General features: G+C 53.7%; 103 protein-coding genes and 2 tRNA genes. 40 read left to right on the plus strand and 65 right to left on the minus strand.

Going from position 1 to position 115,343, the window contains the following annotated elements; all coding sequences use genetic code 11:
- Positions 1 to 315 precede the first annotated feature (315 nt).
- On the minus strand, positions 316 to 879 hold the full coding sequence (gene gmhB / locus EDC52_RS16945) for a D-glycero-beta-D-manno-heptose 1,7-bisphosphate 7-phosphatase (RefSeq protein WP_131867038.1): 564 nt from the start codon (positions 877 to 879) through the stop codon (positions 316 to 318).
- A 193-nt stretch (positions 880 to 1,072) separates the two neighbouring features.
- On the opposite strand from gmhB, the gene metN reads away from it, so the two are divergent.
- From metN to proS, 6 genes are all read left to right on the plus strand, one after another.
- Entirely contained in the window at positions 1,073 to 2,104 is a 1,032-nt protein-coding gene (gene metN, locus EDC52_RS16950) for a methionine ABC transporter ATP-binding protein MetN (protein WP_131867040.1), read from the plus strand.
- Positions 2,097 to 2,750, plus strand: a complete 654-nt coding sequence (locus EDC52_RS16955) for a methionine ABC transporter permease MetI (protein WP_131867042.1) — start codon at positions 2,097 to 2,099, stop codon at positions 2,748 to 2,750. The genes metN and EDC52_RS16955 overlap by 8 nt, the downstream gene beginning before the upstream one ends.
- A 68-nt stretch (positions 2,751 to 2,818) precedes the next feature.
- The gene (locus tag EDC52_RS16960) at positions 2,819 to 3,634 is read left to right on the plus strand and encodes a MetQ/NlpA family lipoprotein (protein WP_131867246.1); all 816 of its coding nucleotides are present in this window, start codon (positions 2,819 to 2,821) and stop codon (positions 3,632 to 3,634) included.
- Between the two features lie 121 nt (positions 3,635 to 3,755).
- A complete protein-coding gene (gene rcsF / locus EDC52_RS16965) occupies positions 3,756 to 4,172 on the plus strand; it encodes an Rcs stress response system protein RcsF (RefSeq protein ID WP_131867044.1) in 417 nt (138 codons plus the stop codon).
- On the plus strand, positions 4,169 to 4,918 hold the full coding sequence (gene tsaA, locus EDC52_RS16970; RefSeq protein WP_131867046.1) for a tRNA (N6-threonylcarbamoyladenosine(37)-N6)-methyltransferase TrmO: 750 nt from the start codon (positions 4,169 to 4,171) through the stop codon (positions 4,916 to 4,918). The genes rcsF and tsaA overlap by 4 nt, the downstream gene beginning before the upstream one ends.
- 155 nt (positions 4,919 to 5,073) lie before the next feature.
- Positions 5,074 to 6,807, plus strand: a complete 1,734-nt coding sequence (proS, locus tag EDC52_RS16975; protein WP_131867048.1) for a proline--tRNA ligase — start codon at positions 5,074 to 5,076, stop codon at positions 6,805 to 6,807.
- Positions 6,808 to 6,872: 65 nt separating this feature from the next.
- Here the strand turns inward: proS and EDC52_RS16980 are convergent, their stop codons facing one another.
- The gene (locus EDC52_RS16980; protein WP_131867050.1) at positions 6,873 to 7,292 is read right to left on the minus strand and encodes a copper resistance protein NlpE N-terminal domain-containing protein; all 420 of its coding nucleotides are present in this window, start codon (positions 7,290 to 7,292) and stop codon (positions 6,873 to 6,875) included.
- Positions 7,293 to 7,379: 87 nt separating this feature from the next.
- The gene (locus EDC52_RS16985; protein ID WP_131867052.1) at positions 7,380 to 7,931 is read right to left on the minus strand and encodes a YaeQ family protein; all 552 of its coding nucleotides are present in this window, start codon (positions 7,929 to 7,931) and stop codon (positions 7,380 to 7,382) included.
- A 240-nt stretch (positions 7,932 to 8,171) separates the two neighbouring features.
- Between EDC52_RS16985 and rof the strand changes: the two genes are divergently transcribed.
- Positions 8,172 to 8,432: a Rho-binding antiterminator gene (rof, locus tag EDC52_RS16990; protein ID WP_131867053.1), complete on the plus strand. Its 261-nt coding sequence runs from the start codon at positions 8,172 to 8,174 to the stop codon at positions 8,430 to 8,432.
- A gap of 47 nt (positions 8,433 to 8,479) precedes the next feature.
- Here the strand turns inward: rof and tilS are convergent, their stop codons facing one another.
- The 20 genes from tilS to rpsB all read right to left on the minus strand — a co-directional run bounded on the left by tilS (position 8,480) and on the right by rpsB (position 32,180).
- Entirely contained in the window at positions 8,480 to 9,823 is a 1,344-nt protein-coding gene (gene tilS / locus EDC52_RS16995; RefSeq protein WP_131867055.1) for a tRNA lysidine(34) synthetase TilS, read from the minus strand.
- A complete protein-coding gene (locus EDC52_RS17000) occupies positions 9,813 to 10,202 on the minus strand; it encodes a VOC family protein (RefSeq protein WP_131867057.1) in 390 nt (129 codons plus the stop codon). Before EDC52_RS17000 ends, tilS begins: the two co-directional genes overlap by 11 nt.
- Before the next feature lie 29 nt (positions 10,203 to 10,231).
- Positions 10,232 to 12,385: a lysine decarboxylase LdcC gene (locus tag EDC52_RS17005; protein WP_131867059.1), complete on the minus strand. Its 2,154-nt coding sequence runs from the start codon at positions 12,383 to 12,385 to the stop codon at positions 10,232 to 10,234.
- A 157-nt stretch (positions 12,386 to 12,542) separates the two neighbouring features.
- Positions 12,543 to 13,502 (minus strand): acetyl-CoA carboxylase carboxyl transferase subunit alpha, encoded by a 960-nt coding sequence (accA, locus tag EDC52_RS17010; RefSeq protein ID WP_131867061.1) that lies wholly within the window; start codon positions 13,500 to 13,502, stop codon positions 12,543 to 12,545.
- Positions 13,503 to 13,514: 12 nt separating this feature from the next.
- A complete protein-coding gene (dnaE, locus tag EDC52_RS17015) occupies positions 13,515 to 16,997 on the minus strand; it encodes a DNA polymerase III subunit alpha (protein ID WP_131867063.1) in 3,483 nt (1,160 codons plus the stop codon).
- Between the two features lie 62 nt (positions 16,998 to 17,059).
- Positions 17,060 to 17,656: a ribonuclease HII gene (rnhB, locus tag EDC52_RS17020; protein ID WP_131867065.1), complete on the minus strand. Its 597-nt coding sequence runs from the start codon at positions 17,654 to 17,656 to the stop codon at positions 17,060 to 17,062.
- A 25-nt stretch (positions 17,657 to 17,681) separates the two neighbouring features.
- On the minus strand, positions 17,682 to 18,833 hold the full coding sequence (gene lpxB, locus EDC52_RS17025; RefSeq protein WP_131867066.1) for a lipid-A-disaccharide synthase: 1,152 nt from the start codon (positions 18,831 to 18,833) through the stop codon (positions 17,682 to 17,684).
- Positions 18,833 to 19,621 (minus strand): acyl-ACP--UDP-N-acetylglucosamine O-acyltransferase, encoded by a 789-nt coding sequence (lpxA, locus tag EDC52_RS17030; RefSeq protein ID WP_131867068.1) that lies wholly within the window; start codon positions 19,619 to 19,621, stop codon positions 18,833 to 18,835. The genes lpxB and lpxA overlap by 1 nt, the downstream gene beginning before the upstream one ends.
- Before the next feature lie 4 nt (positions 19,622 to 19,625).
- Positions 19,626 to 20,081 carry a 3-hydroxyacyl-ACP dehydratase FabZ gene (gene fabZ / locus EDC52_RS17035; protein ID WP_131867070.1) on the minus strand — a complete coding sequence of 152 codons (456 nt, stop codon included), beginning with the start codon at positions 20,079 to 20,081 and terminating at the stop codon, positions 19,626 to 19,628.
- A 147-nt stretch (positions 20,082 to 20,228) separates the two neighbouring features.
- Positions 20,229 to 21,251, minus strand: a complete 1,023-nt coding sequence (gene lpxD, locus EDC52_RS17040) for a UDP-3-O-(3-hydroxymyristoyl)glucosamine N-acyltransferase (protein ID WP_131867072.1) — start codon at positions 21,249 to 21,251, stop codon at positions 20,229 to 20,231.
- Between the two features lie 3 nt (positions 21,252 to 21,254).
- Positions 21,255 to 21,752, minus strand: coding sequence for a molecular chaperone Skp (skp, locus tag EDC52_RS17045; RefSeq protein WP_131867074.1), 498 nt, complete (start codon positions 21,750 to 21,752; stop codon positions 21,255 to 21,257).
- A 144-nt stretch (positions 21,753 to 21,896) separates the two neighbouring features.
- Positions 21,897 to 24,323, minus strand: a complete 2,427-nt coding sequence (gene bamA, locus EDC52_RS17050; RefSeq protein WP_131867076.1) for an outer membrane protein assembly factor BamA — start codon at positions 24,321 to 24,323, stop codon at positions 21,897 to 21,899.
- Positions 24,324 to 24,359: 36 nt separating this feature from the next.
- Positions 24,360 to 25,715, minus strand: a complete 1,356-nt coding sequence (rseP, locus tag EDC52_RS17055; RefSeq protein WP_131867078.1) for a sigma E protease regulator RseP — start codon at positions 25,713 to 25,715, stop codon at positions 24,360 to 24,362.
- Positions 25,716 to 25,733: 18 nt separating this feature from the next.
- Complete coding sequence (gene cdsA, locus EDC52_RS17060) at positions 25,734 to 26,591, minus strand: phosphatidate cytidylyltransferase (RefSeq protein ID WP_131867080.1); 858 nt, start codon at positions 26,589 to 26,591, stop codon at positions 25,734 to 25,736.
- A 9-nt stretch (positions 26,592 to 26,600) separates the two neighbouring features.
- Entirely contained in the window at positions 26,601 to 27,362 is a 762-nt protein-coding gene (gene ispU, locus EDC52_RS17065; RefSeq protein WP_131867082.1) for a (2E,6E)-farnesyl-diphosphate-specific ditrans,polycis-undecaprenyl-diphosphate synthase, read from the minus strand.
- Positions 27,363 to 27,560: 198 nt separating this feature from the next.
- On the minus strand, positions 27,561 to 28,757 hold the full coding sequence (ispC, locus tag EDC52_RS17070) for a 1-deoxy-D-xylulose-5-phosphate reductoisomerase (protein WP_131867084.1): 1,197 nt from the start codon (positions 28,755 to 28,757) through the stop codon (positions 27,561 to 27,563).
- Positions 28,758 to 28,908: 151 nt separating this feature from the next.
- Positions 28,909 to 29,466, minus strand: coding sequence for a ribosome recycling factor (frr, locus tag EDC52_RS17075; protein ID WP_131867086.1), 558 nt, complete (start codon positions 29,464 to 29,466; stop codon positions 28,909 to 28,911).
- 141 nt (positions 29,467 to 29,607) lie between these two features.
- Positions 29,608 to 30,333, minus strand: coding sequence for a UMP kinase (pyrH, locus tag EDC52_RS17080; RefSeq protein WP_131867088.1), 726 nt, complete (start codon positions 30,331 to 30,333; stop codon positions 29,608 to 29,610).
- 146 nt (positions 30,334 to 30,479) lie between these two features.
- Positions 30,480 to 31,337 carry a translation elongation factor Ts gene (gene tsf / locus EDC52_RS17085; protein WP_131867090.1) on the minus strand — a complete coding sequence of 286 codons (858 nt, stop codon included), beginning with the start codon at positions 31,335 to 31,337 and terminating at the stop codon, positions 30,480 to 30,482.
- 117 nt (positions 31,338 to 31,454) lie between these two features.
- A complete protein-coding gene (rpsB, locus tag EDC52_RS17090; RefSeq protein WP_131867092.1) occupies positions 31,455 to 32,180 on the minus strand; it encodes a 30S ribosomal protein S2 in 726 nt (241 codons plus the stop codon).
- 341 nt (positions 32,181 to 32,521) lie between these two features.
- Here rpsB and map point away from each other — a divergent pair, with 341 nt between their 5' ends.
- The 4 genes from map to EDC52_RS17110 all read left to right on the plus strand — a co-directional run bounded on the left by map (position 32,522) and on the right by EDC52_RS17110 (position 37,585).
- Positions 32,522 to 33,316, plus strand: a complete 795-nt coding sequence (gene map, locus EDC52_RS17095; protein ID WP_131867094.1) for a type I methionyl aminopeptidase — start codon at positions 32,522 to 32,524, stop codon at positions 33,314 to 33,316.
- Between the two features lie 192 nt (positions 33,317 to 33,508).
- Complete coding sequence (gene glnD / locus EDC52_RS17100) at positions 33,509 to 36,184, plus strand: bifunctional uridylyltransferase/uridylyl-removing protein GlnD (protein ID WP_131867096.1); 2,676 nt, start codon at positions 33,509 to 33,511, stop codon at positions 36,182 to 36,184.
- A 51-nt stretch (positions 36,185 to 36,235) separates the two neighbouring features.
- Entirely contained in the window at positions 36,236 to 37,060 is an 825-nt protein-coding gene (dapD, locus tag EDC52_RS17105) for a 2,3,4,5-tetrahydropyridine-2,6-dicarboxylate N-succinyltransferase (RefSeq protein WP_131867098.1), read from the plus strand.
- Between the two features lie 132 nt (positions 37,061 to 37,192).
- The gene (locus EDC52_RS17110) at positions 37,193 to 37,585 is read left to right on the plus strand and encodes a DUF3461 family protein (protein WP_131867099.1); all 393 of its coding nucleotides are present in this window, start codon (positions 37,193 to 37,195) and stop codon (positions 37,583 to 37,585) included.
- A gap of 87 nt (positions 37,586 to 37,672) precedes the next feature.
- On the opposite strand, the gene EDC52_RS17115 is transcribed toward EDC52_RS17110, so the two are convergent.
- The 5 genes from EDC52_RS17115 to syd form a co-directional block, all read right to left on the minus strand.
- Entirely contained in the window at positions 37,673 to 38,125 is a 453-nt protein-coding gene (locus tag EDC52_RS17115) for a flavodoxin (protein WP_131867101.1), read from the minus strand.
- A 74-nt stretch (positions 38,126 to 38,199) separates the two neighbouring features.
- Entirely contained in the window at positions 38,200 to 38,931 is a 732-nt protein-coding gene (truC, locus tag EDC52_RS17120; protein WP_131867103.1) for a tRNA pseudouridine(65) synthase TruC, read from the minus strand.
- Positions 38,932 to 38,950: 19 nt separating this feature from the next.
- Positions 38,951 to 39,268 carry a YqcC family protein gene (locus EDC52_RS17125; RefSeq protein ID WP_131867105.1) on the minus strand — a complete coding sequence of 106 codons (318 nt, stop codon included), beginning with the start codon at positions 39,266 to 39,268 and terminating at the stop codon, positions 38,951 to 38,953.
- A 265-nt stretch (positions 39,269 to 39,533) separates the two neighbouring features.
- Positions 39,534 to 39,722 (minus strand): hypothetical protein, encoded by a 189-nt coding sequence (locus EDC52_RS17130; RefSeq protein ID WP_131867107.1) that lies wholly within the window; start codon positions 39,720 to 39,722, stop codon positions 39,534 to 39,536.
- 186 nt (positions 39,723 to 39,908) lie between these two features.
- Positions 39,909 to 40,481 (minus strand): SecY-interacting protein, encoded by a 573-nt coding sequence (syd, locus tag EDC52_RS17135; protein WP_131867109.1) that lies wholly within the window; start codon positions 40,479 to 40,481, stop codon positions 39,909 to 39,911.
- Between the two features lie 73 nt (positions 40,482 to 40,554).
- Between syd and queF the strand changes: the two genes are divergently transcribed.
- From queF to EDC52_RS17155, 4 genes are all read left to right on the plus strand, one after another.
- On the plus strand, positions 40,555 to 41,403 hold the full coding sequence (gene queF / locus EDC52_RS17140; protein ID WP_131867111.1) for an NADPH-dependent 7-cyano-7-deazaguanine reductase QueF: 849 nt from the start codon (positions 40,555 to 40,557) through the stop codon (positions 41,401 to 41,403).
- 151 nt (positions 41,404 to 41,554) lie between these two features.
- On the plus strand, positions 41,555 to 42,919 hold the full coding sequence (gene ppnN, locus EDC52_RS17145) for a nucleotide 5'-monophosphate nucleosidase PpnN (protein WP_131867113.1): 1,365 nt from the start codon (positions 41,555 to 41,557) through the stop codon (positions 42,917 to 42,919).
- Positions 42,920 to 42,997: 78 nt separating this feature from the next.
- A complete protein-coding gene (xni, locus tag EDC52_RS17150) occupies positions 42,998 to 43,783 on the plus strand; it encodes a flap endonuclease Xni (RefSeq protein ID WP_131867115.1) in 786 nt (261 codons plus the stop codon).
- 58 nt (positions 43,784 to 43,841) lie between these two features.
- Positions 43,842 to 45,896 carry a glycoside hydrolase family 3 protein gene (locus tag EDC52_RS17155; protein WP_131867117.1) on the plus strand — a complete coding sequence of 685 codons (2,055 nt, stop codon included), beginning with the start codon at positions 43,842 to 43,844 and terminating at the stop codon, positions 45,894 to 45,896.
- 102 nt (positions 45,897 to 45,998) lie between these two features.
- Here EDC52_RS17155 and rlmM read toward each other — a convergent pair whose 3' ends face one another.
- The 4 genes from rlmM to EDC52_RS17175 form a co-directional block, all read right to left on the minus strand.
- Entirely contained in the window at positions 45,999 to 47,099 is a 1,101-nt protein-coding gene (gene rlmM, locus EDC52_RS17160; RefSeq protein ID WP_131867119.1) for a 23S rRNA (cytidine(2498)-2'-O)-methyltransferase RlmM, read from the minus strand.
- Positions 47,092 to 47,487, minus strand: a complete 396-nt coding sequence (locus tag EDC52_RS17165) for a DUF423 domain-containing protein (RefSeq protein ID WP_131867121.1) — start codon at positions 47,485 to 47,487, stop codon at positions 47,092 to 47,094. The genes rlmM and EDC52_RS17165 overlap by 8 nt, the downstream gene beginning before the upstream one ends.
- A gap of 39 nt (positions 47,488 to 47,526) precedes the next feature.
- Positions 47,527 to 48,465, minus strand: coding sequence for a transcriptional regulator GcvA (locus EDC52_RS17170; protein WP_131867123.1), 939 nt, complete (start codon positions 48,463 to 48,465; stop codon positions 47,527 to 47,529).
- Between the two features lie 395 nt (positions 48,466 to 48,860).
- Positions 48,861 to 49,082 carry a YgdI/YgdR family lipoprotein gene (locus EDC52_RS17175; RefSeq protein ID WP_131867125.1) on the minus strand — a complete coding sequence of 74 codons (222 nt, stop codon included), beginning with the start codon at positions 49,080 to 49,082 and terminating at the stop codon, positions 48,861 to 48,863.
- Positions 49,083 to 49,264: 182 nt separating this feature from the next.
- Here EDC52_RS17175 and csdA point away from each other — a divergent pair, with 182 nt between their 5' ends.
- Complete coding sequence (gene csdA, locus EDC52_RS17180; protein WP_131867127.1) at positions 49,265 to 50,470, plus strand: cysteine desulfurase CsdA; 1,206 nt, start codon at positions 49,265 to 49,267, stop codon at positions 50,468 to 50,470.
- A gap of 64 nt (positions 50,471 to 50,534) precedes the next feature.
- A complete protein-coding gene (csdE, locus tag EDC52_RS17185; RefSeq protein ID WP_131867129.1) occupies positions 50,535 to 50,981 on the plus strand; it encodes a cysteine desulfurase sulfur acceptor subunit CsdE in 447 nt (148 codons plus the stop codon).
- A gap of 158 nt (positions 50,982 to 51,139) precedes the next feature.
- Here csdE and tcdA read toward each other — a convergent pair whose 3' ends face one another.
- A complete protein-coding gene (gene tcdA, locus EDC52_RS17190) occupies positions 51,140 to 51,964 on the minus strand; it encodes a tRNA cyclic N6-threonylcarbamoyladenosine(37) synthase TcdA (RefSeq protein WP_131867132.1) in 825 nt (274 codons plus the stop codon).
- A gap of 66 nt (positions 51,965 to 52,030) precedes the next feature.
- A complete protein-coding gene (mltA, locus tag EDC52_RS17195; RefSeq protein ID WP_131867134.1) occupies positions 52,031 to 53,197 on the minus strand; it encodes a murein transglycosylase A in 1,167 nt (388 codons plus the stop codon).
- A gap of 206 nt (positions 53,198 to 53,403) precedes the next feature.
- On the opposite strand from mltA, the gene EDC52_RS17200 reads away from it, so the two are divergent.
- Together EDC52_RS17200 and EDC52_RS17205 are read left to right on the plus strand one after the other, a co-directional pair.
- A tRNA-Met gene (locus EDC52_RS17200) sits at positions 53,404 to 53,480 on the plus strand.
- Positions 53,481 to 53,547: 67 nt separating this feature from the next.
- Positions 53,548 to 53,624 (plus strand) — tRNA-Met (locus EDC52_RS17205).
- Between the two features lie 326 nt (positions 53,625 to 53,950).
- Here EDC52_RS17205 and amiC read toward each other — a convergent pair.
- The gene (gene amiC, locus EDC52_RS17210) at positions 53,951 to 55,207 is read right to left on the minus strand and encodes an N-acetylmuramoyl-L-alanine amidase AmiC (RefSeq protein ID WP_131867136.1); all 1,257 of its coding nucleotides are present in this window, start codon (positions 55,205 to 55,207) and stop codon (positions 53,951 to 53,953) included.
- A gap of 231 nt (positions 55,208 to 55,438) precedes the next feature.
- Between amiC and argA the strand changes: the two genes are divergently transcribed.
- Complete coding sequence (argA, locus tag EDC52_RS17215) at positions 55,439 to 56,767, plus strand: amino-acid N-acetyltransferase (RefSeq protein ID WP_131867138.1); 1,329 nt, start codon at positions 55,439 to 55,441, stop codon at positions 56,765 to 56,767.
- Between the two features lie 9 nt (positions 56,768 to 56,776).
- Here argA and recD read toward each other — a convergent pair whose 3' ends face one another.
- The 12 genes from recD to rppH form a co-directional block, all read right to left on the minus strand.
- A complete protein-coding gene (gene recD / locus EDC52_RS17220; RefSeq protein WP_131867140.1) occupies positions 56,777 to 58,645 on the minus strand; it encodes an exodeoxyribonuclease V subunit alpha in 1,869 nt (622 codons plus the stop codon).
- Positions 58,645 to 62,208: an exodeoxyribonuclease V subunit beta gene (gene recB, locus EDC52_RS17225; protein WP_131867150.1), complete on the minus strand. Its 3,564-nt coding sequence runs from the start codon at positions 62,206 to 62,208 to the stop codon at positions 58,645 to 58,647. Before recB ends, recD begins: the two co-directional genes overlap by 1 nt.
- Positions 62,209 to 62,224: 16 nt before the next feature.
- Positions 62,225 to 65,119: a pitrilysin gene (gene ptrA, locus EDC52_RS17230; RefSeq protein WP_131867152.1), complete on the minus strand. Its 2,895-nt coding sequence runs from the start codon at positions 65,117 to 65,119 to the stop codon at positions 62,225 to 62,227.
- Positions 65,120 to 65,226: 107 nt separating this feature from the next.
- Positions 65,227 to 68,640: an exodeoxyribonuclease V subunit gamma gene (gene recC / locus EDC52_RS17235; RefSeq protein WP_131867154.1), complete on the minus strand. Its 3,414-nt coding sequence runs from the start codon at positions 68,638 to 68,640 to the stop codon at positions 65,227 to 65,229.
- Between the two features lie 102 nt (positions 68,641 to 68,742).
- Positions 68,743 to 69,099: a prepilin-type N-terminal cleavage/methylation domain-containing protein gene (locus EDC52_RS17240; RefSeq protein WP_131867156.1), complete on the minus strand. Its 357-nt coding sequence runs from the start codon at positions 69,097 to 69,099 to the stop codon at positions 68,743 to 68,745.
- Complete coding sequence (locus tag EDC52_RS17245; protein WP_131867158.1) at positions 69,062 to 69,541, minus strand: DUF2509 family protein; 480 nt, start codon at positions 69,539 to 69,541, stop codon at positions 69,062 to 69,064. Before EDC52_RS17245 ends, EDC52_RS17240 begins: the two co-directional genes overlap by 38 nt.
- Positions 69,538 to 70,107: a hypothetical protein gene (locus EDC52_RS17250; protein ID WP_131867160.1), complete on the minus strand. Its 570-nt coding sequence runs from the start codon at positions 70,105 to 70,107 to the stop codon at positions 69,538 to 69,540. The genes EDC52_RS17245 and EDC52_RS17250 overlap by 4 nt, the downstream gene beginning before the upstream one ends.
- Positions 70,108 to 70,121: 14 nt before the next feature.
- Entirely contained in the window at positions 70,122 to 70,592 is a 471-nt protein-coding gene (locus EDC52_RS17255; protein ID WP_131867162.1) for a GspH/FimT family pseudopilin, read from the minus strand.
- A gap of 159 nt (positions 70,593 to 70,751) precedes the next feature.
- Entirely contained in the window at positions 70,752 to 71,546 is a 795-nt protein-coding gene (gene thyA / locus EDC52_RS17260) for a thymidylate synthase (RefSeq protein WP_131867164.1), read from the minus strand.
- A gap of 6 nt (positions 71,547 to 71,552) precedes the next feature.
- Entirely contained in the window at positions 71,553 to 72,425 is an 873-nt protein-coding gene (gene lgt / locus EDC52_RS17265; protein WP_131867166.1) for a prolipoprotein diacylglyceryl transferase, read from the minus strand.
- Positions 72,426 to 72,630: 205 nt separating this feature from the next.
- The gene (ptsP, locus tag EDC52_RS17270) at positions 72,631 to 74,877 is read right to left on the minus strand and encodes a phosphoenolpyruvate--protein phosphotransferase (RefSeq protein WP_131867168.1); all 2,247 of its coding nucleotides are present in this window, start codon (positions 74,875 to 74,877) and stop codon (positions 72,631 to 72,633) included.
- A 12-nt stretch (positions 74,878 to 74,889) separates the two neighbouring features.
- The gene (gene rppH, locus EDC52_RS17275) at positions 74,890 to 75,417 is read right to left on the minus strand and encodes an RNA pyrophosphohydrolase (protein ID WP_131867170.1); all 528 of its coding nucleotides are present in this window, start codon (positions 75,415 to 75,417) and stop codon (positions 74,890 to 74,892) included.
- Between the two features lie 692 nt (positions 75,418 to 76,109).
- Here rppH and mutH point away from each other — a divergent pair.
- From mutH to EDC52_RS17295, 4 genes are all read left to right on the plus strand, one after another.
- A complete protein-coding gene (gene mutH / locus EDC52_RS17280) occupies positions 76,110 to 76,808 on the plus strand; it encodes a DNA mismatch repair endonuclease MutH (protein WP_131867172.1) in 699 nt (232 codons plus the stop codon).
- A 70-nt stretch (positions 76,809 to 76,878) separates the two neighbouring features.
- Complete coding sequence (locus tag EDC52_RS17285) at positions 76,879 to 77,616, plus strand: TerC family protein (protein WP_131867174.1); 738 nt, start codon at positions 76,879 to 76,881, stop codon at positions 77,614 to 77,616.
- A gap of 142 nt (positions 77,617 to 77,758) precedes the next feature.
- Entirely contained in the window at positions 77,759 to 77,977 is a 219-nt protein-coding gene (locus EDC52_RS17290; protein WP_131867176.1) for a YgdI/YgdR family lipoprotein, read from the plus strand.
- 144 nt (positions 77,978 to 78,121) lie between these two features.
- On the plus strand, positions 78,122 to 79,162 hold the full coding sequence (locus EDC52_RS17295) for an NADP(H)-dependent aldo-keto reductase (RefSeq protein WP_131867178.1): 1,041 nt from the start codon (positions 78,122 to 78,124) through the stop codon (positions 79,160 to 79,162).
- Between the two features lie 24 nt (positions 79,163 to 79,186).
- On the opposite strand, the gene lplT is transcribed toward EDC52_RS17295, so the two are convergent.
- From lplT to EDC52_RS17315, 4 genes are all read right to left on the minus strand, one after another.
- On the minus strand, positions 79,187 to 80,395 hold the full coding sequence (gene lplT / locus EDC52_RS17300) for a lysophospholipid transporter LplT (RefSeq protein ID WP_131867180.1): 1,209 nt from the start codon (positions 80,393 to 80,395) through the stop codon (positions 79,187 to 79,189).
- Positions 80,392 to 82,548, minus strand: coding sequence for a bifunctional acyl-ACP--phospholipid O-acyltransferase/long-chain-fatty-acid--ACP ligase (gene aas, locus EDC52_RS17305; protein ID WP_131867182.1), 2,157 nt, complete (start codon positions 82,546 to 82,548; stop codon positions 80,392 to 80,394). Before aas ends, lplT begins: the two co-directional genes overlap by 4 nt.
- A gap of 68 nt (positions 82,549 to 82,616) precedes the next feature.
- Positions 82,617 to 83,324 (minus strand): GNAT family N-acetyltransferase, encoded by a 708-nt coding sequence (locus EDC52_RS17310; RefSeq protein ID WP_131867184.1) that lies wholly within the window; start codon positions 83,322 to 83,324, stop codon positions 82,617 to 82,619.
- 118 nt (positions 83,325 to 83,442) lie between these two features.
- Positions 83,443 to 84,270, minus strand: coding sequence for an SDR family oxidoreductase (locus tag EDC52_RS17315; RefSeq protein ID WP_131867186.1), 828 nt, complete (start codon positions 84,268 to 84,270; stop codon positions 83,443 to 83,445).
- Positions 84,271 to 84,375: 105 nt separating this feature from the next.
- On the opposite strand from EDC52_RS17315, the gene EDC52_RS17320 reads away from it, so the two are divergent.
- Both EDC52_RS17320 and galR read left to right on the plus strand, forming a co-directional pair.
- A complete protein-coding gene (locus tag EDC52_RS17320; protein WP_131867188.1) occupies positions 84,376 to 85,266 on the plus strand; it encodes a LysR family transcriptional regulator in 891 nt (296 codons plus the stop codon).
- A 358-nt stretch (positions 85,267 to 85,624) separates the two neighbouring features.
- Positions 85,625 to 86,629 carry an HTH-type transcriptional regulator GalR gene (gene galR, locus EDC52_RS17325; protein WP_131867190.1) on the plus strand — a complete coding sequence of 335 codons (1,005 nt, stop codon included), beginning with the start codon at positions 85,625 to 85,627 and terminating at the stop codon, positions 86,627 to 86,629.
- Between the two features lie 7 nt (positions 86,630 to 86,636).
- Here galR and EDC52_RS17330 read toward each other — a convergent pair whose 3' ends face one another.
- The 5 genes from EDC52_RS17330 to EDC52_RS17350 form a co-directional block, all read right to left on the minus strand.
- A complete protein-coding gene (locus EDC52_RS17330; RefSeq protein WP_230468085.1) occupies positions 86,637 to 87,092 on the minus strand; it encodes a GNAT family N-acetyltransferase in 456 nt (151 codons plus the stop codon).
- Positions 87,092 to 87,850 carry an FCD domain-containing protein gene (locus EDC52_RS17335; protein WP_131867192.1) on the minus strand — a complete coding sequence of 253 codons (759 nt, stop codon included), beginning with the start codon at positions 87,848 to 87,850 and terminating at the stop codon, positions 87,092 to 87,094. Before EDC52_RS17335 ends, EDC52_RS17330 begins: the two co-directional genes overlap by 1 nt.
- 112 nt (positions 87,851 to 87,962) lie before the next feature.
- A complete protein-coding gene (locus tag EDC52_RS17340) occupies positions 87,963 to 88,280 on the minus strand; it encodes a PTS sugar transporter subunit IIB (RefSeq protein WP_131867194.1) in 318 nt (105 codons plus the stop codon).
- A 13-nt stretch (positions 88,281 to 88,293) separates the two neighbouring features.
- The gene (locus tag EDC52_RS17345) at positions 88,294 to 89,730 is read right to left on the minus strand and encodes a glycoside hydrolase family 1 protein (protein WP_131867196.1); all 1,437 of its coding nucleotides are present in this window, start codon (positions 89,728 to 89,730) and stop codon (positions 88,294 to 88,296) included.
- A 9-nt stretch (positions 89,731 to 89,739) separates the two neighbouring features.
- Entirely contained in the window at positions 89,740 to 91,089 is a 1,350-nt protein-coding gene (locus EDC52_RS17350) for a PTS sugar transporter subunit IIC (RefSeq protein WP_131867198.1), read from the minus strand.
- 159 nt (positions 91,090 to 91,248) lie between these two features.
- Here EDC52_RS17350 and EDC52_RS17355 point away from each other — a divergent pair, with 159 nt between their 5' ends.
- Both EDC52_RS17355 and EDC52_RS17360 read left to right on the plus strand, forming a co-directional pair.
- Positions 91,249 to 91,575, plus strand: coding sequence for a PTS lactose/cellobiose transporter subunit IIA (locus EDC52_RS17355; protein WP_131867200.1), 327 nt, complete (start codon positions 91,249 to 91,251; stop codon positions 91,573 to 91,575).
- 289 nt (positions 91,576 to 91,864) lie between these two features.
- Complete coding sequence (locus EDC52_RS17360) at positions 91,865 to 92,647, plus strand: formate/nitrite transporter family protein (protein WP_131867202.1); 783 nt, start codon at positions 91,865 to 91,867, stop codon at positions 92,645 to 92,647.
- A gap of 51 nt (positions 92,648 to 92,698) precedes the next feature.
- On the opposite strand, the gene lysA is transcribed toward EDC52_RS17360, so the two are convergent.
- Positions 92,699 to 93,961 (minus strand): diaminopimelate decarboxylase, encoded by a 1,263-nt coding sequence (gene lysA, locus EDC52_RS17365; protein WP_131867204.1) that lies wholly within the window; start codon positions 93,959 to 93,961, stop codon positions 92,699 to 92,701.
- Positions 93,962 to 94,096: 135 nt separating this feature from the next.
- On the opposite strand from lysA, the gene EDC52_RS17370 reads away from it, so the two are divergent.
- Positions 94,097 to 95,017, plus strand: a complete 921-nt coding sequence (locus EDC52_RS17370; protein ID WP_131867206.1) for a LysR family transcriptional regulator — start codon at positions 94,097 to 94,099, stop codon at positions 95,015 to 95,017.
- Between the two features lie 57 nt (positions 95,018 to 95,074).
- Here EDC52_RS17370 and EDC52_RS17375 read toward each other — a convergent pair whose 3' ends face one another.
- Together EDC52_RS17375 and EDC52_RS17380 are read right to left on the minus strand one after the other, a co-directional pair.
- On the minus strand, positions 95,075 to 96,232 hold the full coding sequence (locus EDC52_RS17375) for an MFS transporter (protein ID WP_131867208.1): 1,158 nt from the start codon (positions 96,230 to 96,232) through the stop codon (positions 95,075 to 95,077).
- Positions 96,233 to 96,257: 25 nt separating this feature from the next.
- A complete protein-coding gene (locus EDC52_RS17380; protein ID WP_131867210.1) occupies positions 96,258 to 96,989 on the minus strand; it encodes a tetratricopeptide repeat protein in 732 nt (243 codons plus the stop codon).
- Between the two features lie 384 nt (positions 96,990 to 97,373).
- Between EDC52_RS17380 and EDC52_RS17385 the strand changes: the two genes are divergently transcribed.
- A complete protein-coding gene (locus EDC52_RS17385) occupies positions 97,374 to 98,690 on the plus strand; it encodes an MFS transporter (RefSeq protein WP_131867212.1) in 1,317 nt (438 codons plus the stop codon).
- Between the two features lie 106 nt (positions 98,691 to 98,796).
- On the opposite strand, the gene EDC52_RS17390 is transcribed toward EDC52_RS17385, so the two are convergent.
- The 4 genes from EDC52_RS17390 to EDC52_RS17405 all read right to left on the minus strand — a co-directional run bounded on the left by EDC52_RS17390 (position 98,797) and on the right by EDC52_RS17405 (position 102,767).
- A complete protein-coding gene (locus tag EDC52_RS17390) occupies positions 98,797 to 99,825 on the minus strand; it encodes an NAD(P)H-quinone oxidoreductase (protein WP_131867214.1) in 1,029 nt (342 codons plus the stop codon).
- A gap of 258 nt (positions 99,826 to 100,083) precedes the next feature.
- Positions 100,084 to 101,247: an MFS transporter gene (locus EDC52_RS17395; RefSeq protein WP_131867216.1), complete on the minus strand. Its 1,164-nt coding sequence runs from the start codon at positions 101,245 to 101,247 to the stop codon at positions 100,084 to 100,086.
- The gene (locus tag EDC52_RS17400) at positions 101,247 to 101,813 is read right to left on the minus strand and encodes a cupin domain-containing protein (RefSeq protein ID WP_131867218.1); all 567 of its coding nucleotides are present in this window, start codon (positions 101,811 to 101,813) and stop codon (positions 101,247 to 101,249) included. Before EDC52_RS17400 ends, EDC52_RS17395 begins: the two co-directional genes overlap by 1 nt.
- A 135-nt stretch (positions 101,814 to 101,948) precedes the next feature.
- Entirely contained in the window at positions 101,949 to 102,767 is an 819-nt protein-coding gene (locus EDC52_RS17405) for a sulfite exporter TauE/SafE family protein (protein ID WP_131867220.1), read from the minus strand.
- A gap of 102 nt (positions 102,768 to 102,869) precedes the next feature.
- Between EDC52_RS17405 and EDC52_RS17410 the strand changes: the two genes are divergently transcribed.
- Both EDC52_RS17410 and EDC52_RS17415 read left to right on the plus strand, forming a co-directional pair.
- Positions 102,870 to 103,655 (plus strand): AraC family transcriptional regulator, encoded by a 786-nt coding sequence (locus EDC52_RS17410; protein WP_131867222.1) that lies wholly within the window; start codon positions 102,870 to 102,872, stop codon positions 103,653 to 103,655.
- A gap of 120 nt (positions 103,656 to 103,775) precedes the next feature.
- Positions 103,776 to 104,906 (plus strand): M20 family metallopeptidase, encoded by a 1,131-nt coding sequence (locus EDC52_RS17415; RefSeq protein ID WP_131867224.1) that lies wholly within the window; start codon positions 103,776 to 103,778, stop codon positions 104,904 to 104,906.
- Between the two features lie 106 nt (positions 104,907 to 105,012).
- Here the strand turns inward: EDC52_RS17415 and EDC52_RS17420 are convergent, their stop codons facing one another.
- Complete coding sequence (locus tag EDC52_RS17420) at positions 105,013 to 105,480, minus strand: winged helix-turn-helix transcriptional regulator (protein ID WP_131867226.1); 468 nt, start codon at positions 105,478 to 105,480, stop codon at positions 105,013 to 105,015.
- A 184-nt stretch (positions 105,481 to 105,664) separates the two neighbouring features.
- Here EDC52_RS17420 and EDC52_RS17425 point away from each other — a divergent pair, with 184 nt between their 5' ends.
- The 8 genes from EDC52_RS17425 to EDC52_RS17460 all read left to right on the plus strand — a co-directional run bounded on the left by EDC52_RS17425 (position 105,665) and on the right by EDC52_RS17460 (position 113,381).
- On the plus strand, positions 105,665 to 106,906 hold the full coding sequence (locus tag EDC52_RS17425; RefSeq protein WP_131867228.1) for an MFS transporter: 1,242 nt from the start codon (positions 105,665 to 105,667) through the stop codon (positions 106,904 to 106,906).
- The gene (locus EDC52_RS17430) at positions 106,906 to 107,802 is read left to right on the plus strand and encodes an EamA family transporter (protein ID WP_131867230.1); all 897 of its coding nucleotides are present in this window, start codon (positions 106,906 to 106,908) and stop codon (positions 107,800 to 107,802) included. The genes EDC52_RS17425 and EDC52_RS17430 overlap by 1 nt, the downstream gene beginning before the upstream one ends.
- Positions 107,803 to 108,168: 366 nt before the next feature.
- Positions 108,169 to 108,846, plus strand: coding sequence for a type 1 glutamine amidotransferase domain-containing protein (locus tag EDC52_RS17435; RefSeq protein WP_131867232.1), 678 nt, complete (start codon positions 108,169 to 108,171; stop codon positions 108,844 to 108,846).
- Between the two features lie 543 nt (positions 108,847 to 109,389).
- Positions 109,390 to 110,703 (plus strand): MFS transporter, encoded by a 1,314-nt coding sequence (locus EDC52_RS17440; RefSeq protein ID WP_131867234.1) that lies wholly within the window; start codon positions 109,390 to 109,392, stop codon positions 110,701 to 110,703.
- Between the two features lie 9 nt (positions 110,704 to 110,712).
- Complete coding sequence (locus tag EDC52_RS17445; RefSeq protein WP_131867236.1) at positions 110,713 to 111,222, plus strand: MOSC domain-containing protein; 510 nt, start codon at positions 110,713 to 110,715, stop codon at positions 111,220 to 111,222.
- Positions 111,223 to 111,235: 13 nt separating this feature from the next.
- Complete coding sequence (locus EDC52_RS17450) at positions 111,236 to 112,294, plus strand: PDR/VanB family oxidoreductase (protein WP_230468086.1); 1,059 nt, start codon at positions 111,236 to 111,238, stop codon at positions 112,292 to 112,294.
- Between the two features lie 104 nt (positions 112,295 to 112,398).
- Complete coding sequence (locus EDC52_RS17455; RefSeq protein WP_131867238.1) at positions 112,399 to 112,983, plus strand: helix-turn-helix domain-containing protein; 585 nt, start codon at positions 112,399 to 112,401, stop codon at positions 112,981 to 112,983.
- A 50-nt stretch (positions 112,984 to 113,033) separates the two neighbouring features.
- Entirely contained in the window at positions 113,034 to 113,381 is a 348-nt protein-coding gene (locus EDC52_RS17460) for a hypothetical protein (protein WP_131867240.1), read from the plus strand.
- Here the strand turns inward: EDC52_RS17460 and fliB are convergent.
- Positions 113,366 to 114,571, minus strand: coding sequence for a flagellin lysine-N-methylase (gene fliB / locus EDC52_RS17465; protein WP_131867242.1), 1,206 nt, complete (start codon positions 114,569 to 114,571; stop codon positions 113,366 to 113,368). The two genes, EDC52_RS17460 and fliB, sit on opposite strands and share 16 nt — an antisense overlap.
- Between the last annotated feature and the right edge of the window lie 772 nt (positions 114,572 to 115,343).

Consider the following 115,343-nt stretch of genomic DNA (forward strand, 5'->3'; position numbering starts at 1 on the left):
TTACTGTTTGTTCACTCTTCAAGACTTGATATTTTTTACATCTGATATCGTCTTGTGAGTGCCCACACAGATTGTCTGATAAATTGTTAAAGAGCATTGCGCGACTGCATTCAGTCTTGCGCGAGGTGGCGTATGTTACGCTATCCTCATTCAGTGTCAAGCCCCGTTTCGCTTGTTTCTGCTATCCCCCGCCCACTTTGTGATGTTAGTCACTAGTGCCGGTTGATGGAGGCGCATTATAGGGCCACCACTTCAAATGGCAAGGGAATATCGTAACTATTTCACTGACTGTTTAATTATTAGCCATAATTAGTATTATTGCTGCTTTTTTATTGCATCCGGCAATGACCCAAGGCTATCGATAACCCAATCGGCCAATGATTCACCCTCAGCTGTAACGGGTTTACCACTGCGCACCAAGACTTTTTTCCCCACGCCAGCGGCGGCGGCGGCCATCATATCTTCAGATTTGTCCCCAACCATATATGAGGAAGCCATATCAATGTGCAGGAATTCCTGCGCTTCCAGCAGCATACCCGGTTTGGGTTTGCGACAATCGCACTCCTGACTGAATTCCGCTATGCTGCCCTGAGGATAATGAGGACAAAAATAGATACCATCCAGTTCAACATCCCTATCGGCCAATGACCAATCCATCCACTCGGTAAGTTGCATAAACTGGTCTTCGGTAAACTTGCCGCGGGCAATGCCAGACTGGTTAGTGACGACGACCAGTGCAAAGCCCATCCTCTTGAGCTCCTGCATTGCCTCAATGGCACCCTCTATAAATTGAAAATTGTCGATCTCATGGACGTAGCCATGATCAACATTGATCGTACCATCACGATCCAAAAATACTGCCGGAACTAGCTGTGACACAGAAAGGCTCCTGAGGGAGAGAATATACTGCATTATCGCATGATTTAAGCCGCCATGAGAAACGGATAAAATGACCGGAAGCTGATTGACTTAGACGTCTAGACACCTTAACATCCACACCAACTCGATGCCCCAGTGGATCGGTACGGCTACAAAAAATCTCGCCACAGGCAACTATTATTAAAATAAATGTATGATCACACTTTCTAATATTACTAAGCACTTTTACCAGGAAGAGCAGGTTATTGCTGCGCTGTCGGACGTGAGCCTCCATATCCCTCCGGGGCAAATCTATGGGGTGATAGGTGCGTCTGGTGCAGGCAAAAGCACGCTTATACGCTGTGTTAATCTGCTTGAACGCCCCACATCAGGTCAGGTGCTGGTTGATGGCCATGATTTAACTACCATGACCGAAAAACAGCTGATTATCGCCCGCCGCCAGATTGGCATGATTTTTCAGCATTTTAATCTGCTTTCTTCCCGTACAGTGTCCGGCAACGTGGCGTTACCTCTCGAACTGGACAATCTGCCGAAAGCAGCCATCAATGAGCGTGTCGGGGAACTATTATCCCTGGTCGGCCTGTCCGATAAAGCGGATGCATGGCCTGCTAACCTTTCCGGTGGACAAAAGCAGCGGGTGGCTATAGCGCGAGCCCTGGCCAGCAATCCAAAAGTGCTGTTGTGCGATGAAGCGACCAGCGCGTTGGACCCGGCAACTACCCGATCTATTCTGGCTTTGCTGAAAGATATAAATCGCCGTTTAGGTCTGACTATCCTGCTGATAACCCATGAAATGGAAGTGGTGAAACGCATATGTGACCAGGTGGCTGTCATCAGTGAGGGAAAACTGATTGAACAAGATACGGTCGGGGAGATGTTCTCTCATCCCAAAACCCCACTGGCACAGCAGTTTATCCGCTCGACTCTGCACCTAGATATTCCAGAGGATTATCTGCAGCGATTGACGACGGAGCGAGCCAAAGACACTATTCCGCTGCTGCAGCTTGAATTTACCGGCCAATCGGTCGATGCGCCCCTGCTTTCTGAAATCGCGCGGCGTTACAATGTTAACAGCAACATTATCAGCGCTCAGATGGATTATGCCGGAGGGGTGAAATTTGGCGTGATGCTGGCTGAGATGGATGGCGAAGAAAATGATTCTCGTGAAGCGATAGCCTTCTTGATGCGCCATAATGTAAAAGTAGAGGTACTGGGTTATGTCTGAGGCAATGATTATGTTGCTGGCCAAAGGCGTCTGGGAAACCCTGATGATGACGTTTGTATCGGGCTTTCTAGGTTTTGTTATCGGTTTGCCGGTTGGGGTACTGCTTTATATCAGCCGGCCGGGACAAATAACCGAAAACCGCGCTTTGTACCGGGCAACGTCTGCCATAGTGAATATCTTCCGATCCATCCCTTTTATTATATTGCTGGTCTGGATGATTCCATTTACCCGCATGATTGTCGGCACTTCGATTGGACTGCAGGCAGCTATAGTGCCATTGACCATTGGAGCGGCACCTTTTATTGCGCGTATGGTGGAAAACACCCTTCTTGAAATTCCATCCGGACTGGTTGAAGCCGCCAGGGCGATGGGCGCGACGCCGATGCAAATCATTCGCAAGGTTTTATTGCCTGAGGCGTTGCCGGGGCTTATCAATGCCGCAACCATTACCTTGATCACGCTGGTCGGCTATTCAGCGATGGGTGGTGCAGTCGGTGCCGGTGGGCTAGGCCAGATAGGCATCCAATACGGTTATATCGGATACAACGCAACAGTGATGAATACGGTATTAGTTTTATTGATAATTTTAGTGTATTTAATTCAGCTCTGTGGTGATAAGTGGGTAAGAAGCGTTACCCATAAATAGCACGTTGCATGATGATGCCCGGTATGGGATTTTCATCAACATTACCTATTAAATCGAGGAAAAGGGATATGTCTTTTAAAGTTAACACTCTGGCGATGGTCGGCGCGTTGGTTGGCGCCCTGGCTCTGGCAGGTTGCGGTCAAGACGAAAAAGATCCGAATCATATTAAAGTAGGTGTTATTGTCGGCGCAGAACAACAGGTTGCCGAGGTCGCTCAGAAAGTCGCTAAGGACAAATACGGACTTAATGTCGAGCTGGTGACCTTTAATGACTATGTACTGCCAAACGAAGCGCTGAGCAAAGGCGATATCGACGCCAATGCTTTCCAGCATAAACCTTATCTGGATCAGCAAATCAAAGATCGCGGTTACAAGCTGACGGCAGTAGCGAATACCTTTGTCTATCCAATCGCCGGCTATTCAAAACAGATTAAAAGCCTTGATGAGCTTAAAGATGGCTCACAAGTTGCCTTGCCGAATGATCCTACCAACCTTGGCCGCTCTTTGCTGCTGCTGCAGAAGGTCGGCGTCCTGACGTTGAAAGATAACGTTGGCTTGCTGCCTACCGTCCTGGACGTCACCGGCAATCCAAAAAATCTGAAACTGGTGGAACTGGAAGCACCGCAATTACCGCGCTCACTTGACGATCAGCAGATTGCTCTAGCCATCATCAACACCACCTACGCCAGCCAGATTGGTCTGACTCCAGCAAAAGATGGTCTGTTTGTAGAAGACAAACAATCTCCATACGTCAACCTGATCGTAACTCGCGAAGATAACAAAGATGCCGAGAACGTGAAAAAATTCGTGCAGGCTTATCAATCAGATGAAGTCAACGATGCGGCGAACAAGGTATTTAACGGCGGTGCGGTGAAAGGCTGGTAAATTTTAATTATCCTTGCGGTATAATAATTTTCACCTAGACGGGCTATTTGCCCGTCTTGTTATTTGTACAATACATTGATTCAATACCCACCTGACAAATGAGAAAATTCGAGGAAATTTTATGCGTGCGTTGCCTGTTTTTATACTGGTTTTGTCGCTGACAGGATGTTCATGGTTACACACACCTACCGAGACCAGAACCACGTCTGCCGCGCCCGCCTCCGGTAATCCTTTTAAAAATGCGCCCGCGACACACAAATCCAGACCATCGGCTTCTCCCGCCAAGCTCTATAAAAATGCAGAAGAGCTGGTTGGCAAGCCATTTCGCGATTTAGGCGAAGTTTACGGATCAACTTGCCAGGTCAACCTTCAGGACGCGCCTCCCAGCATCAGCTCAGCACGCCGGAACATGCAGCTGCGGGCAGCCGGTATGAAGGGTAATGCTGTTCTGTTGCATCAATGCGAGATGGTCCGCGCCGTGGCCGGCTGTTATCAGCAGGCTGTGTGCCAGGGTACCGCCCTCAGCGTTAGCCAATGAGCGTATTCGAATTCAAACAGATAGGTGTCATTCGATCACCCTACAAGGAAAAGTTTGCCGTTCCTCGCCAGCCAGGCCTGGTGCCGGAAGGCACCGGTGAACTTCACCTGCTTCCCCCCTTTAATCAGATTGATGCAGTGCGCGGTCTCGACGGTTTCAGCCATATCTGGGTTGTTTTCGTCTTCCATCGCACCATGGACGCCGGGTGGCATCCCACCGTACGTCCCCCCCGCCTGGGCGGCAACAGCAGGATCGGCGTCTTTGCCACCCGATCGACTTTTCGACCCAATCCGGTTGGCATGTCGCTCATTGCTCTGAACGGTATTCGACAGGAAAGTGAATCCCTGGTGCTTGAACTCGGCAGCATGGATCTGGTCGATGGCACGCCGGTCATTGATATTAAGCCTTATCTGCCCTATGCCGAGAGCGTGCCGGATGCCCAAGCCGGCTTCGCCCAGTTGGCGCCTGAAGCCGCCATGCCGGTTGTCTTCAGTCCTCTAGCCGAACGGCAATTATCAACGCTTGCCTCGGACTATCCTCGACTGCGGCGTTTTATTGAGCATTTACTGGCGCAGGATCCCCGGCCCGCTTACCGCAGGCAACAGCAGGGCGAGCGGGTTTATGCCGTTCGGTTGCTGGAGTTTAATCTTCGCTGGCATATTATCGATGATCAGGCAGAAGTGCTGTCTGTAGATCCCACTGGCCATGAACAAAGCGCAGCTGACAAGACCAACCTTATCCGGTAGAGGTCATCGCCCTGAAAGTTTGTCGATGTTTTTATCAAAAATACGCTATCTCTCTTTTGGACACCTGCCTGCACTGGTAAACTAAGCCACTTTTGTTTTTTTGCTGCCGCCGCGCAGCCTATGGCATTAAGCCGTTCTTGTGGAACCTAACTAACATGCGTACAAGCCAATATCTGCTTTCCACTCTTAAGGAGACTCCTGCCGATGCTGAGGTTATCAGCCATCAGCTGATGCTGCGCGCCGGGATGATCCGTAAACTGGCCTCCGGGCTTTATACCTGGCTGCCTACCGGCCTGCGCGTTTTGCGTAAAGTTGAAAATATCGTCCGTGAAGAGATGAATAATGCCGGCGCCATCGAAGTTTCAATGCCGGTAGTACAACCGGCCGACCTGTGGGAAGAAAGCGGACGCTGGGAACAGTATGGTCCCGAGCTGCTGCGGCTGGTCGACAGGGGCGCGCGCCCATTTGTGCTCGGTCCGACCCATGAGGAAGTCATCACTGATTTGGTGCGCAATGAGATCACCTCTTATAAGCAACTGCCGCTGAATTTCTTCCAAATCCAGACCAAATTCCGCGATGAAGTTCGCCCGCGCTTCGGCGTTATGCGTTCTCGTGAATTCATCATGAAAGATGCTTATTCATTCCATACCAGTCAGGATTCACTGCAGGCGACTTACGACGCGATGTATCAGGCCTATAGCACCATATTCACCCGTATGGGGCTGAACTTCCGTGCGGTGCAGGCAGATACGGGCTCCATTGGCGGCAATGCGTCCCATGAATTCCAAGTTCTGGCCAGCAGTGGTGAAGACGATATCGTTTTTTCTGATCAATCTGACTACGCTGCCAACATTGAACTGGCTGAAGCCCTGCCGCCTGCCTCGCCGTTGACGGCGCCTGCCGAAGAGCTTCGTCTGATTGATACTCCCGACGCGCGCACCATCGCCGAGCTGGTTGAACAGTTTGGCCTGCCGATTGAAAAAACGGTTAAAACCCTGGTGGTACATGCCGCCGCCGAGAGCGGCCACAAACTGGTCGCATTGCTGGTCCGTGGCGATCACCAGCTTAATGAAATCAAGGCAGAGAAACTGCCTCAAGTAGCAAGCCCGCTGACCTTTGCCAGTGAAGAGGACATCCGTGCCCATATCGGTGCCGGCCCTGGCTCACTCGGTCCGATCAATTTGCCGGTACCGGTAGTTATTGATCGCAGCGTGGCGGCTATCAGCGATTTTGGCGCCGGTGCCAATACCGATGGCAAACACTGGTTTGGTGTTAACTGGGGCCGGGATTTGCCGCTGCCTCACGTGGCCGATTTACGTAATGTTGTAGAAGGTGATATCAGCCCGGACGGAAAAGGCATTCTGCAGATCAAACGGGGCATTGAAGTTGGTCATATTTTCCAGTTAGGAACTAAATACTCCGAAGCAATGAAAGCCACAGTGCAGGGTGAAGACGGCCGCAACCAGACTCTGACCATGGGCTGCTACGGTATTGGTGTGACGCGCGTGGTGGCTGCCGCCATTGAGCAGAATCACGATGAGCGCGGTATTCTGTGGCCTGAGGCGATAGCCCCATTCCATGTGGCGATTCTGCCAATGAACATGCATAAATCTTTCCGCGTCAAAGACACTGCTGAAGAATTGTATTCATCGCTGCGCGCCAAAGGGCTGGAAATTTTATTGGATGATCGCAAAGAACGTCCGGGCGTAATGTTTGCCGATATGGAACTGATTGGGATCCCGCATACCCTGATCATTGGCGATCGCAACCTTGATACAGAAGAAGTGGAATACAAAAATCGCCGCACCGGCGAAAAGCGAATGCTTAAACTCAGCGAAATCGTTGAGTTCCTGGTGGGTGAAATGCGCAAGGCGGGTGTGCCCGTCTGACGTGATTAAGCCTGAAACGCCCATCCGGTGCAGACCGGATGGGTTTTTTTAGCGCTAAAAAAACCTCAGGTGGCGTTATAAACCGGCGACAACTGATAGCGATACCCTGAAACAATGGGCGCACCGCCCTTATCGACCATTTGCAGGCCGTTATTCAGTGTACGAAATATCAGTTTGCGCCCGGTGCCTTCCTCAGTAAGGGTCAACTTGTCAGCCGTTCTGGCCCAGGAACCCGATAACCGGGATTCATGTTGATCACCTGACGCGCTGTTTACCTGATGTTGGTTAAGCATAAAACTGCCGTCCGATGCCAGATAAAGCGACGCATTACTATTACCGCACGATGGACAATAATAGACGCCATTGTAAGACTGATGCATCGGCTTTAGCGACTGCGCCAGCCGGTCCGACTTGGTCACCGGAGTATGACAGCCAATTAAAATGGCGCTGAAGATAATCACCACGAAAACGATGATATTTTTCACCCTGGTCCCCTGTTCTATGTTTTGGTTAGCGAGGCAGTAAAAATTATCGAAAATATTATTTTATTTACATCAATAATTCATGAAAATTCATTTATTTATGCTGAGCCATTCTTCAAGCGAAATTTCAAGATTATTCTGGTCATCCGAGAGCCAGAGAATCCGTTCCTGCAACGTTGCCTGCAGCGACATATTTCGCTGAGCCAGTGAAGCCAGGCTTGCCATGATATCGTCCGCAACGAACCAGATACTCAAATTACGATGTGAAGATAATAATGGCCCGGTTTGCTGCCACCAGACTCGCGCCGCCCGTTCGTTATAGGCATAAAGCACCACGTGACGTGCCTGATGGCAGGCCTTGCGCAACCGCTTTTCATCAGGCAGGCCAAGTTCAATCCACAGTTCCGGCTCGCCATGATCATTGCGCAACCACAATGCAGGTTCATCCTCGCCACTGCTGAGGCCACGGCTAAATTCAAGCCTCTCGTCAGCATGATATATCCATGCAAGTAAACGAAGCATCATCCGTTGTGAAGTTTCTGATGGATGCTGGGCAAGCACCAAATTGACATCAGAAAAATAATGCCGATCCATATCGGCAATGTTTACCGTCGCTTTATGAACAATTGCCTTTAAGGCCATAGGAGACTCCGCTTTTTAACCAGGCAGGCAGTGTAACCGACCTGTCGGTACAACGGTATAAAAGCGCGGTAAAACACCCCATGGATGCAACCATTTTTTCCTGAGTCATCTGTGCTCTGTGCTATAGTCGTGTAAGGGAATACTGTAGAACGATGTTGGCGAGAGGATCGGGCGACGGCCGTAACTCTTCCCCTCAGGGAAAAGGCGGTATTTACCGCCGTAACATGTAGGTGAGCACTTATGACAATGAATGAAGAATATCAACCCATTAATTGCGATGATTACGATAATCTTGAGCTCGCCTGTCAGCGGAATTGGGTACTGAATCTAACGCTTCGCAGTGGAGAGACAGTGACCGGCATTGCTCGCGAAATGCTGTCGAAAAAGCGTGTCGAGTATCTGATTATCGACGTTGCAGGCACCAGCCAGGATGTACGACTGGACTATATCGCCAGTTTCACCCACCCGGAACTGGGCACGGTGGTCGTCAGCGCAGAATAGCGCCGGCTACCGTTAGCCTGCGGCAGGCAGCTCCTCACTGTCTGCCGCTACCACTGACTATCCTGCTGTTGCCACACTACGCCGCATCCCTTCCTTCCTTGTCTCCCTTCTCCGTCACGCGTAACAAAAACACCCAGAACCGCGATAAGTTGCTGATTATAAAACAGCATTGGCGTACGTTCCCGCAGCCAGGGAGCGATGCCCCGCTCTTGCCAGATTTTTTTGATCGGCCGACGATGGTGACGACCGACGATATACAGCGGGCCACTGTGGTCAAAACGGATACTGACCGTCTCGGTATGAGCTGGTGCGCGAACCCACTGACCGGTATCTGGCCCTGAAACGCTGATAATGCCAAGATCTTGAGGCAGTTTTAAGGGTTGCGGCCATTCAGACCACGGCAGCACCTGATGTTTAAGTGATGGCCACAGCTGCAGCAGATAAAGGCTGTCGCGAAAGCGCCGCACCTGATGATGTCCTAACTGCAGGCGTGGGCTGGCATCGGCCCTACTCAGCGCAACCTCATTCCACAGACGTTCTAGCTGAGTGCGTGAGGGCATGCGGACGCCGGCAGACGATAGCCATCGCCGCAGCAACGCTGCTCGGCGAGGAGCGTTCATGGTGAGCATCGGCGCAATAGAAACTGAGCCATCCTGCTGGATAAGGCTGCTCAGCGTCTCGCTGAGTAATTCATCCAGCAGCGCTTCCTGTTCGGCGCACAGCTGTGCACTGCGTGATACCGACTGGTTAAATTGCGGCCAGCGCTGCTGCAACAAGGGCATGACCTGCAGACGCAGAAAATTACGGTCAAAGCGATCATCTGCATTACTGTCATCCTCAATCCAGCTTAGCTGATAATGACGAGCATAGGCCTCCAGCTGCTCACGGCTGATGTCGAGCAACGGGCGCAGTAATGCATGCTGACGCAGCATGGCCGTGGCAGGCATGGATGACAGCCCTGCCGGCCCGCTGCCTCGTTTAAGGGCCAACAGCAGCGTTTCAGCCTGATCGTCCTGGTGCTGAGCGGTAAGCAATACTTCACCCGGCATCAGAGACTCTCCCAGAGCCGCATAGCGTGCGGAACGGGCCGCGGCTTCCACTCCGCCCTGTTGCCGATTCACTTCCACCCTCAAGGCGGTAAAAGGAATCTGGCGCAGCAAGCACTGATGGCGACAATGCACCAGCCAGTCATCAGCCAACTGACTGAGGCCATGATGAATATGGACCGCCCGTAGGCCTGTCGCCTGGGGCGATGACTGCTGACTTCGATACAGCATATCCAGCAGGACGGTGGAATCCAGTCCGCCGCTATAGGCGACCACCAGTTGCCGTTTGCCGCGGATAAGCCGGTCAACGTGGCGTACCAACGGATGCAGCGCTTCAGGCTTCATACAGTTCCAGCGGCAAATCATCAGGATCGGCAAAAAAGGTAAATGGTTTACCGGTTAATGGATCAATTCGCACTGGTTCGCAAACGACGCCCTTAGAGACCAGCGCCTCAACGGCGTGGTCAACATTGTCCACGCTGAAGGCCAGGTGCCGCAGGCCTGCAGCTTCAGGACGGCTGACCCTGCGTGGCACCCGAGGAAAGGAAAATAGCTCAATCAAATAGTCACCGTTCAGCGCCAGATCCCCTTTCCACGAGTCACGTTCAGCCCGGTAATGTTCCTCCAGCAGGCTGAACCCCAGAATGTCGCAATAAAAACGCTTACTCCGTTGGTAGTCAGCGGCAATGATCGCAATATGATGAACTTTATTGAGCTTCAGCATGATAAATCCCTGATAAATTGAGCACTGGTTTATCTATTTTCTGTCTGACCGTCACGCAACACCCTGACCAGATAGCGGCCATCCTCGGTGAGCTCCGCACCATGAATATCCGTTTCAAATCCCGGGTAATGAACGCCAATCGAACACAGCATCAGCAGAAAATCCAGCACTGCCCGGCTTTGGGCGGTAATCATCTCTCCCGGCATCACGACAGGCACCCCTGGCGGATAAGGCAGCAGCATATTGGCCGAAATCCTGCCTATCATATCGGGCAACTCGACGGTTTCGACATTGCCGCGCACCTGCTGCTGAAAGGCCTCATGAGGCGTCATTTTCATCTCAGGCAGTATATCAAAAGCCCGCAGCATCAGTTCAGGCAGGTGATGGCGTTTAATAAGGCGATGGATGCCCTGAGCCAGATCCTGAATACGCATCGTGCGATAAAAGTCCGGTGCCTCGGCATAAAGGGAGGGCAGCATGTTGCTGATACGCAGATTAAGATCATAACTGCGCTTGAACTCGGTCAGCCCGCGGAGCAGGCTCATGGCCTTGGTTTTATCGATGCCGATGCTGAAGAGGAACAACAGATTATAAGGACCGGTTTTTTCAACCACGACGCCGCGCTCATCAAGGAACTTGGCCACCAGCGCCGCCGGGATGCCTTCTTCTTGCATCACCCCCGCTTCATCCATGCCGGGCGTCAGGATGGTCACTTTCACCGGATCCAGGTACATATGATCCTCATCCGCATCGCGAAAGCCGTGCCAGGGAGCGCCTGGTTCAATCGGCCAGCATACGGCTTCCTCGATGATGTCAGGCTGCCAGATATCGAAAAACCAGCCTTCAGACTCTTGCCGTAATCGCTGAACCTCGCGGCGAAAGTGCAGCGCCCGCTCAATCGAACGGGTGATGAGGCGTCTTCCGCTCTTGCCACGCACCATGGCGGCGGCGGTCTCAATCGAGGCGACGATAGCATAATTGGGCGACGTCGTGGTGTGCATCATGTAGGCTTCATTAAAGGTGCGCTCATCATAGTCGCCTTTAATATGAATCAACGATGCCTGCGAAAAGGCCGCCAGCAGCTTATGGGTTGACTGAGTCTCAAATATCACTTTACCCGGTAGCCGTTCTCCACTCATGCCGCTTTTGCCCTGATAGATAGGATGAAAGTTGGTATAGGGCACCCAGGCTGAATCAAAGTGGATAGACGGCACATCAAGCGTTTCTTTTATATAACGGGTATTATAAAGCAGGCCATCATAGGTTGAATTGGTAATCACCGCATGCGTCGGCCAACTGGCACCCGGCGTGGCAGCAACCCTGGCGGCGATATTTTCCCGGGTAAATTGTCGTTTGGGGATCCCGCCCAGAATACCATAAGGATTGCGGATCGGCCGAAGATAAATAGGCACAATATTGCTCATCATCAGCAAATGCGTCAGTGATTTATGGCAATTACGGTCGATAAGTACCGTGCTGCCTGCCGCTGAGGCATACATCCCGACAATTTTATTGGATGTGGAGGTGCCGTTGGTCACCATATAGCTTTGTTCAGCACCGAAGGTGCGTGCTATATATTCTTCGGCTTCAAGATGGGGGCCGGAATGGTCCAGCAATGATCCCAGTTCGGTCACTGAGATAGAAACATCTGCCTTTAGCGTATTGGCACCGAAGAAATCATAAAATAGACTGCCGACCGGGCTTTTCTGATAGGCAGTGCCCGCCATATGTCCAGGAGTACAAAAAGTATATTTGCCTTCTTTGACATAGTTGAACAGCGCTTTGGTTAATGGCGGAGTGATGGTATCTATATATTCAGCGGTATATTGTACAATCCGATTACTGATATCTGCAGCTGCGGCCAGACCATATTCAAAAAAGTACAGTACCATGCGCATATCGTTCAGGCTGACATCCAGCGACGACTGGCTGCTGATAAAAGCATATAGCGGCAGATATTCATTGATTTCATTTACCTCGATGCAGAGATCAAGACTGTCCTGATCCCAGTCGAAGATGACGCCGGCTATTCGCGGATTCTGTTCGAGTAATTTCAGCAAGTCATCGCTGCTGGTAGGATATACTAATTGAAAACCCTGGCCCTTAAGAGCCTCATCCAGCTCTCTAATAGGCTCTTGCTTATAAAAAACACTTTCCGGGCGTAATATCGCAATAATATTCATGCAGCATATCCTTTAGATCCAGCTGATCTCCGCTTAAAATGTTAATAAGCATAGATGACGATTCGTCATTCCCTCAAATAAACAAACACCCCGACAGCCGGAAGCTGACGGGGTGTTTGCAAAAGTACGGAGATTGACCGGTCACCGGCAGTAAGTATCAGCAGTAACCGTAGTTCATCAGACGTTGATAACGCCGGTTCAGCAACTCTTCTTCACTCAGCCGGTCCAATTCATCCAGATCAGACAGCAGTTGCAGCTTCAGAGAAGCAGCAATAACATCTACATTGCGATGGGCGCCGCCCAAGGGTTCGGGAATAATGCTGTCAATCAGCTCTAACTCCTTCAGTCGGGGCGCGATAATACCCATTGCTTCGGCAGCGATAGGGGCTTTGTCTGCACTCTTCCAAAGGATTGACGCACAACCTTCTGGGGAGATAACTGAATAAGTACTGTACTGCAACATGTTAACCTTGTCACCGACACCTATGGCCAGCGCGCCGCCAGATCCGCCTTCACCGATAACGGTGCAGATAACCGGTACCCGAAGCCCTGACATTTCACGCAGGTTGTGGGCAATGGCTTCAGACTGACCACGCTCTTCGGCACCCACGCCAGGATAAGCCCCGGGGGTATCAATAAAGGTAATCAACGGCAGGTTGAACCGGTCAGCCATCTCCATCAGGCGTAACGCTTTACGGTAGCCCTCAGGGGCCGGCATACCAAAGTTGCGGCGAATCTTCTCTTTGGTTTCACGGCCCTTCTGGTGGCCGATGACCATTACCGGTCTGCCATCAAGACGAGCAATACCGCCTACGATAGCTTTATCATCAGCATAGGCACGATCGCCTGCCAGCTCATCAAAATCGGTAAACACCAGCTTGAGATAGTCGAGGGTGTAAGGCCGACGCGGATGGCGGGCAAGCTGGGCAATCTGCCAAGCGCCTAAATCGGAAAAAATCTTGCGGGTCAGCTCAACGCTTTTATCACGCAAGCGTTGCACTTCTTCATCCAGATTAATATCTAATTTTTCGTCTTGACGGCTGACTGCTGTCAGCGAGTCAATTTTCGCTTCAAGTTCTGCAATCGGCTGTTCAAAATCAAGAAAATTCAGACTCATAGTATTCCTATATTAGTCAAATTCCAGTTCCACCTGTTCGTTTCCCACAAGCGTTCGCAAATCATTCAATAAACGGTCGGTCGGCGTAACCCGCCAGGCGGCGCCAAAACGTAACCTGGCACGCGCATCCTCCCGCTGATAGTACAAATGCACTGGAATCGTCCCCGAACGATGAGGTTCCAACGATAAGCGGAGACGGTTTAAAAGCTGGTCATCAATTTGCCTGTCAGTCAGCGAGATAGCAAGCCCGCGAGCATATTTTTCGCGTGCTTCGGATATATCCATCAGTTCGCGGGCGGTCATCTTGAGTCCACCGTTGAAATCATCATAGCTGACCTGTCCTGTGGCTATCAGGATACGGTCTTTTTCCAGCAAGTGCTGGTATTTTTCCAGTGCGTCCGTGAACAACATCACATCCAATCGCCCAGACCGGTCATCCAGCGTACAAACGCCAATGCGGTTGCCGCGTTTGGTGACCATTATCCGGGCGGAAAGCACCAGGCCCACCGCAGTGACCATTTTGCCACGGTCGGTCGGATGCATATCTTTCAGGCGCACGCCATCGGCATAACGCTCGATTTCACGCAGGTACTGGGTGATAGGATGGCCGGTGAGGTAGAGACCCAGCGTTTCCCGCTCTCCTTCCAGCACCACCTGTTCGGGCCAGGGCGGCACAGTACTGTAAGATGCTTCTACCGCCTCGGGTGCCTCGGCAAGCACACCGAACATGTCCCCTTGGCCGATAGCTTCTGCCTTGGCGTGCTGGTCCGCCGCCTTCAGCGCATCGCCCAGAGAATTCATCAGCGCGGCGCGATGAGGCCCCAACCGGTCAAAGGCGCCGGACATTATCAGCTTTTCCAGCATCCGCCGGTTTAGCTTCTTGATATCGGTACGGGCACACAAATCGAACAGTTCCTTGAAGTGTCCGTCCTGATTACGGGCTTCTATAATCGCCTCGATCGGGCCTTCACCTACGCCCTTGATCGCGCCGATGCCATAGACGATTTCACCGGCGTCGTTAACATGGAAATGATATTGCCCGCTGTTGATATCCGGCGGTAATACCTTTAATCCCATACGCCAGCATTCATCTACCAGGCCGACCACTTTCTCGGTATTATCCATATCGGCCGTCATCACCGCGGCCATGAATTCGGCCGGATAATGTGCTTTTAACCACAGCGTTTGGTATGACACCAGGGCATAGGCGGCCGAGTGGGATTTGTTAAATCCATAACCGGCGAATTTCTCCACCAGGTCGAAGATTTTCATCGCCAGTTCACCGTCGACGCCGATACTGGCTGCCCCATCCTTGAAAACCGAACGCTGCTTGGCCATTTCCTCCGGTTTTTTCTTACCCATCGCCCTGCGCAGCATATCAGCGCCGCCCAGCGTATAGCCGGCCAGGACTTGGGCTATCTGCATAACCTGTTCCTGATACAGGATAATACCGTAGGTAGGCTCCAGCACCGGTTTCAGCGATTCATGCTGCCATTCGATATCCGGATAGGATATGGCCTCGCGCCCGTGCTTACGGTCGATGAAGTTATCCACCATTCCCGACTGCAGCGGCCCCGGCCGGAACAGTGCCACCAGGGCTATCATGTCTTCGAAGCTGTCCGGCTGCAGGCGCTTGATTAGATCCTTCATACCACGGGATTCAAGCTGGAACACGGCAGTGGTCTCAGAACGCTGCAGCATATCGAAACTCTTTTTATCTTCAAGCGGTATCGCCGCAATGTCGATAGGTTCGAGCCCCTGGGCTGTCCTGCGGGCGTTGATCATTTCCAGCGCCCAGTTGATGATGGTCAGCGTGCGTAGTCCCAGGAAGTCAAACTTCACCAGGCCGGCATATTCCACATCGTTTTTATCAAACTGAGTGACCGGATGATTGCCTTCAGCGTCGCAGTATAACGGCGCAAAATCGGTAATTTTGGTCGGGGCGATAACAACACCGCCTGCATGCTTGCCGGCGTTCCTGGTCACCCCTTCCAGTTGGCGCGCCATGTCTATTAGCGCCTTGACCTCTTCATCCGCATCATAGATGGCCTGGAGCTGAGGTTCAGCGACAAAAGCTTTCTCAAGAGTCATGCCGGGATCCGGAGGGACCAGTTTGGAAATGCGATCGACAAAACCATAGGGATGACCAAGCACCCGGCCTACGTCGCGAATAACCGCTTTGGCCGCCATGGTGCCGAAGGTGATAATTTGGGATACGGCATCCCGGCCATAGGTTTCAGCCACATGGTCAATCACCAGATCGCGTTTTTCCATACAGAAGTCGACGTCGAAGTCAGGCATCGACACCCGTTCAGGGTTAAGAAAACGTTCAAACAGCAGATCAAACTCGAGCGGATCCAGATCGGTTATTTTGAGTGCATACGCCACCAGAGAGCCGGCACCGGAACCTCGCCCCGGCCCCACCGGCACGCCATTATCCTTGGACCACTGGATAAATTCCATAACGATCAGGAAGTAGCCTGGGAAGCCCATCTGATTGATAACCTGGAGTTCAATCTCCAGGCGTTCATCATAGGGCGGCCGCTTGGCAATACGCTCCTGCTCATCTGGGAACAGAAACGCCAAACGATCTTCCAGCCCCTTTTGCGAGGCCGCCACCAGGAAATCCTCGGTAGACATCTCACCGGTCGGGAACTGCGGCAGGAAGTATTCGCCCAGGCGGATATAAACGTTGCAGCGTTTAGCGATCTCGACACTGTTGATTAACGCTTCAGGCACATCCGCAAACAGCTCGCACATCTCTTCTTCGCTACGCATGTACTGTTGCATGCTGTAATTGAGCGGGCGCTTGGGATCGTCCAGTGTAAATCCGTCATGAATAGCGACACGGATTTCGTGCGCGTCAAAATCATCTTCACTGACGAAACGCACGTCATTGGTGGCCACCACTGGAACGCCATGTTCCGAGGCGAGCGCCACAGCGGCGTGCAGGTAGTTTTCCTCATCGGCGCGGCCGGTGCGTGTCAGCTCCAGGTAGAAGCGCTGAGGAAAATGCTGCTGATAAAATGCCAGGCACTGAGCAACCTGGGCCTGATTGCCGCGCAGCAGGAACTTGCCGATATCGCCCTTGCGCCCGCCAGAAAGCAGGATAAGGCCTTCGTTGTGCTTAATCAGCCAATCGCGGTCGATAATAGGGCCGCTTGCCCCATAACCTCGCTGGTAAGCTTCGGAGATGAGCAGGGTCAGGTGCTGGTAACCGGTATTGTCAGCGGCCAGAATGGTCAATTCGGCCAGTTCATCCCCCAGAATATCGCTCTGTACCAGGAAATCGGCGCCAATGATCGGTTTGACGCCTGCACCATGGGCGCTGCCATAGAACTTCACTAATCCGCAGAGATTGGTGAAATCGGTTATCGCCAATGCCGGCATATTCAGTGCGGCTGCTTTTTTAACCAATGGACCAATTTTGGCAAGCCCATCGATCATGGAGTAATCGCTATGGACGCGAAGATGAATAAAACGTGGTTCGGCCATTATCCTGTTACCAGAAGTGAGTTATCGCCGGCAAACGTCAGTCAGCACGCGATCTTGGGGGATTAAAGCAATCCCAGCACCCGTTTAACCGGTGCGAAACTGCGGCGATGATGCACGGTCGCACCGTGCAGCGCCAGCTTTTCCAAATGATACACCGTCGGGTAGCCTTTGTGCTGTGCGAAACCGTATTCCGGAAATGCCTGATGCAGTTCGGCCATCTCTCGATCCCGGGAGACTTTCGCCAGGATGGAGGCAGCGCTTATTTCCGCAACCCGACTATCGCCTTTTACAATCGCCATGGCGGGCATCGGCAGGATCGGGCAACGATTACCGTCAATCAGCACATAATCCGGCGTCACGTTGAGCGCCGACACGGCTCGCTGCATCGCCAGCAGCGTAGCATGAAATATGTTCAGCCGATCTATTTCTGCAGCTTCCGCTCTGCCCAGGCTCCACGCCAGGGCCTTATCGGTAATTTCATCGTAAAGGGATAATCGGCGTTTTTCACTCAATTTTTTGGAGTCCGCCAAACCGATAATCGGCCGTTTCGGATCGAGGATGACCGCAGCGGTCACTACCGCTCCCACCAGAGGCCCTCGTCCTACTTCATCAACACCGGCAATACTGGTCGCCGGCGGATAAACAAACAACTCCGTCATCACTGTTCAGCACCCTGTGGGATGGTTAATGCTTGATTAATTTCATTACCGCCTGGGCAGCTTGTTGGTCGGCATTACAGCGGATTTGCTGGTGAAGCTCGCGGAATGTCTGTTTCAAGGCCGCGCTGCGAGAAGGGTCATTCAGCAAAGGCGTCAGTGCCGCTGCAAGGGCAGCAGGCTGGCATTCATCTTGTAGCAGCTCTTTAACCAGCTCTTTACCCGCGAGCAGATTAGGCAATGACACCCAGGGCGTTTTGACCAAGCGTTTGGCCAGCCAGAAGGTGGAAGGCTTCATACGATAACCCACCACCATCGGGCATTTAGCGAGCATACATTCCAGAGAAGCCGTGCCGGAAGCCAGCAAAGCCGCATCGCTGGCAATCATGGCTTCACGAGCCATGCCATTGAGCAAGTGTACCGGCAGGTCAGGCGCAACCTGCGCTTTGATGCGCTCAAACTGTTCCCGGCGGCCGGCATTTACCAATGGCACCACGATTTCAAGCTCAGGCAGCGTCTGTCTGAGCAGCGCTGCCGTATGCAGAAAATCAGCGCTGAGCAATTCCACTTCGGCGCGTCTGCTGCCCGGCAGCAAGGCCAGGCACCGGGCATCTTCGGCAAGGCCGAGTTCGCGCCTTGCCGCCGCCTGATCAGGAGTAAGCGGCATCGCATCAGCCAGCGTATGGCCGATAAATTGGCAGGGAATATTGAACCGGTCGTAAAATGCTTTCTCGAATGGCAGAAAAGCCAGAACGTTGTCGGTTGCTTTACCTATCTTGAACACCCGCTTCTGCCGCCAGGCCCAGACCGAGGGGCTGACATAATGAATGGTGCGAATGCCCTGCTTTTTCAGCCGGCCTTCGAGAGTGATATTGAAATCAGGTGCATCAATGCCGACAAAAACGTCTGGTCGAAGCTCGGTGAAGCGGCGAGTAAGCTTACGGCGAATACTGAGCAGTCGCGGCAGGCGCTCAACCACTTCCACAATGCCCATGACCGCGAGTTCTTCCATTTCAAACCAGGCTTCACACCCTTCAGCCTGCATACGCGGGCCAGCAACGCCGACGAAGCGGACATCCGGCAGGTGCTCTCTCAGCGCGCGCATCAGGCCGGCACCAAGAATATCGCCGGAGGTCTCGCCGGCAACCAAGCCGATGACTAAAGGGCGTAAAGTCATAATCAGCGGATAATGCCCCGTTGTGAACGGGCGAGGAATGCCACGAATGCACCTACTGCGGGATGGGTTGCCGCCATGGCATCAAGTTCGGGTTTCACCTCTTCGAGTTTTTTACCGCTGCGGTAAATCAACTTGTAGGCCGCCCGAATCGCATGCAGAGATTCTTTGTCAAAACCCCGCCGCTTCAGCCCTTCGATATTAACGCCGAACGGTTTGGCATGGTTGCCCTGCGCCATCACATAGGGAGGAACATCCTGAACGACTCCGGAACAGCCGCCGATCATCACATGGGCGCCGACCACACAAAATTGATGCACGGCGGTCATACCGCCGATGATGGCATGGTCACCTATTGAAACGTGGCCACCGAGCGTTGCGTTGTTGGCCAAGATACAGTGATCGCCAACCACACAATCATGGGCAATATGTGCGTTGACCATCAGGAGATTATCGCTGCCGAGCATGGTGACCTCTCCGCCCTGAGCAGTGCCCCGATGTATGGTCACACTTTCGCGAATACGATTGCGATGGCCAATTTCTACCCGGGTTGGTTCATCGGCATACTTCAGATCCTGATTCACTTCGCCAATGGTAACGAATTGATAGATCGTATTATTTTCACCAATCTTGGTGATGCCGTTGACTACCACATGAGACTTCAGCACTGTACCCGCGCCGATTTCTACTTCGGGACCGACCAGGCAGTAGGGTCCGATATGTACACCGGCATGCAGGATAGCACCGTCTTCAACAATGGCACTGGGATGTATAAAAGCGGATTGATCAATCACGTCTTCAGGCCTCCCGGCGACGGGCGCACATCATAGACGCTTCGCAAGCAATTTCACCATCGACTTTGGCGACACCCTTGAAGCGCGCGACGCCACGGCGCTCTTTGATAAATTCAACTTCGAGAATCATTTGATCGCCAGGCTGAACCGGGCGTTTGAAACGGGCTTCGTCTACCGCTGCAAAGTAATAAAGCTCACCCGGCTCGAGTTTGCCATTGCTTTTGAATGCCAAGATGCCGGTGGCCTGAGCCATAGCCTCAAGGATCAATACACCCGGGAAAATCGGCTTGCCCGGGAAGTGTCCTTGAAAAAAGGGTTCGTTGAACGAAACATTTTTCACCGCACGAAGAAATTTGCCTTTTTCGAAATCCAGCACGCGATCAACCAGCAAAAAAGGGAAGCGGTGAGGCAACAGCTCTAAAATCTCATCTATGTGCAGAGTATGAGTGTCAGTAGTCAAAATACTCTTCCTGTCTTAAAAAATTTGATATCAATAACACGGCCGGCAAAGCGCCTTATCATGGGGCAAACAGGCCGCAAATTAAAATGCACGTTACAGGTGAGAGTCACCTGAGCGTGCATTATCATCCAACTTGAGCAAAACTGATTATTTTTTTTCTAATTTTCGCTCGATAGCTTTCACTCGCCTGCTCATTTCATTGATATTCATCACTAGAGCTGCGGTTTTACGCCATACTTTATTCGGTTGCAATGGGATGCCGGAGGAATAAACGCCTGGTTCAGTAATTGGCCTCATGACCATACCCATACCGGTAACTGTGACCTTATCGCAGATTTCCATATGGCCATTAATTACGCTAGCCCCGCCAATCATGCAGTAACGGCCAATCTTCAAGCTGCCCGCCATGATGACGCCACCGGCCACCGCAGTGTTGTCGCCGATCACAACGTTATGGGCGATCTGGCATTGGTTATCAATAATAACGCCATTGCCGATCAGGGTATCGTTGAGCGCTCCGCGGTCAATAGTGGTACAGGCACCAATTTCAACCCGATCGCCAATGTCGACCGTGCCGAGCTGAGGGATCTTAATCCAATTACCGCGATCGTTGGCATAGCCAAAACCATCAGCACCAATCACGGTACCGGACTGGATCAGGCACTGGGCACCGATACGAACTTCATGATAAATGGTTACGTTGGCCCACAAGCGTGTACCGGTGCCGATAGTGGCATTTTTACCGACGAAACAGCCGGGACCGATGATAACATCGTCAGCCAGCTCCACGCCGGATTCTATCACCGCGTTGGCGCCGATGGCCACACGATGACCGATTCTGGCCTCGGGTGAAACCACGGCGGACGGGGCGATATCCACCGCCGGTAACGGCGTGGTATCCATCAACTGCGCCATACGGGCGTAAGTAAGGTATGGATTCTTGACCACCAGCGCGGCGCTGGTGCAGTGCGGCAGGTCATCAGCTGAAAGTACCACTGCGCCAGCCTCGCAGGACGACAGCTTTTCACGAAAGCGGCTATCGGCCAGGAAAGTAATTTGGTCCGCCCGGGCGGCACCCATGGAAGCAATGCCGGTGATGACGAGTTCGCCATCACCGTGCAATTGTGCATCCAACTGCTGCGCTAAATCAGCCAGTCGAATTGAAGGCATGGATTATTTAACCTGTTTCAGCACATCGGCGGTAATATCCTTGCCGCTTGAAGCATAAGCGACGGCGTTGGCATCGATGACGACGTCATAGCCTTCTTTACTGGCCACGCTTTTAACAGCATCCTGAATACGGCTGAGGATCTTGTTGCGTTCTTCCATCTGACGGCGGCGATTGTCTTGCTCAAAAGCTTGTGCCTTGGTAGAGAACTGCTCACGCTGAGCCATCACGTTCTTTTCAAGGGTATCGCGGTCGGCTTTCTTCATGGTGGAGCCATCACGCTGCAGGCGGGACATTTTGGTTTGCAGGTCACGTTCCATAGACTGCAGTTCGGTCGCACGGCCTTTGAACTCATTTTCGAGTTGCTTGGCGACGACAGCGCGCTGCGGTGATTGCTGGAAAATGCTGGAGACATTGACTACAGCGATTTTGTCAGCAGCCTGGACACTGGTGGAAGCAGCCATTACTAATCCGAGGCCCGCGGCATAGAACCACTTTTTCACTATAAACTCCTTAACATCACAATTGTGTTTTGGAACATGTGTTAGCAAGGCAGTGACAGTAACATCAGACGGCGGGGAGCCCGCAATCGGATACATCCTGAACTGTTCACTGCCTGCTTGGATTACGCAGACAATGGCGCAATATTACCACGTTTTACCAATATTGAACTGGAACTGCTCTGACTTGTCGCCGTCAAATTTCTTGACCGGCTGAGCATAAGAGAAGACCAGCGGCCCCAACGGAGACATCCACTGCAGGGAGATCCCGCTTGAAACACGAATGTTGCCTGGATCACTGTAATCAGGCACACCCGCTCCACGCGTCTGCGCGGTATTCTGCCATGAGGTGTCCCACACGGTACCGGCATCAATGAAGAAGGAGGTACGGACCGAGTTAGCGTACTTGGCGCTGAGGAAAGGCGTCGGTACGATAAGTTCCGCACTGACGACCGCCATGGCATTACCGCCCACTGCATCGTCAGAATTATCCAAGGGACAGGAGTCGTACGATTTATCCCCTGCTTTACACCGGTAGTAAGCAGCTTTAGGACCAATGGTGTTGGACTGGAAGCCACGCACCGTACTTGAACCGCCGGCATAGAAGTTGTCGTAGAACGGCACCTCTTTGCCACCCAGTCCGTCGGCATAGCCAGCGCGCCCGCGGCCCATCAATACCCAATTGCCGCTATCGCTCAGCGGAACGTAGGTGCTGGTATCGAAATTCAGTTTGTAGTACTCGTTATCGGAGCCTGGAATGGTGACTTTCCCGCTCAGGCTGGAACGCGTACCTGACGTCGGGAAGTATCCGCGGTCAAGATTGTTGTAGTTCCATCCCAGCGTCAGGAAGAAATCATCGGCGCTGAAATCCGCATCCGCGTCTTTTTTATTATCGGTCACGACTTTCGGATCGACGCCATTAGCGTAAAGATAGCGCCACATGGCAACCTGGGGATCCATATCCGACAGATCGTTATGTACGTAATCCAGACCCAGTCGCAACGAGTTGGTTTCGCTTATCGGGAAACCAAGCGTAGTGCCCAGACCATAGCTGCGGTTGGTATAATCAGACAGGTCGGCATTATCAGCCTGGAAGTCATTATAGAATATACGTCCGCCAAGGCTTACGCCATCCACCGTAAAATACGGGTCGGTAAGCGAGAGCTCCGCATACGTCTGGTAGTCATTCTTGGTCCCGGTAAAGCCGACTGAATTACCGGTACCCAACCAGTTATCCTGCTGGATGCCGAATTGGAAGCTGACGCCGCTTTCAGTACCGAAACCGACACCGAAGTTGATGCTGCCGGTGTTACGTTCTTTAACCTTGTAGGTGACATCGACCTGATCGGCTGCGCCTGGAACGCGCTGTGTTTCCACATCGACCGTTTCAAAATAGCCCAGGCGATTGAGACGTTCCTTGCCCTGATCAACCAGGTTACTGCCAAGCCAAGCCCCTTCCATCTGACGCATTTCTCGGCGCAGGACCGAATCCTTGGTGACGTCATTGCCTTCGAAACGAACGTGACGCACATAGAAACGGTTGCCGGCATCGACATTGACCCGTAGTTTGACTGTTTTGTCAGCATCGTTGATATCGGGCTGGGTGACTACGCGCGGATAAGCATAGCCGTAACGACCCAGCAATTGCTTGATATCGTTTTCCATCTTGGTGACTTTGGCGCCGCTGTACAATTCACCGGGTTTAACGCGCGCCAGGCTGTCGATTTCAGCTGAATGACCCGCCAGGTTGCCGTTGACCATGTTACCGGAAAGGGTGTATTTGGCGCCTTCGGTGATATTGAGGGTGATATAGATACCCTTTTTGTCCGGCGTCAGGCTGACTTGGGTAGAATCGATACTAAACCGAGCATAGCCGCGATCCAGATAAAAACTGCGCAGGGTTTCAAGATCGCCCGCCAGCTTCTGTTTCTGGTATTTGCGATCTCCGACGACATTCCACCATGGCACTTCATCGCGCAGCTGGAAGCGGGAAATCAGCTCATCGGTACTGAAGGCATGATTCCCGACAATATTGATTTGCTGGATTTTTGCCGACATACCTTCGGTAAAGACCAGCTTCAAATCAACACGGTTGCGCGGCAGCGGCGTAACGACGGCCTTGACTGATGCGCTGTATTTACCGACGCTGTAATAAAAATCCTCCAGCCCTTTTTCGATATTGGATATCGTGGTGCGGTCTAACGCTTCCCCGACCCTGACACCAGAGGCTTCAAGATTGTCCTTGAGCATTTCTTCCTTTACCGCTTTATTGCCGGAAAAGGTGATGCTGGCTATAGTGGGGCGCTCCTTGACCTGAACGACCAGTGAATCTCCGTCGCGTAGTACCCGGACATCTTCAAAGTTTCCGGTAGCAAACAAGGCGCGGATGGTATTACCGATATCCTCATTGCTGGCCGTGTCGCCGACACGTACCGGCATGCTGAGTAACGCCGCACCGACGGCGACCCGTTGCAGTCCTTCGAAATGAATGTCCTTCACTACGAACCCGTCTGCACCGTAAACGGTGGCGCTGCTAAGAAGCAGCGACGCTATGAGCAACTTTTTCATCGCCATCGTGGTTATGCGTTCTTCCTAACATAATCCCCGGCTCTAAAGCCGGGAGAAATCATTGAAAAGGGCAAGTCCCATTAATAACACCAGCAAAATCGAGCCAATGCGATAACTGAACTCCTGCACTCGTTCGGAAACCGGCCCTCCCTTAAGCTTTTCTATCGCCAGGAAGAGCAAGTGACCCCCGTCTAACACCGGCAGCGGAAAAAGATTGATGATACCCAAGTTGACGCTTATCAGCGCCAGAAACATCAGATAATAAATCAATCCATATTCCGCTGACATTCCTGCACCCTGGGCGATGGAAATCGGCCCGCTCAGGTTATTCAGCTTGACATCGCCGACTACCAGCTTTCCCAACATACTGACGGTTAACTTCATCAGTTGCCACGTTTTGTCACTGGCCTGGTAAACCGCCGAGACCGGACCGTACTGGCGAATCGTTTTATATTCTTCAGGCAGCGGTATGATTTTAGGGACCACACCGGCAAATCCTTCGGTTACCCCCCGGCCCGCTGATTTCTCGTCAGGCACAAGATCGACGCTTCGCATTTCTCCCTGTCGCTCAACTTCAAGCGGCAGCGTTTTACCCGGATTATCGCGCACCTGCATCACAAATGTCTGCCAGCGCTCAAGCGGCTGACCATCGACTTTAACGATCCTGTCGCCAGCTTGCAAACCCGCTTTTTGTGCCGCCGAGTCCGGCTGGACCTCTGCAAGCACCGGATCTATCTGCGGTCCACGAGGGATAATCCCAAGTGCAACAACAGGATCCTGTTTATCAGGCTCGAAATTCCAGTCCCGCAAATCCAGCTTTTTTATTTCTGTCCGCGAAGCGCCAAATTGCGCTACGCCGATGTCAGTCTGCTCATCGCCGATTTTACCAATCAGCGCCAGCCGGACGGCATCCCAGTCAGGCGTTTCGATACCGCCAACGGACTTAAGTTCCATTCCTGGTAAAATTTCAGCTTGGGAAACGACAGAACCTGGAGTCACTTCGCCGATAACCGGACGGAAGCTAGGCACCCCGATGAGAAACACCAGCCAGTAAGCAAAAACGGCAAAGATAAAGTTGGCCAGCGGACCGGCGCTGATGATGGCGGCTCGTTGCCAGACCGGCTTGTGGTTGAAAGCTTCATGCCGGCGCTCTGGCGGAACGCTGTCAACGCGTTCATCCAGCATTTTTACATATCCGCCAAGAGGAATGGCGGCAATAACGTATTCGGTGCCGTGCCTGTCGTGACGACGCCACAGCGCCTTGCCGAACCCGATGGAGAAGCGCTCAACCGTCACGCCACAACGCCTGGCGACCCAGAAATGACCGAACTCATGGACCGTAATGAGTATCCCAAGAGCGATGATGAATGCAGCGAGACTCCAGATAAAATGCAGCATTAAGCTTAGCGTCCCGTATTATATTGCATTGAAAACCAGCAGGATCAGACAGGCGAATACCGGAACGGCGGCGGTGAGACTATCGATACGGTCCAGAATGCCGCCGTGGCCGGGAATCAGATGACCGCTGTCCTTGATACCCCCTTCGCGTTTGAACATGCTTTCGGTCAGGTCGCCCAGGACTGAAGAAAGTGCGGCAATCACAGAACAGACCAGCAGGCTCAGCGGCGCTGCATCCAGCGGTGCATATTTACCGAACAGCCAGGAAATGACGGCCGAGGTGACCAGCCCGCCAATAAGCCCTTCCCAGGTTTTTCCCGGAGAGACCTTAGGGGCCAGTTTATGCCTGCCCAAGGCTCTGCCGAACATATAAGCGCCGGTATCCGCTCCCCAGACCAGCAGCATGACGTACAGCAGCCACCAGGCACCGGTAAAATGGTTAAGATCATAGTGGTGTTGACGCAGCGTGACCATGCCCCAGAAGAACGGCACGATGGTCAGGATACCGAATATCAGCCTTAAAGGCCTTGAATTGCGCCACAGTGCGGCCGAACCGGGATAACCCAGCACCAGCACCAGGGCGGCCAGCCACCAGGCCAGAGAGGCCCACAGCACGGATTTGACCTGCCATAGCGTAGCGTAGGGCCGATAGGCTGGAAGAGTAAACATCATCAACGCCAGCAGCAAACCACAGAGAATAGCCAGCCAAATGCGCTGACTGCGGCTACCGAGCCCCGACAGCTGGCCCCATTCCCAGGCGGCAAGCATGCAGATAGCGAGCGTCACCAGTGCAAAACCCACCGGCGGCAGGAGAAACAGGGCGGCGATGACAATTGGTATTAATATACAGGCAGTAATCAGGCGATACTTCAGCAAAAAATCCCCCTAGGACGCGTTGGCATCATGAGGTGTTGTTCCACCGAAGCGCCGCTCGCGTTGAGCAAAAGCATTCAGCGCACCTTCAAAAACGACTTCATCAAAATCCGGCCACAGCACATCGGTGAAATACAGTTCAGCATAAGCTATCTGCCATAACAGGAAATTACTGATGCGATGCTCTCCGCCGGTGCGGATCACCAGATCCACCGGTGCCAGTTCACTGAGGCACACATGCCGGCACAGGTCGTCTTCGTCTATCTCATCCGGACGGAGATCTCCTTCCTGCACTTTTTCTGCAATGCGCCTTACTCCCTGAATAATATCCCAACGCCCGCCATAATTCGCGGCAATATTCAGGGTCAACCCGTCATTATTTGCAGTTAGTTCTTCCGAACGACGAATTCTCTCCTGAAGCCGGCTACCGAAGCGGTGAATATCGCCAATAATCTTCAGGCGAACATTATGCTTGTGCAGGCTTTTGATCTCGCTGTCCAGCGCCCTGACAAACAATTCCATCAGTGCAGACACTTCCTGCATCGGACGATTCCAGTTCTCGCTGCTGAATGCATACAGTGTCAAGGCATCGAAGTGATGGCCCACGGCAAAGCTGACGGCGCGTCTCACTGACTTTACGCCAGCCTTATGACCGAATATCCGCAGTTTTCCCCGGCTTTTCGCCCATCGACCATTGCCATCCATAATGATAGCCACATGCCGTGGTGTAGATGATGGCAATATATTAGCCTCTTGCTGATTATCGGACGACATAACGCTTACGCAATTCCTCAATAAGAATAGATCCGTCTTTGGGCAACAGATGGCCCGAACGCGCAAAAAAGCCGTGCAGGCACACGGCTCACTCCATAAATCACTACGTTTAGCGAGCCAGCGTGGTGATGGGTGGCGCTGACTATATCATTTCGGTCGCCATGGAACAAATCACGACGCTTAAGCATTCAGTGCCAGTTAGTGCATGAAATAACGGCTTTCATTAACTGCAAATTCACGAGCATCCCGATCGATAGCCAGGACGTCGCCGACGGAATGGGGTTCGCTCAGACTCATTCTTTCCATCACTGCCCGATTCACTGCGGCAATGTCGGTAAAGCCAATCTCTGACCGCAGGAAAGCCGCTACCGAGACTTCATTGGCTGCATTCAACGCCGTGGTTGCCGCCTGTCCCGCCTCGCTTGCCTGCATCGCCAGCGCCAGGCACGGATAGCGCTGATAATCCGGCTGCTCGAAACTGAGCGGCCCCGCCCGATAGAAATCCAGCGGTTCAACGCCTGAAACAATGCGTCGCGGATACGCCATCGCATGAGCAATCGGCGTACGCATATCCGGTGCCCCCATCTGGGCCAGCACGCTGCCATCAAGATAGCGCACCATGGAGTGTATAACCGACTGCGGATGCAGTATCACTTCCATTTGCTCTGCGGATGCATTGAACAGCCAGCGGGCTTCAATATATTCCAGACCTTTATTCATCATGGTGGCAGAATCCACTGAAATCTTCCGCCCCATCGACCAGTTAGGGTGAGCGCAAGCCTGGTCCGGCGTCATGGCGGACAGCAGTGACAGGTCGACGGTGCGAAAAGGACCGCCTGACCCGGTCAGGATGATGCGTGATACGCCGTGCTCGTGAAGTGAAGCATGGCCTAAATCCAGCTGAACCCGCTCAGGTAAACTCTGAAAAATGGCGTTATGCTCACTGTCCACCGGTAACAGCCTGGCATTACTTTGCCGGGCTTCATTCATGAAAATCCGGCCACAGGTTACCAGAGACTCTTTATTAGCCAGCAGAACCGTTTTACCTGCGCGCAGCGCCGACATGGTCGGCAAAAGCCCGGCCGCACCGACAATGGCCGCCATCACCAGGTCAACGTCGCTCAGCGCGGCGAGTTCACACGCTGCCTCTTCACCGGAAAGCACTTCAGTAGACAGTCCCGCCTGGCGTAGATGGACCTTCAGTTGGCGGGCCGCATTCTCATCAGCCATACAGGCATAATCAGGACGGAAAGACAGGCATTGTTCGACCATCAGATCGACATTTTTCCCGGCAACCAGGGCGCGCACGGCAAATTGTTGCGGATTTTGTCTGATTACGGCCAGGGTATTGGTTCCGATCGAACCGGTCGAACCTAGAATCGTCAAATACTTCATGGGATACCCGGAAGCCATCATGTAATGGGGTTAAGCCCTGTAGTCTGAAACGTTGGACTGGGTTTGTCCATGACGGCTGCTACAAAAAAAAAGCCGCAGCGGCTGTCAATCCCTCGGGATTGTCCGCTACGGCATGCCGAAGCCAGGATGGTCAGATTTCCATCAACTCGGCTTCTTTGTCCGCCAGGGCAGCGTCGACTTTCTTGATATAGAGATCAGTCAACTTCTGAATATCGTCCTGGGAGCGACGATCTTCATCTTCACTGATTTCTTTATCCTTAAGCAATGCTTTAACTTTATCATTAGCGTCACGGCGTACGTTTCGAACCGATACCTTGCCCTGCTCTGCCTCGGCGCGGACCACTTTGATCAGATCGCGGCGGCGTTCTTCTGTCAGCGGCGGCAGCGGCACACGGATAACGGTGCCGGCTGAAGAAGGGTTGAGGCCGAGATCCGAGGCCAGGATGGCCTTTTCTACTGCCGGGCTCAGCGAACGGTCGAACACCGTGATAGCCAGGGTGCGAGAATCTTCAGCGACCACGTTAGCCAACTGGCGCAGCGGCGTTGCTGTACCGTAGTATTCAATCTGGATACCATCGAGCAGGCTCGGCGAGGCGCGGCCAGTACGGATTTTGCTGATGTGGTTTTTGAATGCTTCCACGCATTTATCCATGCGCACTTCAGCATCTTTGCGGATTTCATTAATCACGTTGCGAACCCTTGAAAACTGGTTATCCGGGCGGGCTTAAGCTGTCGCCAAGCCCGTGATAGTCAAAACCAGCCGCAGCTGGTCCTTTGGCGTTTATAGTGCCGCGGGTGCGGCATGATACAGTATTCTAACGGATAACCGTTATTTTGTAATCAGCGTGCCTTCTTTCTCACCCATTACCACACGACGCAGTGCGCCCGGCTTGTTCATGTTGAACACGCGAATGGGAAGATTATGGTCGCGGGCCAGAGTAAACGCCGCCAGGTCCATGACCTTGAGCTCCTGTTCCAGCACGTCCTGATAGCTGATTTTTTCATAAAGCGTGGCGTCGGGATGCTTAACCGGGTCGGCGGAAAATACGCCATCAACCTTGGTTGCCTTCAGCACCACGTCGGCTTCAATTTCAATACCCCGCAGGCAGGCAGCCGAGTCGGTAGTAAAAAACGGATTGCCGGTACCGGCGGAGAAGATGACTACCCGGTTATTACGGAGCAGGCTTATAGCTTCAGCCCAGCTGTAGTTGTCACACACGCCGTTCAGTGGAATCGCAGACATCAGTCGGGCATTCACATAGGCACGATGCAGCGCATCACGCATCGCCAGACCATTCATTACGGTCGCCAGCATCCCCATATGGTCGCCAACTACACGATTCATGCCTGCCTGAGCCAGGCCTGCGCCGCGGAATAGATTACCGCCCCCAATAACCACTCCGACCTGAATTCCCAGCTCGACCAGCTCTTTGACTTCCTGAGCCATACGATCCAAAACACTCGCGTCGATACCAAAACCTTCTGCGCCTTGCAGAGCTTCACCGCTCAGTTTGAGCAGGATACGCTGATATACGGGTTTTGCGTTGGTAGCCATTTGGTTTGTTCCTAAAGCAGCGATAACGGGATGGACGGAGACAATTTTTTACGTCACCGGCTCTGCGATGGAGCGCGGGAAAATCGCCTGATATTCATACTGGCTTGATAAAAAGGAACCGCCAGGTGGCGGTTCCAAATACGACATTAAGACTGCTTGCTCATTGCGGCAACTTCTGCAGCAAAATCAACTTCAGCTTTCTCGATGCCTTCACCCACTTCAAAACGGATGAAATTGATAACGTTGGCATTGCTTTCGCTCAGCAGCTGACCTACGGTTTTGCTCGGGTCCATCACGAAGTGCTGGCCGGTCAGAGAGATCTCGCCGGTGAACTTGCGCATACGACCTTCAACCATTTTTTCAGCGATTTCACGCGGCTTGCCGGACTGCATGGCGATATCCAACTGGATCTGGTGCTCGCGGGCTACAACGTCAGCAGGGACATCTTCGGCATTTACGTATTCAGGCTTGCTGGCGGCGATGTGCATGGCAACATGCTTGACCAGTTCTTCGTCAGCACCGCTGGCGGCAACCATGACGCCGATACGCGCGCCGTGCAGATAGCTGCCCAGCACGTCGCCTTCAAGCACACCGATGCGGCGGATATTGATGTTTTCACCAATTTTTGCCACCAGAGCGGTACGCTTTTCTTCAAATTTCGCTTTCAGCTCTTCTACGTCAGTGATGCGGGCTTCAAGCGCTGCGCTAATCACTTCGTCGCCGAAGGCTTTAAAACCGGCGTCTTTAGCCACGAAATCAGTTTCGCAGTTCAGTTCGACGATAACACCGTATTTTCCGTCCTGAGCGATTTTGGTCAGGATGATGCCTTCAGCGGCAACACGGCCGGCTTTCTTGGCGGCTTTCGCCTGGCCGGATTTGCGCATGTTATCGATAGCCAGCTCGATATCACCCTGAGCTTCGACCAGGGCTTTTTTACATTCCATCATGCCTGCGCCAGTACGTTCGCGCAGTTCTTTTACCAGGGCAGCGGTAATATCAGCCATTATCTTTTCCTCGTTATCCCGCGTCGGGGATAGGTAAAAAAGAGGGCCTGATGACAGGCCCTCTAACCAACATATTTAAAACTTGGTTAATAAGGGCTCTAAATTGAGCATGCCTTATTATTCAGCTTCCACAAAGCTTTCTTCAGCCTGTTCAACCAAATCCTGCGAGCGGCCTTCGCGAACAGCGGTGGACACAGCGGTCAGATACAGGTTGATGGCACGGATGGCATCGTCGTTACCAGGGATGATGAAGTCCACGCCGTCCGGATCAGAGTTGGTATCAACGATAGAGAATACCGGGATGCCCAGGTTGTTGGCTTCTTTGATAGCGATGTGCTCGTGCTCGGCATCGATAACAAACAGCGCGTCAGGCAGGCCGCCCATATCTTTAATACCACCCAGGCTGTTTTCCAGCTTGGCCAGTTCGCGAGTACGCATCAGCGCCTCTTTCTTGGTCAGCTTTTCGAAAGTACCGTCCTGAGACTGGATTTCCAGATCTTTCAAACGCTTGATGGACTGACGAACCGTTTTCCAGTTGGTCAACATGCCACCTAACCAGCGATGGTTAACGAAGAATTGATCACAGCTGTTCGCTGCTTCTTTTACCGCTTCGCTTGCTGCACGCTTGGTGCCGACAAACAGGATTTTGCCTTTGCGTGAGGCGATTTTGTTCAGTTCAGCCAGAGCGTCATTGAACATCGGAACCGTCTGCTCGAGGTTGATGATGTGAACTTTATTACGCGAACCGAAGATGAAAGGCTTCATTTTCGGGTTCCAGTAACGGGTTTGGTGTCCGAAATGCACACCGGCCTTGAGCATGTCACGCATGGAAACAGTTGCCATGATTAAACCTCTAAGTAAGTTTGGGGTTATGCCTCCACGTATCCCATACAGCCGACCCTGCCTGTGACCAGGCCAAAGCACCCCGGAGTATGTGCCGATACGTGTGTGTAATAACACATTTGAGTTTAGTTTAACTGACCGAGACAGCTGACAGAATCATACTATGCCGATCGTCGGCGCGCTTTATACCATAATACGCGAAAGGACTCCACCTTTAGTTGTCCGCGCATGGCGCAACCAAATGATAATTTGGCAGGGGAATGCAGGGCTGATACCATTAACGCACTATATGAATCTTATCATTTTACTTGTCGGATTTCGTGCCGACTGTGGATCTATTCATGGCCATTCCAATCAAAACAGCAGAAGATATTGCAAAAATGCGCGTCGCCGGCCGTCTTGCCGCCGAAGTGCTTGAAATGATCGAACCCTTTGTCGTGCCGGGGGTTACCACCGGTGAACTGGACCGCCTTTGCCATCGGCATATCACTGAAGTGCAGCATGCGGTTTCCGCCAGCCTCGGCTACCACGGTTTTCCCAAATCAGTCTGTATTTCGGTCAATGAAGTCGTTTGCCACGGTATCCCCAGCGACGATAAGAAGCTCAAGGACGGCGATATCGTCAATATTGACGTCACGGTGATTAAAGACGGCTTTCATGGCGATACGTCCAAAATGTTTATCGCCGGCAAGCCGACCATTCTTGGCGAGCGTCTTTGCCGGGTGACCAAAGACAGCTTGTACCTGGCAGTCAAAATGGTCAAACCCGGTATTCGTCTGCGTACACTGGGCAAAGCGATACAGCAGTTTGTCGAAGCCGAGAATTTCTCCGTGGTGCGCGAATACTGCGGACACGGCATTGGAGCCGGCTTCCACGAAGATCCCCAGGTGCTGCATTACGATGCCGATGATGGCGGCGTTGTCCTCCAGCCAGGCATGGCTTTTACCATCGAACCGATGGTGAATACCGGTGATTTTCGCATTCGCACCATGAAGGATGGCTGGACGGTGAAAACCAAGGATCGCAGCCTGTCGGCACAGTATGAACACACCATCGTCGTCACCGAGGATGGCTGTGAGATCATGACGTTGCGCAGCGATGATCAGTTGCCGACGGTTATTACGCACAAAGACTGAGTATGCGGAGCGTCAGCCTCATGCGGCGGGTGACGCTAAACTACTTCGTCCAGATGCGGGTCGGGCCGGACGGGGCCTGGACCGGGAATCATACCGGTTTTTTCACCACTCCCCGCTGGTACCAAGATTCTATGCTGTCCTTGCCGGATAGTCCGTTGACACCGGTCGGGGCCGCCTGCAGCCAGGTCCTATATGCCGGATAAGATCCTTCAGTACACTGCGGTACCCGCTGATATGCCTGTCCCGCCGAAACCGGCTTCCCCGTTCACCTGGCCTGACGAGGCCTTCAACCGCGCCTACCTCAAAAGCCGTCTGGATGACTTTCAGTCATGGATGGGTGAGGCGTTTTCTGCCGGTGTTTCTGCGGAAACCCTGCTTGATGCCCGCACGCTGTATATTGACCAGCTGCTCCGGCAGCTCTGGCGCCTGCACGGTTTCGATGAGGCGCCTGAAACCGCACTGGTGGCGGTAGGTGGCTACGGGCGCGGTGAACTGCATCCGCTGTCTGATATTGATGTACTGGTCCTGAGCCAGGACCCGCTTACTCCGCCACAGGCACAGCACATCAGCGAGTTGCTGACCCTGCTGTGGGATTTGAAGCTGGATGTGGGGCATAGCGTGCGCAGCATTGACGAATGCCTGCGCGAAGGACTTGCCGATCTGACCGTTGCCACCAACCTGATTGAATCCCGCCTTATCTGCGGAGATGTGGCACTGTTTCTTAAATTGCAGAAGTGCCTGTTCAATGATGAATTCTGGCCCTCAAGCGATTTCTTCAGCGCCAAAATTGCCGAACAGAACGAACGCCACCAGCGCTATCATGGAACCAGCTATAACCTGGAACCCGATATTAAAAGCAGTCCTGGCGGCCTGCGCGATATTCATACCCTGCTGTGGGTCGCCCACCGTCACTTCGGTGCGACGTCCCTTGATGAAATGGTCGGCTTTGGTTTCCTGACCGTAGCTGAACGCGATGAACTCAACGAATGCCAGAGCTTCCTCTGGCGTATCCGCTTTGCGCTGCATAGGGTGCTCAACCGATACGATAACCGCCTGCTGTTCGATCGCCAGCAGAGTGTGGCCCAATTGTTGCGTTATAAAGGCCAGGGCAACCTGCCGGTTGAAAGGATGATGAAGGATTTCTTCCGGGTAACGCGCCGGATAGGCGAGCTAAACCAGATGCTGCTGCAGCTGTTTGATGAAGCGATTCTGGCGCTAACGCCGGAAGAAAAACCCCAGCCGCTGGACGACGATTTCCAATTACGCGGCGATATGATTGATTTGCGTGATGAAACGCTGTTTGATCGTCAGCCTGAAGCCATTATGCGCATGTTCAGCAAGATGGTGCAGAATCAGCAGATTGTCGGCATATACTCGGCCACTCTGCGACAGCTGCGTCATGCCAGACGGCATCTCGGTGAACCACTTTGCAACAATCCACGAGCGCGCAGTCTGTTCATGGATATCCTCCGGCATCCGGGGGCGGTGCGGCATGCGCTGTTGCCTATGCATCGCCACAGTGTGCTCTGGGCCTATATGCCCCAGTGGAGCAATATTGTCGGCCAGATGCAGTTCGACCTGTTCCATGCCTATACCGTTGATGAACATACTATCCGCGTGCTGCTGAAGATTGAAAGCTTCGCCGACGATCGCCAGCGTCCCCAGCACCCGCTGTGCGTAGAGTTATGGCCCCGACTGGAACAGCAGCACCTGCTGTTGCTGGCTGCGCTGTTCCATGATATCGCCAAGGGCCGTGGCGGCGATCATTCCGAACTTGGCGCCATCGACGCGCTGGAATTTGCTCGCCTGCATGGATTAAGCAGCAGCGAAGCCCAATTAGTTTCCTGGCTGGTGAAAGCCCATCTGATGATGTCGGTAACGGCCCAGCGCCGTGATATTCAGGATCCGACGGTAGTGGCCGATTTTGCCGCTGAAGTCCGCACTGAAAGCCGCCTGCATTATCTGCTTTGCCTGACGGTCGCCGATATCTGCGCCACCAATGAAACCCTGTGGAATAGCTGGAAACAAAGTCTGTTGCGCGAGCTGTTCTTCGCCACCGAAAAACAACTGCGCCGAGGCATGCGCTCATCCCCTGATCTTCGCAAACGGGTGCGCCACAACCGTGCCCAGGCGTTGGCGCTGCTGCGTATGGAAGATATTGATGAAGCGGCGCTGCAAGCGATCTGGACCCGCTGCCGGGCTGATTATTTCCTGCGTCATACGCCCAATCAGCTTGCCTGGCACGCGCGCCATTTGCTGAATCATGACTATGCCGAACCTCTGGTGCTTATCAGCCCCCAGGCGACGCGAGGCGGAACTGAAATATTTATCTGGAACCATGACCGGCCCTATCTGTTTGCCGCTGTCACCGGCGAACTGGACCGGCGCAATCTGAGCGTACATGATGCGCAGATATTCACCAATCGCGACGGCATGGCAATGGATACCTTCGTAGTGCTGGAGCCTGACGGCAGCCCGATAGCGCCTGATCGTCATCAGACTATCAGCCAGGCGCTGCTGCAGATTCTGCAGCCTGGCGAATATCAGCATCCCCGGGTACGCCGACCGTCACCCAAACTGCGCCATTTCAATGTCCCTACCGAAGTGGTATTTCTCGCCGCGCATACCGACAGGCGCAGCTACCTTGAACTGACGGCACTGGATCAGCCTGGGTTGCTGGCAAGGGTCAGCGAGGTGTTTGTGGATATGGGCATTTCCCTGCATGGTGCGCGCATATCGACTATTGGCGAGCGGGTAGAGGATCTGTTTATCCTGGCTGAAAAGGACCGCCGTGCCTTGAGCCCCGATACCCAGCAGGAATTAGAACGCCGTTTAACCGAGGCGCTCAACCCCAATGAAAAAATGTGATACAAATAGACTTTAATTAATTCATTTGCAGACAGACAGGACGAAGACAGGATGCAGCAATTACAGCAGATCATTGAAGACGCCTTCGAGCGTCGCGCAGACATTACGCCGGCTAATGTCGATACTATTACCCGCGAGGCGGTTAATGAAACCATCCGTCGCCTGGACAGCGGCCTGCTCCGCGTCGCGGAAAAAATAAATGGCCAGTGGGAAACGCATCAATGGTTAAAAAAAGCGGTATTGTTGTCATTCCGTATCAGCGATAACCAGGTTATGGAAGGCGCGGAAACGCGCTATTTCGACAAGGTGCCGATGAAATTCGCCGACTATGACGCCGCGCGATTCCAACGCGAAGGCTTCCGTGTCGTTCCGCCGGCCAGCGTTCGCCGGGGCGCCTTCATTGCGCGTAATACCGTGCTGATGCCTTCCTACGTCAATATCGGCGCCTATGTCGATGAGGGCACCATGGTCGACACCTGGGCAACGGTAGGGTCGTGTGCGCAGATCGGTAAAAATGTACACCTGTCCGGCGGGGTCGGCATCGGCGGCGTATTAGAACCACTGCAGGCCAACCCGACTATTATTGAAGATAACTGTTTTGTCGGTGCCCGTTCCGAAGTAGTCGAAGGGGTGGTGGTTGAAGAAGGGTCGGTGATCTCGATGGGCGTATTTATTGGCCAGAGCACCAAGATCTATGATCGCGAAACCGGCGAAGTGCACTATGGACGCGTTCCGGCAGGCTCGGTGGTGGTCTCCGGCAACCTGCCGTCGAAAGATGGACGCTACAGCCTGTATTGCGCAGTTATTGTCAAAAAGGTCGATGCCAAGACCCGCGGCAAGGTAGGTATTAATGAGTTATTACGTACCATAGACTAAGATCCATCAGGTCGGGTGCGGTTTCTTCTGCAGAATGCCCCGCGATTTCAGTTGTTAATCACATTATATGACGCCATCTGGCGTCATAATCATACCCAGACCCAGGGAATGACACTCAAGAGGTGGAGCAATATGTACGATAACCTGAAAAGCCTAGGCGTTAATCATCCGGACGACATCGATCGCTACAGTCTCCGTCAGGAAGCCAATAATGACATCCTAAAGATCTATTTTCGCCGTGATAAAGGGGAATTCTTCGCTAAAAGCGTCAAATTCAAATACCCGCGGCAACGCAAGACCGTGGTATCGGACAATGCCTCTGAAGGCTATCGTGAAATTAATGAAATAAGTCCAAATCTGCGCTATGTCATTGATGAACTAGACCAGCTTTGCCATCGCGATCAGACCGAAGTCGATCTCAAACACAAAATCCTTGAAGATCTGCGCCACCTTGAAAGCGTGGTATCCAACAAGATCACCGAGATCGAAGCCGATTTGGAAAAACTGACCCAGAAAAAACAGTAATTTTTGCCGGTCGCAACAATTCGCCCTGGTTACACCCTGAGCGGGCGTATACCAGGTCATATTGAGCCGCCTTCAGCTTTAATAAGCTCAAGCTTTAATAAGCTGAGCCCATTGTTCTAGCCAGGGACAGGCGACGACTTCAGGCTCAGGATGCTCCATCGCATCTATCTGAAGTACTTCACCCACTCGGCTGGCCCCCTGCTCCTTCAGCAGTGCGTCAAATCGCTGCCCAGCGCCGCAGAAATAATCATAGCTGCTGTCTCCCAGCGCAATGACTCCATAATGCAACGCAGGCTGGTGCCCTACCTTTTCCTTGATCCCCTCATACAGCGGCACGATATTGTCTGGCAAATTACCCTGGCCGGTAGTAGAAGTGATAACGAGGGCATAATGTTCGCTAAACAGCAGCCAGTCGGCCAGATGAGGATCTTCGAACAGGGTCACATCATGTCCCTGCTCTTTGAGAATGGTTTCCGCCTCTTCCCCGACCATAAGCGCATTGCCGTAAACCGTGCCGATGAAAATCCCTATTTGTGCCATGGTATCAAATCTCTGTGGTTGGTTTAGATGAAGTTTGCCTTATCCTGACCTGATGCAAGCCCAAACTCAACCCTTCATAATGCAGGTGAAATCGCCTGCCAGCCGAAGCGAGTCATCACACTCTGCCAGTGATCATCCCAGGGGGCGTTGAGTTCCAGCGGTTGACCCGTGACCGGATGTTGAAGATTCATACGGCTGGCGTGCAGCATGAGTCGCTGGGGGCCAAACTGCTCGGCAAATCCTCGATTTTGCTTTAAATCGCCATGGGTGGAGTCGCCGATGATCGGATGGCGCAGATGGGACATATGGCGGCGCAGTTGATGCTTACGCCCGGTCTGGGGGGATAACGACATCAGACTGTAGCGTGAGGTCGGGTAACGGCCGATAGCCACAGGCATTTCAACCTGGGCCAGAGTACGGTAATGGCTGATGGCCGGCTGAGGCGCTTTATCCGGCTGAGCGAATTTATCGGCTATTTTATCCAGTTCCTGGGTGAGGGCATAATCAATGGTGCCTTCCCCTTCCATATAGCCACGGACTACGGCGTGATAGCCTTTATTGATGTGATGGTTTTCAAACTGCGCCGAAAGGGTCCGTGCCACCTCGCTCGATAGCGCCAGCAGCAGCAATCCGGAGGTCGGCCGATCGAGTCGATGTACGGTGAAAACATGCTGGCCGATCATGTCTCTGACGGTTTGCATCACCACGATTTTTTCCTGGCGATCAAGCCAGCTCCGATGAACCAGCCAGCCTGCAGGTTTATTCACCGCAATGATGTGCTCATCTTGATAACAAATTGTGATCATATTAAGTAAAATGCGCCGGTCAATAAGGCAAAGGGGCGAACAAGCCGTCAAGCTGCCGCAAAAGCAGCAACAGCGGTTCGGCATCCGGCATTGCTTCCTCGAAATACGGCGCAATGGCGAAACGGTCAGGCAACGGCCCGGCGCTGTCCAGCAAGGCATGCATGCGAGGCAGCAATACCCACTGCAGCCATTCCTGGGCCTGCATGGTATCTATGCAAAAAGGTTCAGTGCTGTCAAAAGCGGTGCTGGAGGGTGGCAATGTCTGCCATAAAGATAAGGCTTTCATCGTCTGCTCAATCTCTATTAACTGATGACGAACCAGGCGTGATAGATCCATGGAGTCCTCCGGCAGAAAGGCTGGAAGCGGCACTGCACCGCAAAGCGGCAAAGCATATCATCTATCCTCCGGCGGCGCTAATTGAGCCAACCGCAAAGAAAAGGGGGTACTGTTTGCACAGTACCCCCGGTTCGTTTATAGCATTCCCGCTATGTGTATGCTCCCTGCAGACATCCCTGAGGGGGTTATCCTGCGATAACCGGTAACCATCCATGTTGGCTTTTCTCATCCTTGTGAGAAGCCTGCGTTATCCAACGCATATCCATCAGGCAATCCAGCCTCGCTGGTAAGTCCATGGCCAGCTCACAATCTCCATCCTGGAGGTGTCCCAGTTTTCATCCTGAAAATGACGGGTTTCTTCCTGAAGCCTTCCCTTTTCACGACCGTTTCCCTGGCCGCCCAAACCGGTGGATAACGTACAATGCCATACAGCTATGCCGTTAACTTGAAACATAAGATCGCTTAAACAATCGCCTTAAACAAGATAGTTCCCTGACTTTATTATTGTGCAAAGTACATCAATTCAGGGGCGGGCGAATTATGTATATGATAATTAGAGATTAATATAAAAATTCGAGTTATTTTCCACAGTGATAATTAGCAATATCCCACATATCTCGTAAGATATATCTCACAATTTTTAGGATAAATAATCCACGACATCGTCAGGTATCCTGGGCTCCAGTCCTGCTGTAAAATCTCCTACCTCAGCGGCAAGCACCTGAATTTTTCGGGTACCTATTTCTTCAAGCAGGATGCGTCCGCTGAGATTACATAATGAAATAATCGTGGTCTCAGAGCCGGTGGTGCCGATAAACAGCGTTGGCGGCAGTTTGAGCCTTTTCTGCATCAGCAGATGTCCAATCAGGTTCTCTTGTATACGAATAAAGTCTGCCTCGCTCCATACCTGCACCAGCTCAAGCGGGCGTCCCTCAAAGCTGGCATACAGATCACCGGCGTACTGCAGGCCGTACCAGGCGTGGACTGCAGGCTGGAGTTCAATGGAGAGCGCACGTTCCACACCGTCCAGCCTGGATTCACCTGGCTGCGGTGCCGGCAGCCAGTGGACCAAATGCTCCGTTTCCTCCACGATGCATGGGGAAGGAACGCCGAATAACGCCGCACTGGCTGGAGCGCGTCCAGTATGCGACTGCCAGTATGCGACGTAGCGATCGGTAAAATTCTGTAACGCCTGTGACATCGGGTAATCCATAATTTTTCTCTTCTGACCGTGGTCTACGGTACACTAAACCCTACAGTAACAAGATGGATCCAGGATACTCTACATGTCCAATTATCAAGACAGCCAATCATTGCAATCCCTGACGCTAGGCAAACCCACCGCTTATCAGGATCAGTACGATGCATCGCTTCTGCAGGCGGTACCCCGCTCACTGAATCGTGAGCCGCTTGGGCTCACACCGACATCACTGCCTTTTCACGGTGCAGATATATGGACGCTGTACGAACTTTCCTGGCTGAATGCGAATGGCCTGCCCCAGGTTGCGGTGGGCGAAATCAGCCTCAATGCCGACAGCAAGTCTCTCATTGAATCAAAAAGTTTTAAACTTTACCTGAACAGTTTCAACCAGACCCGGTTCGATAACTGGGATCGGGTGCAGGGGACGCTGGTCAGGGATCTGAGCCGTTGCGCGCAGGGCGACGTCAGCGTCAGTCTGTGCGCCCTTAACGCGCTGGATAATCAGCCTATCGCGGCCTTTGCCGGAGAATGCATCGATGAACAGGATATACGCATCGATGATTATACCTTCAACCCGGCCTATCTTGAGTATGCGGCCGAAGAAGGCCGGCCGGTGAATGAAGTCCTGGTCAGCCATCTGCTCAAATCCAATTGCCTGATAACCCATCAGCCCGACTGGGGCTCTGTGCAGATAAGCTATTGCGGTCCGCGAATCAACCGTGAGGCGTTACTGCGTTATCTGGTGTCCTTCCGCCACCACAATGAATTTCATGAGCAGTGCGTCGAGCGGATATTTAACGACATCATGCGTTTTTGCCATCCGGAACAGCTTTCAGTCTATGCCCGCTATACCCGACGCGGCGGACTGGATATCAATCCCTGGAGAAGCAATGCGTCTTTTATTCCCTCCACCGGTCGGCTGGCTCGGCAATAATGCGCGCGACTGCGCATCAAACAGCCGATCCCACAGCGAAACAGTGGTAAAACATCACCTGTGCACGTACTGTTAACACGAACAGACAGTGGCAGACAGCAGGCTGTCCGGATTATAAAAATTGTGCAGAATGGCACAACAAGGAGTTATTTTGATTACGCATATCAGTCCCCTTGGATCAATGGATTTACTGTCGCAACTTGAAGTGGATATGCTCAAGCGCACCGCAAGCAGCGACCTGTACCGCTTGTTTCGCAACTGTTCGCTGGCGGTACTGAATTCAGGCGCCCAGACCGATAGCAGCAAAGAACTGCTGGAACGCTACCAGGAGTTCGATATCAATGTGCTGCGCCGGGAGCGCGGCGTTAAATTGGAACTGGTCAATCCGCCGGAAGACGCGTTTGTGGACGGCAAGATCATCCGTTCACTTCAGGCCAACCTGTTTGCAGTGCTGCGGGATATCCTGTTCGTTAACGGCCAGATTGCCAGTGCCGGCCAGCATCAGCATCTCAATCTGGGCAACTCCAGCCATATCACCAATCTGGTATTCTCGATAATGCGCAATGCCCGTGGCCTGCATGTTGGCGAGGCACCCAATATGATCGTCTGCTGGGGAGGCCATTCAATCAATGAAAATGAATATCGCTATGCCCGCGCGGTGGGAAGCCAATTAGGCCTGCGGGAGCTCAATATCTGCACCGGTTGCGGGCCGGGCGCCATGGAAGCGCCGATGAAAGGCGCGGCAGTGGGTCATGCTCAGCAGCGCTACCGGGATGGCCGTTTTATCGGCATGACCGAACCTTCGATTATCGCTGCCGAACCACCAAATCCGCTGGTAAACGAACTGGTCATCATGCCGGATATCGAAAAGCGCCTGGAAGCCTTCGTCCGGATCGGGCATGGCATTATTATTTTCCCGGGCGGCGTTGGCACCGCGGAAGAGTTCCTCTATTTGCTGGGCATCATGATGGATCCTGAGAATCAGGATCAGGTACTGCCGCTGATCCTGACCGGCCCCCAGGAAAGCGCCGACTATTTCCGGGTGCTGGACGAATTTATCGTCAGTACGCTGGGTGAACAGGCCCGACGCTATTACAGCATCATTGTCGATGATGCTGCTGAAGTCGCCCGCAGGATGAAGCTGGCCATGGTAGAGGTGAAAGAAAACCGCCGCGTGTCCGGCGATGCTTACAGTTTCAACTGGTCTATCCGGATTGCGCCTGATTTGCAGCTGCCGTTTGATCCGACCCATGCCAATATGGCCAACCTGAACCTGCACCGAGATCAGCCGCCCGCGCAGCTGGCCGCCGCCTTGCGCAAGGCGTTTTCCGGCATTGTAACGGGTAATGTTAAAGAATACGGCATTCACATGATTGAAAAGCAGGGCCCCTACAAACTCCATGGTGACCCGGACGTCATGAGCCGTATGGATATTCTGCTGCAGGGGTTTGTCGCCCAGCATCGCATGAAGCTGCCCGGCAGCGCCTATATCCCCTGCTATGAGATTTGCCGATAAACCGGCCAGGCAGGCCTTTTTCAGGGGCTGGATTGTGCTGAACCACGGTCCCTGCAATACCAAGGAGGGGCGACCCTGATGGCAGCGCATTTATTGATAGTGGATGCTTTAAACCTGATAAGGCGCATTCATGCGGTTCAGGGCAGCTCATGTCTGGCAACCTGTGAGCATGCGCTACGTCAATTGCTCGTGCACAGCGAGCCAACCCACGCGGTTGCTGTCTTTGATGACGATAGCCGTCATGACAGCTGGCGGCACCGGATGCTGCCTTCCTATAAAGCAGGGCGCTCGCCAATGCCCGACGATTTGCAGGCCCTGCTACCCACAATCCGGTCGGCTTTCGAGCAAGCCGGGGTTGCCTGCTGGCAGGCTAAGGGCTACGAAGCAGATGATATTGCCGCCACCCTGGCGAACAAAGTGGCCAGCGCCGGCCACCGGGCCACACTGGTCTCAACCGATAAAGGCTATTGCCAGCTGTTGAGACCGGGGATCCAGATACGCGACTATTTTCAAAAGCGCTGGCTTGATCAGCCTTTTGTTCTCGGCACCTTCGGTGTAGAACCTCATCTGTTAACGGAATATTGGGGTCTAGCTGGCATCAGCGGCAGTAAAATACCCGGGGTTTCCGGCATTGGACCGAAAACGGCGGCCAGCCTGATAAGCCAGGCGGGAACGCTGGAAAATCTGTATCAGCGTCTTGAGGATATTCCCGAAAAGTGGCGCAAAAAACTTGAATTGCACCGTGAAGCAGCGATCACCAGCCGCAAAGTGTCCACCCTGGATACTGCTGCGGTCCTTGAAGGCAATCTTCAGCAATTAAGGCTGCGGCCAACGGCCGGCGGGATCCATTCCCCCCTGCCCTAATGGCTGGCATTACGCAAAAACGGTGCTGTTCATTGATTATCGATACGAGGGCATCACTATGAACATACATGATAAACACCCCTGCCAAGGTGCTGCTGGGGCATCTCACCCGCTGACTCCACCTGCAAGGGAAACGGCACTGGCGGCAGGCCTGGTTGATGCCAAAAATGTCCAGCTGCGGGTTGACCAGATGACGCTGGCAGAACAAATCGGTCAGAAAATCATGATTGATGCCCGCTATTTTAATGACAACGAAGACGCGAAGTGCTTTCCGGACATGACCGAGCTGCCGGCCTCACTGAAAGCTGCGATCAGCAGGCTGCACCTGGGCGGTTTTATCCTGTTTTCCAATAATCTGGTCAGCACATCGCAGATCCAGGCGCTGACCCGTGAACTTGCTGAACTCGGCAGTGACAATGGCTATCGGTTGTTTATCGCTACTGATAACGAAGGAGGCAATGTCTTCCGTCTGCCCCGCGGTGAGTACCGTGCCTTCCCCGGCAATATGGCGCTGGGTGCGATTGCCGATGAAGCAACGGCAAAACGGTTGGCCTTTGCCCAGGGCCAGTGCATGGGCGAAGATTTGCTCTCTCTTGGTATCAATACCAATTTCGCGCCGGTGGCGGACGTCAACAGCAACCAGTCCAATCCGGTCATCAATGTGCGCTCCTATGGCGACAGCCCGGAACAAGTCGGCATATTGGCGAAGGAAACCGCCAGCGGGCTGGCAAACGCTGGGGTTATTGCATCGCTCAAGCATTTTCCCGGTCATGGCGATACCCATATCGATTCCCACTTCGGCCTGCCGCAGGTAACACGCAGCCGCGAAGAAGCTGAAGCCATTGATCTGTTGCCTTTCAGGAAAGCCTTAGCGCAATCGACAGGCAGCCGCCAGGTTCCGATGATCATGACCGCCCATATACAATATGCCGCCCTTGATGACACCAAGATAACCAACAGCCAGGGCAAGCACGTGGTGGTGCCCGCCACCATGTCCAGAAAGATTCAGACCGATCTCCTGCGTCACGAGATGGGTTTTGACGGCGTTACCATCACCGATGCCCTGGATATGAAGGCAATAAGTAACAACTTCACCCATGAGCAGGTTATCGAATATGTGTTTAACGCCGGCGTTGATATCGCGCTGATGCCCATAAACATCTATTCCCAGAGCGATATTGATCGGCTGGAATCGCTTATCGATCTGGTCATCAAAAAAGTTGAATCAGGGGCCATCGACAGGAAAGAAATAACAGAGTCTGCAAGGCGAATTATTGAACTCAAGCTCCGCTACAATCTGACTGCTGAGTCCATAGCGGCTTCTGAAGCGTCAACTATCGCTGCCGCTTCAACGGAGTTTGCTCAGTCTATCTCCTCGACTCATGCTGCTTCTGCCACAGCCAATGTTAACGGGCTGCAAATGTCAGCGGCATCCAGATTAGAAAATGCCAAAGCCATTGAAATAGACATCGCCCGGCAATCAATTACGCTGCTGAAAAATGCTGATTCAATCATCCCCCTGTATGACAAAAATCAGAAAATCTTTATCGCCATGCCTTGGCAAGAGCAAGGCGAAGCGATGAAAAGCACCTTTAAAGCAGAAGGCTTTCTGGCGATAGACAGTGTGAAAACCGGGGAACTTTCATGGCAGGATTTATGCAAACATCTGGATGATTGCGATGTGCTTATCGTCGGCAGCATGTCCACCGCAGTCTCACCGGTAGAGAAAGACGGCGTGGTAAAAGAATTCCCGCCAGAGGTAAGTCTTAATCCACCTGGGGACCCCACTTCATCAGACTACCTGCTGCACGTGATGCGTTACGCTAAACGACAGCATAAAAAGCTTATACATATTACGCTGAGGGCCCCGTATGACGTCATTAATTACGACGATATCGCCGATGGCATATTGGCTACCTATTCCTACTACGGCGTTGAGAATGGCATTAGAAAAGGCGTCTCGCTGAATGCAGTCGCTGAGATCATTACCGGTAAAACCGCCTCCACAGGCGTATTACCGGTCAATATCCATAACTTGGACAGTCAGGGCAACCCGACAGAACTGAAATACCCTCGGGGCTTTCGCACCGACAGCAGAAACATAAACGCCTGAAAGGCAACCTCTCACGCTGCGGGGAATGACCCGCAGCGAATTTATAACAACAGCCACCCAGTTCAGCGCAGGGGAGATGATTAACTGCCCATATGATGCTGGTTATCGTTCGTCCCGGCGTCCCGGCACCGCACTCCAGAAACGGCGGACATGGACCGTCACTTCTTCCCGGTCATGATACAGCTGCCGGGCATGGATTTCTGAATGAACATGGTTTTCTTTCAGTTGCTCTCGCAAAAGAGTGAGGTTCTGGCTGACTTCTTCATAGCGTTTTTTCATCGGCAGTTTCAGATTGAAAATAGCTTCACGACACCAGCCCTTTACCATCCAGTCCGCCACCAGCTGCGCGACACGGGCCGGCTTTTCAACCATATCGCACACCAGCCAATACACATTATTACGTGGCGGTTCAAAGCGAAAACCGTCAGCCCGGTGATGGATCACCTGCCCTGTCGCCATCAGGCTCTCCGCCATGGTGCCATTATCCACCGCATGTACCATCATGCTGCGTTTCACCAGCTGATAAGTCCAGCCGCCAGGACAGGCGCCAAGGTCAACCGCATACATACCGCTACCCAGACGCTCATCCCATTCATCGGCTGGAATGAATACATGAAACGCCTCTTCCAGCTTGAGCGTGGAACGGCTGGGCGCATCCGAAGGGAACTTCAGCCGCGGGATCCCCATATAAAACGGCGAGTTGTTATTGCTGTAAGAATATCCGACATAGCAGCAGCCTGGAGCAATAAAAAACACGTGGATAACCGGCCGAAAGGGTTTTTCCTGTCCCAGCAGGATCTTTTGCTTACGCAGCGCACCGCGCAGCGGTACGGTGAACTTACGGCAGAACTTCATCAGTTCTTTGCTTTCATTGGTATCGGGCACTTCGACCCGCAGGTCGCCGGCGCCTTCAATCGCTCCCGTCAGCATACCGACGATCGGCGTAATTCGATCCTCAGACGGTAAATCGCGCAGCAACTCACCGGTCAGGATCATCTGCCGGGCAAAAATCAGCGAGCTGAATGGCAGGTCCCGCAAAAGCTGTTCAGCTTCGTTATGCTGATAGCATTCAAATATCACATAGCCGCTATTGTCCTTGACCCGTGAAAAACCAAACACATTATGTGCAGCGGCTTTTTCAGTGATTTCGGCCGCACACTCTTTCTCGAATCCCGGGCGGCAATACACTATAATTTTATTCATGGCGACTGGCCTTTTTATGCAGACGCAACGCGCCGATTAATATCAATATCCATCCGGCCAAAAAGCACAGACCGCCCAATGGCGTGACGTATACCCAAAGCCGCAGATGCGTAAGCGCCAGGCAATACAGGCTGCCGCTGAACAGCACAATGCCAAGCGCCAGCAGTACCCCGCTCCAGTAAAACCACAGGCTGGGGCTGCGTAGGGTTGCCACGCCCAGCGCCAGCACCGCCAAGGTATGGAAAGACTGGTATTCAAGGCCGGTGCGAAGCCAGGCCATTTCGGTGCCTCCCAAAGAAGCGCTCAGGACATGGGCGCCAACGGCTCCCAATGCCACATATATCAAGCCGCTAAGGGCGGCAAACACCAACATTGCGCGACTTCGCATTTAACTCATCCCGATTTTCAACTGCGTATATGGATAGGATCATCCGGTAATATGTTGATCGCCATTGTTATAACGGTAGCGAAATTTTTCCTGTTCACTGGCAGCCCGCGCCAGTATCCATTGACGAAAAGCGGCTATTTTACCGACTTCAGCCTGGCTGTCATGACAAACCAGATAAAAAGCATTCTTACTGACTAATACATCATTAAACGGACAGGCCAGCCTGCCGGCCTCGATTTCGGTCTGCGCCATCACATTATTGGCCAGTGCAACCCCTTGCCCATGAATAGCGGCCTGCAATACCATCGCACTATGGCTGAAGATCGGTCCCTGCTGAACGTTGATATGATTTAGCCCAAGCTGACGGGTATAGGCCAGCCAATCTCGCCTGGAGGCATCATGCAGCAGCGTATGACGTGAAAGATCTGCCGGTGTTTTCAGCGGATTGGCACCATTAAGCAACGATGGTGAACACACAGGCAGCAGATACTCCGCATATAATTTCTCCACCCGAAGCCCCGGCCAGTTACCGCGTCCATAAAATATGGCCACATCGACATCATCACCCAGCTTTTCCTCTTCCCGATCAACCGCCTGGATTAATACATCAATCCCCGGCCATGCCGCATTAAAGCTGGACAGGCGCGGCACCAGCCAATGGATGGCAAAACTGGGCAACAAGCTTACGGTAAGCGCGCCTTTGGCACTGCGCGATTGCAGCTTGCGGGTAGCCTCGCCCAAGGCCTGGAAAATCTCTTTTATATCCAGATAGTAGCTTTGCCCTTCTTCACTCAGCAGCAAAGAACGATTGCGGCGGCGAAACAGCTTAAGTCCCAGAAAATCTTCCAGCGACTTGATCTGGTGGCTAACGGCCGCCTGGGTAACAAACAGTTCTTCTGCAGCCTTGGTAAAACTTAAATGCCGTGCAGCGGCATCGAACACCCGTAGCGCATTCAGTGGAGGTAGTCGTTTGGACATGTGTAGGGCACTTTTATCAACCGATGGGTAATAAAGTAGGCACGGATGCGTAATCTATTAGTTTTTTTTATCCGAGCCATTATAAATTGTCCATTGAGGTTGCACCAGCAAATACCTATAGTTGCAACGCTCATTGGCCGGAACGAAAAGTGGATTGGAGTTTATTGTTCTGAGACGCTTTTGGTCTGTGAGGTGATGTTGTGTCTACACATTTTGACTTGAATTTCAGGTCAGTAGCCTGGCTACACTACCTTGTTGTTATTTACTGAACATTTCTCTGTCTGTCCATAGTGAATATGTAGCACCGCAATAAGCGGTGCTTTTTTTTGCCTGCACAGCCGATAGATCCAATACCCATACTCGCTCGTCCGTCAGCTTCGATGAATTTTCGAGGATTATGGCGCTTCCATCAGTTCTTTAACGTCTGCGCGGTTAATCTGTTGCTCGGTGCCACTGGCATCCTTATAGCTTATCATGCCAGTTTCATCATCGACCTGAGGCTTGCCACCGGTAACAATGGTCCGGCCATCATTGGTATGCATCACATAGTTACTTGAACAGGCACTCAAGGAAATGGCCAGTACAAAGCCAGTTATTAATGCGGCGGTCTTCTTCATGATTCACTCCTTGCCGAATAAAACGGTATAATTTTCCAATGTAATCAGGTGCATTTATGGACCTAATGGATACTAGCTTAGCAAGCTATAGTAAATTTTCCAGGAATAGGCACGAAATCCGGTCTTAGATCGGTGATAAATGGTGATAATGAGAAAGTTCTGTAGCGGTTCAGAGGTGCAGTATGGGTAATTTTGATTCCGCCGCTTTTCGGCGACACTTTCCGGCAATATGTCCGGAAGTGGTGTATCTGGACAGTGCTGCCACGGCGTTAAAGCCGACGGCAGTGATAGAGGCGACGGACGATTTTTATCGCCATCACAGCGGCAGCGTACACCGCAGTCAGTATCGCGGAGCGACGGTGTTGACCACCCGCTATGAACAGGCTCGGCAACATGTCGCCACCTGGCTTAACGCGCCGGTAGCGTCTGATATCGTGTGGACGAGGGGCACGACTGAATCACTTAATCTGGTAGCGCAGAGTTATGCGCGCAACCGATTACAGGCGGGCGACGAAATCCTGGTCAGCGAAACTGAACATCATGCCAATTTGATCCCTTGGCTGATGGTGGCGCGTCAGACCGGCGCCAGGGTAATCAAATGGCCGCTGGGAAAAAATTTTTTGCCCGATATGTCGGCGCTGCCCGGTTTGATGAATGCCCATACCCGTATCCTGGCGCTCAGCCAGATGTCCAATGTCACCGGTGCCAGCCCCGATATCGCCGCGGTCGCTGCCATAGCTCACGATTTTGGGGCCGTAGTGGCAGTGGATGGCGCTCAGGGAGCGGTGCACCACCGGACTGACCTGCAGCAATTGGATATCGATTTTTATGCTTTCTCCGCGCATAAGCTGTACGGCCCGACCGGCATCGGCATGTTGTATGGCAAGACAGCACTACTGGCTGAAATGGAGCCCTGGCAAGGTGGCGGCAAAATGCTGAGCTCGGCATCGTTTGATGGATTTGTTCCCAGTGCCGTTCCCCAGCGGTTTGAGGCCGGCACGCCGAATATTGCCGGGGTGATCGGTCTGGATGCCGCGCTGGCGTGGTGGCGACAGCAGGATTGCAACGGCGCAATACGCTACACTACGGCGCTGGCCGATAAAGCAGAGCGGCAGTTAGCGCAATTGCCGGGTTTTCGCTCATTCCGCGCCAAGGACTCCACTTTATTGTCATTTGAGTTTGATGGCGTTCACCATCAGGATATGGCTGCCATTCTTTCTCAAATGGGCATAGCGCTGCGGGCTGGCCAGCACTGCGCCCAGCCGCTGATGGCGGCCCTGGGCATCAGCGGCACGCTCAGGGCCTCTTTCGCCCCTTATAACACTCCAGAAGATGTGGACAGGTTAATAACGGCGGTAAAAAAAGCATTGTCGCTGTTAACCGATTGACGCTACGCATTCCGACTTGAAACGCAAAAACAATGGATTTAGCCTTCATTAGTGGGGAATAAAGATGGATTTAACTGCCTCAGACCTGCATCCCTTTGGCTCGGAGATCAGCGAAGAAACCCTGGCACGCCGTTTCGCCGACTGCCGGCAGTGGGAGGATCGACTTCGTCAGGTGATCTTGCTGGCAAAAGCGCTACCGGCCCTGCCCCCATCGTTAAAATCCGCTGAAAACCTGCTGTCAGGATGCGAAAGTCGGGTATGGCTGGGTCATCGCCAGCTGGCCGATGGTAGCCTGCATTTTTATGCTGACAGCGAGGGGCGCATCGTCAAGGGCCTATTGGCTATCGTATTAACGCATATTGAAGCGAAAAAGCCGACCGATCCCGTTCTGCAATCGCCACTGGCTTTATTTGACCGATTGGGGCTCAGGGAGGAGTTGAGCGTCAGCCGCGCCGATGGGCTCCAGGCTATTGCCTGCCGGATAAAGGCCATTGCCGCCGGCTATGGCTGAACCCGTCAGCCTATCGCCCGGTTCAACTGAATATGTCAGTCAGGATAACGCCCAGTTCAACTGAACATGTCAGTCAGGATATCGCCCAGTTCAACTGAACTCGCTGCTTTTCGCCAGCAACAAGCCTTCATCTGCTGAAGGCTTTTTATTGAGAACTGTTAATTGCCCTGAACGGCTGCCGACTGCCTGGCATCCCTGGCCAGCATTTTTTTGAGCGCATGCGATACCGCCACGAAGCCAAAACTGGCGGTGACCATAGTGGCCGCACCAAATCCGGAAGCGCAGTCCATGCGTTTGGGGCCCTCTGCGGTGGAAGGTGAGGCGCAGACTGTACCGTCAGGCTGTGGGTAAACCAGATGTTCACTGGAGAACACACAGTCAATGCCCAGTTTGCCTTTACCGTTCTTCACTACACCGAAATCATGTTTCAACCTCTCGCGCAGTTTCGCCGCCAGCGGATCCTGGATGGTTTTGGCCAGATCCGCCACCTGGATGCAGGTAGGATCGATTTGACCGCCGGCGCCGCCAACGGTGACCACCGGTATCTTATAGCGACGGCAGTATGACAGCAGCGCTGCTTTTGGCCTGATGCTGTCAATGGCATCGATCACATAGTCATAGCCGCGATCCAGCATTTCCGGCACATTATCGGCCGTAATGAAATCATCGATACACGTCACTCGGCATTCAGGATTGATGCCATTAATCCGGGATGCCATCACCTCAGTTTTGGCTTTGCCGATCTCGCTTTGCAGCGCATGGAGCTGGCGATTGGTATTGGTAACGCAGACATCATCCATATCAATCAGGGTGATTGCACCGATACCGGTACGCGCCAGCGCCTCGGCAGCCCAGGACCCTACCCCGCCAATGCCTATCACGCAGACATGAGCCTGAGAGAATACCGACAGCGCCCGTTGACCGTATAGCCTTGCGGTGCCCCCGAAACGCTGAGTATAGGCGTCCGAATAATGACCGCTCATGACAACCTCTCTTAACCAAAAAGCGGCCCCACGGGCCGCTGAAAACAGAATAAATTACAATGGCAATCAATTCTCGTAAATCACCTGCAACGGGCCGGAAGTCGCCCTGCCAGCTTTGCTGCTCTGAGGAGCAGAGAACAGCGCGCCGCTATCGTCATTGCCCTTAAGCACCCATACCCGACCGTAGTGGTTATAATAACCTGCGGCATGGCCTGCTTCCGGTCCTATACCCTGGTAAATATCGAAATGCTGCCCCTTAATGGCCCCGCCTACGTCCAGCGCTACCATCAGCCGCATTTCATATTTTCCGGTGAACTTGCCTTTATTATCCAGCAGCGGTACCTCTGCCAACAGGCTGCTGCCGGCTGGAATTAATTGCCGGTCTGACGCGACAGAGGCTTTAGCGATAAGCGGGACCGCACTGGCCCCTTTTACCGGCGCGAAAGGCACCGGTTTAAAGAACACAAATGAAGGATTCTGCTCCAGCAATTCACGCACTTCAGCTTCACTGTGTGAGTCCGCCCATTGGCGAATAGCCTGCATGGACATATCCTGACGAGCCACCTCACCCCGGTCAATCAATACCTTACCGATACTACGGTATGCATGGCCGTTTTTGCCCGCATAGCCGAAAAACATCAATGGTCGGCCATCGCCGTAATCCACGTAGCCGCTGCCCTGCACTTCCATCATAAAATTATCCATGAGGGAATTGGTCCAGGCGACTGCCAGGTTACTGTTATCCAAAGCGCCGGCATAGATTGAGGCGCGATCCGGCAGACGGCGGTTCTTGCCACGCGGCGGCATGCGATAGAGAGGGTAACGGAACTCGCCCTGAGGGGTGTAACGCGCCTGGACAACAGGGGTATAATAGCCGGTAAACTGCACATTACCGAAATTATCCATACCTTCCATTTGATAGGCTTTGATACCGAACTGGCTCAGTTGACGGGTATCACCCCCAGCCAAGGCCCAACGTTGAATGGCATCGAAATGGGTGCGGTTACGATTATATAAACCAGAAGACGTCTGGCGCGTCTGGGCTACCTGATCGGCATAGTCTTTGGCATTAACCGGTTTGCCGTGGGCATTGGGTTCGTTGACCAATTCCAGCGGCTGCGTGAGCTGACCATCTTTATATTGCTGACCACGATCGGTTGGGCGTGACGAGCATCCAACGATAATGGTAATGAAGAGGCCGCCGAGCAGCAGCTTGACCCACGATGTATTCATACGTATTCATACCAGAAGCAATGATAACGGCGAACAATACCAAAGCCAGGTAGATAATTAAATGAATAATTATAATGGCACTAGCACAATGCGATTAAAAAACAATCTAACTGCGTCTAATTTAGACAGTCATCGCTAAAGAGCTTAATAAATTGAAAAAAGGGGTTGCATCGAAAGCTGTCCAGAGTATAGTGCGCTTCCACGGACGCGGGGTGGAGCAGCCTGGTAGCTCGTCGGGCTCATAACCCGAAGGTCGTCGGTTCAAATCCGGCCCCCGCAACCAATTAAGTATTAAGAAAAAAAAGTAAAAGAAGTTAACACCTGACTGCTCACAGGTGGTATTATTCGGACGCGGGGTGGAGCAGCCTGGTAGCTCGTCGGGCTCATAACCCGAAGGTCGTCGGTTCAAATCCGGCCCCCGCAACCAATTCTAACGACACTTCCTGAGGCACTGCCTAGGGAGTTTTGTCGTTTATAGCATTCAGCAATATTCTATCACTCTTTACTCCCCTGCTTATTTTGCCCAGCCATTCCAGATATCCTTGCAAGGCTACCACGGTATTTCCTGCAGCCTATTTCCTTCAGCTCATCTTGTTTAGCCCTATTCTGCCCGCGGTATCCCGCTCCTACCGGGCTAGCATTATTCTTGGCATCAGCTTATGTTTCAAAAAGCGCTCGCGTCCCCCACCTTCGCCTCTCGCTGTCTCGGGTCCTGATATTTTCATTTGCCGAAAGGTAATGGCGCTGCCACGGTTATCGGCCGAGCACGCCCCCAGCCGCAAAATAGGCTTTGATACCTGCCAAAATGGATTCGGCCACCTGCTGCTGAAAACGTGCGGTACGTAGCCTGCGCTCTTCCTCTACATTACTGATAAAAGCCGTTTCTACCAATATGGACGGAATGTCAGGCGCTTTCAGCACGGCAAACCCTGCCTGATCGACACTCTTTTTATGCAGATGGGAGACTTTCCCCAGCCGCTGTAATACATGCTTGCCGAACTTGAGGCTGTCATTAATGGTAGCGGTTTGCATCAAATCGAAAATAGTATGATCAAGGTAGCGATCGCCGCTCTTGCTTACGCCGCCGATATCATCGGCGGCATTTTGGGTCTGGGCCAGAAAGCGGGCAGCAGCACTGGTTGCTCCCTTGGTCGATAAGGCGAACACTGAAGATCCCCGGGCGGCCCGATTGGTAAATGCGTCGGCATGTATAGAAATAAAGAGATCCGCCCGCTGCTTGCGTGCCTTGGCAACCCTGACTTTAAGGGGGATAAAAACATCTTCATTTCGGGTCATGAACACTTTCATGTTGGGTTGCCTGGCGATCAGGGTTCGCAATCGCCGGGCGATGCTGAGCACCACATCCTTCTCCCGGGTTTTGTATTTGCCAATCGCCCCGGGATCCTCGCCACCGTGTCCAGGATCCAGCATGATGATAATCGGGCGATCGCGGCCCGCCTTGCCCGCTTTGGGCGCTGCCGCCTCGGGGGGCAGGTTACGGGCCAAATCGCCTTTATTGTAATCTTCCAGCAACGCTAGCAGTGGATCATCTTGGGCTGCGGAATGACTACCGGCAATCGGATAGAGATCCAATACCAATCGGTTTTTAAAACCCGCTACCGGCTTGAGAGTTAAAAATCGCGCTTCGACCCGCTGTTTAAGCTCCAATACCACCCTGAGGGTCTGCTTATCAAACTGGCCGGCACGGATGTTCGCCAGGTAAGGATCACTGCCCTGTACCAGCTTGCCCATGCTCCTGAGCACTGAATTAAGATGCACGCCGGAAATATCGATCACCAAACGATCGGGATTGGTGAGGACAAATTGACGGTAGTGCAGAGCAGAACCCGATTCAATGGTTACGCGGGTGTAGCTGGAGGCAGGCCAGATGCGAACCGCAACAACATCTGATGCCGCTGCGTGACCCAGTCGGCTGATACTGAGCAGCCAGGTCGCGGTAGCCCCTTGTAAAAACAGGCGACGCCCCGCGTTATGATTTGGATCCGACATGACACTCCGCTAGTAGAGCTAATTCAATGAAAAGCATATATTTTCATGATAAGACAGAAAACTTTAACCAATCTCTTGGTTCCTGTCATCCGAAAATGGACCTATGCTGTAGCCAAGCCGGGCTTTTTTCGCTTCTTTACATTAGCGGTAATGGAAATTGGTGCTTGCCATCACCTACTCGATAGAATAAAAATACATAAAATCAGAATAACCATTCACTGAGGATTGGCCGTGAAGGAACGTAGTACTGAACTGGTGCAGGGCTTTCGTCATTCAGTTCCCTATATTAATGCCCACCGGGGTAAAACCTTTGTGGTGATGCTGGGCGGCGAAGCGATTGAACATGAAAACTTCGCCAATATCGTTAACGATATTGGTCTGCTGCACAGTCTGGGAATCAGGCTGGTGCTGGTCTACGGCGCCCGACCGCAGATTGATGCCAATCTGGCGGATCATCATCTGGAGCCGATCTACCATAAATACACCCGCGTCACGGACGCGCCGACCCTTGAACTGGTCAAGCAGGCCGCTGGGTTGTTACAGCTCGATATTACCGCTCGGCTCTCGATGAGCCTGAACAACACGCCATTACAAGGCGCGCATATTAATGTCGTCAGCGGCAACTTCATCATTGCGCAACCGTTAGGGGTGGATGATGGCGTCGATTATTGCCATAGTGGCCGCATTCGCCGCATCGATGATGAAGCCATTCACCGCCAGCTTGATAGCGGTGCTATCGTCTTGCTTGGCCCGGTGGCGGTGTCGGTCACCGGCGAAAGTTTCAATCTTACCTCCGAGGAAGTCGCCACCCAGTTGGCCGTTAAGCTGAAAGCCGAAAAAATCATTGGTTTCTGTTCTTCCCAAGGCGTGACGGACGACAGCGGCAATATCATTTCTGAGCTGTTCCCCAAGGAAGCACAAGAACGTATTGATGCTCTTGAACTGGCTGGCGATTATTATTCCGGTACGGTACGTTTTCTGCGTGGAGCCGTTAAAGCCTGTCGCAGCGGAGTACGTCGCTGTCACCTGATAAGCTACCAGGATGATGGTGCGGTGGTGCAGGAGCTGTTCTCCCGCGAAGGGATCGGCACGCAGATTGTCATGGAAAGTGCAGAGCAGGTCCGCAGGGCGACGATTAATGATATCGGCGGCATCCTGGAGCTAATCCGCCCGCTGGAACAGCAGGGGATCCTGGTGCGCCGTTCGCGGGAGCAGCTGGAGATGGAGATCGATAAATTCACGATCATAGAACGAGATAACCTGACCATCGCCTGCGCGGCCCTTTATCCTTTCCCTGAAGAACAGGTTGGGGAAATGGCTTGCGTAGCGGTTCATCCGGATTATCGAAGTTCATCCCGCGGTGAAATGCTGCTTAAGCGTGTCGCCCAGCAAGCCCGGCAGATGGGGTTAAAGAGACTGTTTGTCCTGACAACCCGCAGTATCCACTGGTTCCAGGAGCGAGGCTTTACCCCAGCGGAAGTTGACATGCTGCCGCAGCAAAAACAGGCCCTGTACAACTATCACCGCCGATCAAAAATCCTGGTGGCAGAACTGGGCTGAACCGAAAAATTATTGCGGCGTCCCGGTGACCGCAGCGTCTGCCAGGCGGGCTATCAGACCGCTGCGGCGTTGGGTGGCGGTCGCAATGGCATAGGTCAGCACATCGTCATTACCATAAAGCGACAGTTGTCTGCGCGCACGGGTAATGGCGGTGTATACCAACTCACGTGACAACACCGGCAGCACCTGGCTGGGCAGCACCAGCGCGGTATGCATAAACTCCGACCCCTGGGATTTGTGCACCGTCATGGCAAAGGCGGTTTCATGGGCCGGCAACCGGCTTTGTGATACCGTCCTGATACTGCCGTCTGGCAAGGGGAAATACACTCGCAGTTCACCGTTGCCGTTATCCAGGGTAATGCCGATATCGCCGTTGTACAGCCCAAGCGAAGGTGCATTGCGGGTGATCATCACCGGCCGTCCTGCGTAACCGCGTCCACTTGTCTGCAGCCGAATCAGGCCGGCACGCTGCAGCGCCTGCTCAATTCTGAGATTAAGTCCGGCCACGCCGAACGGCCCCTCGCGCAACGCGCACAGCAGCCGATAATCGCCGAAGGCGGCCAGTATCTCCTGTACTGGTTTATGACTCGCAACGCGGGTGAGATAATCCCGATATCCCGCTACTGCCCCGGCCAGCATATCCCGATAATCCTCATCATTTATCAGTCTGGCATAGCTGACATCCGGCAGGTCAGTCGCCTTCAGCAGCGTCAGCGCCTGATGGACGCTGCCGGTATTGACTGCCTCAGCAAGGCGTCCAATCCCCGAATGCAGATTAAAACGATAGCTTTTTTGCAGCAGACAGAGGCTGTCGCTTACCGGATGCCCGCCCTGATGCGGAGATGGGGGAATGCTGCAACCACTGAGCCGTTCCAACTGCCGCCGCCGCAGGGATGAGTAGCCTTGTTCGGCAAAATGACAGAGATCGCCAAGTACCGCGCCGGCTTCCACCGAAGAAAGTTGGCAGCGATCGCCCAGGAATATCACCCGCGCGTGGGCAGGCAATGCAGCGATAAGATTCGCCATCATCGGCAAATCGACCATTGAAGCCTCGTCGACAATCAGCACGTCGACATGCAGAGGATTACCCTGATGGTAGCGCATACGCTGGCTACTGGGCTGGGCACCCAGCAGACGATGCAGTGTAATGGCTTCATCAGGCAGTAACCGCCGCTGCGCCGCAGTCAGTCCCAATTGCTGCAGGGCGGCGCCAAGGGACTCACTCAGCCGTGCCGCCGCCTTTCCGGTCGGCGCCGCCATGCGGATCCTGAGTCGCTGCTGATCGCTGAGCATCACCAGAGCCGCCAGCAGCTTCGCCACGGTGGAGGTCTTACCGGTCCCTGGACCACCTGATATCAATGCAACCTGATGGGTCAGCGCCACCGCAGCAGCCACTTTCTGCCAGTCCGGCGACGTGTCGTTACCGGTGGTGAAAAAAAGATCCAGTATCTGGCTTATCTGCTGCTCGTCGACCGGAATCATGACCTCGGGGCGGGTAAAAAAATGGGCTACCCGCTTTTCGTTAAGCCACATGCGCTGCAGGTAAAGCCGCTGACGATCCAGGACCAGCGGCGTTGGTCTGGAACCGTCACTGACGGCTTCGCTAGCCAGCAACAGGGATTCCCACTCCGAGACGTCGGGTTTTCCGGCCAGATTCCATGCCTGCTGCGCCAGCGCAGGATGGCGGCCGCCAAACAGTTGTTCCGCACTCAGCAGCGACAGCGGCAGGCAAACGTGCCCGGCACCGGCATCGGCGCTCAGACAGGCGCCGGCCAGCAGCAGCGCGGGATGAGTATCGCCCGCCAACATGCGTGCAAACTGGACGTCAAGGGGACGCCACAGTCGCATTTGTTGCATCAGCTCGCAAAATGAATCCATCAGTCTATCCCGTCTGCAGGGACTGCCGTCCCGTTGGTGCTGAAAAGCGCGTCCAGTTCGATAATAAACTGCGATTCGGGCCGGTAAAAAAAGACGCCATTGTCCGGATACTGCGCAGAGATGCCACGCAAAAACAGATAAAATACGCCACCAAAGTGACGCTGGTAGTCATAATCCGGCAGACGATGGCGCAAGTAGCGGTGTAGCGCCAGCGTATAGAGCTGATACTGCAAATCATAGCTGTGGCTGGCCATTGCCTGTCGCATGGCATCCTGGGTGTAGGCCGCGGCGTCCGATCCCAGCCAGTTTGATTTGTAGTCCAGCAGGTAATAGCGGCCCTGCCAGCAGAACACCAAATCGATAAAGCCCTTGAGCATGCCGCGTACCTGGGGAAATGAGAGCGGCGGCCTGCTGCGTGATAGGGGATCGTATTTTTTGCAAAGGCTGTCTAGCTGCTCGGCGCTGACCATGGCATCGATCGGCAGGTAAAATTGCATTTCCACCTGTTTTTTACCGGCGTCGATGTTGGCCAGTGTTATACCGTCGCTGTTCAGCCGCGTCGTGATTACCGTATGCAGCCACTGGGCCAGCATCGGCAGCCAATGAGCCTCTATTCCATGCTGGGTGCAATGCTCAGTGAACCATTGCGTTTCCAGCGTCCGACTGAAATCCGACACTTCAAACAGGCTGTGCAGAAAAGTGCCCGGAGCAGCGCCGCGCGGGAAAGTATGAGGAGTCAGCCCTGCCTGACCGTCCTGGCGCTGTTCACCGACGGCATCTATGTCGAGCCCAGGCCGCAAATCCATGACGACCGATGCTGCGCCATGCTGCTGAAGACCTGAATAGCTGGTGACACGCCAGTGGTCCTGGCGACGATGCGGGTAAATGCGCGCCGAGAGGACAAGTTTATCAGACTCTGGCGCCAGCCAGGGCTGACCGTCCGGGTCCGATACTTCTGCCAATCGGATACTCCCCCGGCTCTCATGGCAAAGGCCTTCAAGCTCTCGCCGCAAAGCCGCCGCATCCGCCGGTTTGGCACGTTGTATCAGGTAACCCAGAGCGCTATGGTGCAAATCCGTTTCTCCCTGCTTTTTACGGCTACCGCGAAACAGCGGCGCGACACCGATGCTGCAATGATAGACCGATCGCGTCAACGCGACATAAAGCAGGCGCAAATCTTCCGCCAAACGTTCTTCTTCCGCCAGCGCCAGGCTGCGGGCCGAAGCGCCAAGATCCAGCCAGGACTGGTAGCTATCGCGGTCATGATAGAGGGGGCGCTTCTGCGCGCGGTAATCCGCGGCAAAAGGCAGGAATACCAGCGGGAATTCCAGCCCCTTGGACTTGTGCACGGTGATGATTTGCACCAGGTGGCGATCGCTTTCAAGCCGTAGCTGCTGGTTGTCGGACTGAATATCAGGCTTTTCTATCTGCAGCGCCAACCAGCGCACCAGTGCATGTTCATTTTCCAACTGGGCCGACGCTTCCTGCAGTAACTCACCCAGGTGCAGCAGATCCGTCAGTCGCCGCTCGCCATTGACGCCGGCCAGCACGTTTTCAGCAGTATGGTGAGCACTCATCAACTGCCGCAGCATTGGCAGGACCCCTCGCCTGGACCATAGCAGCCGGTAACGGGCAAACTCATCTACCCATTCATCCCAAAGCACCTCATTATTGTTGATCTTATCAATCGCGGCAGCATCCAGCCCGATAAGGCTGCAGGCGATGGCGCAACGCAAGGCGTTATCCTGGGCCGGCATCAGCACCGCCTGCAGTATCCACAGCAGATCCCGGGCTTCAGCCGCATCAAATACGCTGTCACGGTTGGACAAATAGACAGCCGGGATCGACAACTCACGAAGCGCATCGCGCACCAGCGCTGCCTCCAGGCGGTTACGTACCAGCACCGTCATGTCCGAGGCCTGGACTGGCTGGCGTTTCCCGCCGGGTTTTATCAGGCATGCCTGCCCTTCATGAGCCGCTTTTAACCAGTTGCTGATGGTCGCCGCACATTGTCGGGCCATTATCGATTGATAGTCGCTGAGGCTTACCCCGTCGCCGGCCTGCAGCCAGATCATCATCGCCGCCTGGCGCTGACCATGGATCTCCAGACCGCGTTCCCGGTTGCCTTCAGCGGATTCAACCGGCAGGAACGGAATATCGGCGAAGATAAACGGGCTGGGTAAGCAACGAAACAGCTGGTTGACTGCATCAACCATACCTGGAGCCGACCGCCAGTTGGTATCCAGAGTGTAGTGAGCATCTACTTCGCTTCTGGCGCGCATATAGGTGAAGATATCTGCGCCGCGAAATGCGTAAATCGCCTGCTTGGGATCACCAATCAGCAGCAGCCCGCAGTCAGGCTGGTCAGCATAAATACGTCTAAAAATACGGTATTGCTGGGGATCGGTATCCTGGAATTCATCGATCATTGCGACCGGATATTGTTTACGCACCGCCGAGGCCAGTTTTTCGCCGCCCTCGTTTGACAGAGCACGGTCAAAACCGCTGAGCAAATCGTCAAAACCCATTTCGGCACGGCGCCGTTTTTCCAGTTCAAGGCCCAGCCGCACCTCCTTTAGCGCCAGCACAAATATCACATCCCTGAGTTTCAGAGGCTGTGCAAAGAAAGCATCCACCGCATCGAACAGGGTATGCCTGGGCGCCGGCCCCTTGGGCGATTTGGCCAAAAGCACTGACTGGCAAAAGCGTTCAAGCTCCTTCGGGAACCGGTAATCCCGCGTTGCTTCGGCAGCCCACTCGCCGATGCTGGCCAGCCAGGTTGGCAAGTATTTACTGCTGTAAGAACGGCGGTCAACGCCGGAAGCCGCCATGATATCGGGCAGATCCCCTGCCGCTGCCCGCCACTGGCTTTTTAGCCCATCGATGGCGGCAATGATCTGGTGATGCCGCTGAACAATGGTTTCGTTGGTCAGCGGCGGATTCTGCATCACCGGCGGCTCACCCTGCAGATAGGGCAGCAGTTCAGCAAGCAGCTTTTGTGGACCGTCCCATTCCTCATGCACCATTACGGCGATATCGTACGGCAATGGATAACAGTAACGGCGCCAGAAATCAGCACAGACCTGCTGGCGCAGCATTGACTCATCCTCGACCAGGTTCTGCTGGAACAACATGCCGGATTCGATGGCATTATGGCTAAGCATCCGCTGGCAAAAGCCATGGATGGTGTAGACCGCAGCCTCATCCATTTGCCGTTCCGCTGCCAGCAACATCCGCGCAGCTTCATCAGGGCTGGTTATCTGGTCAAGCAAGGCCTGCAGCAGCGTATCATCTGTTGATCGCCTGACGCAGGCGAGCCTCAAGCGATGAATATTTTCACGGATCCGGCCGCGCAGCTCTTCGGTAGCGGCTTCGGTAAAGGTCACCACCAGGATCTCGTCCACGCTGAGCGGACGGGGGTATGCCGCCTCATGGCCGAGTCCGAGCAGCAGGCGCAGATACAATGCCGCCAGGGTATAGGTTTTACCGGTTCCCGCCGAGGCCTCTATAAGACTTGCGTCCTGTAAAGGCAACGTCAATGGATTAAGCCTGGTTGCGGTCAAAGTCCGACTCCCGTGTTTACTGCTTCATGGCAGGCAGCATTTTTTGCAGTGTGGATGCGTCAGCATAGCGGGTCCAGCCATCAGGCGCGGCATATTCCGGTTTTTCCTGCTGTTCACCGCCGATCTGCGAGAGCAACGCCAGCCCCTGAGGCGCTATCACCGCCCGATGAAAGAAATCAGCTGCCTGCTGCCGGGACACTTTTCGCAGGCTCGCCACCAGCTCATCGCGACTGTTGAACAGCAAATTATTGCGGTACAAATCGCCGGTATAGAGATCAACTTCTTCATCCAGCGTCTGGGGCTGCTGCATCAGCTGGCTGATAACCCCCTGTTTATACTGCTCGAAATCGGCTGCATCAAGCTTGCGCAACCGCTGCTCAGCACCGATAAAAAAGGCCTGGAAGCGCTGATGCAGCCAGGATGGCTGATAACGACCGCTCTGCAGTACAAAGCCCAGTCCCGCCTGATCGCCAATAAATTGCGGCATCATGAATACGGCGTAACCCAGCTGTTCACGGGTCCTGAGCTGCTGATAAAACCAGGATTCAACAATTTGCGATAGCAGATAGCTGCAGGCCATGCCTTCAATTCGCTCATAGCCGACCGGAACATACAGGGCCGCTAACGCCGAATCACTGCTGCTGCCTCTTTTTTCCAGCAGCGCCTGCAGGGGTCTGTCGACCATGACTTTATCCGTGCGGGCAAAGTCCCTGCCGGCCAGTCCAAGTGTACTTTTGAGCTGCCGGGCCAGCCTGGTGGCGTTATCAGGTGTCATGTTGCCTACCACCAGCATATCAAGGGCTGCGGCACTGAATAAACGGTTACGGTAATCGATCAGTTCCTGCAGGGTGATGGAGGCGATCAGCGCCCGCCGTTCGCTTCTTTCAAAATAGGGGAGATTGGACAGTACATTGGCCGGCACCAAGGCCTGGGCATAGGCCTTATCTTTATCGGTTCCGTCCAGCTGTTCACGATACCAGCCCTTGGCCTGAATCAACTGCCCGGCAGTCGGCGTAAAAGTCGCGTAACGCCGCGCCAGCGTCATGGTCAATTGAGATAGCCGTTGGGTATAACCGCTGGCTTTGATGGTCAGGCCGTCGCTTTCAAATGTCGAAAAACTGATGCCGCCCACATAAGCCTGGTTACTCAACTCGGCCAGATCCAGTCCGGCGATGTAATCAGTCAGGGCATAAAGCACCTGATTACGCGCCGTCGCCATCACGCCGGCATTACGCAAATTAAGCGTGATACTGGCCCGTGGTTCGGTACTGAAATACTTGCTCGGCATGTACATCAGACGCAGACCCGGTTCGCTCTGCAGAGGCTGGGGAAAATCCTGCGTTTCAACATGGGTTATCAGAGAGAAATCATCCGGGATATAGGGATTCAGCGCCGGCAGGGATAGGCTGATGTGCTGTGCTTTCTGCCGCCATTCGGCCAGCTTGGCCGGGCTTATTTTATCGACCTGATAGGGGGCCGCAACAAAATAGGCCATTTTATTATGAGGCTCATCAGGACTGATAAACCAGATACGTGCATTGTCCAACGTCATGCCGTCCAATCTGGCGGCAATCGCATCGGGATCATAGCGATCGGCCAGGTAAGAAGCATCCAGCACGTGTTCGACCGGTACCCGCAGCATTGAGTCGACCAGCCATTCTATGTAATTCATATCGCGGGTTATTACCGGGTAACGAAAATCCTGGTCCAGTACCTTGGCGATTTCGTTGAAATATTGCTGCTGTATGCCGCGCTGCCGCAGCGTGTTCAGATAGCTGAATATCGCCGCCACCACCTCATCACGTTGTTCAAACCCTTTATCACTCAAGGTTGCGGCGATGGCAAATACGCCGCCGTTGCCATCGACTATCGGATCCGCACCGGCATCTATCGCATCTGATAGCCCCTCTTTCTGCAGCCAGTCGGCAAGCGTACCGGTGCTGCGGTTGCCAATGAGGTAGCTTACATAAGTATCGGTTTTGCTGCGAAATGCCTGGCTGTTATTCGCTATCGGGAACTCGATGCGCAACATTTTCTGCGGTTGTACTGGCTGATAATGCAGGATTACGCCGGTCTGTTCCGGTGTGACGGCAGGCACCGTGATAGTCGGCACTTCCGCCTGGCGATTGGCTATACGCCCATAGGTCTGTGCCGCCAGCGCAGCCAGCGCCTCGACCGGCTGATTGCTGTATATCACTCCCACCATCAGGTTAGCGGAATAATAGCGTTGATAAAATGCCTGTAGGGCATCATGCAGCCTGCTGCCGGGCTTATCGCTGAGGGTCTCGAGATTACCGCCGGAGAAACGCGCCCCCGGGTGAGCGGGATTCATGGTTTCCGCCCGAATTTGCGCCATCCGCAACCCGTCGCTTGACCTGGCCATGGTCAACTCGGCATCGACAGCATGACGCTCTTTGTCAGCGTTCTCAGGATCCAGCAGCGGAGCAGCGATGGCATCCGCCAGTCGATCAATGGCTGGCTGCAAGGCAGCATTGTCGACTTCAAGATAGAAAGCCGTGCGATAGGATGCGGTGCTGGCGTTGTGAGCGCCGCCATTTTTCTTCAGGAATTCAGATAGATTTTCCGGTTCTGGATAGCGTGTTGATCCCATGAGGATCATGTGCTCAAGATAGTGGGCCAGTCCCAGCTGGTTGTCCGGATTTTCAAGTGAACCCACCGGCACCGCGACGGCAGACAAAGACTTGATCGCCTGCTTATCGCTTACCAGCAGTACCGTCATACCATTATCTAGCCTGATGGCCTGGTACTGGCGCGTATCCTGATGGCTTTTGCGGACAGTGTCGTTAACCGGCTGCCAGGCCGGCGCTGCCCGTACAGGCGTAACAGCAAGAAGACATATCATCAGCAAACTGAATAATCCTATAGCAACTCTTCCCATCCTCTTCTCCAACAAAATCCTGACGGGCCCGCCTTGGCTCGACAATGTTAAGACCAGCGCTGCTCTGGCTAAGGGCAGTTAAAGGAGTGATAATCCGTGACCGATGTTTCCGATCTGGTTTACTGCCGGGTTATTTTCTTTTCACCACCGGGTGCTGCTTTGTCCGCCAGGTTAAGGCTGAACGGCTCCAATAGCCAGTCGCAGGCCGATTGAATGATCATATCGATTGTGCCGGCGTCGAGTTCAGGTATCAGCCGGTGCAGGTATGGGTCCTGTGCCTCCCCGGGAGTATAGCCGTCCCCCTGCCAGGCCAGCAGAAGTTTGTCCCGGGCCCGGCGCTGGGTGTCTTCACGCCAGTCGATGCTCGCCGCCTGCCGATCAAAACACTGTTCAAGCCAGGCTCCGCCACAGCGATTCAGCAGCATCAGCGGCAGGTTCATGCCCTGGCGATAGCCCTCGACCAGCGTTCGTAAACGCGCCTGGGCTTCTGCCGCGGGCAGTGCGGCGAACTGCCACTGCCCGCGAATGCCGAACATCCGGCTCTCACCCCGCCCGCCCATGGCACACCAGGCAAGATGCTCTAGCCACAGCGCCATGCCGTCTTTCATCCACAGATTGCCCGGCCTCCAGCGCAGCAAGCCATCAACCTGGACCTGGGGCAGCCAGCCGCTGAGTTCAAGATCGCCGCAGTCCACTCTCACCTCAATGCTTCTGGATTCAGGCCGTCGCTGCTCGCGGATAAGCTGTGCCAGTGGGGCGATCTCTTCCTGCTGACGGGCCCAATACAGCTCGCCGAATGCGCCAAAGGGTAAATGGCCTGCTGCCCTGATATGGCGGTAAAGCGTGGCCGGGTCCTCATCGTTTATCAGCGCATTGACCAGGCGGTCATTGAGCTGGTAGCGAGTCAGGCTATCAATCACAAATGGCTCATCGGCTGATAATTCAGTCTCTTCCAGTTTGAAGTAGACTCCCAGCCGCTGTTGAAAATAGGCCCGCACCGGATGGCCATAAAAACGCCTGAGCCCATCAAAGGTCAATTCCGTCAACGGCCGGTCACTCAATGGCTGGACGAACTGGGAAGGTGGTGTGCCGCTGGCACTGGCGGCAGGGAGCCATTCAATCGAGAAACTCTGCCCCGGTGTACCGGGCATAAAGTTTTCAGGCGCAAAGGGCATACGAGAATGCCATTGATATAAATGCTCTTTTACCCGATGAGCACTGGTATCGACATCAAGATGCTCATCGCCGGCCAGGCAAAAGCTCTGCGCGATGTAGTCAACCAGCTCACTGACCAGCACAGAGGGATAACGTGGGGTATTATCCTGGATTGAACGGCCGATAAAGCTGATATAGAACCGCTGCTGAGCGCAGATCAGCGCCTCAAGGAACAAGTAGCGGTCATCATCACGTCGGCTACGATCGCCGCGCCGGGACTGCTGAGCCATAAGGTCGAAACCGGTTGGTGGCAGCGTGCGGGGATAAACGCCATCATTCATTCCCAGCAGGCATATGACTTTAAAAGGTATTGACCGCATCGGCATCAGAGTACAGAAATTGACCGAACCGGCCAGGAAACGCTGGCTGACCCTTTCCTCTTCAAGCCTGGACGTCAACTCATCGCGCAGCAGGGTCACCGACACCTTATCGGGGTAAAACGACTGGAGCCCGAACTGAAGGATTTGCTGCCACTGGGTTTCGATAAGTGCCAGCGCGGCTTCTGTCTCTGCGTCGGGCAGGAAGAAATCCGTCAGCAGTTCCCGGCAGCAGGGCTGCCATTCGGCCAGCGTCAGCGGTGTGGACAGTCTGTCGCGCCATACCTTCAGGCGCATCAGCAGTTGCGCCAGATTGCCCGCCAGTTCGGCGACCAGCCCGCTGGACTCATCATAGGGAAGTATCCCTTGCCAATCGCCGGCCTGGCTGTCCATGGCATAGCCGAGCAGCATGCGCATCAGCCCGAAACGCCAGGTATGCTGGCCGGTGGCCGGCAGCATCAGTTCGCGCACGGTATCATCGTCCAGTCCCCAGCGGATACCGGACTCATCCACCCAGCGCCTGAGCACCTGCAGGTCTTCTTCATCAATCGAGAAACGCGCCGCCAGGGCCGGCACCTCGAGCAGGGCCAGGACCTGTTCAGCGGCAAATCGACTGTCGGGCAGCTCAAGCAGGCTGAGAAACGCCGGCAGAGCGGGATGATATTGCCGCGCCCGCCGATCGGAAATGGCAAAAGGCAGATAGCGATCCGGTCCGGCATTGCCGAATACCGCCTGGATGGCCGGCGTGTAGCGATCGATATCCGCCACCATCACGATGATATCGCGCGCAGCCAGAGCCCCATCGTCCGAGATCATTCCCAGCAGTTGATCCTGCAGCACTTCCACTTCACGCTGGGGACTGTGGCATACGTGAAAGCACAGCGATCGGTCGGTCCGGGACAACGGTCGTTTGGCCAGGCTTTGTTCCAGCGTCTCGCTGCTCATGCCGACAACCGAGCGATCCTGCAGATCGAGAATATCCCGTTGTATGCTGGACAGCAGCAAATCATCGGCCGGCTCTACGAAAGCATCCACTTCACGGGCATCATCAAGCTGGGCCAGCAGATAAAGATTGTCCCGTCCCAGCTTACCCCAGGAAGCCAGCAGCGGATTGCCCACCTGTTGTTCGCCATCACCGTTGAACAGGCTCGGCGCCTGATCGGGCTGGCGGAACAGCATCTGATCCCCAAGCCCCTGATAATGTCGCCGTTGGCGGCTTTGCAGACGCGCCAGAAAAGCGTGATCACGGATATCCCCCCAGTAATAGCGGCAAGGGTTGGTAAACAGCAGATGAACATCAATATGCCGGCCCAACGCCTGCAGAGCCTGAAGATAAGTAGGAGGAAGGGCTGATATCCCACAGATAAACACCCGGTCCGGCAGTCCGGCCGGCCGCTGCGATGCCTCGGTCAGCACCTGGATAAAATGCTGGTAGAGATTGGCGCGGTGCCAGGGTGACTGACCGCTGTCGGCCGTCTTCTCGACCAAGGCACGCCACAGCGGCGCCTGCCATTGCTGCGCTTCGCCCAACCCTTCTACCTGCTGGCCTTCTTCCCAGCGGCTGAGCCAGTCAGGACGGTAAACCAGATACTGGTCATAGAGATCCGCTATCCGGCCAGCAAACTGAAAACATTTTCGTTTGTTGTCATCATTTTCCAGATAGTGGCTCAGGGTCTCAAAGCCGGACTGGTGACACATTTCAGGCAGCAAAGACATCAGCTTCCAGGTCATCGCATCCTTCGAAAAGGCGCTTTCTTCCGGAATGTCCGGCAGGACCCGGGTAAACATCTGCCAGATAAAGCTGGCCGGCAGAGGGAAGTCGATATTGGCGGCAATGCCAAACTGGCCAGCCAGTTCCATCTGCATCCACTGCGCCATTCCGGTGCTCTGTACCAGCACGGTTTCCGGCTGAAATGGGTCCGATAACGGCTTGCCCTCAATAAGGGCGGCTGCCAGCATTTTCAGTACGTCCAGCTGGTTTGAATGATAAACCGTAAACATGCAGCCTCCTTTACCGTCCCCGGAATGTCCTGCTTTTTAGCCGGATACTCTATCCGTATTTGAAATGAAAACAAGCCGCAAATCCAGGCCATGGCCTGAGGCTTACTGGCGGGTAGAATGGGTGGCCGGGCGACAATACCATTCTTCAAGCGCGACCTGGCTGCCTGTTAGCGTGGTCACTGCCGCTTTTACCGTTTCACACCCACCGCCGCGCTCGATATGCCGCCGGGAAAATGTCCACCCGGCAGGGAGGTCATCCACCGAGAAATGCTGGCCGCGGCGGTACTGCTCCAGCGCCTGATGAGCATATGACAATGCCTGGGCGTATTGATACTGCTGATGCCGAATAACCTCGATTCGCTGACGGTACTGGCAAAGCGCCAGTATGATAATTGACGTCAGGGCGCAGGCAATCATCACCTCAGGCATTCCCTGCCCCAGCTGTTTTCTGCGTTCCATGGCGCCGCTCGCCGGGAAAATAGTCCAGCCAGCCGGCCGACATCGCTGACAGCCGATAACCCTCAGAGTTTCCGGTCTCGTCCGGACCGACACGCAACCGAACCAGCCTGAAAAGCTGCAGCGCTTGTCCCTGCTCATCCTGCTGCCCCTCCCCTGCCAGCACCCAGTTGCCGGCTCGCCCGCTGTCGCCAAGACACACTCTAAGCCGGTCATCCGGTTGGCAGCGGCATTCGCCATCGATACCCCGCCAGCGCAGCGTAAGTCCCCATGCCAGGGAGGACTCGGCCTGATGAAACGCCTTAAGATAGAGGAATTCATTATGGATGACCTTCTGCCAGCGCTGGGTATGCAGTTGAACGCCCATCACCGCCCCCAGTCCGAGCAGCAAAATCGTCATCATCAGCGACAATGCCACGCTGCCACGCTGTGCGCCGGCTTTCATCCATTACGCCTGGCCACCAGGCGAACGATGCGATGGCAGACTTTCGGCGCATGGGCCAGCCTGCCGTCCAGTGTCACTCGAATGCCGTCAGCGCCGAGCATCTCGAACTGCAGGGCGGTCACATGCATCTGTTCACCATCATGGATATTGACCCAGCCCGGTTCGTCACAGTGCGCAGCATTGCGACGTGCTTCCAGCGCATGCTTGCGCAGCCGGTAGCCAAACGTCTGGTCAACGAGTTCGCCGCTAAAATTGCGGGCCTGCGGATGATAATAGGCATAGTTGAGCATCAGGCACGAGTCTGGACGCTCACCGCTGTGCCGGGAAATAGATAGGGCCCGCTTCCCGCTGTTGTCGTGGTGAAAACCTGCACGTCTTATCTCTTTTTCAATCTTCAGCATACTGAACTCCAACTGATTGATTAGCCAAACATTTTGCCTAGCCAGACGGCAATCGCTCTGTAGCCTGGGTAAAAAGCGCAGGCCTGAGCACACCAGCATGCCGCTGGCGACCAGGGCACAGAGCAGCGACACCAGGCTGAGGCCCCGCTGCTTATCCGCAGCCATCCCATTATCCGCCATTATCCCGCCGGTTCGACAACAGACCTTATACGACCACCGCCGGAAAGGATGATGGTGATACGGCCCGACGGACCTGTCAGCAAAAGGCTGGCCGGTGTGGCGGTGCTGCGCAGTCCGGCAAGCGTCAATCGGTCGGAGGCTGAACTTTCCAGCTTGATATTGGCATAAGGTGAATGCAATCGTGCTGAAGAACCGGCTGGTGCGCCGTCACAGTTGGCTGACACGCCAATCAGCGACCAGCCATAGCCCTGATTTACCCGTAGCTGGCAATTCTGGTTGATACGAGTGGCCTGTAGCTGATGTCGCTGCATGAAATCGGCCAGCCGGTCAGCCGCTTCGGCCAGTTGCGCATGATGCTGCAGGTGCCGCCAGCCGTTAAGCGCCATCAGAATGGTCATGGCGATGATGGCAAGGCAGATCAGGGCTTCAGGCAGGGTAAATCCCTGGGTTCGCACGGCGGTTGTTTTCATCTGTCTAGAATGGCGCAGGTGGTCGCAAAGGACCAGGTTGACCGAACGGAGATGTAAGAGGGGGCGTGATTTAATTTTTCATTACTGAAAATAGGACTTGGAAGTGTAACAGGCGCCCGATAAAGGCGCCCGTTTGAGCCGGCAGGTTGTTAACCGGCGCTATATTGCCACCGGGGCCTTGATGGCAGGATGGGGATCGTAGCCCTCAATGTCAAAATCTTCGAAACGATAATCAAACAGTGAGGCGGGCTTGCGTTTGATAATCAGCCTTGGCAGATCATGGGGTTCCCGGGTCAGTTGGAGATCGGCCTGTTCGAGGTGGTTGCTGTAGAGATGAGTATCGCCACCGGTCCAGACAAAATCGCCCACGTCCAGATCGCATTGCTGCGCCATCATATGGACCAGCAGCGCATAACTGGCGATATTAAACGGCAGTCCCAGAAAAATGTCGCATGAGCGCTGGTAGAGCTGGCAGGAAAGCCGGCCGTCAGCGACATAGAATTGGAAAAAGGCATGGCATGGCGCCAAGGCCATCTGATCCAGTTCACCGACATTCCAGGCTGAAACGATAATACGGCGGGAATCGGGGTCCTGCTTGAGTTGCTCGACCACCCTGGCCAACTGGTCTATCTGGCGGCCATCTGAAGTGCCCCAGGCACGCCATTGCTTGCCATACACCGGGCCGAGATTACCTTTCTCGTCGGCCCATTCATCCCAGATGGTCACTTTGTTGTCGCGAAGATAGCCGACATGGGTATCACCCTTCAGAAACCACAGCAGTTCATGAATGATCGAGCGCAGATGGCAACGTTTAGTGGTCACTAGCGGAAAACCCTGCCGCAGGTCAAAGCGCATCTGGTGGCCGAAAATAGAGAGCGTGCCGGTTCCGGTGCGGTCCGCTTTCGGTGTGCCGGTCTCGCGAACCAGCCTCATCAGATCCAAATACTGTTTCATATTACCTCAGGACAATTGTTGCTGCGGGCGCTGGCGATACGCCCAGATGATCATGATAACGCCGGCGACGATCATCGGAACAGAGAGCACCTGCCCCATACTGATCACACCACTGAATAGGCCAAGCTGGCTGTCCGGCTGACGGAAGAATTCTACCAGGATGCGGAAGGCGCCGTAGCCTATCAGGAATAACCCGGAGACGCTGCCCATCGGTCGCGGCTTGCGGATAAAAAGATTCAGGATGATAAACAGCACCACTCCTTCGAGCAGCATTTCATAAAGCTGTGAAGGATGCCGCGGCAACGAGCCAAAGGTATCAAATAGGGTCTGCCATTGGGGGTTGCCCGGTAAAAGAGCCACATCCTCGGCGCGCGAACCCGGAAACAGCATCGCCCAAGGCGTCTCGGTGGTCACCCTGCCCCACAGCTCGCCATTGATAAAGTTGCCCAGTCTTCCAGCGCCCAGACCAAAAGGGATCATCGGCGCAATAAAATCGGCCACCTGGAAAAAATGACGCTTGGTGCGGCGGGCAAACCAGAACAGCACACAGATGACGCCGATAAGACCGCCGTGGAAAGACATGCCTCCGTCCCAGACCTTGAACAGATACAGGGGATTTTCAAGAAACAACGGCATATTGTAAAACAGCACGTAACCGATGCGTCCGCCGAGGAATACCCCCAGGAAACCGGCATACAACAGATTCTCCACTTCGTCCTTCGTCCAGCCGCTGCCGGGTTTATTGGCGCGCCTAACCGCTAACCACATGGCAAAGACGAACCCGACCAGATACATCAGTCCGTACCAATGCAGCGAAACCGGGCCTATTGAAAAAATTACCGGGTCAAACTCGGGAAAAGCCAGATATTTTGTTGTCATTCTTCACCAAAGCTCATGTCGATTTTTAACGCCCCCCTGGCTGTAATTCGGGGCAGCAGGTATGATTTATCCGGAAAACGGCGCCAAATAAAGGTCCATTTATCCGTTCAAGGGTGACGCATCATAGCATAGGCTCAAATTGATGGCGGTCGGTGCGGTGTAAATTTATCAGGGGTAATGTAAGCGCATAGTGCCGCGAAGGGGTTCAGCGACCACCGCGAATAAGGCCGCCCAGCCCGCGTCGCTCCATAAATGACGCCACCTGATGACGTACCTCAATCGTATTTTGCGCAACCAGCATCCGCTCGACCAGCCCTCGGGCCTCTTTCAAATCAAGGTTACGCATCAGATATTTTACCCGGGCGACGCTGCGGCCATTCATGCTGAGCGTCCGGTATCCCATACCAATAAGCAGCAGTGCGCCCATGGGATCGCCGGCCATTTCGCCGCACAAGCTACATTCGATACCGAGCCGGTCGCAATCGCTGACGATTTTATGCAGCACCTGCAGCATAGCCGGATGAAGACTGTCGTACATCCCTGCGACACGGGTATTATTGCGATCAACCGCCAGCAGATACTGGGTGAGATCGTTGCTGCCGACCGAAATAAAATCCACCCGGTTGATCAATACCGGCAGCATAAATACCATCGCTGGCACTTCCACCATGATACCGATACGCAGCGGCGGCAGGGCATAACCGAGCATTTCCTCGACCTCACGTCCCGCCCTGTCGATCAAGCGCCTGGCCTCATCGATTTCATCAACGCTGGTAATCATCGGCAGCAAAATACTCAGGTTACCGGTAGCGGCGTTGGCACGCAGCATAGCGCGCACCTGGATCAAAAAAATTTCCGGCTGATCGAGCGTAATGCGGATCCCACGCCAGCCGAGGCAGGGGTTTTCCTCGCTGATTGGCATGTAGGGCAGCTGTTTATCAGACCCGATGTCCAGCGTGCGAAGCGTGACCGGCTTACTGGGAAACAGCTGCAGCATGCCCTGGTATTGCGCCACCTGCTCATCCTCCGAGGGGAAGCCGCTCTGGAGCATAAACGGGATTTCAGTGCGGTACAGGCCAACGCCATCAACCCGGTCGCCCAGGCGCTGTTCATGCTCGGCGCTGAGACCCGCATTCAGCATTACCTGAATCCGTTCGCCGCCCTGCAGGGTGGCCGGCTGTTCGACATCGTCTTCCGCCAGCCTGGAGAGCTCTTTTTCTTCACTGACCAGCCGTTGGTATTCCTGGACCAGGACCGGCTCGGGATCGACCAATAATTCGCCACGATAGCCATCAACAATCAACAAGCGCTGATTCAACAACAGCGGCTGAATATCAGCCGCCATGACGGTAGGAATACCCATCGCTCTCACCAGGATGGCCGCATGCGAATTTGCGGCGCCGTCCCTGACCACCACGCCGACCATTTTATCCTGCGGCATTTCAGCCAGCAGCGTGGCGCTCAGTTCGTCCGCCACCAGCACGAAACGCGAAGGCCATTGGGTTGCTCCCTGGGCATTGTCATCCAGATGGAACAGCAGACGCTGCCCCAGCGCCCTGAGATCGCCTGCTCGTTCACGCATATAACTGTCGTTAAGCTGAGCGAACTGTTCGGCAAATTGCTCTATAACCTGCTTGACCGCCCACTCGGCAATGGCCCCCTGGTCGATGCGGTCGAACAGCTCGCGCTTCAATCGAGTATCGTTGAGCAGATGAGAATACAGTTCGAATATTGCAGCACTGTCTTTTTGCGCACTGGTGGTAAAGCGTTTGCTCAGCCGGCGGAACTCAGCAGCCGCTTCGCCCAGGGCAAACGTCAGCCGTTCACGTTCAATGCCGCTGTCCAGTGAAGAGGCTTCATGGACCTTGTCCAGACTGGGCTGGCTACTGTCTATCCAGCCCTGAGCGATCGCCACGCCGGGCGCTGCCGCCAAGGCGCGAATCCGCGTCTGGCGATATTGGCCGAACAGGGCATTAAGCTGAGACTGAGAGAGAATGCCGGCCATCTGAGTGGCAAGCGTAACCATGAAAGATTCTTCGCTTTCATTGAACTGGCGATGCTCGCGCTGTTGCACCACCAGCACGCCCAGCAATTGGCGGCGATAGATAATCGGCACACCCAGAAACGATCGAAAGCGTTCTTCCTTGACCGCCGGGATATATTTGAAGCTGGGGTGGTTTTGCGCATCAGCCAGGTTGATAGGTTCCGCCAGACGGCCGACAAGACCGACGATACCCTGATCAAAAGCCAGGGTAACCGTGCGGCCCCGAGGCTTTTTCAGACCGCGGGTCGCCATCAGGTAGTAGCAGCGCCGATCATTGTCAGCCAGATAGACAGAACAGACTTCGGTGTTCATCGCCAGACAGGTTTCGTTAACCAGGATTTCCAGCGTATCCGACAGACGCGGCGCAGCGGCTACTTTTTCAACTATTTCTCGCAAGCGCGTGAGCATAATCTACCTAACCTAACCCCTTTTTCGCCTGTACGACGGAGCAGTCCGCTGCGGGGCAGGTTCCTGCAGCGGCATGACAACGCCGGAAAACTCTTTCATCACCCGGCGATACACATCCCGTTTAAAGGAAACGACCTGACGCACCGGATACCAGAAAGTTACCCAGCGCCAGCCGTCAAATTCGGGTATCCCCCCGCGTTGCATATTGATATCAGCATCCTGACACATGAGCTGCAGCAGAAACCATTTCTGCTTCTGACCGATGCAGACCGGTTTGGTATCCCAGCGCACCAGACGTTTTGGCAACTTGTAACGCAACCAGTTGCGCGTAGAAGCCAGAATGCGCACATCCTTACGGCTCAGTCCCACTTCTTCGAACAGCTCACGGTACATTGCCTGCTCTGGGGTCTCACCGGCATTGATCCCCCCCTGGGGAAACTGCCAGGAGTGCTGACCATAACGCCGGGCCCACAGTACCTGCCCTTCGAGGTTACAGATTACAATACCAACATTCGGGCGGTAGCCATCATCATCGATCACCGGACTACCTCGATTACATAAAATGCAAAGATGTTCCGATTGTTTCATACTCGCTCAATACGGTAAACCACTGGTTTTCAGTAATCTCTTAAGGCGCAGTAACCATGAAGGGCGATTTTCATCATGACGTTATAAACAGCCTGTCGGTCTCGCCACTGCGCTTATGCACTTTTTCTGTGGATAGATGTGTGCAGAACGATGGATTAAATGGGTAAAACTTTTACCGATACAAATAATGCAGCATTTCTGCATATCATAAATTTACTATATTTCAGCAAGCTAGATGTTTTATCACCGTTACAGACCGAGTGTACTGATGTGCGTCAGACGGCAGACAGCCGCCTAAGGTTAAAAAACGCGCAACGCCGATTTTATCCACAATTTTAGTGATAAAATGCATCAAAAAAGGAACAAGCTCGCAAAAAAGGGGCTCGTCAAGGCTGTAAATAGAACCAGTAGTGGCCTATTTGCCCGGTTATCCCTGTAATCTGTGGATAACAGGGTATAAGATCCTGTTCATTGTCGCTGACATCAGGTGCACAACATTCGGCGAATAAAAACATTGCTGTTTCCGGCAAGAAAAAAACAGTCTTAAATCATGCTATTATTGGAACCGATAGCTTAAATTGCCTGTGCAATGATATCTCCTGTTTCAGCCGGTTAGTTTTTAATCAATCCGCGGAAATGTTTATATGACTGTGCCTTCCTGTTTGGCTCCGGCCCCAGCGCCGACCAATGAAACAGAACTCTTTTACCGCGCCAGCGCACTGGCCGGTTTCAACCTGGCTGAACTGGCGCAGGGGGCGGGCTGGGTATTGCCTGCCAACCTTAAACGTGACAAAGGTTGGATCGGAGTACTGTTGGAACGTTATCTGGGCGCCAGTGCCGGCAGTAAACCGGTTCAGGATTTTGCTGATATCGGCGTTGAACTCAAGACTATCCCGGTAGACCGCAATGGGTGGCCGCTGGAGACCACGTTTGTCTGCGTGGCGCCGCTGACCGGCAACAGCGGCGTGACGTGGGAAACCAGCCATGTACGCTACAAACTGGCGCGGGTACTGTGGATTCCGGTCGAAGGTGAACGCGGTATGCCATTGGCTGAACGGCGGGTCGGTTCTCCTTTGCTGTGGAGCCCTGATGCCGAGGAAGAAGCGCAGCTCAGGCAGGACTGGGAAGAATTGATGGACCTGATTGTGCTGGGTCAGGTGGAGCATATCACCGCCCGCCATGGAGAGGTGCTGCAGTTACGGCCGAAAGCAGCCAATGGCCGAGCACTGACCGCGGCGGTCGGTGAACAGGGTCAGCCTATTCTGACCCTGCCCCGCGGCTTTTACCTGAAGAAAGCCTTCACCGGCCACCTGCTGGCGCGACATTTTATGGTTCAGTCCTGATCGTTTTGCCCAATGAAAAGCCAAAAAGCCTATAATTGAGTGACAGCATCAATCTAAGGTCATCTTTGTTATGTTTGATTGGATTATCGACCCTGCCGCCTGGATGGCGTTAGGGACGCTTACGGTATTAGAAATTGTATTAGGCATTGATAACATCGTTTTTCTGTCTCTGGTGGTGGCCAAACTGCCCTCACATCAGCAAACCAGCGCCCGGCGCATCGGACTGACCGGCGCGATGCTGATGCGGCTGTGTCTTTTGGCGGCTATTGCCTGGGTAGTGCATTTAACCCGTCCGCTTTTCTCGCTACTGGGCCAGGGGATCTCGACTCGCGACCTGATTCTGCTGGCGGGCGGCCTGTTTCTGATATGGAAATCAGTGGGTGAAATCGTCAGCAATATCAGGGAAGAAAGCGCGTCTGACGAGGGTAAGGAAATCCACTCCTTTCTCGGCGCCATCATTCAAATCATTATGCTGGATATAGTATTGAGCCTGGACTCGGTAATTACCGCGGTAGGATTATCCAGCCACCTTTTCATCATGATGGCGGCAGTAGTCATCGCAGTGGGTATCATGATGTTTGCCGCCCGCGCGATCGGCGAATTTGTCGACGCCCATCCCTCGGTCAAGATGCTGGCGCTGGCTTTCCTGATATTGGTGGGCGGCACTTTGATTCTGGAAAGTATTGATGTTGCGGTGCCCAAAGGCTATATCTATTTTGCCATGTTTTTTTCACTGGCGGTCGAAGGGCTGAATCTGCTGAGAAATGCTAAATCCGAACCGGTGCCGCAAACCAGTCGGGAACGTTGACGGCTCATATCCTGACTTCTGCGGCCGATAACGCACTACGTCTCCTTAGATTGTCAAAAAGACGACAACCCCGCTGTTGGCAGCCCTTGATATTGTTAACCTTGCTGGCCGGGTCTGATTTTCGATAAAACGGATAAATGCGATGAATAAAAGAATAATAATGGTGTTGGTACTGGCCACTGCCGGTCTGCTTTCAGGGTGCTCCAGTGATTATGTGATGGCGACCAAGGATGGCAGGATGATCCTTACCTCCGGCAAACCGGCGCTGGATAAAAGTACTGGGCTTATCCGCTACACTGACGAACAGGGCAATGAAAAGCAGATAAATGGTAACGATATTTCTCAGATGCTCAAGCGCTGAGTACCGCCCTTTGTTTCTAGCGCACAAAGGTCATCAGGTCGCCGCTATATAACGCTTCTCCCCGACCGTCGGCTTGGTTATAGTCGAATGACGAGTGGGGAACGTTACGCGCCTTTTTTCAAGATACTCAAGGAATCAGCCTCAATGCATTATCACCGTATCCCCCATAGCTCGCTTGAAGTCAGTACTCTGGGATTGGGCACCATGACCTTCGGTGAACAAAACACGGAGGCTCAGTCCCATCAGCAACTGGACCATGCTGTCGCAGCAGGCGTCAATCTACTCGATACTGCAGAGATGTACCCGGTTCCCCCGCGCCCCGAAACGCAGGGCCTGACGGAAACCTATATTGGTCATTGGCTGAAATCACGCGGACAGCGTGAAAAAATCATTCTGGCGACCAAAGTGGCGGGTCCATCCCGGGGCAGCGATGCCGGCATTCGCCCGCAGCAGATTCTCGATCGGAAGAATATTCGTGAAGCCCTGAATGCCAGCCTGCAGCGTCTGCAGACCGATTATATCGACCTCTATCAGGTGCACTGGCCGCAACGAGTCACCAACTGTTTTGGCAAGCTCAATTATCGTTACACCGACGATAAGCCGGCCGTCACCCTGTTGGAAACGCTTGAAGCGCTAGCCGAACAGGTGCGCGCCGGCAAGATCCGCTATATCGGCATCTCCAATGAGACCCCCTGGGGCGCCATGCGCTATCTGCAGCTTGCTGACAAACATGATTTGCCGCGCATTGTGACGGTGCAGAATCCTTACAGCCTGCTCAACCGCAGTTTTGAAGTCGGTATGGCTGAAATAAGTCAATTCGAGGGTTTAGAGCTCTTGGCCTATTCGAGTCTGGCATTCGGTACGCTAACCGGGAAATACCTCAATGGCGCACGTCCCGCCGGTGCGCGCAATACGCTTTTCAGCCGCTTTACGCGCTACGGGTCGCCGCATACCGAGCAGGCGATTGCCGAATATGTCAGTCTGGCTCAGCGCTATGGCCTGGACCCGGCGCAGATGGCGCTGGCGTTTGTTCGTCAGCAACCTTTTGTCGCTTCAACACTGCTGGGCGCCACCACGCTTGAGCAACTGCAGACCAATCTGGCAAGCCTGGATCTCACGCTTGACGAGGAGGTCCTGACGGCGCTGGAGTCTATCCATCAGCGCTTTACCATCCCGGCCCCCTGATCCTGAACCTGCCCGTGCTCTTATTCAGCCAGCGGCAATTTTATTAGCGCGGGCACCCCACCACACCACCAGGATAGCCAGGCTGAACAGCAGTCCGAAACCGACGCCGATGATCACCGCCGGCGCACTGAGTTTCACGGCCAGGGTATACAGCGCCAGCATTAGCAGCATGGCGATATTCTCGCCGAAGTTCTGTACGGCGATGGCATTACCCGCACCAACGCTCACTTTGCCTCGATGCTGCAGCAATGCATTGAGCGGCACGATAAAAAATCCGCCCAGTATGCCAATCAAGGCCAGCAGCACATAAGCAGGCAGCAGGTGCTGCTGCAGACTGAGGGCCACCACCACCAGCCCGATGATGATGCCGGCGGGGATGCAGCGACGGGCGGTTTCCAGGGTAATCAGACGAGCCGCCGCGCCCGCGCCCAGCACGATGCCTACCGCGACCATGGCGTTAAGCAAAGTGGGGGTCGCGTTATCATCGATTCCCAGCGCAACCGGCACCCACAATACCAGCAAAAATCTCAGCGTAACGCCGGCGCCCCAGAACAGGCTGGTACCGATTATCGACATTCGGGTCCAGGGATCCTGCCACAGCGAACCACAGTTAGCGCTGAACGATCGGATGATGGCCGTAGGCTGCCAGCCGCTTCCCCGTCTGGCGGGCGACAGGCGGGGGATAAAGATATTGGCAATCACTGCCAGACCAAAGGTCATTGCACACACCACCAGCGCCGTTTCAATCGACCAGTCCGCCAGCATCCCACCGGCAACCGATCCGGTCAGGATGGCGGCGATAGTTGATGCTTCCATCAGGCCATTGGCTTTGACCAGTTGTGTCCCTTGGGTGAGTTCGCTGAGGATGCCATATTTGGCCGGCGAATAGGATGCCGCGCCGATCCCCACCAGGCAGTAGCCTATAAACGGATTAGCGCCGAAGCAGATAAGCAATGCCCCGGCCAGTTTCAGGCCGTTGGCGACCATCATTACCCGGCCTTTGGGGAAATGGTCGGCAAATTGACCGACGAACGGCGCCAGTACGATATAAGCTGCGACGAACAGCATTTGCATCGCCGGTTGGCTCCAGTCCGGGTAAAGCTGAACTTTGAGTAACGCCAAGGTGACGAATAACAGCGCATTATCTCCAAAAGCGGAAAAAAACTGTGCAATCATGACCGCTATCATCGAACGTGATAACAGCCCAGGCGCTGCCGGGTCGGTTTTACTCATTCAGCATCCTCCGGCTCTGCAGCCATTTTACTCAGGGTGACGAAGTCGGGCTTACCGCTGCCGAGCAACGGTAACCGTTCCAGATAGCGTATATCGCGTGGCACGGCGATTTCCGCAACACCGTCTTTACGCGCCTGTTGCTGCAGGGCACCCCGGGCGAGGTGGCGGTCGGTGGTAAACAGCACCACGCTTTCTCCACGTGCCTTGTCGATTTTGGTGGTGGCCCCATGCTCGGCATCGGGAGAGGTCCGATAGGCCAATTGCTCCACGCTTTCAAGGGAGACCATTTCCCCCGCCAGTTTGGCAAAGCGCTTTGCCCTTCCCTTGATAGCGCAGAATCCCTGAGCATCAAGGGTGACGATATCCCCGGTATCGTACCAGCCGGTTTCCGCTTCACCCTCGGCATTCTCAGCCACGGGGGGTTCGATGTAATCCGGACGGGTCACCCGCAAATATCCTTTCATGACATTAGGGCCGCGCAGCTGCAGTTGCCCCCCGTCATCAATGCCCTCTACCGGTAACAGGCGGGTTTCGATGCCGGGTAAAATCCGCCCGACGGTATGGATTTTTGCCGCCATCGGCAAATTGATGGCCACCACCGGCGCGCATTCCGTCACGCCATAGCCTTCGAGAATACGAATGCCGAATTTGTCCTGCCACAGCAGACGAGTGGTTTCAGAAAGCTTCTCCGCGCCGGCGACGACATAGCGTACCCGGGCAAAATCGTACTGGTGGGCAAAGCGTCCATAGTGCCCCAGGAAAGTAGACGTGCCGAACAGCACAGTGCAGTTCTGGTCGTACACCAGTTCGGGGATGAGACGGTAATGCAGCGGGCTAGGATAGAGCAACACTCTGGCACCGGTTATAAGTGGAATCAGCATCCCCACCGTCAAGCCAAAAGCGTGAAACATCGGCAAGGCCGAGAGGAATTTATCTTTTGGCGTAAAGTCCGCTACCGAGCGTATCTGCTCTATGTTGGCCAGCAGACTCTGGTGGGAATGGACTACCCCCTTGGGGGTTCCTTCCGAACCGGAGGTGAACAGGATCACTGCGCTGTCATCGGGCCGGCAAGGTAATTCAGCCCGGGTGGGCAGCGTCAGGTGGATAAGGATCCACAGTTTATCCGCCCCGGTCACTGAATCTCTCAGGTCTTCCAGGAAGACCCACTTCACCCCGGTCACCTTTTGCGGCAATGCTTCCAGTTTTGCTTTTTCCAAGAACTGGCGGGAGGTGACTATCGTTTTAAGTGATGCCGCAAGGACGGCGTTGTTGATGCCGTCCGCTCCGGCAGTGTAATTGAGCATTGCCGGGATACGGCCACGCAATCCGGCAGCGATAACCGCGGCGGCGGTGACCGTTGCGTTAGGCAATAGCAGGCCGATAGGTTCCCCCACGCGGGTAAAACGCTCGAGTATTCGACTAACGCCGAGAATTTTTTTCAACAAGGCCCGGTAGCTGTCCGGTTTAAAGGCGATATCCTCGATACACGGGGTCCCTGCTCCATAGCGATTCATCGCCGTCAGCAATGCCTGGTAAAGGGTCTGCTTCGGCCTGGATGCCATCCGGGCATTCATCATGATGCGGTGGAGCTGTTCCCCGGCCATGCGACGGCGATCCCGCGCCCGGGGGGCCTCGGGCATCGGTAACAATGAGGGGGATTGCACGCTGATGGTCACTTTGGGAAACCAACGCAGTTTAAATGAGCCAGCCATGCGCCCGAACGGCGTCAATTCAGGTCCATCCAGCCAGACCGGTACTACGGTTGCACCGGAACGGGAAGCGACGAACGCCGCTCCATCATAAATCTTCATCAACGAACCGGTCACCGTAATCCGGCCCTCCGGGAACACCACCACCGGCTTACCCTCGCCAATAGCTTTGATCAGCAATTTGATACTGAGTGGTCGGGCATGATCGAGGACAATAACCTCGACATAGCGCCTGATGATACGGATGTACCAGCTATCCCCCAGTCGGGCATAGGTCGCGAAGACCGGCTTTACCGGCAGAAACAACGCGAGCAGCACCGCATCCAGGAATGACACATGATTCGGTGTTATCATGATTTTTTGCTGATGCAGTACACTGACGTCGCCAATAACCTCGACCCGATAGAGTAGCTTCAGTACCCTTCGCAACAGGGGTAACAGCATGTCATCTCCTTATGAGTGGATGATAATAATTGCTCCGCCAACTAACTTTAGCAGATTGGGCGCGTCATTTATAAAGATGGCATAAAAGCCGACAATGGCTTTTGCTGCTGCCCATCGGCGGTGAAATTATCCCGACTTAGCCACTCGGCCAACGCCGCTCTTATCTGCGGCCACTCTTTATCGATAACTGAATACCAGCAGGTATCTCGATTGTGCCCGCGAGAGACGACGGCCTGACGGAAGGTACCTTCATACTGAAATCCCAGGCGCCTGGCCGCACGGTTGGAAGGCATGTTCAGACTGTGGCACTTCCACTCACAACGGCGATAGCCTAATTGATCGAAAGTGTATGATAACAGCAGGGCGATGGCTTCAGTGCTGCAGCGGGATCGCTGCATCAGTGGGGTCCAATTGACCCAGCCGATTTCGAGTACGCCATTGGCCGAATCAATGCGCAACAACGATACCGACCCTACGGCACTGCCGCTGGCCAAATCGATAACAGCGAAAAACAGCGGATCATGACTGGCACTTTGCGCTGCCAGTAAAGAGTCGCAATCAGCAGGCGTCGCCGGACGATCGATGGAAAGATAGCTCCAGTCCCGCTGATCTTCTGCCAACTGCCAGGCATCAAACAACGCTTGGCTATGGGCGGTAGCCAGCGGCTCTAGCCGGCACCAGTGGCCTTCCAGAGTGACCTTTTCCGGACGTGGTCTGGCGACCCAGTCCGGCAGTGGGGAGCCTATCGGCTGCTGATACTGATTCTTTATGCTCATCTGATTTTTCCCTGTCGGTGCCGGTCAAAAGCGGAACCGGTAGCTGAGACATCGGCGTGTATTGCCATTATCAACCAGATACTAACGGGAAAAAAATCAGATGGCATTATATTCCTTTCTATTCCTTATCAGCGGAATAAGCGAGTTTCTTTTGTTGCGAGGCCAGCGCCAGACGCTGTGTCAGGGCTTGAGTGATGTGATCGTAGGCGGCGCTGCCCAGTGGCAATCGCAACGGCGGCTGGGGTTGGTCAAGCACCTGCAGCATGGCGTCCACGGTTCTGTCGGCATCTCCTTTGATATCGAATGAGCCAGTTAACAGCGCCCGGCGAAATTCGCCGGCGACCGTGGGCCCGTAGCATGCCAAAGGTTCGGCCACATCCAGTCCAGCGCCGAAATTGGTCTCTGTCGGGCCTGGCTCAACCAGTACGAAGTCGATATTGAAGGCAGCGACTTCCTGGGCAACTGATTCCACAAAACCTTCGATTCCCCATTTGGTCGCATGATAGAGGCTGAAATCAGGATAAGCGATTTGTCCCCCTTCCGAGGATAGCTGAACGATGCGACCGCCCCCCTGCCGCCGCAGATAAGGTAACACCGCCCGGATAAGGTGAATGGAACCGGTCAGGTTAGTGGCGATCTGGCGATCAATTTGCGCATCAGTCAGCTCTTCGGCAGCGCCGAACAGGCCATAACCCGCATTACTCACTATTCGATCTATACGTCCCAGGGCGTTGAAAGCCTCAGCGACTACGGTTTTGATTGCGGCGGTGTCAGTCAAGTCCAGGCTGATAACCCGCAGCCGGGAGCCGTAGCGTTCGGTCAGATCATCCAGCGATCCAGGTCGGCGAACGGTCGCCACCACCCGGTCATGCCGCGCCAGTAAGCGTTCGGTCAGCAAACGGCCAAGCCCGGCGGCGGTGCCGGTGATAAACCATGTTTTACTCATACTGTGATTCCTGTCGGTGTGGGTTGCGTGTTCACCAGACTAATGCGTTATCATTGGTGTGTTAATAGCATTAATCACGAATGATACAGTCAGGAAATCAAACCAATGGCGAAACCGACTCTTGATGGCCTGCGTGCTTTTGCGGCCATCGCAACTCATAACAGCTTCCGCCGGGCCGCCGATCATCTCGGCGTTTCCCATTCGTCACTGAGCCTAGGGCTGAAACAGTTGGAGAGCGAACTTGGCGTTCGACTGTTCCACCGGACAACCCGCAGCGTCTCTCTGACAGAGGCGGGCGAACAGCTGCAAAAACGGTTGAATCCGGTGCTGCATCAGCTTGAACAGCTGTTGGGTGATATTTCCGCCGCCGGCGGTCAGCCGACCGGCAGGCTGAGAATCAATGGCAGTGAGCCGGCAATCAGGGTTTTACTGCAACGGGTAGTGCCGCGCTTCACGGCTAATTTTCCAGGCATGGAACTGGATTTGGTGGCAGAGGGGCAGTTGGTCGACATCGTCGAGCAGGGATTTGACGCCGGCGTCCGCTTGGGCGAAGCGGTACCCCGGGATATGATAGCGGTGCGCCTGTCCGAGGATATGCGTTTTCTGGCGGTCTGCGCGCCACACTATCTTGCCGGTCGAGAATTGCCCGCTACCCCCGAGGATCTGCTTAAGCATCAGTGTATCCGTCAGCGGCTACCCAGCGGCAAGCGCTATCGTTGGGAATTCAGCCGCCATGGGCAGACAATGGCGATAGATGTTCCCGGCAACCTGACGTTGGATAATATTCAGTTAATGATAGAAGCGGCGCATCAGGGGCTGGGTATCGCCTATGTGCCGGAACTCTCGGTACGCCAAAGGCTGGATGAGGGGAAGCTGGTGAGCCTGCTGGAAGACTGGAGTCCATGCATTCCAGGATTGTTTCTGTATTTTCCGGCTAACCGGCATATGCCTGCCGGGTTGCGGGCGTTTATTGATCTGGCGAAAACACGGGATTGAGATAAAAAAAAACCTACGCATCTGCGTAGGTTGGTGCAACTGAAATGGACTCAACACACAGAGTATGCTGATTTCTCACCAATCAATACCTCTGGGAATAGCTACTCTATGCGGCCCATCGCCTATTCTCCAGGTATCAATCGCAAGATTGATGCTCGAAGTGAAACCAACTGTAAAATTCACACAATTATTATAAATAAACGAATATTAACTTGGTTGATAAATAGCTTTTGAAATCATTTCGCCAGAAGATATTTATATTGTTTCCAAAAGCTGTGCGCTAACGCCTTGCGAAAGCAATGTTTTTTCCGTAAAACTGGACAATGTAACCGATTACCTTTCAGAGCCGGGAAAGCTTATGGCGACTATTAAGGATGTAGCAAAACTGGCCGGCGTCTCGGTGGCGACCGTCTCGCGGGTCATCAACCACTCTCCCAAGGCCAGCGACCAGTCGCGACAGGCGGTATTCAGCGCCATGGAACAGCTGCAATATCACCCCAATGCCAATGCTCGGGCCCTGGCCCAGCAATCAACCGAGACATTGGGGCTCATCGTTTCCGATGTATCGGACCCCTTTTTTGGCACTATGGTCAAAGCAGTGGAGCAGGTCGCCTACAATACCGGTAATTTCCTGCTGATAGGCAATGGCTACCATGTGCTGGAAAAGGAGCGTCAGGCCCTGGAACAACTCATTCGTCACCGGTGCGCGGCCCTGGTGGTCCATGCGCAGATGATCCCGGAAGCCGAGCTTAATGGCCTGATGGCCCATTTCCCGGGCATGGTATTGATTAACCGCATTTTGCCCGAATATGCCAGCCGCTGCGTGGCGCTCGACGATCGCTATGGTGCCTGGCTGGCGACGCGCCACCTGATTCAGCAGGGCCATCGACGTATCGCTTTTATCTGTTCCCGCCATCCTATTCCCGACAGTACCGACCGGCTGCAGGGATATCGGGATGCGCTAACAGAGCATGACATTGCGGTGGATGAAAAGCTTATCGCCTATGGCGAGCCGGATGAAGTAGGTGGCGAGCAGGCGATGACCGGCCTGCTGGGCCGCGGCAGGAACTTCACCGCCATTGCCTGCTATAACGATCCGATGGCGGCAGGCGCGCTGGCGGTAATGAGCGATAACGGCATCGACGTCCCGCAGGATATTTCACTGGTCGGTTTTGATGATGTGCTGATTTCCCGCTACCTGCGTCCCAGGCTTACCACTGTCCGCTATCCGGTGGTGGCGATGGCGACCCAGGCCGCACAGCTGGCGCTGGCGCTGGCCAATGGCGGGCCGATGCCAGAGGTGACCAATACCTTCAGTCCGACGCTGGTGCGTCGCCACTCGGTCGCGCCGCCGGCTTCCTGACCGGCTGTCAGAGCACTCGGTGATAAAGACGCACGGAGTGATCTGGATACTCGATGGCGTCGCCGATATAGCTCCAGCCGCTGCGTTCATAATAGCCAACAAGCGTAGTATAGAGGTACAGGTGTTCGAATCCCGACTGAACAGCAAAATCGGCCACTGCCTGCTGCAGTCGCTGACCAATCCCCTGCTGCCGGTTGTCGCCGTCAATATACAATGCCGCCAGCCAGGGAGTCAGATCCTGGCGAGCCAGCAGATCGGCGCGCCACAGTCCGGCAGTGCCCACCAGTTTTCCGTTACGTAGCGCAATGAAGGTAATAGGTAATCCTTGGCGACGCAGGCTGTTTTGCACCAACGCAGCATAGAACGGCCGACTGACGACACCGCCGAACTCCTGGGACAGGCACTCAACGACCGCATCAGCAAACTGCGGATAATCGGCTAGCAATGAGATGGTCATTGTCATCAGACCAGTTTCCCTTGGAAAATCGGAACTGATTCAAACAGATAGCCATCGAATTCCGGGGCATCGGCATCTGAGATTTCCATCAGGGTATTTTTGACGTTTTCAAGGTGTTGCCACATATATTGGTAACAGCCCATCACGTCCCTGCGACGCAGCGCGGCCAGGATATTCTGATGGTCTGCCAGCCATCGGAGGCGCAGGGCCGTGGTGTCTATATGGCTATGGAGCTGCTGCCACAGGGCGCTGGACTCCTGACGCTGCCAAACGCTTTTCACCGTTTCCAGCAGCATTTCGTTTTGCGTCGCGGTGGCGATGAGTTCGTGAAAACGCTTATCACTGTTGCCGTGGCGGGCATTGGTAGTGATATCCCGCTGTTCCTGTTCAAGCGTCCGGCGCAGGTTTTCGATATCGCCCTTGGTGGCCATCTTGGCGGCAAACGCGGCGATATTGCTTTCGATCAACTGACGCGCCTGAAGTAATTCGAACGGGCCTATTTCGCTGTCGCTGAAAGATGCCGCTTCCTCGGCTTCAATACCCGGGATCCTCACCACATACACCCCGGATCCCTGACGGATATCGACCGTCTTTTCCAGTTCCAGCATCAGCAGCGCCTCGCGCACTATCGTGCGGCTGACGCCGTAGGTTTCAGCGATATTGCGCTCTGGGGGCAGGCGTGTACCCTGCGGATAATGACCAGACTGAATTTTTTGCCGCAAATCCCGGCCGATCTCCTGATACTGCTTTTTTTCCTGCAACATCACACCCTTTCCCCATCAAATCAGTCTCGACCTGCCCGGCATTATCCAGGTCGGCGCACGGCCCCTTCGCCTGCACCAGTATAACTATCGCACAGGCCCGGGGTAGTTGGGGCTATTGTACCAAACCCAACGCCTGATCGAGCACTTTCGCACCGTTTAAGGTGCCGTAGGCCACGGTATCAATCACGGCAATCGGGATTTGCCATTCATCAGTCAATTTTTTGTTCTCGTTAAGCTTGAAGCGAACCTGAGGCCCCAGCAGCACCACCACGATATCACTGCCGTAATTCTGCAGTTCATCACGTAGATTCTGCTCAGGGATGGCATAGATTTTATAGTCGAGCGAGCGAGCGGCGGCCTCCTTCTCCATCTTGGTCACCACCAGGGAAGTGGACATGCCTGCTGAACAGGCTAATACGATACGTTTCATCGATAATTCCTCGCTATTTAATGTCGTTATCCAGGGTCAATGTCAGCATGCGGCTGTCGCTCAATTGCCGATACCAGCCGGCAGATTTTTTAGGTCGCCGAGTTAACTGCTGCTGCAGGTCAATTTCAATGAGTCCATAACGATTTTTGAACGCGTTCATCGGCGATACATTGTCGGTAAAGGCCCAGAGCATATAGCCCAGGCAGCGAGCGCCCTCTTCTCTGGCCTTCAATGCCCAGTAAAGGTGTTCGGCAATAAAGGCAATCCGATAATCGTCCTGAATCACTCCCTGCTCATTTTTGAATTGGCTTTCATTTTCAATGCCAATACCGTTTTCGGCGATAAACCACGGCATAGTCGGATAATCCCGGGTCATCCGCTTTGCCATGTCATAGATTATTTTGGGATTGATTTCCCAGCCACGGGACTTGTTCATCCGGCGGCCGGGCAATTCAAACGGATCGTAGAAGCAGGCCGGATGGAAAGGTGTTTCTTCATGCCAGCGATAGCTCGGCGCTTTAACTCGGTGGGGATAATAGAGATTGATGCCGACTTCGTGCACCGTATGTCGCCGTATAACCTCGAGATCAGTTTGGGTGTAGTGCCATTCCACCTGATGGAGCGCCAGCAGTTCCATAAGCTCTGTCGGGTACTCTCCTTTAAGCAGCGGATCGAGAAACACCCGGTTGTAGAACAGATCATAGAGCCGGGCTGCCTTGACATCATGCGGCGCGGAGGAACGCGGATAAGTCACTTCCGGATTAAGGATAACGCCGACCGAGCCTCCCTCGCCCCGGTAGCCTTGCTGTTCAAAAAGCTGCACTAGCAGTGCGGTAGCCAGGTTTTTATGGTGGTTCCACTGCATCCATTTATGGGTACTTTGCTCATAGGGATACCGCAGCGCGTCAAGGTATACCCGAGTCTGGACCACAATAGGCTCATTGAACGAGAACCAGCGTTTCACCTTGTGGTGATAGCGTTCAAACACCTTCCCGGCATAGCGAACGAACAGGTCAACGACGTCACGGGACTGCCAGCCGCCATATTTCTGTAGCAAAACAGCCGGCAGTTCGTAATGCTCAAGGCAGATCATCGGCTCAATGCCCTCGGCCAGTAATTCATCAATGACGCTATCCACATAGCCGGCATAGTCCTCATCCACTATTACCTGCTCGTAATCGAGCAAAAAACGCGACCAATTGATGGAGGTGCGAAAGTGACTCAACCCGGATTGTTTCATCAGGGCGATATCTTCCCGGTAACGATGGTAGAAATCAGTGGCGACCGCCGGCCCATAACCTTGGTGCCACACCTGCCTGTCTTCCAGATACCACAAATCCGGCCAGGAATCCTGACCCGGTTTTTTACCGCTCCAGCCTTCGGTTTGCCATGCGGACGCGGCGGCCCCAAGGATAAAATCGGCTGGAATCGGGATGGATACTTTACTCATGCATACACCTCATGACGACTTGACTTCCGATGTCTCAACGGCCAGTTGCTCAGCTTCAAGCTGTGCCCGTTCGGCCCGGCGCGATGCCACCCTGACAAACGGCAAGTACACCAGGAAAGAGACCAGAATACAGACCAACTGCGTGACCACCGCGCCCATTGAACCGGCGGTGGAAAGCCAGGCGTTGATGATAGGAGGGGTAGTCCAAGGCACCATGACCACTGCTTTACCGGCAAATCCGAGGCTGGTGGCAAAATAGCCGATAGTGCCGGTAATCAGCGGAATAATGATAAAAGGGATCGCCAGAATCGGATTAAGCATGATCGGCATGCCAAAGATGACCGGTTCATTGATGTTGAAGAATGAAGGCCCCAGGGAAAGCTTGGCGATTTCCTTCATCTCTTTGCGCCTGGAGGCAAACAGGACGGCAAACAGCAGGCCAATGGTTAATCCTGAGCCACCGATGCTCATATACACGTCCCAGAACGGCATGGTGATGATGTTCGGTATTTCCTTTCCCTGCTCGAAGGCAGTCATGTTGACCATGATGGCGCCCAGCAGCAGCGGTTCACGGATCGGTTTGATCATTTGATTACCATGAATACCGATAACCCAGAACAACTGGGCGACAAACATCAGCACCAGGATACCCGGCAGGCTCTGAACCACCGACTCCAGCGGCTGCTGTACCACTTTATATACCGCATCATAGAGATACATACCGGTGATACGGTGGAAAACGTAGCCAAAGGTGGCCAGCAGCAGCACGGTAATAATCGCCGGGAACAAGGCCGCGAAGGAGGCGGAGACATTAGGCGGCACGCTGTCGGGCATTTTGATATTGAATTTTTCCACCTTCTCCAGGCGGGAATAGATTTCGACAGAAATGATGGCGATAAACATCCCCAGAAACAGGCTCTTGGTATCGGAGAATTGTTTTGCCAGCACATCCTTGACCACCATCATCTGATCGCCAACCATCATGTCCAGGGTGGTGGGGGTAACGGCTATAAAGCAAATCACCGCCAGCAGGCCAGGGAACAGGGTCCTGGAGCCGTTGATTCTCCCCAGTTCAATACCAATCAAAAACACCGCGCCGATGGTCAGGAAACTCAACGTGGCGTAATTGATACTGCTCATTATCGGTTTTAACTGCGCCAGAGGGGCAAAAAAACTGAAGCTCGCCAGGCCATTCACCGGGTCCAGCACCATATTTGATATCAGGACAGAGAAAGCGCCGACAATAATCACCGGCATCAGGGTGATAAAAGACGCTTTAATCGCCATGATATATCTCAGGCTGTTGAAGCGACTGGCGAATGATCCCAGAGAATCGATCATGCGATCCTTAAATGACATAAGCACTACCTCATCAATCGGTGGATTAGAGCTCGGTGTTGGTATGCCAAAAAGTAACCTAAATGAAGTATTTTTCTGTGATCATACTCTCACAAGCCGATATTGGAATTCCAATATTATAGAAGTGTGCAATTTGGCATACCAATAGAGGCGAAAATAATGGAAGACTTTGAACAGACGGTCATGGAATTACTGATCAATGCCGGCGAGGCAAGATCAAATGCAATGATGGCTATCCAGGCGGCGCGCAGAAAAGAATGGGATCAGGCGGATGTCCTGCTGCAATCGGCGAAAGATGCCACTCGCGTGGCTCACGGCATCCAGACCCGATTGATTGGCCTGGACGAAGGCCAGGGTAAGATACCGATCAATCTGATTATGGTCCACGCCCAAGACCACTTGATGACCGCCATGCTCTGTCAGGATCTGGCCGAGGAATTGGTGCTGCTAAGGCGCGAAATGGCCGCAGCGTCCGTTATTGCCTGAGAGGCGATGCCCGCAGATAGTCGATAGTCGATAGCAGGTGCGAGTGGCAGGTGGCAAGTAGCAAGTAGCAGTAGCAGTAGCAGTAGCAGTAGCAGTAGCAGTAGCAGTAGCAGTAGCAGTAGCAGTAGCAGTAGCAGTAGCAGTAGCAGTAGCAGTAGCAGTAAAACGGTTACGGAGTATTGATGCTATTTTCTTCAACGAGTGAAGATTTTATTGCCGCTTGATTGGCATAAGTGCCTGTTGCGAGTAATATGCTGCGCACCGTTTTCCTTGTTAACATTTTACTGACATGTCGTTTCATTCTCCTAAAGAAATCGCAGCAATTGCAGTACAGGCTGGCGTGGCCAAAAGCCGCGCTCCGCTGGCCTATCTATGGGTACTCGGCATCGTAGCCGGAGCGTTTATCGCTTTGGGCTTTATGCTGGACTTGCATATCATGGCCAAGCTGCCGCCGGAATGGGGCTCATTCGGCACCTTTCTCGGCGCTGCGGTGTTCCCGGTAGGGCTTATCCTGACCATACTGGCCGGTGGTGAGCTGCTGACGGGCAATATGATGAGCCTACCGATGGCCTGGTTTGCCCGCCAGATAAGCTTTATCTCCCTGGTGCGCAACTGGTTCTGGGTTACCCTGGCCAACTTTATCGGCAGCATTATGATCGCCTGGTTCTTTGGTCATTTTCTCGGTATGACCGAAGGGGCTTTCCTGGCCAAGACGGTGGCCACCGCCCATGCCAAGATTTCAGCCGATTTTATGCATGCCTTCGTCTCGGCGATTGGCTGCAACTGGCTGGTCAGCCTGGCGGTATGGCTTGCCTACAGCAGTAAAGATGTGGCTGGCAAGATCCTGGCCATCTGGTTCCCGATCATGGCGTTTGTGCTGCTGGGCTTCCAACACGTGGTAGCCAATATGTTTGTCATCCCGGCAGCCATTTTCGCCGGCCAGGCGACCTGGTCTGAGTATATGACCAATTTTCCACCAGTATTCCTGGGAAATGCGGTCGGCGGTGGCATCTTCGTCGCAGCGGTGTATTTTATCGCTTACCGTCCGATAGTCCGCCCGGCTGACATCTGACAGCAGTATCCGGCCGCCAGCAGCAGGCAACCGTTGCTGGCGCCGACCGGGTTAAATCAGTTCCAGCGCGAACAGATCGTCAAGCGCCTGACGGCGTCTGATCTGCCGCGGGATGCCGTGCTCAAACAGCACCTCCGGCAACAGCGGGCGACTATTGTAGTTTGACGACATAGACGCACCGTAGGCACCGGTATCATGGAACACCAGGTAATCACCTACCTGCGCCTTGGGCAGTGCCCGTGGCACCACTCCGCCTCCTTCAGCCTGGGTAAACACATCGCCTGACTCGCAAAGCGGCCCGCCGACCACCGTATCGCGCAGCGGTTCATTTTCGGGATTGCGACCGTCGGCCGGCAGCAGGGAAATATGGTGATAGCTGCCGTACATGGCTGGGCGCATCAAATCGTTAAAGCCGGCATCCACCAGCACAAAATGCCGACCGCCCATCTGCTTGACCACCCTCACCTGCGCCACCAGCGCGCCGGACTCAGCCACCAGAAAACGGCCGGGTTCGATTTCCAGCGTCACCGGATGCCCCAGATGGCGGCTTATTTTCTGCCGGGTCGCATCCCACAAGCCAAAATAGTGATCGGTATTAATCGACTCTTCCCCTAGCCGATAAGGAATTGACAGCCCACCCCCAGCGGAAATCGCCTGGATATCCTGTCCGCTGGCGATCACCTGTTCCGCCATCGCAGCGCAGACCTGTGCCAAATGGGCGTAATCGACCCCGGATCCGATATGCATATGGACGCCGATGAGTTTCAGTCCATGCTGCTGGATCTTGCTGATCGCCTCAGGCAAATCACCAAACCAGATACCGTGCTTACTGTTTTCACCGCCGGTATTGGTTTTCTGACTGTGACCATGGCCAAACCCGGGATTGATACGCAGCCAGACGCCGTGTCCGGGGGAACGCGTGCCGAGTTGATCCAGCATATCGATGGAGCCGGTATTGACCGGAATACCCAGTTCAGCCACCCGATTCAAGGTTTGCTCATCAATAAGATCAGCGGTAAACACGATATCAGCCGGAAATTGGCCAGGCTGGAAGCCTGCCAGCAGCGCACGTTCAATCTCCCCCAGCGAGACCGAGTCGACTTTGACCCCCTGCTCGCGCATCAGCCGCAGAATATGGATATTAGAGCAGGCTTTCTGGGCAAAGCGGATAACATCAAACCGGCGCAGTTGGTTAATGCTTGCGGTAATGGTTTCGGCTTCATAGGCCCATACCGGGCCGCCATATTGCCGGTAAAGCTGCAGCAGGTTGTCGGCATTCAGGGCGCTGGGGGTATTGAACAGGCTGTGAGGCATAGTGATCTCGTTATTATCCGGCAATGCGTTAATGAATATAACGTTATTATCCCAGCGCCTGCATCAGCAATAAAATATCTATTTTGCTCTGATCTATTCATTTATGATATGGGATAGGCTGATAACGGGGGCACTATGGCAGGCGTTTCACTTCGACACATCGATATTTTTTATACCGTAATGACTACCGGCAACCTGACTGAAGCCGCAGCGCAGCTCAATACCTCGCAGCCAACGGTAAGCCGTGAATTGGCCCGATTGGAACGGCTGCTGCAGATGACGCTGTTCGAGCGCATTAAAGGCCGCCTTAAACCCACCAGGGAAGGGCTCAGACTGTTTGAGGAAGTCCGGCAATCCTACTCCGGGCTGGACCGTATTCTCGCCGCTGCCCAGTCAATCCGCCGTTTTGACCAAGCCCAGCTGTCGCTGGCCTGCCTGCCGGTATTCTCCCAGTCACTGCTGCCCGAGATTTGTCGGGGTTTCCTGGCGGCCTACCCGGCGGTAAGCATTAACGTGATACCGCAGGAGTCACCGTTGCTTGAAGAGTGGCTATCGGCCCAGCGCCATGATTTGGGATTGACCGAGCATGACCTGACACCTGCCGGTACCGAACGTGAGGCATTGATGACCTTAAATGAAGTCTGCGTTCTTCCTGCTGGCCATCCGCTGTGTAACCGCGAGATGCTCTGCCCCGCCGATTTTGCCGGTCAGCCCTTTATCAGCCTGTCGGCAGGCGATGGCTATCGACAATTGCTGGATAACTGTTTTGCAAAGGCCGGCGTTAACCGGCGCATGGTGCTGGAGACCCACAGCGCGGCTTCAGTGTGCGCCATGGTGCGCGCCGGCGCCGGCGTGTCGATAGTCAATCCGCTGACGGCCCTGGATTATGCCGCCAGCGGTGTAGAGTTAAGACCATTCAGCATAGACGTGCCGTTTACCGTCAGCCTGATACGCCCGCTGCATCGCCCCGCTTCAGCACTGGTGGATGCCTTTCGCGGCTTTCTGCATGAATTTGCCGCCGACGTCCCCGCCAGGCTTAGCCGGCACCTGGCCTGAGGCCGCTACCGGGCTGAAAAGATGCGTCCGCTTGCCAGCCAGTGGAGAAGGCGGTATTCAGGCGGTAACCGGCCTGCCGGGCGATGTTCTGAAGGTCACCAGGCAAATCAGTAGCCCACCAACCGCCAGCAGCGCCGCCGCCAGCGGAATAGCGGTCAGCCCCCAGCCGATAGCAATGACCTTGCCACCAACCCACGCCCCAAGCGCGTTACCGATATTAAAAGCCGAAATATTCAATGTCGATACCAGGTTAGGCGCATCGTTGCCGTGGGCCACTACATTAATCTGCAGGGCCGGAATGGTGCTGAAGGTGGCTATCGCCCATAAAAACAGGGTAATTTCAGCCGGCCACAGATCGCCGCTGGTCCAGCGGAACACGATGGAAAAGACGGCGATAAGCGTAAAGCTCAGCATCAGGCTGAAGGATACGCGCCAGTCGGCCAGCCGGCCGCCGATAAGATTGCCCAGCGTCAGGCCGGCACCGATCATAAACAGGGTCCAGCTAACCCCTTTATCAGTAATGCCGGTCACCTGCAGCAGTAAAGGCGCAATATAGCTGAACAAGGTAAACATGGCCGCGGCAAACAATACCGTCATCAGCAGCGACAGCAGCAGTCTGCCGTTACGCAAAGCAGAAAACTCCCGGCCCAGATCCGGCGGCGTCGCGTTACGCTGAGCCGGCAGGCTGAACAACAACGCCGCCAGCGACAAAATGCCCAGGCCTGCCACGCACCAGAAAGTGGCGCGCCAGCCATAGATTTGTCCAAGCCAGGTGCCCAGCGGCACACCCAGCACATTGGCCAGGGTCAGTCCGGTAAACATCATAGCGACGGCTGAGGCCTGGCGATGGGCGGGTACCAGCCCCGCAGCCACCACCGCGCCGATGCCAAAAAAAGCGCCGTGACACAGCGCCGTGACTATCCTCGCCAACATCAGCAGCCCATAGCCGTAAGCCATGGCACAGAGTGCATTACCGACGATAAAAATCACCATCAGCAGCGACAGACAGGTTTTACGAGGCAGCCTGGCGGTCAGCACAGCCATGATCGGCGCGCCAATCGCCACCCCCAGCGCATAGCCACTGATTAACCAACCGGCACCCGGCAGCGAAACCGACAGGCTATCGGCCACCTCAGGCAGTAACCCCATGATGACAAATTCAGTGGTGCCGATGGCGAAAGCGCTCAGCGCCAGTGCCAAAAGAGCAACAGGCATAACGAAACTCCCTGCAAAGCAAAAATCAGTAAAGTGAAACCCGAAGAAATTCTCCGCTGGCGGCTACATTCATTCCAAAGCCGCAATCGCCGCTCCCCTGGGTTAAATGAAGACGGTCCGCTTCGAATAACATATCAACCTGACAGGGTGCATCGCTTATCGTGCTGTCGGCGAGCGGTGCGTAGATTGACTTATTATTATCAATAGATTGAATTGTGGTGAACTGGCCGATATTGGGCCCGTAGAACATCCCCATTCCCGGCATGTAATAGCCATTAAAGGTGATTTTCCATTGGCCGTTATCCGCCGGCATGACGGAAACCGAGCTCCATACTCCCTGCCCGGCATAGCGCCAGTATTGGCCCATGGGGGTCGAGGCAAGGGCGGGGGTTAATCGCGTTAGTATCGGCTGAAGCAGCGTCAGATTGTAGCGGCTTTTATCATTATCCGGTGCCAGATTCAGCCACGCGCGCGCCTGCAAAGGTTCATCATTGCGGATAAGCATCAAGGCAATATTATTATAGGCAGTCTGAATTTCGCGCTGAGATCGGCGGCAAAATTCACTCCATCCAGCCTGGGCGGTATATTCGTCAATCGCTTTGGCAAGATTACCGTGCTGATAAGCGCTTGCTCCTGCCTGGGCATAGCTATCGACTTTGTCGCAGGCGAGTTTTATCTGATCGTCGTCGGTTGCGGCAGCGCTGTGGGCGACATAGCACAAAGCCGCTAACAAGCCCCCTTTCCCTATCCAGTTCATTTCAGGTCTTTCTCACAGGTTTTTCTGGGCTTGAGCGATAATGAAGGGCGTCCGGTAATAAGTAAAGGGGGTTGAATATCGGCTGTTGCTGGATAATCAGGCGCAATTAATTTCTGCGGCAACCTTTTCTACCTTCGATAATAATTATTTAATTATGTTACAAAGATATTTAATCATCTTTACTACAAGATATGCTACTCCACCTACCGAAATAGTCGCACTTCATTCAAAATAAAACGCTATTTTAATGAAAAGATTCAGCTGATATCACTAAGTTATTCCTATAAGATGGATTTATCAATCTTTAACCTTTGATGAATTTTGCAACGGTACGGTTATTTTTGACTAGAGTGTACTAGATATTTTTCAGTTAAAGCCGGCTTTATGATTAGAACAACGCTCTTCAGATTACCTATCAGCTTTATTGCTCAGTTACTCACCCATGAAAATTTTACTGCCCATTTGCGCGGTATTCTGATTGCAGTGTTGTTGACCAGCATCGCGGCATCCACTTATGGTTTCGGCGTTTATCTGTACCCGCAATTAATAAACGTTATGCGAGAGGATTTGCATTTTGATTACCAGGTAGTGGGCACAATAACCGCTGCGGCTCAGGGCTGCTATATCCTATTTTCATTATGCGGAACCTGGCTCGCAAGACGCATCGGCGGCAGCCAGATATTAGTGGGTTCCCTGGCCAGCTGTGGCCTGTTACTTATTATGCTGCCGCTGACCAGCAATATATGGCTTATCGGCTTGATCCTCGCGCTGATGGGAGGACTTACCGCTTCGGTATGGGTGCCGATGGCTGAACTGATTTCCCTGACCATCACCTATGAAAATCGCGGCAAAGTGCTCTCGCTGATTTCCAGCGGCACCAGCTACGGCGTATTCATAAATAGCCTGCTGGTGCCTTGGCTGGTTACCGAGCAGAACTGGCAGACAATCTGGTATGCGGTTGGGGCTGGCACGCTGGTACTGACCCTGGTTACCCTGTTGTCCTTTCGCCGGCTGGGACTGTTTTTCAAAGCCAACCTGGCGCAAACTACGCTGCCTGACACCGACCCGCCAGCCATACCGCAACAACCTCGCACCTCCTGGGGTAAACGCCTGCTTACTGGTCTTCACCAGGCGGTCAAACCTTGGGTAGTCACTATCTGGATCCTGACTTTTGTCGGCGGGTTTTGCGCCATGCCGTTCCAGAACTATCTGTCGCCTTACCTGCTGGAAGAAGTGGGCGTCAGCTCGGATCTGTCATCGCAAATCTGGGGAATGGTAGGCTTTACCGGCATGTTTTCCGGGCTGATACTGGGAACGCTGTCGGACAAAGCCGGTGTGCGCACTACCCTGGCGTTATGTTACGCCTGCCTGTTTCTGGCCGGTGTGCTATTGGTGACGTTACCGACCGGCTATTATCTGTTTGCCGCCAGTATCCTTTTTGCCGTCGCTTACTATCCGATCTTTGGTCTGATCCCGGCCTATACCGCGAAGAAAATCAAGGATGCCGATTCAGGCACCATCACGCTGGTGTTTGGCGTATCAAACGTCACGCTGGGTCTGGGCGGTATGATGGGTAACCTGGTGGGCGGGATGCTCAAGGAGTCGACAGGGTCATTTTTCTGGACTTATGTGGTGGTCATAGCCGCAGCCTTGACCCTGGCGCTGCTGTCACAACTGTTGCCCGATGAGCATAGCGCCTAATGGCCAGGGGCGGTTAGGCTGCCCCTTGGCCGTTTTAGCCTAGCCGTTTTAGCCGTTTTAGCCGTCTTAGCTGTCTTAGCCGTCTTAGCTGTCTTAGCGCAACCAATCAAAGCAAATGGCTGTAGTCAGGCATCACCAGCACAATTTTGCCGATATGGGTGCTGGCTTCCATCAGTTTATGGGCCTGGCTGGCCTGATCGAAGGGGAATGCCCGGTCAATCAACGGCCTGACTCGCCCCTGGGACAGTAATGGCCACACTTTCAGTTGCAATTCAGCAGCTATCGCCGCTTTGTCTTCAACGCTACGCGAACGTAGAGTAGAGCCAGTGTGCGTCAGACGTTTGGCCAGCATCAGCATCAGGTTAAGCTCTTTGGCGGCACCGTTCTGAACCCCTATCTGTATGATGCGGCCATTGACGGCAGCGGCCTGGTAGTTACGCGCCACATACTCGCCGGCAATCAAATCGACCACCACATCCGCGCCGTGATCCTGGGTCAGACGCTTGACCTCGGCCACAAAATCATCGTTGCGATAATTTATGGCGTGGTCAGCCCCCAGCTTCAGCGCCGCCTGGCGTTTCTCTTCTGAGCCTACGGTGGTGATTACCGTAGCCCCAAAAGCCTTGGCCAGCATGATAGTGACGGTACCGATGCCTGAGGTGCCGCCATGGACCAGCAGTGTTTCACCGGCCTCAAGTTTGCCGCGCTGAAACACATTGGCCCAGACGGTAAAAAACGTCTCTGGGATGGCGGCCGCTTCCAAAAGACTGATGCCGTCCGGTATCGGCAGGGCATTGGTTTCATGCACAACGCAGTATTCCGCATAGCCGCCGCCGGCAATCAGGGCGCACACCCGGTCGTTAAGCGAAAAGCGCGTGACGCCTTCGCCAACCTGTACCACTTCGCCGGAAATCTCCAGGCCCGGGATTTTCGACGCGCCGGCCGGCGGCGGATAGGATCCCTGTCGCTGCATCACATCGGGCCGATTGACGCCGGCAGCGGCCACTTTGACCAGCAGATAGCCCGGTTCCACCTTGGGCAGGGGCTGGCTGATAACGATCAATTCCTCGGGGCCACCGGGTTTGCGTATATCGATGGCCTGAAGGGTGTCGGGAAGGGCAGAAGAAGCATTCATGACTGAGATCCTGTTGACTGTTAAAACAAACCTATATCGTCAAGGAGAGACGATGAGGGCCAAGGGTGACTGTCGGTAAGATTAGCGTGCCGTTATCCCGTCCAGGCGGCAAAAAGTGCGTACCATGCCAGTCAGTCCTTTTGCACCTCGTCACTCCACCCATCCATCAGCCGTTGTGGACTCGCTCGCTGAAAACATCCCGCCAATCCTGGCAGGCTGCGTCCCGGGTAGCGTTTGAGCAACCGGTTAACGGATAGATCACGCCTCGCGCACCCGCAGCATCAGCAGCAGTGAAACACTCATCATCACCGTGGCGACGCCATAAGTGGCATGATGGCTGAAATACTGCACCACGCCGCCCTGAATCACCCCGGCCAGAATGACCCCGGTGGTCAGGCTATTGGTGTACAAGGTGGTCGCGACGCCCGCCCTGCCCGGCATCAGATCCTGGAAATAAATAATGCCGATGGTAGCCACAATGCCGATAAAGATGGCGTTAAACAGCGCCAGGATAATAAGCGCCGACTTGTACTGCAGCAAATACATACCCGCATAGAAAATGATGCCGGCAATCAGCGCCACCAACATCAACCGTTTTTTCCCCAGACGCTGAGCCAGATGACCCGCCAGCAGCATGAAGGGGATCTCGACCCCGGCGGTGACCCCCATAAGGATGCCGGCCAAATCCTGCGGCAGCCCCATTTCCTTGGTGATATACAACGGCATATCGATGATATAGATGCTATTGCAGGTCCACATCAGCAACGACGCGACGAACAGCATGCGGATATCCGTGGTCCTGGCAGCGGCTAACTCGAATGAGGGGGTGAGGCCAGGCTGCGATCGCATCGGCACTGAGGGTAAAAACAGCGCGATGATGACTGCCGAGACGACAAACGCCAGCGCAGCGGACAGAAACATCCACATAAAACCGTAATTTAACGCCAGTAAAAAGGCCAGCGGCGGCCCCAATACCCAGGCGAGCGACATCTGGGCGCGCATCAGGGAATTAAACATCGCCGCCTTGCTGGCGGACCGATCGGCATGCTCGCGTGCCAGAGCGAACAACTGCGGTGTTGCGGCGTTGGCGACCGATGCCAATAGCATTCCGACGCTCAGCAGCACCCAATAGTGTCGATTAAAGGCAAAGAGAACGCAGTTACACACCGCGACCAGGCAGCAGGTCAACAGCAACATTCGTCGGTCGCCGCGTTTATCCGATAATCGGCCGATAAAAAAACTGATGATGATCCCGGCTATCGCCGTGACAGCATAAAACAGGCCAACCCACAGCGGGCCGACGCCAACTTCGTTTGTTAGAAACAGGCTCAGGGTCGGCATCTGCAGTGCGCCGGCAATGCCTATTAAAAAAGACACCAGCAAGAAAGCAATAAAAACCCAATTGATACGGCGTTGGAGCATCAGTTATCCCCGGAAGGCAGCGGTGCAGGCTTGCCAGCAGCTGTAGACGACGTGTCAGACAACACCTCTGGCTGGCGGCTAACGCGGTCGGGCTTGCCATCATGACAGCCAAAAGGGTGACGGGGAACATCAGTCCAGCCGTCCTTGCGACGCGCTTCAAATTCCGGATGAAGCGGATAATGAATGCGATTTTCTGCCTTGTTGGCTTCGCCGATCACCAGCAGGCGCACGTCGCTGTCGCTGTTATTAATGAAGGTATGGCAGATACCGGTGCCCGCCGGAAAAGCCACCGCATCGCCAGGCCTGAGAGGGTGGAGCCGGCCATTTATCCAGGCATCCGGTGTCCCTTCCAGCACGAAGATAAACTCTTCTTCGCTGCTTTCCGCGTGGGGGTAGGAGGTCCTGCGCCCGGGAGGCAGTCGCTCGTGATGGATGCCCAGACGGGTAAGCCCCAGCGCCCTGCCCAGCGGCGCACCGAAGCTGAATAATTCATTATCGCCCGGATAAGTCGCACTGCCGTCATCTTCAAGCTCGGTCCAATGGCGGATAAAGTCTGGTCTTTCCATTCGGCGTCCTGTTTGTTACTGGGGGGGGCTGTACACACCTGAGAATTTTAGGAGTCTGCGGGCAACAGCTGCGTTCAATCCATAATTCAATAACAGTAGCAGTGGAGCCACAGGTGGTGCAAACCCTTATAAACCTTAAGATGGCAGTGGGACGGACATCAATATCAATACCGCCACCAGTAAAAAGGGATACAGGCGGGCATGCCAGCTGTCACTAATGCGCGACAGTAATGGCTCGGCAATCCTCATGCCCAGCCATGAACTGAGCAGCAATATAATGGCGGCGTGATACCAGATATAGCCGATATATCCGCTTGCCGTACCTGTGCTTTTTGTTGAAGAAAACAACATAAACGTCAGCAGTCCGGCCGCCGCAACGGGTAAAGTAAATGCGCTGGCCATGGCGGCCGATACCGCCATCGGAAATCCCCTGCGACGCATCAAAGGAACAGTCATGACGCTGCCGCCTACCCCCAGAAATGCAGCAACGAAACCAATAATGGCACCAGCAACAGCGTCTGTAGACCGTTTTGGACCCATGGCGGTTACGGTCGCTTTGGCGATAAAACCTGGCCTGAAACAGCAGTCGATGATGGTGATTAGCAGATAGACAATAAAGAAACCTCGTATCCACTGTCCGTTGACTGATAGCGCACTCACAGCGCCAGCGACTGCCCCTACGGCCAGAGCGCCCATAAACGGCCTGATGGTCTGGTATGAGAGCCGGCCTGCGTAGTAATGCCTGCGCGTTGCTAGAACCGATGAAAAAAACATCACGCAAAGTGAAGTGGCCACCGCTATCTGCATCGCGTTTTGATAAGTGATGTCGAGTGATTCCCCAGAGGTCATCAGTAAAATATAAATCAGTGGAACTGTGAAGAAGCCACCGCCAAAGCCAAATAAATAGGTTGTCACACCCGATACCAAGCCGAACCCCGCAAGCCAGAGCGTCATTTTTTCCTCCTGTGCTAGTAGGCGGTAACATTATAGAATGGCCGAGTGGCTGGCTTGCGAGACAAAGCCAATATGTTTATTTTTTCGGACATGCCGAGGTTTATGCGTAACGTCCTTATCAGTGAAGTTGAAGATTTGCCCCAGCATGTTCTGGCATTGGGTACAGATTATCCTTATGGCACCTTCCTCGATACACATAGCCACCAGCGGGCGCAGTTCCTTTATGGTCTGGAGGGGCTGATGGAAGTGACCACCGAAGACGGTAAATGGATGGTATTGCCATACAGTGGGGTATGGATCCCGGCAGGAAAACCTCACAGCGTCAAAATGATTGGTGTGAGTACTCGCAGCCTTTACATCAAACCAGCTTACGCGCCCAGACAACCCTCTCAGTGTGAAGTACTGAATGTTTCTCCGTTATTACATCAGCTGATTCTTTCCGCTCATCATTTACCTGAGCGCTACCATGACGACGGCCGTGATGAAACGCTTATCGCCCTGATGCTCCATGAAATCAGGCTGGCCAGCCCGCTGCCGTATTTTACGCCGTTACCCCGCCATACGTTACTGGCTGAGCTTTGTGCTGCATTTTTGCTGCAACCTCATATACATTCTACCGCCGAAGAATGGGCCAGGAGCCTGAACAAGAGTGTCCGCACTTTTACGCGACTGTTTCGCCAACAACTGGGATTGACCTTCAGCGAATGGCGCCTCAAGGCTTGCCTGATGCAGGCGCTTGCCGATATGTCCCAGGGCAGTTCGGTGACAGAAATATCATTGAACCTGGGTTACGAAAGCCTCAGTGCCTTTACCACCATGTTTCGTAAACAGCTGGGTTTTCCTCCTTCGGTGTTCATTAAGCAAATCCGTGATGGTAAAAAACAATAACGTCCACCCTGATGAAAGCCCACTGTTCCTCAATAATCCAGGGCTTGAAACGACCTATCTCATAGGGTATTGATGGTCGTTGATTAAATGACTCTCCTAACGTTATGAGGATATCCGACAATGCAAACCGCCGTTGACTACCTGCAACAGTATGCCTCTGTGATCCTCGGTGATATTAAGCGTTTGGTTCAGGCTCAGTCCCCTTCGCTGAACAAGGCGGCGGTTGACCACTGTGGCGAGGTGCTCAAAGCCATTATGTCAGAGCGTCTGGGTGCTGAAGCCAGCATACTGGTACAGCACACCCTGGGCAATCATCTGGCATTTACCGTCGGCACAGGCCCACGGCTTACCAGTATTCTGGGCCATTTTGATACTGTCTGGGAGATTGACGAACTGGCGCTGGTGGAAAAAGACGGCAAACTTTTCGGCCCCGGAGTGCTGGATATGAAAGCCGGCCTTATCCAGGCAATCTGGGCGGTAAGGGCATTGAAAGAATCAGGTGCATTGCAGGGACACACCATTAAATTTATCTGTCCGTCGGATGAGGAGCTTGGCAGTCCGAGTTCACGGCAGTGGATTGAGCAACAGGCTCTCGGTTCCGCGCGGGTGCTGGTGGCAGAACCTGCCGTGGCCGTTAGTGGCGAAGCCAAAATTTCCCGTAAAGGTTCTGGTCGATTTGAAATTCACATCACCGGCAAAGCGGCCCATGCCGGTAACAACCCGGAGGAAGGTATCAGCGCCGTCCAGGAAATGGCCCATCAGATTCTGTTCCTGCATGCCCTTAATGCGCCTGATGAGGGAACCACCGTTAATGTAGGCATCGCCCAGGGCGGATCCAAGTTCAATATCGTCGCCGACCAAGCCATGCTGGGCGTAGATTTTCGTGTCACTCATCTTAGCGAAGCGGAGCGGCTGGTGGCCATTATCAGCAGTCTCAAGCCCCACATCCCAGGCATCGAACTGAAAATATCCGGTGGCATATCGCGTCCGCCAATGGAGATAACGCCTGGAAACCAGGCCCTATTCGTTGAGGCCCAGGCCTCAGCGCTGCGCGTCGGCATTAATCTTGAGGGGAAAGCGGTGGGCGGCGGCAGTGACGGCAACTTCACCTCGGCCATGGGCATTGCTACGCTGGATGGCCTGGGCGCTACCGGATCCGGCATTCACGCCAGGCATGAACATATCATCATCGAGGACATCGTGCCGCGAGCGGCGCTACTGGCCGAAATCATCAGGGGTCATGATGAATAAACGGATAATGTCACTGGGCGGTCTGCAGGCCGGCATTTAAACAGGTTACGGCAGGCAGAGATCGGCCATCAGGGTATGGATGATGAATTGGCCCGGCAGTAATTGTTCAGTTATCGACACTTTCGCCTTTAATCACCCGACGTCGGTGACAGTCGCCGGGTGTCAGTTTCACCCCCCGCTCTGAGCGAACTTCCAGCGGCTGAATCGCCTGCTCACCCTGGTTGTCCATTAATACCGAATGTATCTCTCCTTTTTCGAACAGATAACGCTCCCCCCATTGACGCATGGCAACGACGATAGGAAATACCGAACGGCCCCGTTCAGTAAGTACATATTCGTTATAGGCGCTGCCGTTAGAAACCGGGCGTATTTCAAATACCTTAAGCTCTACCAGTAACTTCAGCCGCGAAGCCAGAATATTTTTGGCCAGGCCCAGGTTTTTTTGAAACTCACTGAACCGGCGAACATCGTCAAATGCTTCGCGAATGATCATCAAGCACCAGCGTTCGCCGATCGCCTCCAATGTCCTGGCGACCGGACATTCGCTGTTTTTAAGTGATTCCTGCCTCGCCATCTGAATACCCTCAGCCGCTGACTGTGTCTATGCCAATGCCAATGCCAATGCCAATGCCAATGCCAATGCCAATGCCAATTTTTACAGCATAATAGCAATGAAAAGTAGTTGCAAAATAAAACTTCTGCTGATAAAAACCTGAAACTAGTTTCAAATAAAAACCACATCAACGCAGAGATCAATCATGGACAGCAAGCTGGGACTGGTAGCTAAAACCGCAACCCCACCTGACACAACAGCGACAGACCCAACGCTTCAGAACCGAGCATTGCCGGTTCCCCCATTAGGGCAGTGGCTGCCGTTACTGTTTGCTCTGATAGCTGCACTGGCTGTAGCAAACGTCTATTTTGCACAACCGCTGCTGGCTACCATGGCGAAAAGCCTGGAGGTGCGACCCGGACTTATCGGCATGCTGGTGACAATGACCCAGGTCGGTTACGCACTCGGGCTGCTTTTCATTGTTCCGCTTGGCGATAGAATTAACCGCAAAAACCTGCTTATCGCCCAGATTACGCTTTCTGCAGCGGCATTAACCATTGCTGGATTCTCGCAGCACTGGATGACGCTCTTGACCGCGCTGTTTTTTGTCGGCCTGATGGCGGTGGTCGTCCAGTTGGTGGTGGCCTATGCGGCTTCACTGTCCACGCCATCAACGCGAGGTAAAGCGGTAGGCACGGTGACAAGCGGCGTGGTACTGGGTATTCTGCTGGCCCGTTTCACGTCCGGTGTGGTCGCTGACATTGCTGGCTGGCGGGCGGTGTATCTCAGTTCCGCCGGCCTGATGCTGGTGCTGGCCGGCGTGATTTATAAAGTGATTCCCTCCAGCCAGACGCTGCCGATGAAAGGCTCCTACTGGACGCTGATGCTGTCGGTATGCAAATTGTTCAAGACTGAAACGACCCTATGGGTAAGAGGGATTTTTGCCCTGTTTATTTTTGCGGCCTTCAGCGTGTTGTGGACATCCATGGTTTTGCCGCTTAGCGCACAGTCACTCTCGCAGACCCAGATTGGGTCATTTGGTCTGGCCGGCATTGCCGGGGCACTGGCTGCGGCAAAAGCCGGACAGTGGGCCGATCGGGGCCTGGGGCAACGCACCACTGGCCTTTCCCTGGTTTTACTGATTTTTTCCTGGCTGCCCATCGCCTATGCCGAAACGTCACTGCTGTTGCTGCTGGCCGGCATCGTCGTACTGGACTTCGCCGTGCAGGCGGTACATGTGACTAATCAAAGTCTGATATTGGCAGCCAGGCCGGACGCACCAAGCCGTCTGGTTGGCGCTTATATGTGTTTCTATTCTGCGGGCAGCGCACTGGGCGCGATTGCCGCTACCCAGGTGTACTCACTGTGGGGCTGGCATGCAGTATGCCTGCTGGGCGCAGCCATCAGTGCTGCGGCGTTGGTTTTCTGGTTTGGGTCACGTAAATAATGAAATCATATCATCTGCTGCTTGCCGTACTTATCACAGCGATTTGGGGTATTAATTTTTCAGTCATAAAGCTGGGGCTGACGGCCATTGATCCCTTTATTCTTGCCGGTATCCGCTTTACGCTCTGCGCTCTGCCGGCACTGTTTATTGTGGCGAAACCTGACGTCGGCTGGCGTTACCTCATTAGTTATGGACTGGTGTTCGGCATTGGTGTTTGGGGGCTGGTTAACCTGGCTATCAAAACCGGGCTTTCTGCAGGCATCGCCTCACTGTTGCTGCAGTTCAGCGCCTTCTTCACAATAGTATTGGGCAGTTGGACCTTCAAGGAAAAACTGACCGGCTATCAAATGGCGGGCATCGTCATCGCCGCTGGTGGACTGGCGAGTATTATCTTTATCACTGACGGCTCAGTCACCTTGCCCGGCCTGGCGCTGGTACTGTCTGGTGCCATAGCCTGGAGCATTGCCAATATTATCAATAAAAAAGCTGCAACCAGGCAGGTATTCGGTTTTCTGGTCTGGTCGAGCGCTTTCTCGCCAATCCCGCTGTTTCTGCTGGACTATCTCGTCAATGGCACAGCCGGCTATACAGCGCTGCTGACTCAAATGGACTCGCGCGCGATACTGTCTATTTTATTTCAGGTTTATCCAAATACACTTTTCGGCTACTGGATATGGAATGCCCTGCTTAAACAGTATCCCGTGTCCACCGTCGCACCGTTATCGCTGCTGGTGCCGCTGTTCGGGATGCTGGGTTCAGTGCTCATATTTGATGAAAGCCTGTCACCGAGTAAAATACTGGCGGTAGTGCTTATCGTATCGGGACTGGCGGTTGGCTTGTACGGACTGCGTGTCAAGAACGCTCTATTCACCGCTTATTGCCGTTCCAAGTCCTGACGAACTGCTCAAAAGCTCGTGATAGAAAATAATTTTATTTATCAATGAAATAGTTATTCTTTCGAGGCACTCTCTATTATACCTATCCCGAGCATTACCCTGACCCGCAGAACCTCACATTCAGATTGACGTGACCATTAGCAAAGGCATGAGTCCCGAACAGAAATAGCGCGCATGCCTGCTGCCTCATACCGGCGCTAACAGGCAGGATCGGCTTTCCTTTCCTATAATGGCTGGATGGCCTGCGCAACCAGGCCGGCATGACCGGTCAAAGATTGTACCTGCTGGCGAACAGGCAATCTGCTGGGCAGCATTTGCGCTTTGCGCGGGGTTATTGTTGGTTGCTGAACAGAAAAAAGGATCCACATGAACATTCTTATCGTCCTCACTTCCCATGATCGTCTGGGTAATACCGGCAAGAAAACCGGATTCTGGCTGGAGGAATTTGCCGCGCCTTATTATGTCTTCAAGGATGCGGGGGCAAAGGTGACACTGGTGTCTCCCCTGGGCGGACAGCCGCCACTGGATCCCAAGAGTGATGAGCCCGATGCCCAGACCAGTGCGACGGAACGCTTTCGTCAGGATCCCGCGGCCCAGGAAGTCCTGGCCCATACCGGTAAGCTGAGTGATATCCACGAGAGTGATTTTGATGCGGTTTTCTATCCCGGCGGTCACGGCCCGCTTTGGGACCTGGCTGAAGATCCCACCTCCATTGCTTTGATTGAAGCATTTGAACGCGCCGGTAAACCGGTTGGTCTGGTCTGCCATGCCCCGGGAGCACTGCGCCGGGTGCGCGCCGCCAACGGACAGCCGCTGGTGAAAGGCCGCAAGTTCACCGGTTTCTCCAACAGTGAAGAAGCGGCGGTGCAATTAACTGATGTGGTGCCGTTCCTGCTGGAAGATGAATTAAAGCACCAGGGCGGATTGTATGAAAAAGGGCCCGACTGGCAGTCCTATACCGTCACTGACGGTAACTTGACCACCGGCCAGAACCCGGGCAGCTCCGAAGCGGTGGCTGAGATCCTGATAAAACAGCTGGCCTGATAGCCACCCGCCTAGTGAATGAACGGGATCTGACCAGATCCCGTGTTTTACGTATAAACGGCTGATTACCTGTAGCCGTCAACCCCAACACTTGATGGGCACTGACTCCGCCGTGACCGCCTTTACGATTAACGTTTACTTGCCTCAAGCTGATGCTTCAGACCGTGATCGACTGAAATAGCCACCCGCTGCTGCCATGCAGCACACTGAATTATTCATCAAGAACCGCCGCTGTACGATCGCGACGCCGCAATCAGCTCACCTTATCCTGTCCTTACCGCTCAGCGGTTGCAAGCAAACGAGGACTGGCGTCAGGATCTTGGCACCGAGGCTGAGCAACGGCTGCGTCAAAAATGTGCACAAACAGACGCTATATAGCAATATATATAACGGTTTACGCTAAATTTTCCCTTTAAACCTGCATTTTTGTCTAATTCTTACATTGAGTTAGCGTAATGATTCTCATTGTGCTCAGTTATGGCATGCTTTTGGCTTTGCATAAAATGGAAATATTAATCTTATATGCAAAATCAGGGGGATCAGATGTCGACTATCACTGTAGAGAAGAATGCGTCACCCGCACTGTTTGACAAAGAGATGAAGCGCGTACTGTATGCAAGCGTCGTGGGTTCCATTATCGAATGGTACGATTTTGTTATTTATGGCACGGCGGCGGCCCTGGTATTCAATACCCTGTTTTTTCCTTCGGTTGATCCGGCGGTGGGGGTCATTCTGTCCATGGGCACCTATGCGGTGGGCTACTTCTCGCGTCCGCTGGGTGGGGTACTGTTTGGCCACTTCGGCGATCGGTTTGGTCGTAAATCGATGTTGACCCTGACGCTGATGATCATGGGTATCGGCACATTTCTTATCGGCTGCTTGCCGACCTATGCAAGCGTCGGCATCTGGGCACCGCTGATGCTGATTGTGCTCAGGTTTGTCCAGGGCTTGGGCATTGGCGGCGAATGGGGAGGATCGGTAGCGCTGGCGGTTGAACATGCCCCCCCATCGCGGCGCGGTCTGGTCGGCAGTCTGGTCCAGTTGGGCTATCCTCTTGGCGTGTTGCTTTCTACCGGTGCTTTTGCTCTGGTTTCACTGCTGCCGCAGGAGAGTTTTATCAGTTGGGGATGGCGCATTCCCTTTCTGCTGAGCATTGTACTGGTGTTCGTGGGTGCCTTAGTCCGCTTTTACGTCAATGAAAGTCCGCTGTTCGAGGCAACCCAGAAGAAGGAAAAACCGCCTTCTGTCCCTTTCATTGAAATTCTGCAACACCACCGTTCCACCTTCTTTACCGCCGTGGGTCTTAAGCTTTCGGAAATTGCCTGGGTCGTCAGCATTACCGTGTTTGGCGCCAGCTACGTCACCACTCAGCTTGGCTTGCCTAAATCGGTGATTTTGCATGGCCTTATCTGGGCTGCAGTATTGGAACTGGTCACCATTCCGTTGTTTGGATTGTTGTCGGATCGTTTTGGCCGTCGGCCACTGTTTTTCTTTGGCTGCATATTTGCTATCGGGGCCGCTTTTCCGCTGTTTATGCTGCTGGACACTCGCGATCCCACCCTTATCGCCCTTACCGTGGCGATAGCCGTCAGCCTGGGGCAAGGCATCATGTTCGGACCTGAAGCGGCGTGGATGTGTGAACTGTTCCCTACCCATCTGCGCTATAGCGGCGCCTCCATGGGCATGCAGATAGGTGGGGCCCTAGGCGGCGGCCTGGTGCCGGTCGCAGCGGCTTCATTGCTGGTCTGGGCCGATGGAGATACCTGGGGCGTTTCCACGATGCTGATTTTCATCGCCCTGCTTACCCTGTGGGCTACCTCCCAAGCGAAGGAAACTGCAGGCCAACCTTTATTGTAAGGATCAAATATGAATATATCACCCAGTGACATTCATGTCGGCGACTCGCAACTGGCGTTTCAGGGCAGGATCGTATTTTTGCATTTCTGCCCGCGCGCGTTCCTGCCGATGCGTGCCGCAGAGCGCCTTAACCTGATTGCCGGCCAAGGTATTGAGGGAGATCGCTATTGTCAGAGCAGCGGTTTTTATTCACATAAACCAGAGGAAGGCCGGCAGGTGACATTGTTTGAAATTGAAACGCTTGAAGCGCTGAAACGGGATCACGGCATTCCATTAGGGCCAGAAGAGCATCGGCGCAATATTACCGTGCGCGGCGTTCCACTCAATCACCTGGTAGGGAGGCAATTCTGGGTCGGGGAGACGCTGTTGGAAGCGACACGGCTTTCTACCCCCTGTAAGCATCTGGAGGAGATAACCGGTAAACCGGTATTTGATCCGCTGATTAATCGTTCCGGTCTGAACTGCAAAATACTCACCGGCGGCAGCGTATACCTGAACGACGTGATTCGTCCGGTTTAACAGGCACAGTGCTATGAAAGCGATTACCTATGTCACCACAGTCGTGGAAAAATGCCCCAGAGAGGGCTCGGATGTGATGCTGATTACCCTGCGTGATCCGGATAACTGGGAGTTACCGCCTTTTGAAGCCGGGGCCCATCTGGATCTGATACTGGGTAACGGTGTTAAGCGTTCCTATTCTCTTTGCGGCGACCCGCGGGACCGATACCGCTATACCATCGCCGTCAAACGGCAAGTGGCCGGTCGCGGCGGATCGGTATGGATCCATGACCGGCTACGGCCAGGCATGGAGATCGGCGTATCGCTGCCGCGCTGCACCATGCGGCTGCAGCCAGAGGCGATAAAACATATCTTCATTGCCGGCGGAATAGGCATCACCCCCTTCCTGTCAATGATCGCAAGTCTTGAGCAGCGGCAGGAGGATTATGAATTGCACTATTTCTTTCGCGGCACACCGCCGCTGCAAACGGAAATCAGCCTGCGGGCGCGTCACGGCAAGGTGTTTTACTATCCGTCAGCCCGCTCGATGTCAGTTGACGCCACCGATGGCGGGTGCCTGTCCTCGTCAACAGACGAAGGGTCTCAATCCAAGACGCTCAATGGCTCGATTCCCCACCTTCCCACCGGCCATGCAATCAAGCGCAAATCACGCCTGCAGGATATTATTCCGGACTATCACCCGGGGTTAGCCCTGTATTGTTGCGGACCCACCCGCCTGCTGGATGCCTTTAGCGCCCTCCATCCCCGGTGGCCACGCCAGCAACTGCATCAGGAGCATTTCACGGGTGTTCAACTGGGCGATGATCTTCATCCGCCGTTTCAGCTGGAGCTTAAGCGTTCCCAAAAAACCATTGAGGTCGCGTCCGGCATCACACCGCTTCAGGCATTGCTTGAAGCGGGGGTGGACATTGATCATTCCTGTGAAGGCGGCATCTGCGGGGCCTGCAAGGTCACCTGGTGTGAAGGAGAACCGATTCATCGGGACAAAGTCCTCAGCCAGGCTGAGCGTGAGCAGCAACTGATCCTTTGCGTCGCCGGCTGCAAAAGCCAAAAACTGGTGCTGGACTTATAACCGGTAATACAATGCCCCTGGCTATTATCTTAGCGTCCTTACTGTGATAACCTCAAAAGAAACAACCTGCTTGCCCCTGCGGGCATAGCGACAAGGCATCGTCAATGACCAACCCGCCTTACAGTGAGGCAGATTCCCGCGCGCAGATTGCGCAGACGCTGAAAGAACGGCGTCGGGAACTGGCTATTTCATTACAAACCCTGTCTACGCTGTCAGGGGTCAGTGTTTCGATGATTTCACGTACCGAACGCGGCGAAGTCACCCCCTCCTCTTCGGTCCTCTCCCGACTGGTTAATGCGCTGGATCTTAACTTCGCTACGTTAATGGGCCAGAAAACCGCTGACGATATCGTGGTGATCACTGAAGATGAACAACCGGTATTCCTGGATAAGAAGAACCATTTCACCCGCCGCTGCCTGTCGCCGATGCTTCCAGGCAGGGGGATCGATATGGTAAAGGTCAATCTGGGTGGCCATTGTGGATCCGGCGATCTGGTCGGTCATACCCGGCCGGTGGAAGAATATATCTACCTATTGCGGGGCGAGCTTGAAGTCACGGTGGGCGAGCAAAAAAACGTACTGCTGCCGGGCGATTCCATGTATTACTCCGCCGGGGTGAAGCATGGTTTTTTTAACCCTAAGGCTGAGGAATGTGAGTTTATTTTGGTGATTGACGCCAAGCAGAAGTGAAAGAGGGGGCACAAACCTCGCTCAGCAATGATTAGCATGACGGCAAATGAATGTCAGCCAGCAGCGCATGCGGCTCGGCGTTGAATAAAGTCGGCAAAGGGGCCACGATTGCCGCCGGTCAGGAGGTCAAGCTGCAGGCGAGGCATCATGTCGGCATCATTTACTGCTTTGCCGACGCTACTGCGACAGCACCGTTCCTCATCCGGCCGGCGAAGAATTGTCACCGGCAGAACAAATTCATCAGTGGGTTGCCTATAAAAACGGCAGCAGCACTCTGGCAGATCGAACGCCTTAATGCGACACAATCCTCATTTGGAACAGGTGGATCCCATGGAATAAGGCGGGAAGTTATTACAAATATTTTTTATCAGCCTGATAATTATCACTTCAGTAGATAAATAAGAGATATATCATCATTAACTTTGACTTTATCAATTTCATCAAAAAAGGCTTGAGTAGCTGCAGGGCTATGCGTAGTCACGGCATGGAAACTGTAGATAATATTGATCACATCATCTTTATTAATCTCCCCGGTCAATTCGGCAGTTGCTGCGATCAAAGATTTAATGAGATACCATTCAGCAGTGAGTAAATAGAGCCAAGAGAGAGGTGTACGCACAGAGTCCTGCGGAAACTGGTCATTATAAAGACGATACAGTAAATAATTCTGCATAACGTGTGGATGTTCTTCAAGCCAAGGCTGTACTTTTACATTCCAGACATTATCAAGTCGCACAATATTTTCACTTACCTGATTGTTATCTATATTCTGCACCTGAATATATAACAACCGTTTGACGAAATGGCGAAGCCGTCTAAGCCCGCGGGTATTAGGATTCGCATCAATATAAGCTTGTAAACGCAATAACAGTGACCATTGTAACTGGTTATTACTCGCTATAGAATCAAGCTTATGCTTTATTTCTCCGCTTTCAATATCCTGAATTAGCGTAGAAAAATAACTCTCAATTTCCTGACTATTGTTGAGTACTTCACTGCCCTGTTTCTTGGCAAATAACAATAATAAAGCGATGGCATACAGTCCATGGTTAACCTGAGTACCGCTGGCATTGATTAAATGCATTGACATCAAATTGAGAAGCTTATTTACATTCTGTTCTTGCGGGGATTTATTGAATCCACTCTGTAACAATTTTTGCTCATCAAGCAGCATTGCGTCAGGTGAATCTAAAAGCAAACGTGTTGCTTCTGGACAGGAAAGAGTTAGACTCTTAAGTGTCGATGTTTTATATGATGTTGTTGCTCTGGGATAGGTTGCACAGGTGACACTGAGGGCATTGGCACCTAATTTGGCATGAATGCCGCATAAGCGATTGTCGTCCATAAACGCGCAATTGCCCGCCTCATTAAACTTTACTATTCCCCAGTTAGCATGATTTTTTTTAATGATATCAATGGAATTATTAGCAATTACTCGGATATCAATTACTTTACTCTTTAAATATTTATTTACTGTGGGTTTATCGAGGGCGATACGCCAACCTGAACAGCAGTGCTCGCGACAGGCACTCCCTATGCACTGAAATTTTGTTGAAAATTGAGGTTCGATGACCGTTATTTCTTTCATTTTTTCACCACTGGAAAAATCCTAAGGGCAACAACACAGAGACAGCATAGCTTTTAAGCATACTTTTATATCTGCTAAAATGATGCGCCAAATAGAAGAAGGAAATAGCGCTATTCTGCCGGATTACGCTGCAAATCCTCTGAGTGACAGGCCTGCCTGAATCGAGCATACCCATGGATCGTCAGCGACACGGTCGGCAAGATGAATGATCCGACAGAATCAGCGCCAGGTCTAACAGGGTAATGCATCAACTATGTCCGCATAGTGGCTATGCCCGCACTTCAGGCGCTACTGGGCTTTAGTTGAAATAAATATGAAGCCATATAAAAACTGCGACGGGAGTCCGTCATATCCCTGTCCAGCGCTGTTGATTGGCATCGTGGACAAACGTCTAAGCCAGAGCAACGCCGAATAAATTTTTGCAGAGTCTAACAAGGTTACCAGGAAGTGAGACCGCGCTGGCGTACTTGAACAATGTATAAGAGGCATTACACCGTTTGGAACAAGGTGTAAGAGACAACGAAATATTCTGTCGCTCGATATTTCAAAACTCGCCAGATTCTTGCAAACCGTTCAAAATGTTATGTCAATACGCGCCAGAGATAGAGCTGATTATACAGAATCGCGTGCACTAGCTGAGGTTGCGATGCTGGGATGGGATGGGATGTCTTTTCGCAGCAGAACAATAAACCGGAACGAAAATTTGGACTTCAAATGGCATTTTCGGCGAGAAGTGAACAGAACGCCAAGTTTGTGGATCTGACTATAACTC

The sequence above is a fragment of the Biostraticola tofi genome, assembly GCF_004343195.1.
GTDB classification, from domain to species: Bacteria; Pseudomonadota; Gammaproteobacteria; order Enterobacterales; family Enterobacteriaceae; genus Biostraticola; species Biostraticola tofi.

Coding starts and splice junctions, on each gene's coding strand:
- metN (WP_131867040.1), top strand. CDS start 1,073: ATGATCACACTTTCTAATATTACTAAGCACTTTTACCAGGAAGAGCAG.
- EDC52_RS16955 (WP_131867042.1), top strand. CDS start 2,097: ATGTCTGAGGCAATGATTATGTTGCTGGCCAAAGGCGTCTGGGAAACC.
- EDC52_RS16960 (WP_131867246.1), top strand. CDS start 2,819: ATGTCTTTTAAAGTTAACACTCTGGCGATGGTCGGCGCGTTGGTTGGC.
- rcsF (WP_131867044.1), top strand. CDS start 3,756: ATGCGTGCGTTGCCTGTTTTTATACTGGTTTTGTCGCTGACAGGATGT.
- tsaA (WP_131867046.1), top strand. CDS start 4,169: ATGAGCGTATTCGAATTCAAACAGATAGGTGTCATTCGATCACCCTAC.
- proS (WP_131867048.1), top strand. CDS start 5,074: ATGCGTACAAGCCAATATCTGCTTTCCACTCTTAAGGAGACTCCTGCC.
- EDC52_RS16985 (WP_131867052.1), bottom strand. CDS start 7,931: ATGGCCTTAAAGGCAATTGTTCATAAAGCGACGGTAAACATTGCCGAT.
- rof (WP_131867053.1), top strand. CDS start 8,172: ATGACAATGAATGAAGAATATCAACCCATTAATTGCGATGATTACGAT.
- tilS (WP_131867055.1), bottom strand. CDS start 9,823: ATGAAGCCTGAAGCGCTGCATCCGTTGGTACGCCACGTTGACCGGCTT.
- EDC52_RS17000 (WP_131867057.1), bottom strand. CDS start 10,202: ATGCTGAAGCTCAATAAAGTTCATCATATTGCGATCATTGCCGCTGAC.
- EDC52_RS17005 (WP_131867059.1), bottom strand. CDS start 12,385: ATGAATATTATTGCGATATTACGCCCGGAAAGTGTTTTTTATAAGCAA.
- accA (WP_131867061.1), bottom strand. CDS start 13,502: ATGAGTCTGAATTTTCTTGATTTTGAACAGCCGATTGCAGAACTTGAA.
- dnaE (WP_131867063.1), bottom strand. CDS start 16,997: ATGGCCGAACCACGTTTTATTCATCTTCGCGTCCATAGCGATTACTCC.
- rnhB (WP_131867065.1), bottom strand. CDS start 17,656: ATGACGGAGTTGTTTGTTTATCCGCCGGCGACCAGTATTGCCGGTGTT.
- lpxD (WP_131867072.1), bottom strand. CDS start 21,251: ATGCCTTCAATTCGACTGGCTGATTTAGCGCAGCAGTTGGATGCACAA.
- bamA (WP_131867076.1), bottom strand. CDS start 24,323: ATGGCGATGAAAAAGTTGCTCATAGCGTCGCTGCTTCTTAGCAGCGCC.
- rseP (WP_131867078.1), bottom strand. CDS start 25,715: ATGCTGCATTTTATCTGGAGTCTCGCTGCATTCATCATCGCTCTTGGG.
- ispU (WP_131867082.1), bottom strand. CDS start 27,362: ATGTCGTCCGATAATCAGCAAGAGGCTAATATATTGCCATCATCTACA.
- ispC (WP_131867084.1), bottom strand. CDS start 28,757: ATGAAGTATTTGACGATTCTAGGTTCGACCGGTTCGATCGGAACCAAT.
- pyrH (WP_131867088.1), bottom strand. CDS start 30,333: ATGGCTACCAACGCAAAACCCGTATATCAGCGTATCCTGCTCAAACTG.
- tsf (WP_131867090.1), bottom strand. CDS start 31,337: ATGGCTGATATTACCGCTGCCCTGGTAAAAGAACTGCGCGAACGTACT.
- rpsB (WP_131867092.1), bottom strand. CDS start 32,180: ATGGCAACTGTTTCCATGCGTGACATGCTCAAGGCCGGTGTGCATTTC.
- map (WP_131867094.1), top strand. CDS start 32,522: ATGGCCATTCCAATCAAAACAGCAGAAGATATTGCAAAAATGCGCGTC.
- glnD (WP_131867096.1), top strand. CDS start 33,509: ATGCCGGATAAGATCCTTCAGTACACTGCGGTACCCGCTGATATGCCT.
- dapD (WP_131867098.1), top strand. CDS start 36,236: ATGCAGCAATTACAGCAGATCATTGAAGACGCCTTCGAGCGTCGCGCA.
- EDC52_RS17110 (WP_131867099.1), top strand. CDS start 37,193: ATGTACGATAACCTGAAAAGCCTAGGCGTTAATCATCCGGACGACATC.
- EDC52_RS17115 (WP_131867101.1), bottom strand. CDS start 38,125: ATGGCACAAATAGGGATTTTCATCGGCACGGTTTACGGCAATGCGCTT.
- truC (WP_131867103.1), bottom strand. CDS start 38,931: ATGATCACAATTTGTTATCAAGATGAGCACATCATTGCGGTGAATAAA.
- EDC52_RS17125 (WP_131867105.1), bottom strand. CDS start 39,268: ATGGATCTATCACGCCTGGTTCGTCATCAGTTAATAGAGATTGAGCAG.
- EDC52_RS17130 (WP_131867107.1), bottom strand. CDS start 39,722: ATGTTTCAAGTTAACGGCATAGCTGTATGGCATTGTACGTTATCCACC.
- syd (WP_131867109.1), bottom strand. CDS start 40,481: ATGGATTACCCGATGTCACAGGCGTTACAGAATTTTACCGATCGCTAC.
- queF (WP_131867111.1), top strand. CDS start 40,555: ATGTCCAATTATCAAGACAGCCAATCATTGCAATCCCTGACGCTAGGC.
- xni (WP_131867115.1), top strand. CDS start 42,998: ATGGCAGCGCATTTATTGATAGTGGATGCTTTAAACCTGATAAGGCGC.
- EDC52_RS17155 (WP_131867117.1), top strand. CDS start 43,842: ATGAACATACATGATAAACACCCCTGCCAAGGTGCTGCTGGGGCATCT.
- rlmM (WP_131867119.1), bottom strand. CDS start 47,099: ATGAATAAAATTATAGTGTATTGCCGCCCGGGATTCGAGAAAGAGTGT.
- EDC52_RS17165 (WP_131867121.1), bottom strand. CDS start 47,487: ATGCGAAGTCGCGCAATGTTGGTGTTTGCCGCCCTTAGCGGCTTGATA.
- EDC52_RS17170 (WP_131867123.1), bottom strand. CDS start 48,465: ATGTCCAAACGACTACCTCCACTGAATGCGCTACGGGTGTTCGATGCC.
- EDC52_RS17175 (WP_131867125.1), bottom strand. CDS start 49,082: ATGAAGAAGACCGCCGCATTAATAACTGGCTTTGTACTGGCCATTTCC.
- csdA (WP_131867127.1), top strand. CDS start 49,265: ATGGGTAATTTTGATTCCGCCGCTTTTCGGCGACACTTTCCGGCAATA.
- csdE (WP_131867129.1), top strand. CDS start 50,535: ATGGATTTAACTGCCTCAGACCTGCATCCCTTTGGCTCGGAGATCAGC.
- tcdA (WP_131867132.1), bottom strand. CDS start 51,964: ATGAGCGGTCATTATTCGGACGCCTATACTCAGCGTTTCGGGGGCACC.
- mltA (WP_131867134.1), bottom strand. CDS start 53,197: ATGAATACATCGTGGGTCAAGCTGCTGCTCGGCGGCCTCTTCATTACC.
- amiC (WP_131867136.1), bottom strand. CDS start 55,207: ATGTCGGATCCAAATCATAACGCGGGGCGTCGCCTGTTTTTACAAGGG.
- recD (WP_131867140.1), bottom strand. CDS start 58,645: ATGGATTCATTTTGCGAGCTGATGCAACAAATGCGACTGTGGCGTCCC.
- recC (WP_131867154.1), bottom strand. CDS start 68,640: ATGTTTACGGTTTATCATTCAAACCAGCTGGACGTACTGAAAATGCTG.
- EDC52_RS17240 (WP_131867156.1), bottom strand. CDS start 69,099: ATGGAACGCAGAAAACAGCTGGGGCAGGGAATGCCTGAGGTGATGATT.
- EDC52_RS17245 (WP_131867158.1), bottom strand. CDS start 69,541: ATGAAAGCCGGCGCACAGCGTGGCAGCGTGGCATTGTCGCTGATGATG.
- EDC52_RS17250 (WP_131867160.1), bottom strand. CDS start 70,107: ATGGCTGCGGATAAGCAGCGGGGCCTCAGCCTGGTGTCGCTGCTCTGT.
- EDC52_RS17255 (WP_131867162.1), bottom strand. CDS start 70,592: ATGAAAACAACCGCCGTGCGAACCCAGGGATTTACCCTGCCTGAAGCC.
- thyA (WP_131867164.1), bottom strand. CDS start 71,546: ATGAAACAGTATTTGGATCTGATGAGGCTGGTTCGCGAGACCGGCACA.
- lgt (WP_131867166.1), bottom strand. CDS start 72,425: ATGACAACAAAATATCTGGCTTTTCCCGAGTTTGACCCGGTAATTTTT.
- ptsP (WP_131867168.1), bottom strand. CDS start 74,877: ATGCTCACGCGCTTGCGAGAAATAGTTGAAAAAGTAGCCGCTGCGCCG.
- mutH (WP_131867172.1), top strand. CDS start 76,110: ATGACTGTGCCTTCCTGTTTGGCTCCGGCCCCAGCGCCGACCAATGAA.
- EDC52_RS17285 (WP_131867174.1), top strand. CDS start 76,879: ATGTTTGATTGGATTATCGACCCTGCCGCCTGGATGGCGTTAGGGACG.
- EDC52_RS17290 (WP_131867176.1), top strand. CDS start 77,759: ATGAATAAAAGAATAATAATGGTGTTGGTACTGGCCACTGCCGGTCTG.
- EDC52_RS17295 (WP_131867178.1), top strand. CDS start 78,122: ATGCATTATCACCGTATCCCCCATAGCTCGCTTGAAGTCAGTACTCTG.
- lplT (WP_131867180.1), bottom strand. CDS start 80,395: ATGAGTAAAACCGACCCGGCAGCGCCTGGGCTGTTATCACGTTCGATG.
- aas (WP_131867182.1), bottom strand. CDS start 82,548: ATGCTGTTACCCCTGTTGCGAAGGGTACTGAAGCTACTCTATCGGGTC.
- EDC52_RS17310 (WP_131867184.1), bottom strand. CDS start 83,324: ATGAGCATAAAGAATCAGTATCAGCAGCCGATAGGCTCCCCACTGCCG.
- EDC52_RS17315 (WP_131867186.1), bottom strand. CDS start 84,270: ATGAGTAAAACATGGTTTATCACCGGCACCGCCGCCGGGCTTGGCCGT.
- EDC52_RS17320 (WP_131867188.1), top strand. CDS start 84,376: ATGGCGAAACCGACTCTTGATGGCCTGCGTGCTTTTGCGGCCATCGCA.
- galR (WP_131867190.1), top strand. CDS start 85,625: ATGGCGACTATTAAGGATGTAGCAAAACTGGCCGGCGTCTCGGTGGCG.
- EDC52_RS17330 (WP_230468085.1), bottom strand. CDS start 87,092: ATGACAATGACCATCTCATTGCTAGCCGATTATCCGCAGTTTGCTGAT.
- EDC52_RS17335 (WP_131867192.1), bottom strand. CDS start 87,850: ATGTTGCAGGAAAAAAAGCAGTATCAGGAGATCGGCCGGGATTTGCGG.
- EDC52_RS17340 (WP_131867194.1), bottom strand. CDS start 88,280: ATGAAACGTATCGTATTAGCCTGTTCAGCAGGCATGTCCACTTCCCTG.
- EDC52_RS17345 (WP_131867196.1), bottom strand. CDS start 89,730: ATGAGTAAAGTATCCATCCCGATTCCAGCCGATTTTATCCTTGGGGCC.
- EDC52_RS17350 (WP_131867198.1), bottom strand. CDS start 91,089: ATGTCATTTAAGGATCGCATGATCGATTCTCTGGGATCATTCGCCAGT.
- EDC52_RS17355 (WP_131867200.1), top strand. CDS start 91,249: ATGGAAGACTTTGAACAGACGGTCATGGAATTACTGATCAATGCCGGC.
- EDC52_RS17360 (WP_131867202.1), top strand. CDS start 91,865: ATGTCGTTTCATTCTCCTAAAGAAATCGCAGCAATTGCAGTACAGGCT.
- lysA (WP_131867204.1), bottom strand. CDS start 93,961: ATGCCTCACAGCCTGTTCAATACCCCCAGCGCCCTGAATGCCGACAAC.
- EDC52_RS17370 (WP_131867206.1), top strand. CDS start 94,097: ATGGCAGGCGTTTCACTTCGACACATCGATATTTTTTATACCGTAATG.
- EDC52_RS17375 (WP_131867208.1), bottom strand. CDS start 96,232: ATGCCTGTTGCTCTTTTGGCACTGGCGCTGAGCGCTTTCGCCATCGGC.
- EDC52_RS17380 (WP_131867210.1), bottom strand. CDS start 96,989: ATGAACTGGATAGGGAAAGGGGGCTTGTTAGCGGCTTTGTGCTATGTC.
- EDC52_RS17385 (WP_131867212.1), top strand. CDS start 97,374: ATGATTAGAACAACGCTCTTCAGATTACCTATCAGCTTTATTGCTCAG.
- EDC52_RS17390 (WP_131867214.1), bottom strand. CDS start 99,825: ATGAATGCTTCTTCTGCCCTTCCCGACACCCTTCAGGCCATCGATATA.
- EDC52_RS17395 (WP_131867216.1), bottom strand. CDS start 101,247: ATGCTCCAACGCCGTATCAATTGGGTTTTTATTGCTTTCTTGCTGGTG.
- EDC52_RS17400 (WP_131867218.1), bottom strand. CDS start 101,813: ATGGAAAGACCAGACTTTATCCGCCATTGGACCGAGCTTGAAGATGAC.
- EDC52_RS17405 (WP_131867220.1), bottom strand. CDS start 102,767: ATGACGCTCTGGCTTGCGGGGTTCGGCTTGGTATCGGGTGTGACAACC.
- EDC52_RS17410 (WP_131867222.1), top strand. CDS start 102,870: ATGCGTAACGTCCTTATCAGTGAAGTTGAAGATTTGCCCCAGCATGTT.
- EDC52_RS17415 (WP_131867224.1), top strand. CDS start 103,776: ATGCAAACCGCCGTTGACTACCTGCAACAGTATGCCTCTGTGATCCTC.
- EDC52_RS17420 (WP_131867226.1), bottom strand. CDS start 105,480: ATGGCGAGGCAGGAATCACTTAAAAACAGCGAATGTCCGGTCGCCAGG.
- EDC52_RS17425 (WP_131867228.1), top strand. CDS start 105,665: ATGGACAGCAAGCTGGGACTGGTAGCTAAAACCGCAACCCCACCTGAC.
- EDC52_RS17430 (WP_131867230.1), top strand. CDS start 106,906: ATGAAATCATATCATCTGCTGCTTGCCGTACTTATCACAGCGATTTGG.
- EDC52_RS17435 (WP_131867232.1), top strand. CDS start 108,169: ATGAACATTCTTATCGTCCTCACTTCCCATGATCGTCTGGGTAATACC.
- EDC52_RS17440 (WP_131867234.1), top strand. CDS start 109,390: ATGTCGACTATCACTGTAGAGAAGAATGCGTCACCCGCACTGTTTGAC.
- EDC52_RS17445 (WP_131867236.1), top strand. CDS start 110,713: ATGAATATATCACCCAGTGACATTCATGTCGGCGACTCGCAACTGGCG.
- EDC52_RS17450 (WP_230468086.1), top strand. CDS start 111,236: ATGAAAGCGATTACCTATGTCACCACAGTCGTGGAAAAATGCCCCAGA.
- EDC52_RS17455 (WP_131867238.1), top strand. CDS start 112,399: ATGACCAACCCGCCTTACAGTGAGGCAGATTCCCGCGCGCAGATTGCG.
- EDC52_RS17460 (WP_131867240.1), top strand. CDS start 113,034: ATGTCAGCCAGCAGCGCATGCGGCTCGGCGTTGAATAAAGTCGGCAAA.
- fliB (WP_131867242.1), bottom strand. CDS start 114,571: ATGAAAGAAATAACGGTCATCGAACCTCAATTTTCAACAAAATTTCAG.